At 65.2% G+C, this 111,083-nt stretch carries 114 protein-coding genes, 1 tRNA gene and 1 other RNA gene (2 of these 116 only partly in view); 70 read left to right on the forward strand and 46 right to left on the reverse strand.

The window, feature by feature from the left end; translation table 11 throughout:
* The 11 genes from B9Y97_RS09450 to B9Y97_RS09500 form a co-directional block, all read left to right on the forward strand.
* Positions 1-1,618: the 3' portion of a RelA/SpoT family protein gene (locus B9Y97_RS09450; protein WP_085526499.1), read on the forward strand. It extends 527 nt beyond the left edge of the window; 1,618 of the gene's 2,145 nt are visible here — the last part of the coding sequence; its start codon lies off the left edge, out of view; it ends in the stop codon at positions 1,616-1,618.
* Between the two features lie 21 nt (positions 1,619-1,639).
* On the forward strand, positions 1,640-2,290 hold the full coding sequence (locus B9Y97_RS09455) for a DUF2062 domain-containing protein (protein WP_085526500.1): 651 nt from the start codon (positions 1,640-1,642) through the stop codon (positions 2,288-2,290).
* A gap of 32 nt (positions 2,291-2,322) precedes the next feature.
* On the forward strand, positions 2,323-3,072 hold the full coding sequence (locus B9Y97_RS09460; RefSeq protein WP_085526501.1) for a pyridoxine 5'-phosphate synthase: 750 nt from the start codon (positions 2,323-2,325) through the stop codon (positions 3,070-3,072).
* A 106-nt stretch (positions 3,073-3,178) separates the two neighbouring features.
* Complete coding sequence (gene acpS / locus B9Y97_RS09465) at positions 3,179-3,580, forward strand: holo-ACP synthase (RefSeq protein ID WP_085526502.1); 402 nt, start codon at positions 3,179-3,181, stop codon at positions 3,578-3,580.
* Between the two features lie 55 nt (positions 3,581-3,635).
* On the forward strand, positions 3,636-4,418 hold the full coding sequence (lepB, locus tag B9Y97_RS09470) for a signal peptidase I (RefSeq protein ID WP_085526503.1): 783 nt from the start codon (positions 3,636-3,638) through the stop codon (positions 4,416-4,418).
* Entirely contained in the window at positions 4,415-5,101 is a 687-nt protein-coding gene (gene rnc, locus B9Y97_RS09475; RefSeq protein ID WP_085526504.1) for a ribonuclease III, read from the forward strand. Before lepB ends, rnc begins: the two co-directional genes overlap by 4 nt.
* Positions 5,098-5,547, forward strand: coding sequence for a hypothetical protein (locus B9Y97_RS09480; RefSeq protein ID WP_085526505.1), 450 nt, complete (start codon positions 5,098-5,100; stop codon positions 5,545-5,547). The genes rnc and B9Y97_RS09480 overlap by 4 nt, the downstream gene beginning before the upstream one ends.
* A 68-nt stretch (positions 5,548-5,615) precedes the next feature.
* Positions 5,616-6,044, forward strand: a complete 429-nt coding sequence (locus B9Y97_RS09485) for a group III truncated hemoglobin (RefSeq protein WP_085526506.1) — start codon at positions 5,616-5,618, stop codon at positions 6,042-6,044.
* Positions 6,045-6,091: 47 nt separating this feature from the next.
* Entirely contained in the window at positions 6,092-7,000 is a 909-nt protein-coding gene (gene era / locus B9Y97_RS09490; RefSeq protein WP_085526507.1) for a GTPase Era, read from the forward strand.
* Positions 6,997-7,488 carry a hypothetical protein gene (locus B9Y97_RS09495; protein ID WP_217809448.1) on the forward strand — a complete coding sequence of 164 codons (492 nt, stop codon included), beginning with the start codon at positions 6,997-6,999 and terminating at the stop codon, positions 7,486-7,488. Before era ends, B9Y97_RS09495 begins: the two co-directional genes overlap by 4 nt.
* A complete protein-coding gene (locus B9Y97_RS09500) occupies positions 7,485-7,817 on the forward strand; it encodes a DUF1491 family protein (protein ID WP_085526508.1) in 333 nt (110 codons plus the stop codon). Before B9Y97_RS09495 ends, B9Y97_RS09500 begins: the two co-directional genes overlap by 4 nt.
* Here the strand turns inward: B9Y97_RS09500 and B9Y97_RS09505 are convergent.
* A complete protein-coding gene (locus B9Y97_RS09505; protein ID WP_085526509.1) occupies positions 7,807-8,418 on the reverse strand; it encodes a Pr6Pr family membrane protein in 612 nt (203 codons plus the stop codon). The genes B9Y97_RS09500 and B9Y97_RS09505 overlap by 11 nt on opposite strands.
* Positions 8,419-8,491: 73 nt before the next feature.
* On the opposite strand from B9Y97_RS09505, the gene recO reads away from it, so the two are divergent.
* Positions 8,492-9,217, forward strand: coding sequence for a DNA repair protein RecO (gene recO / locus B9Y97_RS09510; RefSeq protein WP_085528195.1), 726 nt, complete (start codon positions 8,492-8,494; stop codon positions 9,215-9,217).
* A gap of 18 nt (positions 9,218-9,235) precedes the next feature.
* Here the strand turns inward: recO and B9Y97_RS09515 are convergent, their stop codons facing one another.
* From B9Y97_RS09515 to B9Y97_RS09525, 3 genes are read right to left on the reverse strand one after another with little or no spacing between them, the layout of a single operon-like run.
* Complete coding sequence (locus B9Y97_RS09515; protein WP_085526510.1) at positions 9,236-9,652, reverse strand: hypothetical protein; 417 nt, start codon at positions 9,650-9,652, stop codon at positions 9,236-9,238.
* Positions 9,653-9,667: 15 nt separating this feature from the next.
* Entirely contained in the window at positions 9,668-10,216 is a 549-nt protein-coding gene (locus B9Y97_RS09520) for a hypothetical protein (protein WP_085526511.1), read from the reverse strand.
* Entirely contained in the window at positions 10,213-11,169 is a 957-nt protein-coding gene (locus B9Y97_RS09525; RefSeq protein ID WP_085526512.1) for an aspartate carbamoyltransferase catalytic subunit, read from the reverse strand. The genes B9Y97_RS09520 and B9Y97_RS09525 overlap by 4 nt, the downstream gene beginning before the upstream one ends.
* A gap of 173 nt (positions 11,170-11,342) precedes the next feature.
* On the opposite strand from B9Y97_RS09525, the gene B9Y97_RS09530 reads away from it, so the two are divergent.
* From B9Y97_RS09530 to B9Y97_RS09550, 5 genes are all read left to right on the forward strand, one after another.
* Positions 11,343-12,140, forward strand: a complete 798-nt coding sequence (locus tag B9Y97_RS09530; RefSeq protein WP_085526513.1) for a uracil-DNA glycosylase — start codon at positions 11,343-11,345, stop codon at positions 12,138-12,140.
* A complete protein-coding gene (locus B9Y97_RS09535; protein WP_085526514.1) occupies positions 12,137-12,745 on the forward strand; it encodes a metallophosphoesterase family protein in 609 nt (202 codons plus the stop codon). The genes B9Y97_RS09530 and B9Y97_RS09535 overlap by 4 nt, the downstream gene beginning before the upstream one ends.
* Positions 12,742-13,290, forward strand: a complete 549-nt coding sequence (gene moaB / locus B9Y97_RS09540) for a molybdenum cofactor biosynthesis protein B (RefSeq protein ID WP_085526515.1) — start codon at positions 12,742-12,744, stop codon at positions 13,288-13,290. Before B9Y97_RS09535 ends, moaB begins: the two co-directional genes overlap by 4 nt.
* 106 nt (positions 13,291-13,396) lie before the next feature.
* A complete protein-coding gene (locus B9Y97_RS09545) occupies positions 13,397-14,905 on the forward strand; it encodes an efflux RND transporter periplasmic adaptor subunit (protein ID WP_085526516.1) in 1,509 nt (502 codons plus the stop codon).
* A 1-nt stretch (position 14,906) separates the two neighbouring features.
* Positions 14,907-18,302 carry an efflux RND transporter permease subunit gene (locus B9Y97_RS09550; protein WP_085526517.1) on the forward strand — a complete coding sequence of 1,132 codons (3,396 nt, stop codon included), beginning with the start codon at positions 14,907-14,909 and terminating at the stop codon, positions 18,300-18,302.
* Here B9Y97_RS09550 and B9Y97_RS09555 read toward each other — a convergent pair.
* Positions 18,299-19,111 (reverse strand): protein-disulfide reductase DsbD domain-containing protein, encoded by an 813-nt coding sequence (locus B9Y97_RS09555; protein WP_176224335.1) that lies wholly within the window; start codon positions 19,109-19,111, stop codon positions 18,299-18,301. The genes B9Y97_RS09550 and B9Y97_RS09555 overlap by 4 nt on opposite strands.
* Positions 19,112-19,221: 110 nt before the next feature.
* Between B9Y97_RS09555 and B9Y97_RS09560 the strand changes: the two genes are divergently transcribed.
* Positions 19,222-19,800, forward strand: coding sequence for a YqgE/AlgH family protein (locus B9Y97_RS09560; protein ID WP_085526519.1), 579 nt, complete (start codon positions 19,222-19,224; stop codon positions 19,798-19,800).
* 8 nt (positions 19,801-19,808) lie between these two features.
* On the opposite strand, the gene B9Y97_RS09565 is transcribed toward B9Y97_RS09560, so the two are convergent.
* On the reverse strand, positions 19,809-20,237 hold the full coding sequence (locus B9Y97_RS09565; RefSeq protein WP_085526520.1) for a MarR family winged helix-turn-helix transcriptional regulator: 429 nt from the start codon (positions 20,235-20,237) through the stop codon (positions 19,809-19,811).
* A 130-nt stretch (positions 20,238-20,367) separates the two neighbouring features.
* Here B9Y97_RS09565 and B9Y97_RS09570 point away from each other — a divergent pair, with 130 nt between their 5' ends.
* The gene (locus B9Y97_RS09570) at positions 20,368-21,552 is read left to right on the forward strand and encodes an MFS transporter (RefSeq protein ID WP_085528196.1); all 1,185 of its coding nucleotides are present in this window, start codon (positions 20,368-20,370) and stop codon (positions 21,550-21,552) included.
* 39 nt (positions 21,553-21,591) lie between these two features.
* Here B9Y97_RS09570 and B9Y97_RS09575 read toward each other — a convergent pair whose 3' ends face one another.
* On the reverse strand, positions 21,592-22,869 hold the full coding sequence (locus B9Y97_RS09575) for a DEAD/DEAH box helicase (RefSeq protein ID WP_085526521.1): 1,278 nt from the start codon (positions 22,867-22,869) through the stop codon (positions 21,592-21,594).
* 384 nt (positions 22,870-23,253) lie between these two features.
* Here B9Y97_RS09575 and B9Y97_RS09580 point away from each other — a divergent pair, with 384 nt between their 5' ends.
* Positions 23,254-24,276: an aspartate-semialdehyde dehydrogenase gene (locus B9Y97_RS09580; RefSeq protein WP_085526522.1), complete on the forward strand. Its 1,023-nt coding sequence runs from the start codon at positions 23,254-23,256 to the stop codon at positions 24,274-24,276.
* A 133-nt stretch (positions 24,277-24,409) separates the two neighbouring features.
* On the opposite strand, the gene B9Y97_RS09585 is transcribed toward B9Y97_RS09580, so the two are convergent.
* Both B9Y97_RS09585 and B9Y97_RS09590 read right to left on the reverse strand, forming a co-directional pair.
* Complete coding sequence (locus B9Y97_RS09585; RefSeq protein ID WP_085528197.1) at positions 24,410-24,721, reverse strand: P-II family nitrogen regulator; 312 nt, start codon at positions 24,719-24,721, stop codon at positions 24,410-24,412.
* Positions 24,722-24,726: 5 nt separating this feature from the next.
* Entirely contained in the window at positions 24,727-25,713 is a 987-nt protein-coding gene (locus tag B9Y97_RS09590; protein WP_085526523.1) for a sodium-dependent bicarbonate transport family permease, read from the reverse strand.
* Between the two features lie 184 nt (positions 25,714-25,897).
* Between B9Y97_RS09590 and B9Y97_RS09595 the strand changes: the two genes are divergently transcribed.
* From B9Y97_RS09595 to B9Y97_RS09615, 6 genes are all read left to right on the forward strand, one after another.
* Positions 25,898-27,526, forward strand: a complete 1,629-nt coding sequence (locus B9Y97_RS09595) for a mucoidy inhibitor MuiA family protein (RefSeq protein WP_085526524.1) — start codon at positions 25,898-25,900, stop codon at positions 27,524-27,526.
* A 294-nt stretch (positions 27,527-27,820) separates the two neighbouring features.
* A complete protein-coding gene (locus tag B9Y97_RS09600; RefSeq protein ID WP_085526525.1) occupies positions 27,821-28,012 on the forward strand; it encodes a hypothetical protein in 192 nt (63 codons plus the stop codon).
* 41 nt (positions 28,013-28,053) lie between these two features.
* The gene (locus tag B9Y97_RS09605) at positions 28,054-28,275 is read left to right on the forward strand and encodes a hypothetical protein (protein ID WP_139828270.1); all 222 of its coding nucleotides are present in this window, start codon (positions 28,054-28,056) and stop codon (positions 28,273-28,275) included.
* A 210-nt stretch (positions 28,276-28,485) separates the two neighbouring features.
* Entirely contained in the window at positions 28,486-28,659 is a 174-nt protein-coding gene (locus B9Y97_RS18125; protein ID WP_176224336.1) for a hypothetical protein, read from the forward strand.
* 82 nt (positions 28,660-28,741) lie between these two features.
* The gene (locus tag B9Y97_RS09610; protein ID WP_085526527.1) at positions 28,742-28,930 is read left to right on the forward strand and encodes a hypothetical protein; all 189 of its coding nucleotides are present in this window, start codon (positions 28,742-28,744) and stop codon (positions 28,928-28,930) included.
* A 64-nt stretch (positions 28,931-28,994) separates the two neighbouring features.
* Positions 28,995-29,216: a hypothetical protein gene (locus B9Y97_RS09615; RefSeq protein WP_085526528.1), complete on the forward strand. Its 222-nt coding sequence runs from the start codon at positions 28,995-28,997 to the stop codon at positions 29,214-29,216.
* Positions 29,217-29,270: 54 nt separating this feature from the next.
* On the opposite strand, the gene B9Y97_RS09620 is transcribed toward B9Y97_RS09615, so the two are convergent.
* The 3 genes from B9Y97_RS09620 to B9Y97_RS09630 form a co-directional block, all read right to left on the reverse strand.
* Positions 29,271-30,221 carry a phosphatidate cytidylyltransferase gene (locus tag B9Y97_RS09620; RefSeq protein ID WP_085526529.1) on the reverse strand — a complete coding sequence of 317 codons (951 nt, stop codon included), beginning with the start codon at positions 30,219-30,221 and terminating at the stop codon, positions 29,271-29,273.
* The gene (locus B9Y97_RS09625; RefSeq protein WP_085526530.1) at positions 30,218-30,862 is read right to left on the reverse strand and encodes a lysophospholipid acyltransferase family protein; all 645 of its coding nucleotides are present in this window, start codon (positions 30,860-30,862) and stop codon (positions 30,218-30,220) included. Before B9Y97_RS09625 ends, B9Y97_RS09620 begins: the two co-directional genes overlap by 4 nt.
* A gap of 85 nt (positions 30,863-30,947) precedes the next feature.
* Positions 30,948-31,895 carry an L-threonylcarbamoyladenylate synthase gene (locus B9Y97_RS09630; RefSeq protein WP_085526531.1) on the reverse strand — a complete coding sequence of 316 codons (948 nt, stop codon included), beginning with the start codon at positions 31,893-31,895 and terminating at the stop codon, positions 30,948-30,950.
* A 105-nt stretch (positions 31,896-32,000) separates the two neighbouring features.
* Between B9Y97_RS09630 and B9Y97_RS09635 the strand changes: the two genes are divergently transcribed.
* From B9Y97_RS09635 to B9Y97_RS09645, 3 genes are all read left to right on the forward strand, one after another.
* Complete coding sequence (locus B9Y97_RS09635; protein ID WP_085526532.1) at positions 32,001-33,716, forward strand: acyl-CoA dehydrogenase; 1,716 nt, start codon at positions 32,001-32,003, stop codon at positions 33,714-33,716.
* A 77-nt stretch (positions 33,717-33,793) separates the two neighbouring features.
* Positions 33,794-34,759 (forward strand): MBL fold metallo-hydrolase, encoded by a 966-nt coding sequence (locus B9Y97_RS09640; RefSeq protein ID WP_085528198.1) that lies wholly within the window; start codon positions 33,794-33,796, stop codon positions 34,757-34,759.
* A 1-nt stretch (position 34,760) separates the two neighbouring features.
* A complete protein-coding gene (locus B9Y97_RS09645) occupies positions 34,761-35,219 on the forward strand; it encodes a DUF6173 family protein (protein ID WP_254900972.1) in 459 nt (152 codons plus the stop codon).
* Positions 35,220-35,283: 64 nt separating this feature from the next.
* Here the strand turns inward: B9Y97_RS09645 and B9Y97_RS09650 are convergent, their stop codons facing one another.
* The 5 genes from B9Y97_RS09650 to B9Y97_RS09670 all read right to left on the reverse strand — a co-directional run bounded on the left by B9Y97_RS09650 (position 35,284) and on the right by B9Y97_RS09670 (position 41,902).
* On the reverse strand, positions 35,284-36,891 hold the full coding sequence (locus B9Y97_RS09650; RefSeq protein WP_085526534.1) for an ABC transporter ATP-binding protein: 1,608 nt from the start codon (positions 36,889-36,891) through the stop codon (positions 35,284-35,286).
* Positions 36,888-37,994: an ABC transporter permease gene (locus tag B9Y97_RS09655; RefSeq protein WP_085528199.1), complete on the reverse strand. Its 1,107-nt coding sequence runs from the start codon at positions 37,992-37,994 to the stop codon at positions 36,888-36,890. Before B9Y97_RS09655 ends, B9Y97_RS09650 begins: the two co-directional genes overlap by 4 nt.
* A gap of 86 nt (positions 37,995-38,080) precedes the next feature.
* Complete coding sequence (locus B9Y97_RS09660) at positions 38,081-39,235, reverse strand: microcin C ABC transporter permease YejB (protein WP_085526535.1); 1,155 nt, start codon at positions 39,233-39,235, stop codon at positions 38,081-38,083.
* Positions 39,236-39,268: 33 nt separating this feature from the next.
* On the reverse strand, positions 39,269-41,182 hold the full coding sequence (locus B9Y97_RS09665) for an extracellular solute-binding protein (protein WP_085526536.1): 1,914 nt from the start codon (positions 41,180-41,182) through the stop codon (positions 39,269-39,271).
* A 180-nt stretch (positions 41,183-41,362) separates the two neighbouring features.
* On the reverse strand, positions 41,363-41,902 hold the full coding sequence (locus B9Y97_RS09670) for a c-type cytochrome (RefSeq protein ID WP_085526537.1): 540 nt from the start codon (positions 41,900-41,902) through the stop codon (positions 41,363-41,365).
* Between the two features lie 141 nt (positions 41,903-42,043).
* Between B9Y97_RS09670 and B9Y97_RS09675 the strand changes: the two genes are divergently transcribed.
* A complete protein-coding gene (locus B9Y97_RS09675; protein WP_085526538.1) occupies positions 42,044-42,895 on the forward strand; it encodes a prephenate dehydratase in 852 nt (283 codons plus the stop codon).
* Here the strand turns inward: B9Y97_RS09675 and B9Y97_RS09680 are convergent.
* Positions 42,892-43,362 carry an SRPBCC family protein gene (locus B9Y97_RS09680; RefSeq protein ID WP_085526539.1) on the reverse strand — a complete coding sequence of 157 codons (471 nt, stop codon included), beginning with the start codon at positions 43,360-43,362 and terminating at the stop codon, positions 42,892-42,894. The genes B9Y97_RS09675 and B9Y97_RS09680 overlap by 4 nt on opposite strands.
* A gap of 338 nt (positions 43,363-43,700) precedes the next feature.
* Between B9Y97_RS09680 and B9Y97_RS09685 the strand changes: the two genes are divergently transcribed.
* The 8 genes from B9Y97_RS09685 (at position 43,701) to B9Y97_RS09720 (ending at position 49,885) form a co-directional block, all read left to right on the forward strand.
* Positions 43,701-45,629 (forward strand): 5'-nucleotidase C-terminal domain-containing protein, encoded by a 1,929-nt coding sequence (locus tag B9Y97_RS09685; RefSeq protein ID WP_085526540.1) that lies wholly within the window; start codon positions 43,701-43,703, stop codon positions 45,627-45,629.
* A gap of 36 nt (positions 45,630-45,665) precedes the next feature.
* An RNA gene (gene ffs / locus B9Y97_RS09690) (signal recognition particle sRNA small type) lies at positions 45,666-45,764 on the forward strand.
* Between the two features lie 85 nt (positions 45,765-45,849).
* Positions 45,850-46,395, forward strand: a complete 546-nt coding sequence (locus B9Y97_RS09695; protein ID WP_085526541.1) for a TetR/AcrR family transcriptional regulator — start codon at positions 45,850-45,852, stop codon at positions 46,393-46,395.
* 197 nt (positions 46,396-46,592) lie between these two features.
* Entirely contained in the window at positions 46,593-47,096 is a 504-nt protein-coding gene (locus B9Y97_RS09700) for a hypothetical protein (RefSeq protein ID WP_139828271.1), read from the forward strand.
* On the forward strand, positions 47,093-48,355 hold the full coding sequence (pyrC, locus tag B9Y97_RS09705) for a dihydroorotase (protein WP_085526543.1): 1,263 nt from the start codon (positions 47,093-47,095) through the stop codon (positions 48,353-48,355). Before B9Y97_RS09700 ends, pyrC begins: the two co-directional genes overlap by 4 nt.
* 237 nt (positions 48,356-48,592) lie before the next feature.
* On the forward strand, positions 48,593-49,210 hold the full coding sequence (gene pgsA / locus B9Y97_RS09710; protein ID WP_085526544.1) for a CDP-diacylglycerol--glycerol-3-phosphate 3-phosphatidyltransferase: 618 nt from the start codon (positions 48,593-48,595) through the stop codon (positions 49,208-49,210).
* The gene (moaD, locus tag B9Y97_RS09715; RefSeq protein ID WP_085526545.1) at positions 49,203-49,451 is read left to right on the forward strand and encodes a molybdopterin converting factor subunit 1; all 249 of its coding nucleotides are present in this window, start codon (positions 49,203-49,205) and stop codon (positions 49,449-49,451) included. The genes pgsA and moaD overlap by 8 nt, the downstream gene beginning before the upstream one ends.
* Entirely contained in the window at positions 49,451-49,885 is a 435-nt protein-coding gene (locus B9Y97_RS09720; protein WP_085526546.1) for a molybdenum cofactor biosynthesis protein MoaE, read from the forward strand. Before moaD ends, B9Y97_RS09720 begins: the two co-directional genes overlap by 1 nt.
* Position 49,886: 1 nt before the next feature.
* On the opposite strand, the gene B9Y97_RS09725 is transcribed toward B9Y97_RS09720, so the two are convergent.
* On the reverse strand, positions 49,887-51,326 hold the full coding sequence (locus tag B9Y97_RS09725; RefSeq protein WP_085526547.1) for a D-alanyl-D-alanine carboxypeptidase family protein: 1,440 nt from the start codon (positions 51,324-51,326) through the stop codon (positions 49,887-49,889).
* Between the two features lie 278 nt (positions 51,327-51,604).
* Positions 51,605-52,306 carry an HAD family hydrolase gene (locus B9Y97_RS09730; protein ID WP_085526548.1) on the reverse strand — a complete coding sequence of 234 codons (702 nt, stop codon included), beginning with the start codon at positions 52,304-52,306 and terminating at the stop codon, positions 51,605-51,607.
* A gap of 138 nt (positions 52,307-52,444) precedes the next feature.
* Between B9Y97_RS09730 and clpS the strand changes: the two genes are divergently transcribed.
* Genes clpS through B9Y97_RS09745 form a run of 3 tightly spaced genes read left to right on the forward strand, consistent with a single transcriptional unit; the run spans position 52,445 to position 54,626 of the window.
* Positions 52,445-52,756, forward strand: a complete 312-nt coding sequence (gene clpS / locus B9Y97_RS09735; protein WP_176224415.1) for an ATP-dependent Clp protease adapter ClpS — start codon at positions 52,445-52,447, stop codon at positions 52,754-52,756.
* A gap of 25 nt (positions 52,757-52,781) precedes the next feature.
* Positions 52,782-53,750 carry a class I SAM-dependent methyltransferase gene (locus tag B9Y97_RS09740; protein ID WP_085526550.1) on the forward strand — a complete coding sequence of 323 codons (969 nt, stop codon included), beginning with the start codon at positions 52,782-52,784 and terminating at the stop codon, positions 53,748-53,750.
* Positions 53,751-53,789: 39 nt separating this feature from the next.
* On the forward strand, positions 53,790-54,626 hold the full coding sequence (locus B9Y97_RS09745) for an SDR family NAD(P)-dependent oxidoreductase (protein WP_085526551.1): 837 nt from the start codon (positions 53,790-53,792) through the stop codon (positions 54,624-54,626).
* A gap of 23 nt (positions 54,627-54,649) precedes the next feature.
* Here B9Y97_RS09745 and B9Y97_RS09750 read toward each other — a convergent pair whose 3' ends face one another.
* Positions 54,650-55,018: a hypothetical protein gene (locus B9Y97_RS09750; RefSeq protein WP_085526552.1), complete on the reverse strand. Its 369-nt coding sequence runs from the start codon at positions 55,016-55,018 to the stop codon at positions 54,650-54,652.
* Between the two features lie 111 nt (positions 55,019-55,129).
* On the opposite strand from B9Y97_RS09750, the gene hemF reads away from it, so the two are divergent.
* Entirely contained in the window at positions 55,130-56,020 is an 891-nt protein-coding gene (gene hemF, locus B9Y97_RS09755) for an oxygen-dependent coproporphyrinogen oxidase (protein WP_085526553.1), read from the forward strand.
* 16 nt (positions 56,021-56,036) lie between these two features.
* Here hemF and B9Y97_RS09760 read toward each other — a convergent pair whose 3' ends face one another.
* The 10 genes from B9Y97_RS09760 to hemN form a co-directional block, all read right to left on the reverse strand.
* On the reverse strand, positions 56,037-56,498 hold the full coding sequence (locus tag B9Y97_RS09760) for a DUF805 domain-containing protein (protein WP_085526554.1): 462 nt from the start codon (positions 56,496-56,498) through the stop codon (positions 56,037-56,039).
* An 83-nt stretch (positions 56,499-56,581) separates the two neighbouring features.
* Entirely contained in the window at positions 56,582-57,187 is a 606-nt protein-coding gene (gene plsY, locus B9Y97_RS09765) for a glycerol-3-phosphate 1-O-acyltransferase PlsY (protein ID WP_085526555.1), read from the reverse strand.
* A 165-nt stretch (positions 57,188-57,352) separates the two neighbouring features.
* A complete protein-coding gene (gene uvrC / locus B9Y97_RS09770; protein ID WP_085526556.1) occupies positions 57,353-59,230 on the reverse strand; it encodes an excinuclease ABC subunit UvrC in 1,878 nt (625 codons plus the stop codon).
* A 310-nt stretch (positions 59,231-59,540) separates the two neighbouring features.
* A complete protein-coding gene (locus B9Y97_RS09775) occupies positions 59,541-60,326 on the reverse strand; it encodes an SDR family oxidoreductase (protein ID WP_085526557.1) in 786 nt (261 codons plus the stop codon).
* 1 nt (position 60,327) lies between these two features.
* Positions 60,328-61,347 (reverse strand): calcium/sodium antiporter, encoded by a 1,020-nt coding sequence (locus tag B9Y97_RS09780; protein ID WP_139828272.1) that lies wholly within the window; start codon positions 61,345-61,347, stop codon positions 60,328-60,330.
* A complete protein-coding gene (locus B9Y97_RS18130) occupies positions 61,348-61,512 on the reverse strand; it encodes a hypothetical protein (RefSeq protein WP_176224337.1) in 165 nt (54 codons plus the stop codon).
* The gene (locus B9Y97_RS09785; protein ID WP_085528200.1) at positions 61,513-62,310 is read right to left on the reverse strand and encodes a S49 family peptidase; all 798 of its coding nucleotides are present in this window, start codon (positions 62,308-62,310) and stop codon (positions 61,513-61,515) included.
* Between the two features lie 75 nt (positions 62,311-62,385).
* Positions 62,386-63,147: an ABC transporter permease gene (locus B9Y97_RS09790; RefSeq protein ID WP_085526559.1), complete on the reverse strand. Its 762-nt coding sequence runs from the start codon at positions 63,145-63,147 to the stop codon at positions 62,386-62,388.
* The gene (locus B9Y97_RS09795; protein ID WP_176224338.1) at positions 63,144-64,073 is read right to left on the reverse strand and encodes an ABC transporter ATP-binding protein; all 930 of its coding nucleotides are present in this window, start codon (positions 64,071-64,073) and stop codon (positions 63,144-63,146) included. Before B9Y97_RS09795 ends, B9Y97_RS09790 begins: the two co-directional genes overlap by 4 nt.
* Positions 64,074-64,321: 248 nt before the next feature.
* The gene (hemN, locus tag B9Y97_RS09800) at positions 64,322-65,677 is read right to left on the reverse strand and encodes an oxygen-independent coproporphyrinogen III oxidase (RefSeq protein ID WP_085526561.1); all 1,356 of its coding nucleotides are present in this window, start codon (positions 65,675-65,677) and stop codon (positions 64,322-64,324) included.
* Between the two features lie 75 nt (positions 65,678-65,752).
* Between hemN and fnrL the strand changes: the two genes are divergently transcribed.
* Positions 65,753-66,490, forward strand: a complete 738-nt coding sequence (gene fnrL, locus B9Y97_RS09805; RefSeq protein WP_217809449.1) for a transcriptional regulator FnrL — start codon at positions 65,753-65,755, stop codon at positions 66,488-66,490.
* Positions 66,491-66,492: 2 nt separating this feature from the next.
* Here the strand turns inward: fnrL and rsgA are convergent, their stop codons facing one another.
* The 4 genes from rsgA to B9Y97_RS09825 form a co-directional block, all read right to left on the reverse strand.
* Positions 66,493-67,527 carry a ribosome small subunit-dependent GTPase A gene (gene rsgA, locus B9Y97_RS09810; RefSeq protein WP_085526563.1) on the reverse strand — a complete coding sequence of 345 codons (1,035 nt, stop codon included), beginning with the start codon at positions 67,525-67,527 and terminating at the stop codon, positions 66,493-66,495.
* A 147-nt stretch (positions 67,528-67,674) separates the two neighbouring features.
* Positions 67,675-69,348 carry an acyl-CoA dehydrogenase family protein gene (locus tag B9Y97_RS09815; protein WP_085526564.1) on the reverse strand — a complete coding sequence of 558 codons (1,674 nt, stop codon included), beginning with the start codon at positions 69,346-69,348 and terminating at the stop codon, positions 67,675-67,677.
* A gap of 139 nt (positions 69,349-69,487) precedes the next feature.
* On the reverse strand, positions 69,488-69,757 hold the full coding sequence (locus tag B9Y97_RS09820) for a c-type cytochrome (RefSeq protein ID WP_085526565.1): 270 nt from the start codon (positions 69,755-69,757) through the stop codon (positions 69,488-69,490).
* 99 nt (positions 69,758-69,856) lie between these two features.
* Positions 69,857-71,455, reverse strand: coding sequence for a phosphoenolpyruvate carboxykinase (locus tag B9Y97_RS09825; RefSeq protein ID WP_085526566.1), 1,599 nt, complete (start codon positions 71,453-71,455; stop codon positions 69,857-69,859).
* 344 nt (positions 71,456-71,799) lie between these two features.
* Here B9Y97_RS09825 and B9Y97_RS09830 point away from each other — a divergent pair, with 344 nt between their 5' ends.
* From B9Y97_RS09830 to B9Y97_RS09865, 8 genes are all read left to right on the forward strand, one after another.
* A complete protein-coding gene (locus B9Y97_RS09830) occupies positions 71,800-72,501 on the forward strand; it encodes a response regulator transcription factor (protein WP_085526567.1) in 702 nt (233 codons plus the stop codon).
* Positions 72,502-72,537: 36 nt separating this feature from the next.
* A complete protein-coding gene (locus tag B9Y97_RS09835; protein ID WP_254900888.1) occupies positions 72,538-74,244 on the forward strand; it encodes a sensor histidine kinase in 1,707 nt (568 codons plus the stop codon).
* Entirely contained in the window at positions 74,241-74,687 is a 447-nt protein-coding gene (locus B9Y97_RS09840) for an HPr kinase/phosphorylase (RefSeq protein WP_176224339.1), read from the forward strand. The genes B9Y97_RS09835 and B9Y97_RS09840 overlap by 4 nt, the downstream gene beginning before the upstream one ends.
* Position 74,688: 1 nt before the next feature.
* On the forward strand, positions 74,689-75,624 hold the full coding sequence (rapZ, locus tag B9Y97_RS09845) for an RNase adapter RapZ (RefSeq protein WP_254900889.1): 936 nt from the start codon (positions 74,689-74,691) through the stop codon (positions 75,622-75,624).
* Entirely contained in the window at positions 75,621-76,013 is a 393-nt protein-coding gene (locus tag B9Y97_RS09850) for a PTS sugar transporter subunit IIA (RefSeq protein WP_085526570.1), read from the forward strand. Before rapZ ends, B9Y97_RS09850 begins: the two co-directional genes overlap by 4 nt.
* 9 nt (positions 76,014-76,022) lie before the next feature.
* On the forward strand, positions 76,023-76,301 hold the full coding sequence (locus B9Y97_RS09855) for an HPr family phosphocarrier protein (protein ID WP_085526571.1): 279 nt from the start codon (positions 76,023-76,025) through the stop codon (positions 76,299-76,301).
* Positions 76,302-76,324: 23 nt separating this feature from the next.
* Entirely contained in the window at positions 76,325-77,164 is an 840-nt protein-coding gene (locus tag B9Y97_RS09860; protein WP_254900890.1) for a lysophospholipid acyltransferase family protein, read from the forward strand.
* 96 nt (positions 77,165-77,260) lie between these two features.
* Positions 77,261-77,896, forward strand: a complete 636-nt coding sequence (locus tag B9Y97_RS09865) for a nucleoside/nucleotide kinase family protein (protein ID WP_085526573.1) — start codon at positions 77,261-77,263, stop codon at positions 77,894-77,896.
* A gap of 2 nt (positions 77,897-77,898) precedes the next feature.
* Here the strand turns inward: B9Y97_RS09865 and B9Y97_RS09870 are convergent, their stop codons facing one another.
* Complete coding sequence (locus B9Y97_RS09870) at positions 77,899-78,774, reverse strand: 3-hydroxybutyryl-CoA dehydrogenase (RefSeq protein WP_085526574.1); 876 nt, start codon at positions 78,772-78,774, stop codon at positions 77,899-77,901.
* 187 nt (positions 78,775-78,961) lie between these two features.
* On the opposite strand from B9Y97_RS09870, the gene B9Y97_RS09875 reads away from it, so the two are divergent.
* The gene (locus tag B9Y97_RS09875) at positions 78,962-79,789 is read left to right on the forward strand and encodes a DUF6473 family protein (RefSeq protein ID WP_085526575.1); all 828 of its coding nucleotides are present in this window, start codon (positions 78,962-78,964) and stop codon (positions 79,787-79,789) included.
* Between the two features lie 63 nt (positions 79,790-79,852).
* Here the strand turns inward: B9Y97_RS09875 and B9Y97_RS09880 are convergent, their stop codons facing one another.
* From B9Y97_RS09880 to B9Y97_RS09905, 6 genes are all read right to left on the reverse strand, one after another.
* Complete coding sequence (locus tag B9Y97_RS09880) at positions 79,853-80,773, reverse strand: electron transfer flavoprotein subunit alpha/FixB family protein (RefSeq protein WP_085526576.1); 921 nt, start codon at positions 80,771-80,773, stop codon at positions 79,853-79,855.
* Entirely contained in the window at positions 80,773-81,531 is a 759-nt protein-coding gene (locus B9Y97_RS09885) for an electron transfer flavoprotein subunit beta/FixA family protein (protein ID WP_085526577.1), read from the reverse strand. The genes B9Y97_RS09880 and B9Y97_RS09885 overlap by 1 nt, the downstream gene beginning before the upstream one ends.
* Positions 81,532-81,766: 235 nt before the next feature.
* On the reverse strand, positions 81,767-82,339 hold the full coding sequence (locus tag B9Y97_RS09890; RefSeq protein ID WP_085526578.1) for a cob(I)yrinic acid a,c-diamide adenosyltransferase: 573 nt from the start codon (positions 82,337-82,339) through the stop codon (positions 81,767-81,769).
* A gap of 3 nt (positions 82,340-82,342) precedes the next feature.
* Positions 82,343-82,546: a twin transmembrane helix small protein gene (locus tag B9Y97_RS09895; protein WP_085526579.1), complete on the reverse strand. Its 204-nt coding sequence runs from the start codon at positions 82,544-82,546 to the stop codon at positions 82,343-82,345.
* A gap of 69 nt (positions 82,547-82,615) precedes the next feature.
* Entirely contained in the window at positions 82,616-83,449 is an 834-nt protein-coding gene (locus tag B9Y97_RS09900; RefSeq protein ID WP_085526580.1) for an SDR family NAD(P)-dependent oxidoreductase, read from the reverse strand.
* A gap of 54 nt (positions 83,450-83,503) precedes the next feature.
* Positions 83,504-84,070 carry an SH3 domain-containing protein gene (locus tag B9Y97_RS09905; protein WP_085526581.1) on the reverse strand — a complete coding sequence of 189 codons (567 nt, stop codon included), beginning with the start codon at positions 84,068-84,070 and terminating at the stop codon, positions 83,504-83,506.
* A 129-nt stretch (positions 84,071-84,199) separates the two neighbouring features.
* Here B9Y97_RS09905 and B9Y97_RS09910 point away from each other — a divergent pair, with 129 nt between their 5' ends.
* The 3 genes from B9Y97_RS09910 to B9Y97_RS09920 are packed head-to-tail and all read left to right on the forward strand — an operon-like array spanning position 84,200 to position 88,908.
* Positions 84,200-86,536, forward strand: a complete 2,337-nt coding sequence (locus tag B9Y97_RS09910; protein WP_085528202.1) for a DNA topoisomerase IV subunit A — start codon at positions 84,200-84,202, stop codon at positions 86,534-86,536.
* Positions 86,537-86,545: 9 nt separating this feature from the next.
* Positions 86,546-87,739 (forward strand): DUF898 family protein, encoded by a 1,194-nt coding sequence (locus B9Y97_RS09915; protein WP_254900891.1) that lies wholly within the window; start codon positions 86,546-86,548, stop codon positions 87,737-87,739.
* Positions 87,736-88,908, forward strand: a complete 1,173-nt coding sequence (locus B9Y97_RS09920) for a M48 family metallopeptidase (protein WP_085526582.1) — start codon at positions 87,736-87,738, stop codon at positions 88,906-88,908. The genes B9Y97_RS09915 and B9Y97_RS09920 overlap by 4 nt, the downstream gene beginning before the upstream one ends.
* A 7-nt stretch (positions 88,909-88,915) precedes the next feature.
* Here B9Y97_RS09920 and B9Y97_RS09925 read toward each other — a convergent pair whose 3' ends face one another.
* Entirely contained in the window at positions 88,916-90,394 is a 1,479-nt protein-coding gene (locus tag B9Y97_RS09925; RefSeq protein WP_254900892.1) for a cytochrome P450, read from the reverse strand.
* A gap of 135 nt (positions 90,395-90,529) precedes the next feature.
* Between B9Y97_RS09925 and B9Y97_RS09930 the strand changes: the two genes are divergently transcribed.
* The 4 genes from B9Y97_RS09930 to B9Y97_RS09945 all read left to right on the forward strand — a co-directional run bounded on the left by B9Y97_RS09930 (position 90,530) and on the right by B9Y97_RS09945 (position 93,432).
* A complete protein-coding gene (locus B9Y97_RS09930) occupies positions 90,530-91,165 on the forward strand; it encodes a hypothetical protein (RefSeq protein ID WP_139828273.1) in 636 nt (211 codons plus the stop codon).
* A 108-nt stretch (positions 91,166-91,273) separates the two neighbouring features.
* The gene (gene tuf / locus B9Y97_RS09935; protein ID WP_085526585.1) at positions 91,274-92,449 is read left to right on the forward strand and encodes an elongation factor Tu; all 1,176 of its coding nucleotides are present in this window, start codon (positions 91,274-91,276) and stop codon (positions 92,447-92,449) included.
* A gap of 206 nt (positions 92,450-92,655) precedes the next feature.
* Positions 92,656-93,318: a CatB-related O-acetyltransferase gene (locus B9Y97_RS09940; RefSeq protein WP_085526586.1), complete on the forward strand. Its 663-nt coding sequence runs from the start codon at positions 92,656-92,658 to the stop codon at positions 93,316-93,318.
* 38 nt (positions 93,319-93,356) lie between these two features.
* Positions 93,357-93,432 (forward strand) — tRNA-Trp (locus tag B9Y97_RS09945).
* Between the two features lie 5 nt (positions 93,433-93,437).
* On the opposite strand, the gene B9Y97_RS09950 is transcribed toward B9Y97_RS09945, so the two are convergent.
* Complete coding sequence (locus B9Y97_RS09950) at positions 93,438-94,292, reverse strand: sulfite exporter TauE/SafE family protein (protein WP_176224340.1); 855 nt, start codon at positions 94,290-94,292, stop codon at positions 93,438-93,440.
* Between the two features lie 271 nt (positions 94,293-94,563).
* Here B9Y97_RS09950 and secE point away from each other — a divergent pair, with 271 nt between their 5' ends.
* The 4 genes from secE to rplA all read left to right on the forward strand — a co-directional run bounded on the left by secE (position 94,564) and on the right by rplA (position 96,757).
* On the forward strand, positions 94,564-94,761 hold the full coding sequence (secE, locus tag B9Y97_RS09955) for a preprotein translocase subunit SecE (protein ID WP_085528204.1): 198 nt from the start codon (positions 94,564-94,566) through the stop codon (positions 94,759-94,761).
* A gap of 183 nt (positions 94,762-94,944) precedes the next feature.
* Entirely contained in the window at positions 94,945-95,478 is a 534-nt protein-coding gene (nusG, locus tag B9Y97_RS09960) for a transcription termination/antitermination protein NusG (protein WP_085526588.1), read from the forward strand.
* A 123-nt stretch (positions 95,479-95,601) separates the two neighbouring features.
* Positions 95,602-96,054: a 50S ribosomal protein L11 gene (rplK, locus tag B9Y97_RS09965; protein WP_085526589.1), complete on the forward strand. Its 453-nt coding sequence runs from the start codon at positions 95,602-95,604 to the stop codon at positions 96,052-96,054.
* A gap of 4 nt (positions 96,055-96,058) precedes the next feature.
* Positions 96,059-96,757, forward strand: a complete 699-nt coding sequence (gene rplA, locus B9Y97_RS09970; RefSeq protein WP_085526590.1) for a 50S ribosomal protein L1 — start codon at positions 96,059-96,061, stop codon at positions 96,755-96,757.
* Positions 96,758-96,818: 61 nt separating this feature from the next.
* Here rplA and B9Y97_RS09975 read toward each other — a convergent pair whose 3' ends face one another.
* On the reverse strand, positions 96,819-97,583 hold the full coding sequence (locus B9Y97_RS09975) for a hypothetical protein (RefSeq protein ID WP_085526591.1): 765 nt from the start codon (positions 97,581-97,583) through the stop codon (positions 96,819-96,821).
* Between the two features lie 112 nt (positions 97,584-97,695).
* Entirely contained in the window at positions 97,696-98,457 is a 762-nt protein-coding gene (locus B9Y97_RS09980; RefSeq protein ID WP_176224341.1) for a YkgJ family cysteine cluster protein, read from the reverse strand.
* 362 nt (positions 98,458-98,819) lie between these two features.
* Between B9Y97_RS09980 and rplJ the strand changes: the two genes are divergently transcribed.
* The 7 genes from rplJ to rpsL all read left to right on the forward strand — a co-directional run.
* Positions 98,820-99,332, forward strand: coding sequence for a 50S ribosomal protein L10 (rplJ, locus tag B9Y97_RS09985; RefSeq protein WP_085526593.1), 513 nt, complete (start codon positions 98,820-98,822; stop codon positions 99,330-99,332).
* Between the two features lie 69 nt (positions 99,333-99,401).
* Positions 99,402-99,776, forward strand: coding sequence for a 50S ribosomal protein L7/L12 (gene rplL / locus B9Y97_RS09990; protein WP_085526594.1), 375 nt, complete (start codon positions 99,402-99,404; stop codon positions 99,774-99,776).
* A 239-nt stretch (positions 99,777-100,015) separates the two neighbouring features.
* Entirely contained in the window at positions 100,016-104,155 is a 4,140-nt protein-coding gene (gene rpoB / locus B9Y97_RS09995) for a DNA-directed RNA polymerase subunit beta (RefSeq protein WP_085526595.1), read from the forward strand.
* Between the two features lie 90 nt (positions 104,156-104,245).
* The gene (gene rpoC / locus B9Y97_RS10000) at positions 104,246-108,514 is read left to right on the forward strand and encodes a DNA-directed RNA polymerase subunit beta' (protein WP_085526596.1); all 4,269 of its coding nucleotides are present in this window, start codon (positions 104,246-104,248) and stop codon (positions 108,512-108,514) included.
* Positions 108,515-108,681: 167 nt separating this feature from the next.
* A complete protein-coding gene (locus B9Y97_RS10005) occupies positions 108,682-109,545 on the forward strand; it encodes a glycosyltransferase (protein ID WP_085526597.1) in 864 nt (287 codons plus the stop codon).
* On the forward strand, positions 109,542-110,438 hold the full coding sequence (locus B9Y97_RS10010; protein ID WP_254900893.1) for a DMT family transporter: 897 nt from the start codon (positions 109,542-109,544) through the stop codon (positions 110,436-110,438). The genes B9Y97_RS10005 and B9Y97_RS10010 overlap by 4 nt, the downstream gene beginning before the upstream one ends.
* Positions 110,439-110,713: 275 nt before the next feature.
* On the forward strand, positions 110,714-111,083 hold the 5' portion of the coding sequence (rpsL, locus tag B9Y97_RS10015) for a 30S ribosomal protein S12 (RefSeq protein WP_085526599.1). 2 nt of this gene lie beyond the right edge of the window; only the first 370 of its 372 coding nucleotides appear in the window; its start codon is at positions 110,714-110,716; only part of the stop codon is in view: it crosses the right edge, with 1 base visible at position 111,083.

Consider the following 111,083-nt stretch of genomic DNA (forward strand, 5'->3'; position numbering starts at 1 on the left):
CGCGCCGCTCGCCGGCCGCATGGGTATGCAATGGATGCGCGAGGAGCTCGAAGACCTCGCTTTCCATGTGCTCAACCCCGAGGGCAGGGCCTCGATCATCCGCCGCTTCATCCGGCTGCAGAAAGAATCGGGCGACGTGATCAACAAGATCACCGCCGACATCCGGCTTGAACTCGACCGCGCCAGCATCGACGCCGACGTGTTCGGGCGCGCCAAGAAGCCCTATTCGATCTGGCGCAAGATGCAGCAGAAGGACCAGCCGTTTTCGCGGCTGTCCGACACCTACGGTTTTCGCGTCATCACCCACACCGAGATGGATTGTTACCGCGTGCTCGGGGTGATCCACCAGCGCTGGCGCGCGGTGCCGGGGCGCTTCAAGGATTACATCAGCCAGCCCAAGTCGAACGGCTACCGCTCGATCCACACCACCGTTTCCGGGCGCGATGGCAAGCGGGTCGAGGTGCAGATCCGAACCCGCGAAATGCACGAAGTGGCCGAGGCCGGGGTCGCGGCGCACTGGTCCTACCGCGACGGTGTGCGCGCGGAGAACCCCTTCGCCGTCGATCCCGCCAAGTGGCTGGCCGCGCTGACCGAGCGTTTCGAGAACGCCGAGGATCACGACGATTTCCTCGAACACGTGAAGCTCGAAATGTATACCGATCAGGTGTTCTGCTTCACCCCGAAGGGCGAGGTGGTCAAGCTCCCGCGCGGGGCCACGCCGCTCGATTTTGCCTATGCGATCCACACCAGGATCGGCGACAAATGCGTGGGCGCCAAGGTCGATGGCATCCGCGTGCCGCTGTGGACGCGGATCAAGAACGGCCAGTCGGTCGAGATCGTCACCGCCGAGGGCCAGAGCCCGCAGGCCACGTGGCTCGATATCGTGGTGACCGGCCGCGCCAAGAGCGCGATCCGCCGGCGCTTGCGGGAGGAAGACCGCGAGCGTTTCATCAAGCTCGGGCGCGAACTGGCGCGGGTGGCCTTCGAACACGTTGGCCGCCGCGCCACCGACAAGGCGCTGGGAACCGCCGCCAAGCAGCTTGGCCTTGGCACCACCGGCGAGTTGCTCGCCCAGCTTGGCTCCGCCGAGCTTGCGGCGCGCGACGTTGTGGCGGTGCTCTACCCGGAGGCCCGCGAGGGTGGCGAGATCGACGGCAAGCGCGCCGTGGTGGGTCTTGATCCGGGCCAGAGCTTCCAGCTTGCGCAATGCTGCCAGCCGGTGCCGGGCGAGCGCATCGTCGGCATTTCCTACCGCGGGCGCGGGGTCGTGGTGCATACGATCGACTGCCTGGCGCTCGAAGCGGTGGCCGAGGATTCGGGGCGCTGGGTCGATGTGCAATGGCACTCGGGCAAGCACGCCGCGGTGCATCCCGTGAGCCTCGAGTTGACGATCGCCAACGACGCCGGGGTTCTGGGGCGAATCTGCTCGTTGATCGGCGAGCAGAAGGCCAATATCTCGGACCTCAGGTTCGTTGACCGCAAGCCCGACTATTTCCGGATTGTCATCGACGTCGATCTGCGCGACATCGAACACCTGCACGCGGTGATGCTGGTGCTTGAGGCCGACAGCGACGTGGCCGAGATCCGGCGGCACCGGGATTTGTCGCGCGCCCCGTAACCCAACAGCCCGGAGGGTCCGGTGTTCAAACGCAACCCGCGCTCCTACGCAAGGACCGTGCTGGAGTTCTTCTATCCGCGCGGCGGTTGGTATCGTGCGGCGCGTTACGTGATTCATCGGATTCGCCGCCTGCCAGACCCGGCGCACCGGATCGCGCGCGGGGTTTCGGCCGGCGTATTCGTCTGCTTCACCCCCCTGTTCGGCCTGCATTTTCTGAGCGCGGCAATGATCGCCTGGGTGATCCGGGGCAATATCTTCGCCGCGCTCCTCGCCACCTTCTTCGGCAACCCGCTAACCTTCCCGCTGATCGCCGAGGTATCGCTGCGGCTCGGCTCGCGCATCCTCGACCAGCCCCTGCGCATTCACCTGCCGCGGATGGTGGAAGCTTTCGGCCAGGCCGCGGGCGATCTCTGGCGCAATCTGCTGACCATCGTCTTCACCTCCGGCGATGCCGACTGGACCCGGATTGCCCAGTTTTGGGACAGCGTGATGCTGCCCTATCTCGTCGGCGGCATCCTGCCCGGCCTCGGCATGGCCGCCCTGGCTTATTTCCTGACGACACCGCTGATCAACGCCTATCAGAAGGCCCGGATAAAGCGGCTGCGCAAACGCTACGCCAAGCGCCTGGCCGAGAGTGCGGCAAGGGCTGACGCCGACGACGAGGCGCGCTAGGCTCGCGCCGAATCCACGAGGGAATCGCTATCATGCAAACGCTTGGCAAGCTCAGACTGGGCGTCAACATCGACCACGTCGCCACCGTGCGCAACGCGCGCGGCGCGGCCTATCCCGACCCCGTGCGCGCGGCAAGGCTCGCCGAGCAGGCGGGCGCCGACGGCATCACCGCGCACCTGCGCGAAGATCGGCGGCACATCTCCGACCACGACATCGAGGCGCTGATGGCGGCCCTGAACCTGCCCCTGAACCTCGAAATGGCCGCGACCGACGAGATGCAGGCAATCGCCTTGCGCCATGTGCCCCACGCGGTCTGCATCGTGCCCGAGAACCGCCAGGAAGTGACCACCGAGGGCGGGCTCGACGTGGCCCGGCAGGAAAACCGGCTTGGCGATTTCATCGCGCCGCTGCGCGAAGCGGGGATGCGCGTGAGCCTGTTCATCGGCCATGAAACCGAGCAGATCGAGGCTGCCGCGCGGATCGGCGCGGCGGTGGTGGAACTGCACACCGGTGCCTATTGCGATTTCCACTACGCCGGCGAGGAAAGCCGGCGCGACACCGAGCTGGCCCGGCTCGCCGAAGCGGCCGCGCTGGCCCACAGCCTCGGCCTCGAGGTTCACGCTGGCCACGGCCTGACCTACGACACGGTGAAACAGGTCGCGGCCTTTCCCGAGGTGATGGAACTGAACATCGGCCATTTCCTCGTCGGCGAAGCGATCTTTCGCGGCCTTGAAAGCGCGATCTCCGAGATGCGCCGCCTGATGGAAGAGGCGCGGGCATGACGGCGCTGGCGGCGGCTGCCTTCTCGTCTGTGCCGAAAGACCGGCCAGGCTTTCGCCTGACGCGGGCCATCGGTGCCATCGTGGCGCGGATCGAGCGGGCTGGGCCATGATCCTCGGCATCGGCACAGATCTGGCCAATATCGAGCGTATCGCCGGCGTGCTGGCGCGCCACGGCGACCGTTTCCGCAACCGGGTGTTCACCGAGGTGGAACAGGCCAAGGCCGAGCGCCGCGCCGATGTGGCGGGCACCTATGCCAAGCGCTGGGCCGCCAAGGAGGCCTGTTCCAAGGCGCTGGGCACCGGCCTGCGCATGGGTATCGCTTGGAAAGACATGGGCGTTTCCAACCTGCGCAGCGGCCAGCCCGAGATGCACCTCACCGGCTGGGCCGCCGAGCGCCTCGCCGAGATGACACCGCCCGGACACGCGGCCAGAGTTCACGTCAGCCTCACCGACGATCACCCCTGGGCACAAGCCTTCGTGCTGATCGAAGCCCGCCCGATTGCTTGACACGCGCCGGGCCTCCCCTCATATCGCCTCAACCCCAGCAAAAAGGCAGCACATCATGGCCGAGAAGAAAGACGGCATCCTGGAGACGGTGAAAACGATCTTCTGGGCCCTCCTGATCGCGGGTGTGTTCCGCACCCTGTTCTTCCAGCCGTTCTTCATCCCCACCGGGTCGATGAAAGACACGCTGCTGATCGGCGATTTCGTGTTCGTCAACAAGATGGCCTACGGCTACTCGCGCTATTCCTGCCCCTTCGCGATGTGCCCGATCCCGGGGCGGATCATGGGGTCGGAACCCGAGCGCGGCGAAATCGTGGTGTTTCGCCATCCCACGCTCAACACCGATTACGTCAAGCGCGTGATCGGCCTGCCGGGCGACCGGATCCAGCTGCGGGACGGGTTGCTCTACATCAACGGCGAGGTTGCGTCGCAGGAAGCCGCGGGCACCTTCGAGGAAGTCTTCGAGCGGCAGGGCAGCTTCGGGACCGTGCCGAAATGTTCCAACGGGTCAGTCGGTGAAGGCGCCATCTGCACCAAGGAGCGGTCGACCGAGACCCTGCCGGGCGGGCGCAACCACGCAGTGCTCAACGTGCAGGATTATCAGGGCTTCCCCGACAACACCGATACCTACACCGTGCCCGAGGGCCATTTCTTCTTCATGGGCGACAACCGCGACAACTCGACCGACAGCCGGGTGGACCAGCGCGCGGGCGGTGTCGGCATGGTGCCCTATGAATACCTGCTGGGCCGGGTCGATCGGGTGATGTTCTCCTCCGCCGGCAAACGCCTCGTCTATTTCTGGACATGGCGCGGCGACCGCTTCTTCAAGAAGGTGGAATGAAGCTCTCGGCTGAACTGAAGGCCTTCGCGGGCCGGATCGGGCACGACTTCGCCCGGCCCGGCCTCTTGATCCGCGCGCTCACCCATGGCTCGTTTTCGTCCGAAACGCGGCCCGACAACCAGCGCCTCGAGTTCCTCGGCGACCGGGTGCTCGGCCTGGTGATGGCCGAGGCGATGCTGGCCGCCGACCGCGACGCCACCGAGGGCCAGCTTGCCCCCCGGTTCAACGCGCTGGTACGCAAGGAAGCCTGCGCCGACGTCGCCCGCGAGGTCGATCTCGGCGCGGTGCTGAAACTGGGGCGCTCCGAGATGATGTCGGGCGGGCGGCGCAAGCAGGCACTGCTCGGCGACGCGATGGAAGCGGTGATCGCCGCGGTCTATCTCGACGCCGGGTTCGAGGCCGCGCGCGCGGTAATCCTGCGGCTCTGGGGCAAGCGGATCGAGACCGTCGAGGCCGATGCGCGCGATGCCAAGACCAGCCTCCAGGAATGGGCGCAGGCGCGCGGGCTCCCGCCGCCAAGCTACGCCGAGCTGTCGCGCGAGGGGCCCGACCACGCGCCCGAGTTCACCATCGAGGCCCGGCTCGAAAGCGGCGAGGCGGCGAATGCGCGCGCCACCTCGAAACGCGCGGCCGAGCAGGCGGCGGCCAAGGCCCTGCTGGATCGGCTGGAGGGCCGCCAATGATCGGCGAACGCGAGATCAGCGGTTTCGAGGCCCTGTTCGAGACGATGCGCCCCTCTCGCAGCCCGTGGTGGGTGATCGGCCCCGCCGCCGCGGCACTCTACGGGATCGACGTCGGCGACCTCGAACGGATCGACGTTGTGGTCGCCCCCGGCGATGCACGCGCGCTTGAGGGCCGCATCGACTGCCACAAGGAACGCCGCCACGGCACCGCGCTCTTGCGCGCCCGCACCACGCTGGCGACTCACCTCGGCGCCATGCCCGTGATCTTTCATTCCTGGCTCGAAGCGCGGTTCGGGGGCGAGTGGCGTCCGCTCAAGATCGAAACCCGCAAACCGATCGAGGTGGGCGAGGCGCTGATACCGGTGCCCGCCCGTGACGAGCTGGCCGCCATGCTTGCGGCCTACGGGACAGGCAACGAACGGGCGCTGGCAAAGGCGCTGAACTGAGACAGGCCTTGCGTCGGGCAAGCCCTTGCGGCCCGACCCTTGGCTATTTCGAAGTATCGGAGGAAGACATGCCGAGCGCGACACCGATCCAGAAATTCGAGATCACCGCCGACGAGATCGACGCGCTGGTGGCGCTGTTCTACGAGCGCATCCGCGCCCACCCGATGCTCGGCCCGATCTTCGCCCGCGCCATCGCTCCCGAAGACGGGCCGGAATGGCGCGCCCACGAGGCGCGCATCGCCGCGTTCTGGCGCAACGCGATCGGGATCGACCGCAGCTATGACGGCAACCCGATGCAGGTGCACCGCGCCAACCGCGATATTCATCCCGGCATGTTCTCGCCGTGGCTCGATCTGTTCCACGCCACCGCATCCGAGGTTCTGAGCCCCGAAAAGGCGGCGGGCATCGGCGCGCTCGCCGAGAAGATCGGCCAGAGCCTGCGCTACGGCGTGACCATGCGCGACGACGTGCGCGGCGCGCCGCCGGTCCTGCGCTGAAACGTGGCCACTGGCGCGATCCGCCGATTTGGTCTAAGCCCGCCCGCATGAGCACAAAAGCCGGATTTGTCGCCCTCATAGGCGAACCCAACGCGGGAAAATCGACGCTGACGAATTACCTCGTCGGCGCGAAGGTCTCGATCGTGACCCACAAGGTCCAGACCACCCGCGCGCGCATTCGCGGCGTGGCGATGGCGGGCGATGCCCAGATCGTGCTGGTCGATACCCCCGGCCTGTTCCGCCCGCGCCGCCGGCTTGATCGGGCGATGGTCGCCGCGGCCTGGGCCGGCGTGGCCGATGCCGACGTGGTGGTGCTGCTGATCGAGGCCCACCGCGGGATCACGCCGGGCGTCGAGAGCATTCTCGAAGGGCTTTCCAACCTGCCCAAGGGCCGCGTCGTGGCGCTGGCGCTCAACAAGATCGACAAGGTCCGCTCCGAGGTGCTTCTGGGCCTTGCGAAAGAGATGAACGAGCGCTTCGCTTTCGTGAAAACCTTCATGATCTCCGCCGAAAAGGGCTATGGCGTGACGGAGTTGAAGGGCTGGCTTGCCGACCAGATGCCCGAAAGCCCGTGGCTCTACCCCGAAGACCAGATTGCCGATCTGCCGCTTCGGATGATCGCCGCCGAGATGACGCGCGAAAAGCTCACGCTCCGTCTCCACCAGGAACTGCCCTACCAGCTCACGGTTGAGACCGAGAACTGGGAAGAACGCGATGACGGCTCTGCCCGGATCGACCAGATCGTCTACGTGGCCCGCGATGGCCACAAGGGGATCGTGCTGGGCAAGAAGGGCGAGACGATCAAGGCGGTGAGCCAGGCGTCGCGGGCCGAGCTCGAAGAGTTTCTCGGCCGCAAGGTACACCTGTTCCTGCAGGTCAAGGTGCGCCCGAACTGGCTCGAAGAGGCCGAGCGCTACTCCGAGATGGGCCTGAACTTCAGGGACGGGAATACGTGAGTGACACACCTAAACTAGCCACCCATGCAACGGGTGCGCTTTTTAAGCTGTCCGTCGATATCCTTGAAGAATTGCGCGCGCGCGATATCGTGAGGAGCGCCAACAACCCAACTGGGGATTACGGCGAATACTTGTTCTGCCGCGCTTTCGGCTGGAGTCAGGAAGCCAATTCAAAGGCGGGCTATGACGCGATTGATGCGCAGGGCACCCGAATCCAGATCAAGGCCCGCCGTCCCCACCGGCGCAACCCGTCGCGTCAACTCTCTGGAATTCGAAATATCGAGGCTCGCCCATTTGACCTGCTCGCGGGCGTCATCTTTTCCGAAGACTTCACGGTTGCCAAGGCTGCGCTTGTACCCTTCGAACTGGTCCGTTCCCACGCGCGCCGATCGGATCACACCAACAGCGCCCTTTTCTATCTGCGCGATGAGGTCTGGACTTGGGATGGTGTGCGCGATGTCACCCAACCCCTGAGGGATGTGGAATGACCCGACTTGCCGCGGGCGTCTGGGTTTCGGCCTACCTCGCTCGGCTGCAGGCCGAGGGTATCCCGGTCTACGTCGTGGCCCGCGGCGACGCGACGGCGGGCGCGGTGCTGGTGAAGCTCGCCACGCTGGACGGCAAGGCGGTTGCGTTTCAACGGGTGGCCGACCTGATGACTGGCGCGCGCAAGTGGGACGTGCTGGCCGAGGGGGCGGAGGCGGAGGTGGATGCCGCCATTGCCCGCCAGCGCGGTTTCGATCCCGATCTCTGGGTGATCGAGGTGGAAGATGCCCGCGGGCGGCACATGCTCGACGAGCCAGGGCTCAGCGAGTGAGTGCCTTGGCGCTTCCGACCATCGCCAGCCCGCCGAGAAAGAACGCAACCGTGAGACCGATGCCGTTGAGCGCGACGCCGTCGTAGCCAATCGTGGTCACGTCGAGAAACGGGTAGGGATATCGGCCCGTCAGGGTCCCGCGAACGAGGGCATAGGCGGTATAGAGCAGGGGCCAGGCGAGCCAGAGCGCGGCATGGCCGACGCGCAGCCCCGGCTTCGGCGCAAACTGCAGCCACCACAGCGTTACCAGAACCGGAACGGCGCTGTGCAATCCCTGGTCGGCCCACCAGGCCAGGCCAGCCGGGGCCCATAGGCGGGCAAGCAGAAGGTGGTAGACGATTGCAACGATGATGATCCAGAGGGTCAACCCCGCGAGCCATGCGGACGATGGCGCAGCGCCCCGCACCGCAATGGCGATGAATGTGACGGCGACAAGTAGGTTGGTCAGCACTGTGAAATAGCCTGTGAGTGCCCAGATCGCGCCGCCGAGACTGCCTGTCAGTCCAAAACTGACGACGGCCTGCGTGGCGAGCGCGGCGAGCCCGGCAAGCGCGACAAGACCGGCAGAATAACGAGCGGGAGGCGTAAGGACACGGGTCATAGTGGGAATATCGTGAACGGCGGGGCGCAGCGCAATACCTTGCATGGGCCGACCACGCGTGAAAGATGCGGGCATGGACTGGCGCGACCAAGGCACGCTTCTCAGCGTCCGCAAACATGGCGAGACCTCGGCGATCATCGAGGTGTTCACCGCCACCCACGGGCGGCATGCTGGCGTTGTGCGTGGCGGCACTTCGCGCAAGATCGCCCCGATCCTCCAGCCCGGCGCGCAGCTCGATCTGGCCTGGCGCGCGCGGCTTGAAGACCATATCGGCAGTTTCACCGTTGAGCCGGTGAAGAGCCGCGCGGCAGCGGTGATGGACGACCGCGCCGCGCTGGCCGGGCTGAACGCGATGACGGCGCTGCTGGCCTTCGCGTTGCCCGAACGCGAGGCCCACCCGAGGCTCTATGCCCGCAGCCTCGCGATGTTCGATCTGCTCGGCCAAAGCCCGGCCTGGCCCGTCGCTTACCTGCAATGGGAGCTTGCCCTGCTGGAGGAGCTCGGCTTCGGCCTCGATCTCTCCGCCTGTGCGGTCACCGGCGGGCGCGACGATCTCGCCTTCGTCTCTCCCCGGTCGGGCCGGGCGGTCAGCGCCGAGGGGGCAGGGGAGTGGGCCGACCGGCTCCTGCCGCTGCCGCCGGAATTGCTGGGGGTTGTCACGCCCGACCTCGCCGGACTTCCCGACGCCTTGCGCACCACCGGGCATTTCCTCCGCCACGGGCTTGCCCATTCGCTTGGCGACAAACCCTTGCCCGAAGCGCGGGCGCGGCTGGTCGACCGGCTGGCGCGCCGGGTCTGAACCCGGATTCTGCCCGGCTCAGGACTGGCCCAGGATGGTGTCGGCCACGGCTTTCGGGTCGGCCTGATACTTGATCATGTACTTGTCGCCCTTGCGGGTGATCACCTGCGCGGCGGAGAAGATCGTCCGCACCTTGGCGATATCGGAGCGCGGGATGCCCATGCCGGAGGGGGTGATCAGGCGGCCCTCGGTAAGCTGCCATGTCATGCCGATCTGCTCGGAGGCGACGTAGACCCCCCGGATTCCGATCGCCAGAACCGCCCCTACGACGCCGGTCCAGGCGTGCGGGTTGCCCATCGCCATCAGCACCGCCACCGCGATCACCGAGCCGATGGCGGCGAGCATGATGTGCTCCTTGACGTAGGTGGCGCGGCTGCCGGTGAAGCTGGCAACGAGGGTTTCGCCATCGGCGAGGGCGGGGACGGAGGTGGGCATGAATTTCCTCTCGGGTCAGACGAGGGCAAGGATGATGAACGCAAGGGCAAGCAGCCCCGCAAGAGTGAGCAGGATCGCGCGGCGGGTGTCGGGCGCGGGTGCGGCGCGTGGCGCGATATGGCCCTTTGTGCTCGGCCCCGGCGTGGCGGGCGTGGCCGGGGCGAGGGTCTGCGCGGCGCGGTAGCGGCCAAAGAAGTTCACCGGCCGGGCCGGGGAGAAACGGCCGGGACGTTCGCGCAGCGCGCCCGAAAGCACGATCGCAACGGTGCCGCGCAACTTGTCGATCCGCGCCGCGTCGGCCGCCACCTCGGCCTCGTCCATGCCGTGAGCTTCGGCGATGAAGCGGCTCAGCCCGCCAGGGCCAAGATCGGCCGCCTCGAACACCTGCACATGGGCCGGATCGAGCGGCCCGGCCCCCAGCGCCGCCTCCAGCGGCCAGTCGCGTGGCGGTTGGCCCATGCGCGGCGGCTCCCACTCGGCGATCTCGTCGGATGGCACGAAGAGCGTGAACAGCCACAACTCGCGCAAGCCCGTGTCGGGGCCGAATTCGAGCGGATCGCTCACACCATCACCCCGTCGCGCCGGGCCACGTCCCGCAGGTTGCGGGCGAGCAGGTCCATCGCTGCCATGCGCACCGCGACGCCCATTTCCACCTGTTCCTGGATCACCGAGCGGTTGATGTCGTCGGCAATCACCCCGTCGATCTCGACACCCCGGTTCATCGGCCCCGGATGCATCACGATCGCGTCGTCCTTGGCGAACGACAGCTTCTCCGCGTCGAGCCCGAAGCGGTGGTAGTATTCCCGCTCGGAGGGGATGAAGCCGCCGTCCATGCGTTCCTTCTGAAGCCGGAGCATCATCACCACGTCGGCCCCTTCGAGGCCGGCGCGCATGTCGTCGAACACCTCGACGCCGAAATCCTCGATCTTCGACGGCATCAGCGTGGGTGGCCCGACAAGGCGCACGCGGTTTTCCATCTTTCCGAGCAGGATCAGGTTCGACCGCGCCACGCGTGAATGGGCGATATCGCCGCAGATCGCCACAGTGAGCCGGTGCAGCCGGCCTTTCTCGCGCCGGATCGTGAGCGCGTCGAGCAGGGCCTGGGTCGGGTGCTCATGCTTGCCGTCACCGGCGTTGAGCACCGCGGCGTTGACCTTCTCGGCCAGCAGGTTGACCGCGCCCGAGTTCGGGTGGCGCATCACGATGAGGTCGGGGTGCATCGCGTTGAGGGTGAGGGCGGTGTCGATCAGGGTTTCACCCTTTTTGATCGAGGAGGCCTGCATCGCCATGTTCATCACGTCGGCACCGAGGCGCTTGCCGGCGATCTCGAAGCTCGCCTGGGTGCGGGTCGAGGCCTCGAAGAACATGTTGATCTGGGTGAGGCCTTCGAGCACCCTGGCATGCTTCATCGGCTGCCGGTTGAGATCGACGTATTTTTCCGCGAGATCGAGGATGGTGGTGATCTCCTCGGGATGAAGAGGTTCGATCCCGAGCAGGTGACGGTGGCGGAAGGTCATGCGCGTGGCTCCCTGTTTGCGCCCGGTTTAGCCTTCGCGGGGCGTCCGGGCAAGGCGGCGGGAGCGGGGTTTCACGAGGGCTTGCCCGTGCGAGGTTCTTCGGCCGGGCCGAAAGCATGCCGGCTGGGTCGCCACGGCTTGCCGCCCACCCGGCACGGCCCTAGCTTGGGGCCATGGAATCGGCACTGGACTGGCATCAGGCAAGGGCGCTGCTCGAATGGTATGTCGAGCTTGGCGCGGTGGACGCGGTGGGCGATGTCCCCGTGAACCGGTGTGCTCTGCCCGAAGCCGCACCAAAGCCCGCGCGGCGCGCGACCGAGGCGGCCCCGGTGCCGTCGTCCGCGCCGGTCGAGATGCCGCGGGTGGATCAGGCCGCCGAGGCCCGGAGACTGGCCGCAGCCGCAAGCGATCTTGGTGCCCTCGCGGAGGCGATGCGCGGCTTCGACGGGCTGGACCTGAAGAAAGGCGCGCGCAATTTCGTCTTTGCCGACGGCAATCCGCGCGCGCGGGTGATGATCGTGGGCGAGGCACCGGGGGCCGACGAGGACCGGATCGGCCGCCCCTTCGTCGGCCGTGCCGGGCAGTTGCTCGACCGGATGCTTGCCGCCATCGGTCTGGCGCGCGAGGCCCCGGACACGGCGCGCGCAGTCTATATCACCAATGTCCTGCCATGGCGTCCGCCCGGCAACCGCACCCCCACGGCGGAGGAAATGGCAATGATGGTGCCCTTCCTCGAACGCCACATCGCGCTCGCCGACCCCGAGGTGCTCGTGCTGATGGGCAATACGCCTTGCGCCGCGCTGCTTGGGCGCACCGGCATCCTGAGGCTGCGCGGGAAATGGATGCAGGCGCTCGAAAAACCGGTCATGCCGATGACCCACCCCGCCTACCTGTTACGCAACCCCGCCGCCAAGCGCGAGGCATGGGCTGATCTGCTCGAGATCGCGGCGAAGCTGGAGGAGAACGCATGAGGGTGCTTGCCTTCTCCGATCTGCACATGGCGCGGGCGCGGGCCGCCGATCTGTTGGCGGCATCGCGCGAGGCCGATCTCGTCATCGGGGCGGGGGATTTCGGCAATATGCGGCAAGGCGTGGCCGAGGCGATGGCAATGCTCGACGGGATCGCGGCACCGCTGGTGATGGTGCCCGGCAACAACGAGAGCGAGGCCGAGTTGCGCGCCGCCGCCCCCGAAGGCGCGCATGTTCTGCACGGCACCGGCGTCGAAATCGGCGGGCTGCAGATCTTCGGCCTTGGCGGTGGCGTGCCGGTGACGCCGTTCGGGTCCTGGAGCTGGGACTTCACCGAGGACGAGGCCGCCGCATTGCTCGCTGGCGCGGACGGTGCCGATATTCTCATCAGCCATTCGCCGCCCAAGGGGATCGCCGACCGCACCTCGACCGGGCATTCGGTCGGGTCCACCGCCGTGCGCGACGCGATCGACCGGGTTCAACCACGGCTCCTCGTTTGTGGCCATATCCACGATTGCTGGGGCGAAGACGTGCAGCGCGGCACCACCCGCATCGTCAACCTCGGCCCCACCGTCAACTGGTTCGATCTCGAAGGAACAGCGCCATGAGCAAGATCACCGACGCCGAAAGCCGCGAATTCATTCCCGTACGCATCGCAGTGCTGACCGTGTCCGACACCCGCGCGCTTGCGGATGACCGCTCGGGCGATACCCTGGTGGCGCGGCTCAAGGCAGCAGGGCACATCCTTGCCGACCGCGACATCGTGAAGGACGATCGCGGCGCGATCGCCGACAAGCTCAGGGCCTGGAGCCTCGACCCCGAGATCGACGTGGTGATCTCGACCGGCGGCACCGGGCTTACCGGGCGCGACGTGAGCGTGGAGGCGCACCGGGATGTCTACGAGAAGGAGATCGACGCCTTCGCCACGCTGTTCACGATGATCTCCTTCCAGAAGATCGGCACCAGCGCGGTGCAGAGCCGGGCGACCGGCGGGGTGGCCAATGGCACCTACCTGTTCGCCTTGCCCGGCTCCACCGGCGCCTGCAAGGACGCGTGGGACGAGATCCTGGCCCCGCAGCTCGACTATCGCCACCCGCCGTGCAACTTCGTGGAGATTTTTCCGCGTCTTGACGAACACAAGCGACGGAAATGATCGCGCTGCCCGTATGATCACGTAACGGTTATGTCAAACCCGTCGCATTGCGCACGGTGATGCCCCTCGGCATGGTTCGAGGCGATCAAAACGGAGTAACGCACCCATGCGATTTCTGCGCCGCAGCCTGACCGGGCTTCTGCTTCTGGCCGTAACCCTCGCGCTGCTCGCGCTGGCCGCTCAGACCGTGCGCACCGCGGTTGAAACCCGGATGGCACGCGAGAACATGAGCCGCCCGGCGCGTGAACGGGTCTTCGCGGTCAACCTGATCGCGGTGACGCCGGAGGCAGTGGCCCCGGTTCTCGAAGCCTTCGGCGAGGTGCGTGCGCGCCGGTCGCTCGAAGTGCGGGCGCAGGCGGGCGGCTCCGTGGTCGAACTCGGGACAGGTTTCGAGGAGGGTGGCCGCGTCGAGGCGGGCCAGCTTCTGCTCCGTGTCGATCCCACCGACCGCCAGGACGCCCTGGCGCTCGCGCGCACCGATCTGGCCGAAGCCGAGGCGGAAACCCGCGATGCGGCCGCCGCGCTCGATATCGCCGGTGACGATCTGGCCAGTGCCCGCCGCCAGGCAGACCTGCGCGCGCAGGCGCTTGCGCGTCAGCGCGACCTCGCCACCCGGGGCGTGGCGACCGAGGCCCAGGTGGAAACCGCCGCGCTCGCCGCCGCGACCGCCGAGCAGGCGGTTCTGTCGCGGCGCTCGGCGCTGGCCAATGCCGAGGCGCGCGTGGCGCAGGCCGACAACCGGCTCGCCCGCAGCCAAATCGCGCTTGAAGAGGCCGAGCGACGACTGGCGGAAACCGAGATCACCGCCGAGTTTTCCGGCCGGCTCTCGGGTGTCAGCGCCGTCGAGGGGCGGATCGTGACCGCCAACGAGAAGGTCGCCACGCTGGTGGACCCGACCGCTCTGGAAGTGTCGTTTCGCCTGTCCACCGCGCAATATGCCCGCCTCGTTGACGAGAGCGGGCAGTTGCTCGATGCCGAGGTAACGGCGCGGCTTGCGGTCTCGGGTGTCGATCTCCTTGCCAGGGGGCGGGTTGACCGTGAGAGTGCCGAGGTGGGCGAGGGCCAGACCGGACGCCTCATCTTCGCCCGTCTCGAAAGTGCCCCGGGCTTCCGGCCGGGCGATTTCATCACCGTCGAGATCGAGGAACCTGTGCTGGCGAACGTCGCCCGGCTGCCCGCCACCGCCGTCGGCGCGGCGGGAACGGTGCTGGTGCTGGGCGAGAACGACCGGCTGGAGGAAGTGCCGGTCGAGGTAATCCGGCGCCAGGGCGATAGCGTTCTGGTGCGCGCCGAAGCGGTGGAGGGGCGCGAGGTGGTGATCGAGCGCACCCCGATGCTTGGCGCGGGCATCCTCGTGCGGCCCCTCCGCGAAGGCGGCGAAGCGCCCGAGGCAGGTGCCGGTGGCGGGCAGGGTGCCGGTGCCGGGCAGGGCGGTGGCGGCGGCGGTGGCGAGATGATCGCGCTCGACGACGAGCGCCGCGCCCGGCTCATTGCCTTCGTGCGGACCAACCAGATGATGCCCGTCGATGCAAAGGAACGCATTCTCAACCAGTTGAACGCCCCCGAAGTGCCGGTGAGCGTGGTCGAGCGGCTCGAAGGCCGGATGGGAGGCTGATATGGCGCGGCGACCGACAGACATTGCCCGGGGTCTTCTGAGCTACTTCACCCGTCACGGCACGGCGGCCAACCTGTTGCTCGTGGTGTTGCTGGCGTCCGGCCTCACCATCCTGCCGCAGATGCGGGCGCAGTTTTTCCCCGACGTGGTGATCGACGACGTCACCGTCAGCGTCGGCTGGAGTGGTGCCGGTGCCGAGGATGTCGATACCGGGATCGTCCAGCCGCTGGAGCCGGTGCTGCTTGCTGTCGAAGGGGTCGCCGCCAGTTCTTCGCGGGCTTCGGAGGGCCGCGCGCGGATCCAGCTCGAATTCGAACCCGGATGGGACATGGCCCGCGCCGCCGCCGATATCGAGGAAGCCGTGGCCACCGTCGGCAATCTGCCCGCCGAGGCCGACACCCCGGAAGTGCGCCGGGGCAGTTGGCGCGATCCGGTCACCGATGTCGTGATCACCGGGCCGGTCGGGCTCGACCAGCTCGCAAGGTTTGCCGACGAGATGGTGGCGCGCCTGTTCGTGGAAGGCGTGACCCGCACCTCGATCCGCGGCGTGGCCGCGCCGAGCACCATCGTTGAAGTCACCTCCGCCGCGCTGGTGCGCCACGATGTGTCCATGGCGCAGATTGCCGAGGCGATCGGGGCCGAAACCTCCGCCGATCCGGCCGGAAACATGGCCTCCGGCGCGGCCCGGGTGCGCACCGGCGTTGCCAAGCGCAGCCCCGCCGAGATCGCCGAAATCGTGCTGCGCTCCAACCCCGATGGCTCCAAGCTGACGGTGGGCGACGTGGCGCGCATCAGCGCCGAGGGGATCGACCGGGAAACCGCCTATTTCGTGGGCGAGACACCGGCGATCACCATCAACGTCACCCGCTCGGCGCAGGGCGATGCGATCGCGATCCAGGGCGTCGTCGAGGACGTGGCCGCGGAGATGAAGCTCACGCTGCCCGAGGGCGTCGAGATCGACCTGATCCGCACCCGCGCGGAGATCATTACAGCACGGCTCCAGATCCTGCTGGAAAACGGGCTCATGGGCCTCGGGCTGGTGGTGCTCTTGCTGTTTCTGTTCCTGAACGCCCGCACCGCCTTCTGGGTCGCGCTCGGGATCCCGGTGGCGATGCTCACCGCGGTGGCGATCATGTACATGCTTGGGCTCAGCTTCAACATGATCTCGATCTTCGCGCTGATCATCACGCTGGGGATCGTGGTGGACGACGCCATCGTGGTGGGAGAACACGCCGATTTCCGCTCCCGTCATCGCGGTGAAGACCCGGTTACCGCTGCCGAAAGTGCCGCGCGCCGGATGTTTCCGCCGGTGTTTTCCGCCACGCTGACCACGATCATCGCCTTTGTCGGGCTCACCGCGATTGGCGGGCGGTTCGGGGATCTGATCGAGGATATCCCGATCACCGTGATCGCGGTTCTCGCCGCCTCGCTGGTGGAATGCTTCCTGATCCTGCCCAACCACATGGCGCATGCGCTGAAGCATTCGAAGGAGCACCACTGGTATGACTGGCCGTCACGGCAGGTCAACAAGGGCTTCCGCTTCATCCGCGAACGGTTGTTCCGCCCGTTGATGCGCTTCGTGATCGCCGCCCGCTACCCGGTGCTTGCGGGTGCGGTTCTGGTGCTGGCCACCCAGGCGGCGCTGTTCATCGAGGGCAAGGTGCAGTTTCGTTTCTTCAACGCGCCCGAACGCTCGGATGTGACGGCGAATTTCGCCATGGCCCCCGGGGCCACTCGTGAAGACACGGTGGAAATGCTGACGATGCTCCAGCAATCGGTGCGGGACTACGGTGCGGAAATCGAGGCCGACACCGGGGTGAACCCGATCCTCTATGTTCTGGGCCAAGTTGGCGGCAACGCCGGACGCGGACTCGCGGCCGCCGAAGACAAGGACGCCGACCAGCTCGGATCGGTTTCGATCGAGTTGATCGACGCCGACCAGCGCCCGTTTTCCTCCTTTGCCTTCGTCAGCGACGTGCAGGAACGCGCCCCGCGTCACCCCATGCTGGAGGAACTGAGCTTCCGGGGCGGCCGTTTCGGCCCCGGTGGCGACGCGCTCGACGTCGAACTGACCGGCGCGGAGGCCGTGGTGCTGAAGGCCGCCGCCGAGGCGCTGAAAACCGCGGTGGCGCAATTCGGGGAAGTGTCCGCGGTGGAAGACAGCCTCGCCTACGACAAGGATGAACTGGTGCTGGAACTGACCGCACAGGGCAAGGCACTCGGCTTCACCATCGACGAGCTTGGCCGCGAACTCAGACGCCGGCTCGGCGGGATCGAGGCGGCGAGTTTCCCGGTCGGAATGCGCTCGGGCACGATCCGGGTGGAACTGCCGTCGGAAGAACTGACGGCCGATTTTCTTGAACGCACGATGCTGCGCGGCACCGGTGGGGCCTATGTGCCGCTTGGCGATATCGTCACCGTCGCCAGCCGGTCCGGCTTCTCGACCGTCAACCGCGAGAACGGACTGCGCGTGGTGTCGGTCACCGGCGACATCGACGAGACCGACCCGGCCCGCGCGGAAGAAATCACCCGCGCCATCGAGCAGGATATCCTGCCCGCGATCGCGGAAGAACATGGCATCACCTACAAGGTGTCAGGCCTGAAGGAGCAGGAAAACAGCTTCCTCGAAGATGCCCGCCTCGGGCTTTTGCTCACGCTGGTCGGGATTTACCTGACGCTAGCCTGGATCTTCGCAAGCTGGGCCCGGCCATTGGTGGTGATGGGGATCATTCCGTTCGGCCTGATCGGTGCGCTCTGGGGGCACTACATCTGGGGCGTCCCGATGAACCTGTTCTCCATCGTCGGGCTGATCGGCATGGTCGGGATCATCATCAATGACTCCATCGTCCTGGTAAGCACGATCGACGAATACGGACGCGACCGTGGCCTTGTCCCCGCCATTGTCGACGCCGTGGCCGACCGTCTGCGCCCGGTGTTTCTCACCACCGCAACCACCGTGCTCGGCCTGTCTCCGCTGCTCTACGAAACCTCGAGCCAGGCGCAGTTTCTCAAACCCACGGTGATCACGCTGGTCTATGGCCTCGGTTTCGGCTTCGTCCTCGTGCTGCTGGTGGTGCCCGCGCTGGTGGCGGTGCAGGAAGACATCGGCAAGCAGATGCGGGCGCTGCGGCGGATGATGGGGCTCAAGCACCGCCGGGCACGCGGCGCGGCGCTGGCCACAAGCAGCGTGGCGCTGGCGCTCGGGGCGCTGTTTGCCGCAACGCTTGGCTGGGTCATGGTCACCGGCGCATTGCCGTTCGGGATGCTGGCCGGGCTGGATGATCCGACGATGGCGGCCGCCGGGCTGTTCCTTGCCGGCACTGTTGCGCTTGTTGCCGGGGCGTGGCTGGTTGCGGCCCTTGCCCATTGGGCGCATCTGCGCCGGGGCCGGGCCTAGGGCTGGGCCGCGCAGCCCCGGATATCCACCGCGCGCTCCCCGGCCAGAACGGTGAAGCGCAAGGTTGCCGGGTCGAGTGCGAAGGGCTTGGCGTTGGCGGGCACAAGGTCGGCGACGGCGATCAACGCGTCGCCGTCGCGGGTACTGGTGACCGACGAAACCCAGATCGACGGGTCGGCCGCCTCGATCACCGCGATTTCGTCGCTGCCGATCGCGGGCATCAGCAACCGCGCCGTGACGGTCAGGCCGTCTTCGATTTCCACGAGATCGCAATGCGCCGCAACCAGCCCCGCCGTGGCGGCGGATTCGGGTTGCCTGTCGAGCGAAAGCTGAATGCGCGGATCGTGTCTGCCGCCGGTGCTTGGCAGCGCCGCGGTTACATCGGCCTCGATCGGCACACAGATGTTCTCGCAGATCCCCATCGTCAGATCACCGACAAGCGCGATATCGGCCTTCGAATCGACCGGGACGATCTCGAGCGGCAGGATCAGTTCGTCGTGATAGCCGAGCGTCATCATCCCGCTGGAGAGGAACGCTTCGGGCACCGGCCAATGCGGCGTGACCGATGCCACGTTCTCCGACCCCGACCAATCAAGCCGCGGCGGCAACCCGGCTTCGCCCGGTGCCCGCCAATAGGTTTTCCAGCTCTCACCGAGCGTTACGCGCAGCGCGGCAATATGGGTGCCGGCCTCGGTGCGCCATCCCGGCAGGATCTCGACATCGGCTTGCGACGGTGGATGCTCGCCTGCGGCGAGGAGCGGTGCGGCCGCGAGCGAAACGGCAAGGACAAGGGGGGTAAATCGGTTCATGACGACTGGATATAGTCCGCCATCGGGCGAGCGAAAGTCACATTCGCGAGACATTGATCACTTTGCCGCACCTCTTGCAAACCCCGCGCCGAAGCCCCCATGTTGATGCCATGAGCGAACCTGTCGACACCGACCACGACCTCACGGGGCAGATGCTGATCGCCATGCCGGGCATGGCTGATCCGCGCTTCGATCATTCCGTGGTGCTGCTCTGCGCCCATTCGATCGACGGGGCGATGGGCCTCATCGTCAACAAGCGCGTGCCCACCCTCAGCCTCGACGATCTGCTCGAACAACTCGAGATCGAACGCGGCATGGGCAGCATGGACGTGGCGGTCTATTTTGGCGGACCGGTGGAGAGCGGGCGCGGCTTCGTGCTGCATTCCACCGATTACCCCGGCGCGCAGGGCACGATGGCGATCAATGCCCGTTTCGGCATGACCGCGACCAAGGACATTCTTGTCGATATCGCCCGTGGCGAAGGCCCTGCGACGGCGCTCACGGCGCTGGGCTATGCCGGCTGGGGGCCGGGACAGCTCGAAAGCGAGTTGAAGCAGAACGCCTGGCTGACCGTCGAGGGCGACGCGGCGATCGTGTTCGATCCCGACGATGGCGGCAAATGGGCCCGTGCGCTGCGCAAGCTGGGGATCGAGCCGTCGATGCTGTCGTCCGGTGGTGGTCGCGCCTGATCGCCGGGTCATTCCAGCGCCGCGCTCAACACTTTCACCCGGGTGACGAAATCGCCGGCATCATCCCCCAGCACCGAAAACAGCTCGGCTTGGTAGTCGGCCGCGATCGGGGCCAGCGTGTCGATCATCTCGCGGCCCTTGGCGGTGAGCGATAGCTCGACAAGGCGCCGGTCGACCGGGTTGACCACCTTGCGCAGGTAACCGGCCGCTTCGAGCCGGGTGGCCGCGCGGCTGACCTTGGGCTTGTCCATGCCAACGCGCTTGTGAATCTCGCGCACCGAAACCGCCGTCTGCTGGCTCAGGTGCGCGACCACCCGCCACTCCGCAACGGATATGCCGTAGCGCTCACGGTAGGCCTGCGAAAACCGCGCACTTACCCGGCGCGACAATTCCGCAAGCTGGTAGGGAAGGAATTCGTCGAGATTGAAATCTGTCACGTGGTGTCCCCGTCTTATGCAGGTCGATTGAACCGCAGGGCGTTGGTCAGTGCAAGGACAACGAAGGTTGCACCCGCCCGGAAAGCCGTGTCATCTGGCCCGGCTGACCGGGATGGGGGAGGGGCCGAACATGCGTGCAGGAATAGCAATGCTCGTGGCGGGCTATGTGCTCAGCCAGTTCTACCGGGCCTTTCTGCCGGTGATGACGCCGGTTCTGCAAGCCGATCTCGGTGCCACACCCGAGGCGCTCGGCCGCGCGTCGGGGCTGTGGTTTCTCGCCTTCGCGGCGATGCAGGTTCCGGTTGGCTGGGCGCTCGATCAGCTCGGACCCCGCCGCACCGCCGCCTGGTTGCTCGGCCTCGGCGCGGGGGGCGGGGCGGTGTTGTTCGCGCTGGCGAGTGAACCATGGCACATCCAGGCGGCCATGGTGCTGATGGGAATTGGCTGTTCGCCGGTGCTGATGGGGGCTTTCTTCATCATTGCCAAAACCTATTCACCCAAGGTCTTCGGCACCCTTGCGGGCGCAGTGATCGGCATCGGCTCGATCGGCAATATCGCGGGCAGCCTGCCGATGGCATGGTCGGTAGAGAGTTTTGGCTGGCGCGAAACCTTGTGGGGCCTCTCCGTGCTCACTCTCGTCGTCGCGGTGCTGATCCTCGTGTTGCTGCGCGACCCGCCCCGCGCAGCCGATCATGGCACCCAGAAGGGCTCGATGCTCACCCTGCTGGCAATGCCGGCCCTCTGGGCGATCTTTCCCTTGATGTTCGTGAACTATGCCCCCTCGGCCGGTCTGCGCGGTCTCTGGGCCGGACCCTACCTGTCGGACGTCTTCGGCATGGACGCCGCCGGGATCGGCAAGGTGACGCTGGCGATGGGGATCGCGATGATCGTGGGCAATTTCGCCTACGGCCCGCTCGACCGGATCTTCGGTACCCGCAAATGGGTGATCCTCGTGGGCAACTTCGGCTCCGCCGCTGCCGTCTTCACGCTCTGGTTCTGGCCCGTGAGCGGGGTCTGGGCGGTGACGCTGCTGCTGGCCGCGACCGGGTTGTTCGGCGCGTCATTCCCGCTGATCATGGCCCATGCAAGGGCGTTCTTCCCGCCCCACCTCACCGGGCGCGGCGTGTCGCTGATGAACCTGTTCGGCATCGGCGGCGTGGGGTTGTTCCAGTTTTCGTCGGGCTGGGTGTTCGAGGCGGCGAAGGTCGCGGATGGCGATCCGGTGGCCGCCTACCGTGCCTTGTTCCTGTTCTTCGGACTGCCGGTTCTGGTCGGGCTGGTGGTCTACCTGTTCAGCCGCGACCGGCTGGATTGAGGGTCGGGCCGCTCGGCCCGTCCCCCGTTTTGGCTCGTCTCAGGCGGCCTTGCGGCGCGGGCGGCGGCGCTTCTGGCCTTGTCCCGCTCCTTGACCCTGGCCTTTCGGCCGCGCCTGGCCCTGCGGCGGGCCGCTCCGGCGACCACGATTGCCACCACCCCCCTTTTTCGGCGGGGCGACCTCGATCGGGCGCTCGCCGCCGAGCACCGGGATCTCGATCTTCATCACCTTCTCGATCTGGCGCAGCAGCGCGATCTCTTCGCCGCTGACAAAGGCGATGGCGTCCCCGTCCAGCCCGGCGCGCGCGGTGCGGCCGATCCGGTGGACGTAGTTCTCGGCCACTTCCGGCAGGTCGAAGTTATAGACATGGCTGACGCCGGGAATGTCGATCCCGCGGGCGGCCACGTCGGTGGCCACGAGGATGCGGGTGGTGCCGTCACGAAACGCCTTCAGCGCGCGGTCGCGTTGGCCCTGGCTCTTGTTGCCGTGGATCGACGTCGCGCCATAGCCTTCGGCCACGAGGTGTTTCATCAACCGTTCCGCGCCATGCTTGGTGCGCGAGAAAACCAGCGCAAGCCCCTCGGGCGCGGCATCGAGGTAGTCCTTGAGGAGCGAAACCTTGTGCTCCTTGCCCTTGGCCCAGTGCACCCCTTGAGTAACCTTGTCGGCCGCCTTGCCCGGCGGCGAGGCCTGCACCCGGATCGGATCGGTCAGGTAAGCCGCGGCGATCTCTTCCATGTCTTTCGGCATGGTGGCGGAAAACAGCATGGTCTGGCGCGGTGTGCCGAGCTTCGGCGCGATCCGGCGCAGCGCGTGGATGAAACCCATGTCGAGCATGTGGTCGGCTTCATCGAGCACGAGGAAGGTCGCGGCATCGAGCCGGACCGCGCGCCGGTCCATCAGGTCGATCAGCCGGCCCGGGGTGGCGACGAGGATATCGGTGCCCTTTTCGAGCGCGGTCACCTGCCGGTTGATCGACACCCCGCCGACCACCGTGGTGACCTTGAGGTGCGTGCCCTTGATGTAGAGCACGAGGTTGTCGGCAATCTGGCCAACGAGCTCACGGGTGGGGGCGAGAATGAGCGCGCGCGCGGTTTTCGGTGCGCGCTTGTCATGGTCGCCCAGAAGCTGGTGGATCAGCGGCAGGCCGAAAGCGGCGGTCTTGCCGGTGCCGGTCTGGGCAAGGCCCATCACGTCGCGGCCTTCCAGGACCGGCGGGATCGCCTTGATCTGGATCGGCGTGGGGGTGGTGTAGCCCGCGGCCTTCACGGCGGCGAGCAGTTTCGGGTCGAGCCCGAGGGATTCGAATGTGGTCATGTGTCTCTTTCGGCGGCGCCTGGGCCGCAAACGTGGGGGCCTCGAACGCAGGATGCGCCGGGGCAACTTCAAGGTGCGGGCCAAGCCTCGCGGAAGGACCCTTGCCCTGCCACCGTTCGGCCCGTTGACCCCCCGCGTGAATTGGGAACCTGTCTCGGCGCGCTCCGCGGAGCCGCGCCTCTTGAGCATCGTGCCTTGCCGCTCATGGATCCTGCGATCTTGCAGGCTGGCGGCGGGTGGCTCACGCGGCCACCGGAACGATGCGCTCTCATCACAGCATGTGGGGTGCAAGTCAACGCAAATCAACGCCCCCTTTCATAGCCGCCCGGATTGCGGTATCTCACCCCCCGTCCTCACTTGGAGGCGAATTCAAAGGAGACCCTCATGGGCTACAAGGTCGTCGTCGTGGGTGCCACGGGCAACGTGGGCCGCGAAATGCTGAACATCCTGGCCGAACGCCAGTTTCCCGTTGACGAGATCGCGGCGCTCGCCAGCCGCCGCTCGCTCGGCACCGAGGTCAGCTTTGGCGACAAGACCCTGACCACCAAGGATCTCGAACAGTTCGATTTCACCGGTTGGGACATGGCGCTTTTCGCCATCGGCTCGGACGCAACGAAGCAATATGCGCCGATCGCGGCCAAGGCCGGCTGCGTGGTGATCGACAACTCCTCGCTCTACCGCTACGACGCCGACGTGCCGCTGATCGTGCCGGAGGTGAACCCGGAAGCGGTGCATGGGTATGCCAAGAAGAACATCATCGCCAACCCCAACTGCTCGACCGCGCAGATGGTGGTGGCGCTCAAGCCGCTGCATGATCGTGCGAAGGTCAAGCGCGTGGTGGTGAGCACCTACCAATCGGTGTCCGGCTCGGGCAAGGAGGCGATGGACGAATTGTGGAACCAGACCAAGGGCATGTATGTGCCCGGGCAGGAAGTGGCACCGACGGTCTATCCCAAGCAGATCGCCTTCAACGTGATCCCGCATATCGACGTCTTTCTTGACGACGGCCAGACCAAGGAAGAATGGAAGATGGTCGCCGAAACCAAGAAGATCGTCGACAAGTCGATCAAGCTCACCGCCACCTGCGTGCGGGTGCCGGTGTTTGTCGGTCATGCCGAGGCGATCAACATCGAGTTCGAGGATTTTCTCGATGAGGACGAGGCGCGTGACATCCTGCGCCAAGCGCCGGGCGTGCTTGTCGTCGACAAGCGCGAGGCGGGCGGTTACGTCACCCCGGTTGAATGCGTGGGCGACTATGCCACCTTCGTCAGCCGCATCCGGCAGGATTCGACCATCGACAACGGCTTGAATCTCTGGTGCGTCTCCGACAACCTGCGCAAGGGCGCGGCGCTGAACGCGGTGCAGATCGCCGAGCTCCTGGGCCGGGAAGTGCTGAAAAAGGGCTGACGCGGTAGACGATGCAAGATCAGAGCGCCGCTCCCCCGGGGGCGGCGCTTCTGCGTTCCGTCCACCTCGAACAGGGCGTTTTCCCACGCGGGTGTTGCGCTGGTGTCGAACCACGCGTTGGCCGGCTTGCCGATCAGAACCGCTCCGCCCGGAGCACATTGCAATCGGTGACGCAAACCACGCCGATATGGCGTTCCACCACCGAAAAGGCCGCTTCGAGCAGCGGGTCGAGGCGGTCGGGCCTGATGATGCAGACGACCTGCACCATGCCCCCGGCGCGGCTCACCTGGCCTTCGCGACTCCATTCGCCCGACCGGCCCGAGCCCCCGCGCACCGGCAGGATCGTGTAGCCGGAAACGCCCGCAGCTTTCAGTGCGTCGGTGAGCCGCTTCTGCATCACCGCCTCGATGGTAATCTCCACCCGCTTGGCCTCATGCATGTCCATCGCCTTCATCCTCCGGTAGCCGCGCTTGCCACGGCGAGATAGAGCGGAATGCCCAGCGTGAGATTGAACGGGAAGGTCACGCCGAGCGACAGGGTAAGGTAGATCGAGGGATTGGCCTCGGGCAGGGCCACGCGCATCGCTGCTGGCACGGCAATATAGGACGCAGACGCGGAAAGCACCATCAGGAGCGCGAGGCCCCCGGTGCTGAGTCCGAGCAGCAGCCCGGCCGCCAGCCCGAAGGCTGCGCCCACGGGCGGCATCACGACGCCGAACAGCAGCGCCCCGGGCCCCAGAACACCCCGGCTTTCCCGCAGGCCGCGGCCCGCGATCAGCCCCATGTCGAGCAGGAACAATGCCAGCACGCCCTTGAACGGATCGACGATGAAACCCGAGATCTCGGCCATGCCATCGGGTCCGGTGACCCAGCCGATCAGGAAAGACCCCAGCAGCAGCACGATGGAGCCGTTGAGCATGATCTCGCGCCAGAGCCCCGGTTCGGCCGCCGTTGTTGCCGCGTCGCGACCGCCCCGGCTGGCGAGCCAGAGCGCCGACAGGATCGCGGGGGCCTCCATCGCTGCCGCCACCGCCACCATGTAGCCCTCGTGCGCGATCCCGCGCTCGGCAAGCACGGCAGAGGCGGCGACGAAGGTGACGATGGAGATCGAGCCGTAGTGTCCGGCCACGGCGGCGGCATCGGTGCGCCCCATCCCGGTGATCCCCCGAAGCAGGACGAACGCCACCAGCGGCAGGGCTGCCGACAGCACCACGCCCGCGATCAGCGCCATCCCGAGGGCCGCACTCGCCCCGTTTTCGGCAACGCCGACCCCACCCTTGAAGCCGATCGCGAACAGCAGGTAGAGCGACATGCCCTTGGCCACCGCTTCCGGCACCGACAGATCGGATCGCGCCAGCGAAGCGGCGAGGCCAAGCACGAAAAACAGGATGAGCGGGGAAAGCAGGTTGCTTGCCGCGATGGAAAGGATCGTGTCCATGTACCCGGTACCTCGCTGTTTTGCGCGCTTCCTTACCGATCCACAGAGCAAAAGGAAACCGGCTACGTCGGGCAGGCTGGCAATGCCAGAGGGCCGGGTTCCGCCGATGCGGCGATGTTGCGCTTTCCGCCGTGGTTGACGCGCGCTAGCGTGAGCCTGCACACAAGGCAGAAAGGTTTGCCCCATGCGTCTTCTTGCAACCTCCCTCATCGCCCTGGCCGCCGCGGTGCCTGCGCTGGCCGAGGATGTCGTCACCCAGGCTCCGGTCGCTGCCGCCACCGTATTTCCGGCCGGTGCGGAACTGACCCTGCGCGCCAGTGTTGATCTGCCCGCGGGCGACCACCGGGTGTTCCTGCCCTATTCCGGCCTCGACAGCCTCGCCGCCTTGCCACGTATCCGCACGTCGCAGGGCGTGGAGATCGGTGCGATCGGGTTCCGCCGCGACGTTGCCCTCGACCGCGAGACGTTGTTCACCGATGCGCAGGCGGAGGCTTGGGAAGCGGTTGAACGCGTCCGCGAAAACGTGGCGATGAAGAAGGACGAAACCGATACCGCGCGCGCGGAATTGCGCGGGCTCGAGGCGCGGCTTGATTTCATGTCCCGGATCGAGCCCGGTGAGGAGATGGCGGCGGAAGATCTCTTTGCCATGGCCGACCGTCTCCGCCAAGAAACCGGCTTGAGCGAAGCCGCCCTGGTCGAGGTTGCCGCCCGGATCAGGCCGCTGGAGGACGCGCTGAAAGACCTCCGGGCCGAGCTTGCCGCCGCAGAGGCCGCCTTCGCCCGGCTATCCCCGCCGGAGGCCGTGGCCGACATGCTGACGGTTGAAGTCAGTGTCGCCGAGGCCGGCCCGGTGACGCTGGAGCTGACGGAACTCACCTCCCGGGCCTGGTGGGAGATGGACTACGACCTTGATCTGAACCGCGCGGCAGGCGAGATCGCGGTCGCCCGCAAAGTGATCGTGACGCAGGAGACCGGGCGGGTCTGGGATGACGTGGACCTCACGCTCTCGACGGCGCGACCCGGCGAGGAGGTATCGCCCACGCCGGTCGAGCCCGACCGCGCCCGGATTGTCGAACCGATGGATCTGGGGCGCTTGTCGGAACGCAGCTCGGAGCCGATGCTTGAAGGCGCGATGCCCGCGCCGATGATGGTGGAGGAAGCCGACATGAAATCGGCGCGCCTCGAAGTTGACGGTCTGGCCCTGTCTTACGTCTATCCCGATCCGGTCACGATCGCCTCTGCCGAAGCCGCCGAGCTTGCGCTCGACCGGCTCACGCTCGATGCCGAAGCGATGGTGCATGCTGCCCCGCGCTGGGACGACACCGCCTTCACGGTCGCGCGTTTCGTCAACACCACCGGCGAGCCCTTGCTGCCCGGGAATGCCAATATCCTGCGCGACGGCCATCTCGTCGGCCGTGAGAGGCTTGCCATGATCCCGGCCGGGGCCGAGGCCGAACTGGGCTTCGGACCGATCGAAGGCATTCGGCTCACGACCGTTTTCGAGCGCAACCAGGAAGGCGATGCCGGCTTCATCTCGAAGTCGAACACGCGCGACCAGCTTGTCACCTTCACGGTGGAAAACCTGACCGACGAGGCGCAGGATGTCCGCGCCTTCTTCCCGCTCACGTTTTCCGAACAGGACGACCTGCGCGTGCGGGTGACGGCCGATCCCGCCCCGTCCGAGACCGACATCGAGAAGAAACGGGGTGTTTCGGCGTGGGACCTGACGGTTGCCCCGGGCGAGACCGCGGAAGTTGAAATCACGATCGCGATTGATTGGCCTGAAGGCATGGAGCTGATCTGGAACCCGTGACCGGGCAAGAATCGCTGCCGATTCTCGCTGGCCCGTGGATTTTTCACGGGCCAGTATTTTAACCGTTTGGAAAATCTAGGTTAAATTCTGCGGATTTTGACACGATTTCGCCGTAATTCGGCGCATTTCACGCCGGATTCGGCCGCAAGTATCCATCCAACGGCAACGCTGATTGCCAGCGCGGCAAAGCCGCCCGGCCCGACGAGGCCTTGCCGGAAACCGGCGGTTCAACTTGCCCAGCATTGCATCGAGACCAGAGCGCGGAGCTTTCGTCCAACTTCCGGGGAGACCACCATGCCCAGCAACGTCATCGCCTTCACCGCCCAAATCTCGGTCGGGACCCCTCGCGCCGAAACCCAGGGTGCAGCCGCCCGCAACAACGTCATCGAACTCGCCGCATGGATCGGTCGGGCGTTCCCCCGTCGCACACCCAACGGCGTGTTCTTCACCACCCAGGTTCTCGCGACCCAAGGGGATATCGCCTGAATTCTCGGAAAACCAGTTAACCAACTTTGAAGGAAATCATCATGCCTCGTTCGCTTGCAGACCGCGCCCGCGCCCGCCGTCGGACCGCCCTCTCGGCCCTGAGGGCCCGCATCGCCGCCGACGACAGTGTTATCTCGATCTTTGAAGGCAGTTTTCCGCTGCGCCAGGCCGTGCCGGAATTCCGCTCGGTTCGCGGCAATCCCGGCCTCGGTGAGCCGCGCAGACTGCCGGTTCTGGTGCTGCGTGACAGGGTTGCGGCATGACGGTGCGATGTCTCTGGCGTGGTCGTCTCCGTGCCCTGCCGGGGCCGCATCCTCGCCGCATATGAGATGGTTCAAGGTGCATCCTGGGGCCATGCGGTGTCGAAAGAGTGAAATTCCACTTTTTCGCCCCAATTCGGCACGAATGAGGCCCGAATCGGAACGCACCTTTGACGTCATCGGAACGGAAATCTGACCAACAGGAGAAACCCCATGGCTGCCACCATGACACTCCGTAAACCGGCAAAGGTCCTGCCATTCGGCAAACCCTGCCAAAGCGTGACCGCGACAGATCGCGATGAACGTCTGCCACGGCTCACGAGCGCCGAGATCGAAAGCTTCTTCGATCAGGCCAAAACTGCAAGGCTCCTCCGTCAAGTGGCCTGATGCCAGACTGACGGGCGAGACGTCAATATAAGAAACCGAAACAAACTCGGCACGATGCCGAAACAATTCTGGGGAAACCGCCATGCACACCAACGTTATCGCCTTCGCCCGCGCCCGCAAAACTGCCAACCGCGCCACCGCAACCATCCAGAGCGTTCGTGACAACGTCATCACGATGGCGGAATGGAAAACCCGGGTTCGCGCCCGGCGCACCGCCTCCGGCGTGTTTTTCACCACCGGCGTGCTCGTCACCTGCGGCAACGTCGCCTGAACCCGATACCGCACCGCCAAAGCCACCGCCAAAGCCGCGGCGCAAGAAACCAGGAGAATCCGAAATGGCCACCGTCACCATGCTCGAAAAGGCTCGTCAGGGCCGCCGCAATGCCGTCGCTTCGCTGGCGACCCGCGAACAACGCAGCCGGAACGTCCCGTCGATCTTCGACTGCGCTTTTGATGAAGCACCCACGAATGCACCGACACAAGGCACCAACGTGATCGCCTTCCGCTCGGCCCGCCAAACGCCGATGCTGCGCCCTGCAGCCCAACGCGCGGCCTGAGCAATCGAGGCGGGCGGGGCGCGCGAGGCGCGCCTCACCGCCCTCGCGTCACGGTCAACCCGGCACCCAGAAAAACTGTACGAGGTGGAAGAACAGGGGTGCCGAGAACACGAACGAATCCAGCCTGTCGATGAATCCGCCCTGACCGGGGATCAGATGCCCCCAGTCGGCCACGCCCCGGTCGCGCTTGATCGCGGCCATCACCATGCCCCCGCCATAGCCGAGAAAGGCCACCACCATCGCCATGATCGCGGCTTGCCAAGGCGCAAACGGGGTTGTCCACGCCAGCGCGGTGCCAAGCACAGTCGCGGTGCCGAGCGCGCCGAGAAAGCCCTCCCAGGTGCGCGAATGCGGCACGCCGGGGGCGATCCGGGTTCGTCCCATCAGCCGCGGCGTGATGAAATGCGCCATGTCCGCTCCCTGCACCACGATCACCAGCCAGGCAATCAGCAGGATCTGCTTGCCGCCGAAGCCTGGGATGTCGAGCCAGAGCAACGCCGGTGCGTGCGAGGCGGCAAAGAGGCACAGCATCAGCCCCCACTGAGTTTCGGCGATTCGCGTGAGAAAGCCGGATGTGTCACCCCGCACGGCGGCGAGCACGGGGAGGAACAGGAAGGCATAGACCGGGATGAAGATCGTCATCAGCCCGATCGCGCCGGTGGCGACGAGCGCGTATTGCAACGGCAGCGCCACGAAGAAGGAAAACATCAGCACCCAGTGATCGGCCCGGCGCTTGGCGGTCAGGGTGAGAAACTCGCGCAGCGCCGCGAAGGAGATGAAGGCGAACAGGACCACCACGCCGATCCGCCCGAACAGCGCTGCGAGCGAGAGCAGCACCACCATCGCCCACCAGGCGTTGATCCGGGCAAACACCGTTTCGACAATTATGTTTTCCGGCCCCGCCGCCCGCCACCAGCGCCTGAGCGCCGAAGCCACGAGGGTGGCACCGAGCAGCGCAAGCACCAAGCCGGTGAAAAGCTGGGCAAATTCGGCGGGCGCGGTCATGCTTCGCCCGCCTTGTGCAGCGCCGCGAGCGCGCGGTGGGCGCGGTCGAGAAAAATCTCGCGGTCCTCGCCGGGGGCGATGTGGATCGGCGCGCCGAAGGTGACGGTGCAGATCAGCGGCACCGGCACGATCTCGCCCTTGGGCAGCACCGAATTGAGGTTGTCGATCCAGGTCGGCACGAGATCGACCTGTGGCCGGGCGCGGGCGAGATGGTAGAGCCCGGTCTTGAACGCCAGCAGCGGGTCTTCGGTCAGGTTGCGCTTGCCCTCGGGAAAGATGATCAGGCTCGCGCCGCCGTCGAGCGCCGCGATCATCCGCGCCACCGGGTCTTCCTCCGGGTCGCGGTTGTCGGCATCGCGGTTGATCAGAACCGCGTTCAGCACGTCACGCCCGAAGAAGGCGCGCAGGTGGTTCTTGAGCCAGTAGTCCGAGGCCGCGACGGGCCGGGTCTTGTTGCGCAGGAAGGTGGGCAGAACCGACCAGATCAGCGGGAAATCGGCATTCGAGGTATGATTTGCATAATAGACTCGCTGTCGCGGAATCGGCTCGCTCCCGGCCCAGATCGCCCGGGGCGCGGTCACCATGCGGACGAACAGCACGAGCCCGTGGCCCGTGATCCGGGCAATCGTTTTCCTGAACATGAATGTCCTCTCGCCGGCTCGCCAAGACTATAGGCTCAGGAGTCCCTTGGGGAAACTGCATATCCGCGAAACTTGCAGAGGGTTCTCAGCCCCGCGGGGCCGCCGCGCGGCGCAGCCGGTCGTTGATCGCGCGGCCAAGTCCGGTGTCTGGGATTGGCGAGACGGCGATCGGCATGGCACCACCGGAGTCCAGCGCATGGAGGTGGTGAAACAGGTTCGCCGCCGCCTCGACCATGTCACCCGACGGCGAGAGGTTGAGCGCCGCCGCCTCGACCGGACCGAAGCCAAGCAGGCGTTCGCCGGGCCGGGCGGCGGCTGCGTTCAACCGCAGCGGGGCGACAGGCGCGTAATGCGAGCCAAGTTGGCCCGGCGCGTTGATCGTGCTGTCGGGAGCACGGTGCAGGAGCGGGCCGCCAAGACAGGCCTCGATCGCCTCCACCGGCAGGCCGCCGGGACGCAGCAGCACCGGGGTGGGATCGAAGCCGATGATGGTGCTTTCCACCCCCACCGCGCAGGGGCCGCCATCGAGCACCGCCTCGATCCGGCCCGCAAGACCGGCCAGAACGTGCTCGGCCGTGGTCGGGCTGATCCGCCCCGAGGGGTTGGCAGAGGGCGCGGCAACCGGGCGACCGGCCCTGGCCAGAAGCGCGCGCGCCAGTGCATGGTCGGGCACCCGCACCGCCACCGTGGGCAATCCTGCCGACACCAGAGGTGAAAGCCCGCCGCCTTCGCGCAGCGGCAGAACCAGCGTGATCGGGCCGGGCCAGAAAGCATCGGCCAGCCGCGCCGCGTCGCCTTCCAGACGGGCATAGCCTGCCACCGCGCCCGCGTCGGGCAGATGCACGATCAGCGGGTTGAAGCTGGGCCGCCCCTTGGCCTCGAACACCCGCGCCACGGCGCGATCATCGGTGGCGTCGGCACCCAGACCATAGACCGTTTCGGTCGGAAAGCTGACGAGGCCACCGCCGCGCAGAAGCGCGGAAGCCCGGGCGATCCCGCCCGCGTCGGGTTTCAGAACTTCGGTTTCGACCATGACGCGGCGTTTTCCTTGCCTCGGTATCGCGGCGGTTTATCCTTTGCCCCTGCCTGCCTACAAGTCGCATGTCGGCTTGCCAAGCCGTGAGAAGGAGAAGGCCCGATGCCCTATGCCGCCCCCGCCCGCGAGTTTCGCTTCCTGCTCGACGAGGTTCTCGGCTTCGACGCCGTCGCCGCAACTGAGCGCTTCGGCGAGGCAACGCCCGAAACCGTGAACGCGATCATCGCGGAAGCGGCGAAGCTCAACGACGACGTGATCGCACCGTTGCAGCGGGCCGGCGATACCCGGGGCGCGCGGCTGGAGAACGGTGTGGTTCGCACCAGTCCGGGCTTTGCCGAAGGCTACCGCGCGATTGCCGAGGGCGGCTGGATCGGCATGGCGGGCGATCCCGAGCATGGCGGCATGGGCCTGCCCTTCACCCTCAACGCCGTGTTCAACGACATGATCTCCGGCGCGGCGCTGGCGCTGGGCCTCAACCCGCTGCTCACGCAAGGCCAGATCGAGGCGCTGGAAACCCACGCCTCCGACGAGATGAAGGCGCTCTACCTGCCCAGGCTCAATTCCGGGGAATGGACCGGCACGATGAACCTGACCGAGCCGCAGGCGGGCTCGGACGTGGGCGCGCTTTCCACGAAGGCGGTTCCGAACGGCGATGGCACCTATGCGATCACCGGCCAGAAGATCTACATCTCCTGGGGCGATCACGATTTTGGCGGCAACATCTGCCATCTCGTGCTTGCGCGCCTGCCCGATGCCGCGCCGGGCACGCGGGGGATCAGCCTGTTCATGGTGCCGAAGCTGATCCCCGACGCGGCCGGTGAACCGGGGGAGCGCAACGCCCTGCGCGTGGTCAGCCTCGAACACAAGACCGGCCTGCATGGCTCGCCGACCTGCGTGATGGCCTACGAGGGCGCAACCGGCTGGCTTGTCGGGCAGGAGCATGGCGGCATGGCAGCGATGTTCACGATGATGAACAATGCCCGGCTGCAAGTGGGCGTTCAGGGCATCGGCGTGGCGGAAGGTGCCTATCAACACGCGCTGGCCTATGCGCTGGAGCGCAAGCAGGGCCGTTCGCCCTTGCCCGACGGCACCGGGTCGATCATCGACTTTGCAGACGTGCGGCGGATGCTGATCGAGGCGAAGGCCGAGATCTTCGCCGCCCGCGCCATTGCGCTCGCCTGCGCCATGGCGATCGACATGGAAAAGGCAACCGGCGCGGCGGAATGGACGGCCCGCGCGGCGCTGCTGACCCCGATCGCCAAGAGCTACGGCACCGATACCGCCCAGAAGGTGACCTACCTCGGCGTGCAGGTGCATGGCGGCATGGGCTACATCGAGGAGACGGGTGCGGCGCAATACGCGCGCGATGCCCGGGTGCTCACGATCTACGAGGGCACCAACGGCATCCAGGCGATCGACCTTGTCGGCCGCAAGATGATGGATGGTGGCGAGGCCGCGATGCGGCTCTGCGACGAGATCGAGGCCGAGGCCGAAGCGGCGCGAGGCGCAATGCCCGATCTTGCCGAGGCGGTCTGGGGTGCTGCCGAGAGCCTGCGCGAATGTGTCGAGTGGCTGGCCGCGCAAGACATGCAGGAGCGCTTCGCCGGTGCCGTGCCGTTCCAGTCGGCCTTCGCCCGGGTGCTTGGTGCCTTCTACCACCTGCGCGCGGCGCGGGCAGCGGGTGGAGCGGGGCCGCGCCGCGCGCTTGCCGCGTTCTACATCGAACGGCTGTTGCCGGAACATGCCGCCCTGATCGCGCAGACGCGGGCCGGGGCGGCGGGGCTCTATGCCCTCGAGCCGGAGGATCTTGCCTCTTGACCGCCACGATCCACTTTCCCTGGGAAACGCCCCCCGGCGAGGGCGAGGCCATCGAAGTGGGCACGGGCGCGCTCTGGATGCGTCTGCCACTGCCGATGAAGCTCGATCATGTGAACGTCTTTGCCTTCGAGGATGACGACGGCTGGACGATTATCGACACCGGCTTCGATTCCCGCCGTACCCGCAAGATCTGGGAGACCCTGCTCGCCGGCCCCTTGGGCGGCAAGCCGGTCGCGCGTGTGGTCGTCACCCACCACCACCCCGATCACGTCGGCCTCGCCGGCTGGTTCCAGCGCGATCATGGCGCGCAGCTCATCACCACCCGCACCGCGTGGCTCTTCGCCCGGATGCTGTTGCTTGACGAGCAGATGGTGCCGGTGGACGAAACCCTGGCCTATTGGCGTTCGGCGGGGATGGACGAAGATGTTTTCGAGGCGCGCAAGGCTGAGCGGCCGTTCAACTACGTCGATATCGTCGCCGATATGCCGCTGGGGTTTTCCCGGGTCAAGGAGGGCGACGTGATCCGCTTCGGCGGGCGCGACTGGGACGTGCGGATCGGCAACGGCCATGCGCCGGAGCACGCCACCTTCTGGAGCCGCGATTGCGACCTGGTGCTGGGCGGCGACCAGTTGCTCGCCACGATCAGCCCCAACCTCGGGGTCTATGCCACCGAGCCGGAAGCCGACCCGGTCGGCGACTGGCTCGAAAGCTGCGAGCGGCTGGCCCCGTTCGCGCGCGACAGCCACCTCGTGCTGCCCGGCCACAAGCTGCCCTATCGCGGGCTGCCAACCCGGATGCGCCAGCTTGTCGACAACCACCACACCGCGCTGGCCCGGCTGCTCGATCACCTTGCCGAACCGCAGACTGCGGTGGAGTGTTTTCCGGTGCTCTATCGGCGCCGGATCAGCGAAGGTGAATACGGGCTTGCCATGGTCGAAGCGGTGGGGCACCTCAACCACCTGTTGCGCACCGGCGAGATCACCCGCACCCGGCGCGACGACGGGGCATGGCTCTGGAAACGAAAGGAAACGTCCCATGGCTGAGATGAGAAAGAAGCGGCCGACCGCCCGTGTCTCCCGTTGCGATGACGCCACCCCGCCGACCGCCGAGCAGAAACCATTGCCGCAATCCCTCGCCGAAACGGAACTCGATGAAAAAAGCCCGGCGGAATGGGCCTATGAACGGCTGATCCTCTATATCCAGAACTTCGAGGAGCAGCTCGACAACGCTCACGAGGTTGCCATGGGATTCACCGGCGGCGACGCAGGTGTGCTGCGGATCGAGGGGATCGGGTTTTTTGACCCTGATATCGTCACCTTCTACGGCACCGATACCACCGGCGCGAAAACCCAGCTTATCCAGCACGTCAGCCAACTCAACGTGATGTTGCGGGCGCTTGCGCGTGAAGTCAAATCCGACGAGCCTCCGAGGCGGATCGGTTTTCGCCTCGCCGCCGATCTCGAAGTCAATGAAGCCGATCGTGGGAAAGAGACCTCGACCTAGGCTGACTTCGTCGCGGATTGCCGCGCCGGAGCCGTGCCGTCAGACCTGATCCGCCGGCGAACGATCACATTCCGGCACCCTCGACCGCCTCAAGATCAAACGCCGCCGCCATGAGCGCGCGGGTGTAGTCGGTTTGGGGCGCATCGAAAATCTCGTCCGCCGAACCTGCCTCGACGATATCACCCGATTTCATCACCAGCACCTTGTGCGCCAGCGCCCGCACCACCTTCAGGTCGTGGCTGATGAACAGGTAGGCCAGTCCGTGGCGCTTTTGCAGCGTGCGCAGAAGCTCGACGATCTGCACCTGAACCGTCATGTCGAGCGCTGATGTCGGCTCGTCGAGCACCAGCAGGCGGGGGCGCAGGATCATTGCGCGGGCGATCGCGATGCGCTGGCGCTGGCCGCCGGAAAACTCGTGCGGATAGCGGTGCATCGTTTCGGGGTCGAGCCCGACCTCGGCCATGATCTCGGCGACCATCTCGCGCCGGTTGCGCCCCGGCTGAACGCCGTGCACGCCAAGCCCTTCGGCAATGATCTCTTCCGCCGTCATCCGGGGCGAGAGCGAACCATAGGGATCTTGAAACACGATCTGCATATCGCGCCTGATACCGCGCAACTCGCGAGGGCTCAGGCCCTGGATGTTCTGCCCGAGAAATACCACCGGGCCCTGCGATCCGATCAGCCGCATCACTGCGAGCGCCAGCGTGGTCTTGCCCGAGCCCGATTCTCCGACAATCCCCACCGTTTCGCCCGCGCGCACCGAGAAGTTCGCGGCGTTCACCGCCTTGATGTGCCCCACGGTGCGCCTGAGCAGCCCCCGCGTGATCGGAAACCAGATCCGCAGGTTTTCCGCCCGGGCGATTTCTTCCGCGCCTTCCGGCACCGGATCGGGCCGCCCCGCCGTAGCAGCGGAGATCAGCATCCGGGTGTAGGGATGGCGCGGGTTGGCAAAGACCTCCGCGGTCGGCCCGGTCTCGACAATCTCGCCATCCTTCATCACGCAGACCCGATCGGCAAACTTGCGCACGATCGCGAGATCGTGGGTGATGAACAACAGGCTCATGCCCTCGGCTCTTTTCAGATCGACCAGAAGATCGAGAATCTGCGCCTGGATGGTCACGTCGAGTGCTGTTGTCGGCTCGTCGGCGATCAGCAGGTCAGGGCCGTTGGAGAGCGCCATGGCGATCATCACGCGCTGGCGCTGGCCACCGGAAAGCTGGTGCGGAAAGGCGTTGAGCCGTTCCTCGGGGTTTGGGATGCCGACCTTGTCGAGCAGTTCGAGAATCCGGGCGCGCAGCGCCGGGCCCTTCAGCCCCTGGTGGAGCATGATGGTTTCGCTGAGCTGCTTCTCGATCGTGTGCAGCGGGTTGAGAGAGGTCATCGGCTCCTGGAAAATGAAGCTGACATCGTTGCCCCGCACCGCGCGCAGCCGGGTGGCCGATGCGCCAAGGAGCTCGTGTCCCTCATAGCGGATCGAGCCGGATACGGTGGCGCTGTCGGGCAGGAGCGAAACGGTCGACAGCGCGGTGACCGACTTGCCGGACCCGGATTCGCCCACCAGCGCCAACGTCTCGCCCTTTTCGATGTGAAAACTCACATTCTTTACCGCAGGGTTCTCGAGTCCGTCCTGCCGGAACGACACGTTCAGATCGGTAACTTCCAGCACCCTCATTGGAACGTCTTCCGCGGGTCGAAGGCATCGCGCACGCCCTCGAAGATGAAGACGAGGAGCGAGAGCAGCACGGTGAAGGTGAAGAAAGCGGTGAAAGCGAGCCAGGGCGCCTGCAGGTTCTGCTTGGCCTGCCGGGTAAGCTCGCCAAGCGACGGTGCCGAGGAGGGCAACCCGTAGCCGAGGAAGTCGAGCGCGGCCAGCGTGCCGATGGTGCCGGTGATGATGAAGGGCAACATGGTGAGCGTGGCCACCATCGCGTTGGGCAGCATGTGACGGAACATGATCACCCGGTTGGAAACCCCGAGCGCCTTGGCCGCGCGCACGTATTCGAAGTTGCGCGCGCGCAGGAACTCGGCCCGCACCACGCCCACCAGCGCGGGCCAGCCGAACAACACGGTGACGAAGACCAGAAGCCAGAAACTTCGCCCGAGGATCGCGAACAGGATGATGATGACGTAGAGCGACGGGGTGGAGCCCCAGATTTCGAGCAGGCGCTGGAATATGAGATCGATCCAGCCGCCGAAATAGCCCTGGATCGCGCCCGCGGCGATGCCGATCAGCGAGGTGAGGACCGTCACGATCAGGGTAAACAGCACTGAGAGACGGAAGCCGTGGATGACCCGGGCGAGCACGTCGCGCGCGGTGTCGTCGGTGCCGAGCCAGTGCTGGTTGTCCGGCGGCGAAGGCGCGGGGCCGCCGATGTCGTTGATCGTGTCGTAGCTGTAGGGGATCGGCGGCCAGAGCAGCCAGCCCTTGTCGATCGCCACGCCATCGACAACGTCATCCTGCGCGTCCTCGATCACGCCCTCGGGGTCTTCAAAACAGCGCTCGTTGCCTTGCGCGACGATCAGGCACTGCACCTCGATATCGCCGTACACCGCCTCGGTGCGGAAATCGCCGCCAAACTCGGTTTCGGGGTAGAACTGGAAGACCGGGGTGTAGAAGTTGCCCGCGTAGCGCACGAGGAGCGGCTTGTCGTTGGCGATGAGCTCGGCGAACAGCGTCATCGTGAACAGCACCGAGAAGACCACGAGTGACCAGAAGGCCCGACGGTTGCGGCGGAAGTTCCGCCAGCGGCGCTGGTTCAGGGGCGAAAGTGTCATCCGCCTGACGGGTTCGACAGGGGCGAGCGGTGCCTTGGAAAGGCCATCCGACGCGGTTGTGATGCCGTGATCGCGCGCCTCCTTCATCAGCCCTCCCTCCGCTCGAAGTCGATGCGCGGGTCGATGAAGACATACATGAGGTCCGACAGGATGCCGACGAGCAGGCCGACAAGGCCGAAGACGAAGAGCGTGCCGAAGATGATCGGATAGTCGCGCGCCACCGCCGCCTCGAACCCGAGCCGCCCGAGCCCGTCGAGCGAGAAGATTGTCTCGATGATCAGCGAGCCGCCGAAGAACACGCCGATGAACAGGGCCGGAAACCCGGAAATCACGATCAGCATCGCGTTGCGGAAGACGTGGCCGTAAAGCACCCGCGATTCCGAAAGGCCCTTGGCCCGCGCGGTGATCACGTATTGCTTCTTGATCTCGTCGAGGAAGGAATTCTTCGTCAGCAGCGTGAGGGTGGCGAAGCTGGCGATCGTCGAGGCCGTGACCGGCAGGGCGATGTGCCAGAAGTAGTCGAGCACCTTGCCGATCAGGCTCAAGTCTTCCCAGTTGTCGGAGGTGAGCCCCCTCAGCGGGAAGATCTGCCAGTAACTCCCCCCGGCGAAGAGCACCAGCAGCAGGATGGCAAAAAGAAAGCCCGGAATGGCATAGGCCACGATGATCAGGCCGGAGGTGAAGGTATCGAACCGCGTGCCGTCCCGCACTGCCTTCCTGATGCCGAGCGGGATCGAGACGAGATAGGCGATCAGCGTCGACCAGAGCCCCAGCGTGATCGACACCGGCAGTTTCTCGGCGATCAGTTCGAACACGCCGATGGAGCGGAAGTAGCTCTGCCCGAAATCGAGCCGCATGTAGCGCCACATCATGTTCAGGAAGCGTTCGAGCGCGGGGATGTCTTCCTTGAAACAGGCGTCGTTCTCGATGTCGGGCTCGCCGTCAAACTCGGGGGCGCAGACAACGCGGGCAAAGCCCATCTCGATTTCCAGGCTATCAAGGAAGTCCTGCGGCAGGCCGCGCGCGCCGAGATAGCGCTCGTCGCCGCCGCCGGAGCTGTCGGCCGCTTCCGAGCCGCCGCCGGAGATCGCCTCGAACACGTCACCCTCGCCCTCCATCTGGGCGATGATCTGCTCGATCGGCCCGCCGGGGACGAACTGTGTCAGCGAGAAGTTGATGATCATGATCCCGATCAACGTCGGGATGATCAGCAAGATCCGCCGAAGGATATAGGCTCCCATGTTGCTCCTGTCCTGCCTGTTCCCTGCCCCGGATCAGCGCAGTGCGCCGGACGCTTTGAGCGCCTCGTATTTTTCTTCGTCGAACCACCAGAAATCGAGGTAACCCAGATCGTAGGGCGGCATATTCTCGGGATGTTCGAACATGTCGTAATAGGCGACGGTGTGCGTGTCCTTGAACCATTGCGGCACCACGAATTTCAGCGCCCGCAGGGTGCGGTCGAGCGCCCGCATCGCAGCCACCATGTCTTCGCGGGTTTCGGAGTTCGACGCGATCTTGATCAGCGCGTCCACGGCCGGATGCGAGATCCCCGCCGGGTTGAACAGGCTGAACTCGGCTTCGCGCGAGCCAAAGGCCTGCTCCAGCCCCGATCCCGCCTCGTAGCCGATCGAGAGGTGATCGGTCATCATGTCGAAGTCGAAACTGCGCGACCGCTCGACATATTGCGCGGTATCGACACGGTTGTGCACGGCATCGACCCCGAGCGCCTTGAGGTTGGCGACGTAGGGCTGAACCACCCTGTCGAAGGCCGGGGAATATTCAAGAAATTCCACCGTCAGCCTTTCGCCTTCGGCATTGCGGCGGATGCCGTCGTCGCCCACTTCCCAGCCCGCTTCGTCGAGCAGCGCCGAAGCGGCGCGCAGTTGCGCCCGATCAAGCTGGCGGGTGCCCGAAACCGGCGGCATCACCACTTCGTCGGTCAGCACGCCTTCGGGCAGGATGTCGGCGAGCGGTTCCAGAATGGCCAGCTCCTCGGGCGAGGGCAGACCGGTGGCCTCGTTGTAGCTGTTGCTGGCAAAGCCGGTGATCCGGGCATAGAGCTCGTAAAACAGCGTTTCGTTCGACCACTCGAAATTGAACATCCGGCTGATCGCATCACGCACGCGAATGTCCTGGAATTTCTCGCGCCTCAGGTTGAACACGAAGGCCTGGCCCGAGGCCTGCGAGCCGTCGTCCAGTTCCGCCGTCACGACCTCGCCGTTTTGCGCGAGGTCAAAATCGTAGCCCGTCGCCCATTGCTTCGAGCTGTTCTCGATACGGAAGGTATAGGCCCCGGCCTTGAACCCCTCGAAGGCGGCATCGCTGTCTGCGAAATATTCCACCCGGATACGGTCGAAGTTGTTGCGGCCTTTCATGATCGGCAGATCGGCGGCCCAGTAATCGGGATTGCGGCGATAGACTATGCGCTGGTTGATGTCGTAGCTGTCGCGCACATAGGCGCCGGTGCCGAGCGCCATTTCGAGCCGGCTTTCATCGAGCTGAGCGCCGGTTTCCTCGAACCAGGCTTTCGACATCACCGGCGTCGCCCCGGCCTGATCGATCCGGTCGCGCTTCGAGCTGTCGGCCACGAAGGTGAACTTCACCCGATGCTCATCCAGCGCCTCGACGCCCTCGACGATCCGCGCCACGCCCTCTCGGTAGCTCGGAAGGCCTTGTTCCATGAACAATTCGTGGGTGAAGGCGACGTCGTGCGCCGTCACTGGTGTGCCATCTGCGAAAGCGGCTTCGGGACGGATGTTGAAGATCACCCAGGCATGGTCCTCGGGGTATTCCAGTGTTTCGCAGATCAGGCAGTAACTCACGCCGATTTCGTCGGCGGTGGAGGTCATCAGCCGTTCGATATTGATCGACGCCCCCCAGCCCGACACCCCCTTGCGGCTGTAGGGGTTGAAACTGTCGAAGGTGCCCATCGTCCACAACGCGATCTCGCCGCCCTTCGGCGCATCGGGATTGACGTAATCGAGGTGGCTGAAGTCGGGCCCATACTTGGGTGTGCCGAAATAGGAGAAGGCATGCGACGTTGCCGTTTCCTGGCTCCGTGCTGCCAGCGTCGAGGCCAGCAACGCAAGGGCACCGAGGACAAACAGGCTGGCAAGTGCGCCGAGCGACGCGATGGGGCGTGAAGCGGTGCGGGCGCGCGGGCGTTCGGATACGGCGTGATACTTCATCGGGTGTCCTCCGTCATGACGGCGCGGCATCGCCGCTGGTATTCCCGGTTACGCTAAAGCGCGCCATGGCGCGGCTCAAGGCGAGAATTCGTGAACACCGCCGTGATCTCCCGCAGGACACGGAAAACAAGACGGCCGCCCCTTCCGGGACGGCCGCCGATCATTCAACCGTGAAGCCGATCAATTGCCGATGGTGGCGAGATAGGCGATCAGGTCGGCGCGTTCCTCGATATCCTTGAGGCCTGCGAAGGTCATCTTGTTGCCGGGGGCATAGCCGCGCGGGTCTTCGAGCCAGGCGTCGAGATTTTCCGGCGTCCAGGTTTCGTCCGACATCGCCAGAAGCGCGTCGGAGTATTCGAAGCCATCCATCGCTGCCTTTTCGTGCCCGACGATATTGTAGAGCGCAGGCCCGGTGGTATGGGCGCCTTCTTCGAGTTTGTGGCACGCCCTGCACTTGCCGAACACCCGCTCGCCCTGAGACGGGTCGGCATTTTCGTAGACATCGGCAAAGGCGAGTTCGACTTCCTCTTCCTCCTCCTCGGCCTCGCCATCGACATCGCCGCCGATGTTGAACCCGCGCACGACGGCGTGTTCCTCGTCACCGTGGTGATCGTCGGCCACCTTGTAGAGCGCCGAGGCGCCCCAGTTGGCCAAGAGCATGATAAGTAGTGCGCCAGCGGCGCTGGCGCCGAGCTTGATCAAGTTGTTTGTGTTGAACATGTCGCGGTCCGTGGTTCCCTGAGTCCCACGCCTTCTATCCGCTTCCCTTGCTACGTTTCAAGCGATATGAGGCGCGACGAAATGCCTTGCCCCGCGTTTGCACGTTCTGGAGGGGCAAAAACCCGGGGAGGACAGGACGATATGAGTGGCAAGATCGCCTTTCAGGGGGAGCCCGGTGCTTATTCGCACGAGGCCTGTCGCGAGGCCCACCCCGATATGGAGGCGCTGCCCTGCCACACCTTTGAAGACGTGATCGCGGCGGTGCGCGATGGCGCTGCCGATCTCGCCATGCTGCCGGTCGAGAACTCGACCTACGGGCGCGTCGCCGATATTCACCGCCTGCTGCCGGAGAGCGGGCTGCACATTCTCGCCGAGGCCTTCGTGCGGGTCCGCATCAGCCTGCTCGCTTTGCCCGGCACCCCGCTCGAACAGATCAACACGGTGCGCGCCCACCTCGTTCTCCTGCCGCAGTCGTCGCGTTTTCTGAAACTGCACGGCATCACCGGTGTCGCGGCCGCCGACAGCGCCGGTGCCGCCGCCGATCTCGCCCGTCTCCGCACCCGCGGCGAAGGGGTGCTCGCCTCGACGCTGGCGGCGGAAATCTACGGCCTCGACGTTCTGGCGCGCGATATCGAAGACCATGGCCACAACACCACCCGCTTCGTGATCATGGGGCGCGACCTCGATCTCACCCGGCGCGGCAACGACGGCATGATGACCACCTTCGTCTTCGAGGTACGCAACATTCCCGCCGCGCTCTACAAGGCGATGGGCGGCTTTGCCACCAACGGCGTGAACATGACCAAGCTGGAAAGCTACATGATCGACGGCTCCTTCACCGCCACGCGCTTCTACGCCGATATCGAGGGCCACCCCGACGATCGCTCGGTGCAGCTTGCGCTGGAAGAACTGGCCTATTTCACCAACAATCTCGATATTCTCGGGGTCTACCCCGCCGATCCGCGCCGCCACGGCGTCGGCCGCGCTTCTTAGAGCGCGCCGGCCTTCGCCCGCGCCTCGATCTCGGACGCGAACTCACCCACCCGCTTGCGGAACCGCTTGAGCACGCTCTGGCGGGCCAGCTTGAGCGACTGGATCACCAGCCGGGCAGGGATCGTGCGCGGGCGGGCATCGAGCGACAGGTTCATCCGGGTGCGGTTGCGTGACATCGCCACGAGGTCAATGACCAAGACCATTTCGACGGCCTTAGACGTGGTGTCAAACCGCATCCGTTCCGGCACCTGGTATTCCGCCAGTTCGATATCGAGCTTGCGTTCCTTGCCGCGGTATCTGAACGCCGCGCGCCATGACATGCCAATCCCCGGAACTGTCAGCGTGTCGCTCCGCATCACTTCCGCGCCACGTCGGAGAACCGCGCGCTCGAACCCGTCGAAATCGGACAAGTGCTCGAAAACCACCTCGATCGGTGCTTCGATATCTTCGCGGGCTGCAAGTTTCATGTCTGGTTCGTTTCACTGCTCTGGGGTTGCAACAAGTCTCGCTGCAATTGAATCGGTCCGCAAGTCGCTTTCGCATGACGGTTTCGCGATCGTGGGCCCTGTTGCAGGCCCGGAAAGCCGGCGGGATGTCGTGCCGTCGGTCCGGGATGCTCTGGCGGGCACTGCTGCGCCTTTTGCCTGACGGAAAGTTTACCGGATGATCCGATCCCCGGGGGCATCTCCGCCTTGCTCGTCTTAAAGTTGCACGATAGAGTTCACAGACACGTAAAGGTTACCTTCAGTAGGGATAGTGCGAAACCACCGGAACAATCCGGGGACGAAGGGAAGGGGTGCGGGACATGAGCCGACCCGCTGCGAGCGACGCGGCCACACGTGCCCGTTATCTCGATCTCCGGATTCTGGCGACGAGCGATTTGCACATGCATCTCCTGGCCTTCGATCACGCGGCCGGACGTGCCGGGGCTACCACGGGCCTCGCCCATACCGCGACCCTGATCCGCGCCGCCCGGGACGAAGTGCAAAACTCGATCCTGCTCGACAATGGAGACTTTCTGCACGGCAGCGCGATGGGCGAGGCGATCACTAAAAACGTTCTCGACGGGCGACGCATGCCGCGTGGCGCCCACCCGGTCGTTGCTGCCATGCGCGCGCTCGACTACGACGCGATAACCCTCGGCAACCACGATTTCGATCATGGCGTGGATTATCTCGGCGAGGTTCTGCGCAATGCGCCTTTTGCTGTCGTCGCCTCCAATCTCACGCTTGCGCCTGCCACCAATGCAGGCGGCCCACGCCCGCTCGCGTTTACCCTGCCGTTCGCCTTGATCGACCGAGAGGTGACCGATCGCATGGGGAAGCCGCACCGGCTCAGGATCGGCCTGCTCGGGATGCTTCCCCCGGGTTCGGTCAGCGGTCTGCACAACGGCCCGTTCCGTGCCGAAACCCGCGATATCGTCGAGACGGCGCGGGTGATGGTGCCGCAACTGCGCGGACTTGGAGCCGACATCGTGGTGGTCATGGCGCATTCCGGCATCGGCTGCGATACCGCGACGCCCGGGATGGAAAACGCCGTCGTCCCGCTGGCTGCCGTGCCGGGGATCGACGCGATCGTGGCCGGCCATGCGCATCAGGTATTCCCCGCCGAGACCGGCAAGTGGGTGGTGCCCGTCGACCCGGTCTCGGGACGCATCCACGGTGTCCCGGTCGTCGCGCCGGGGTTCTGGGGCTCGCACCTCGGGGTGATCGACCTGGCGCTTGCCGCGCGGCCTGAAGGCGGCTGGCGCATAGCCGATGCGAAAAGCTGTGCCCGACCGGTTGCCCGGCGCGACGGGAAAAACGGCATGGTGGTGAGCGTTGTTGCACCCGACACCGGACTCCTCGCGCTGTTTGCCCCGGTAAGCGCTGCGATCTCCCGGCGCAACGGCCGTGCACTTGGTGAAACCCGCTGCCGCCTGCACACCTATTTCGCCACCGCAACCCCCGCTCCGGCGCTCGATCTCGTGCACCGCGCGATGCTGTGGTATGGCCAGACCCAGATCGACGGTCTTGGCCCCGACAGGTTGCCGATGGTCGCCTCGACATCGCCGTTTCGCGCCGGCGGGATCGCGGGCCCCGGCTATTTCACCGACATCCCGCCCGGCCCGATTTCGCTCGCGGCATTGGACGAAATCTATGCCTTTCCCAACAATCTTTGCGTCTTGCGCCTGACCGGGGCCGAGCTTGGCGATTGGCTTGAACGCGCCGCCAGCGTCTACAACACCATCCTGCCGGGCGGTGGCGACCAGCCGCTGATCTCCCCGACAACGCCCGCCTACGCCTACGAGAGCGTCGCCGGGTGCGACTACCGGATCGACCTCGCCACCCCGCCCCGGCATGACCCCCTTGGCGGGCTGCGCGATCCGGCGGCCAACCGGATACGCGGGTTGAGCATCAAAGATGTCCCGATCACGTCCGACGCGGAAATCCTGTTGCTGACCAACAGTTTCCGGGTAACCGGCGGCGGGAACTACCCGGTGCCGAAGGGCGATTGCTTCATTCGCGACGTTCCGATCTGTGTGCGCGAGGTGATTGCCGAATTCCTCGCCGCGACCGGCCCTTATGACGCCGCGCCACTGGCATGCTGGCGTTTCGAGCCGGTGGAAGCTGCACGCGCGACGGTGCTTTCAGCGCCAGCGGCCAGCACGGTGCTCCAGGAGTCGGCGCGGACAATCGTCACGCCGGGTGCATTTCGGGATGACGGGTTTCAAGCCTTCCATCTCGAGCTCTGACTTGCATCGCCCGGGCGGTTTGCCTATATGCGCCCCTGAGAGGTTGGCGCGGGCAAGCGCCTCGCCAACCCGGTCAGGTCCGGAAGGAAGCAGCCGCAACGAGCCCCGCTTGGGTCGATGTCCAGCCTCTCACCTTTCCCCCCACCCATTGTTTATCGCGCGTTGTGCGCCGTTGCGTCGCGGCCTAGTCTTGCCATGCTCAGGTGTATGGAGAAGCACGATGGCAGCACAACCACGCCTCGGTCCCGAAGACTGGCTGCGCGCTGGTCTCGTGGCGCTCGCAACCTCGGGCCCCGAGGCGCTGAAAGCGGAATCTCTCGCTCGGGCGCTCGGGACGACGAAAGGCAGCTTTTACTGGCATTTCGAGAACATTGACGCCTTCAAATCCGCGCTGTCGGAGTTTTGGCTCGGCCGCGCCGAGACCGCGCTCAAAGAGGCATCCGAAACGGAGGCAACAGCGGCCGAACGTCTGCGAAACCTCTCGCAGTCAATCGGAAGCACCGCGGACGAGGCGCGGACTGAAGCGGCTTTCCGGGCCTGGGCGCAGTTTTTCGGTTCCGCGGCAGAAGCCCTTTCCAGGATCGACGCGGCTCGGATCGTCCATATCCGCGCTGTCCTCGATGCCCTTGGGCTGACGAACCCGGAATTTGCCCGCATCGTCTATGGCGCACATATCGGCATGCTGACGCTGCCCGGCGGCGATGGTGCGAACGAGAGCGCCCGGTCCACCCTGACAGCGGCGCTCCTTGCCTTGCAGGAAGGGTGAACCGGGGTGTGTCGTGAAAGTTCAGGGATGCACCGGCTGTTGCCGCGACTTTGAGTGGTAGAGCCGTCGCCATTGTTCTGAAACGGTCGCACGCCTATACCGGGTGGCGACCAGTCCGGCCGGTGGAACATACCTCATGCCCGAGATGCGCGATGACGATGCAAGGCGCCCGCGTGGCAACTGCGACAGGGGCGGCCATGACAGGGCACCCTGACGTGAGCGCCGTGCTCGATCCGGGCGAAACGCTCCTCTGGCAAGGTCGCCCGAGGCCTGGCCGACCGATCTCGCTCCGGTCGAAACGTCTTGGCGCAGCCCTCTTTCTCGGCTCCCTTCTGTTGCTGTTCCTTGCGCTCTGGCTTGAGATCTTTCTTGGCCACACGCCGCAATGGCGGCTGGTGGTCTATCTTTTGGTGTCAACGGCGGCCTTTTGCACCTATCTCGGGCTGCGCCTCACCTTGCTTGACCGTCGCCGCGCCCGGGCCCGGGATGCCGCCACGGTCTATGCCATCACCGACCGGCGTGCCCTCGTGCTGGCCGGACCCTATCGTGCCGAAGTCGGTCTTGGTCCGGAGGTTTCGGTGCAGGGGCAGGGCGCAACGCTTTTTGTCGAAGGCCCCGAAGCGCGCCTTGCCTTCGAGCGTCTTGACGCCGCAGAACAGGCGCGCGACATCCTGCTTGCACGGATCGAGGACCGCTCATGACCACGCTCACCTTCACAAATGCCCGCCTGATCGACCCGGAAACCGGGACAGAGGGCATCGGCAGCCTTGTCATCGAGGAGGGCGTGATCGTCGGGCGCGATCTTGCACCGCGCGGCGAGGTGTTGGACTGCGCCGGAAAGTGCCTCGCGCCGGGGATCGTGGATATCGGCGTCAAGATCGGCGAGCCGGGGGAGCGCCACAAGGAAAGCTTCCGCACCGCGGGCGAAGCGGCGGCGGCCGGGGGGGTGACAACGATGGTCACCCGTCCCGACACCACGCCGGCAATTGATACGCCCGAAACGCTCTCCTTCGTCACGCGCCGCGCCCGCGAGGTTTCGCCGGTGCGGGTCCACACCATGGCTGCGCTCACCAAGGGGCGCGAGGGCCGCGAGATGGTCGAGATCGGGTTCCTGATGGACGCCGGCGCGGTGGCCTTCACCGATTGCGACCATGTCGTGACCGACGCCAAGGTTTTCTCCCGCGCGTTGACCTATGCCCGTAGCCTCGGTGCGCTGGTGATGGCTCATCCGCAGGAGCCGGTGCTCACGAAAGGGTCCGCTGTCACCTCCGGCAAATTCGCGTCCCTGCGCGGCCTTCCGGCGGTTTCGCCGCTGGCCGAGCGCATGGGGCTGGAGCGCGATCTGGCGCTGGTGGAGATGACCGGCGCGCGCTACCACGCCGACAACCTATCCACCGCGGTGGCTTTGCCGGTTCTGGAACGCGCCAAGGCGGCGGGGCTGGATGTCAGTGCCGGGATCAATGTCCACCACCTGACGCTGAACGAGTTTGACGTCGGCGACTACCGCACCTTCTTCAAGCTCAAGCCGCCGCTGCGGTCAGAGGCGGATCGCGTGGCGATGGTCGAGGCGGTCGCATCCGGGCTGATCGACGTGATCTCGTCGATGCACACCCCGCAGGACGAGGAATCGAAGCGCCTGCCGTTCGAAGAAGCGGCCTCCGGGGCCGTGGCCCTCGAAACGCTCCTGCCGGCCGCGCTGCGGCTCGTGCACGCGGGGGCGCTCTCGCTTGCCGAACTCTGGCGCCCGCTCTCGCTCAATCCGGCGCGCCGCTTTGGCTTGCCCGGCGGCACGCTGGCCGAGGGCGCGCCTGCCGATCTGGTGCTGTTCGACCCCGAGGTGCCCTTCGTGCTCGACCGCTTCGCGCTGCGCTCGAAATCCAAGAACACGCCGTTCGACGGGGCGCGCCTGCAAGGCCGGGTGCTCGGCACTTGGGTTGGCGGTGTGCGGGTTTTCGACTGATCCGGCCGGGGCAGATCCAGGCGCCGAGGACTTCAGACACCCGTCACCCGTGCTTGCCGCCGGGCCCGGAAGCCGGGTGCGGCAGACGCGGGGCAGGGGTGGTGAATTGTCGCCGACATGAACCAGGGCCGGATACGCTGTGGTTGCCCAAATCGTGAAGGACGGGCACGCGCATGCGCGGAGGTCTGCGTGTGCCACCGCTTCCCCCGGCCCGCGGAACAGGATATTGATCGGCCCATGAGATGGACTCTGCCCAATATCCTCACCACCGCCCGCCTCGTGGCGGTGCCGCTGCTGCCGGTGATGTTCCTGTTTTTCGACCGGCCCTGGGCTGATTGGTATGCGATGGTGTTGTTCATCGTCGCGGCGATCACCGATTTTCTCGACGGCTACCTCGCCCGCGCATGGCGGCTTGAAAGCCTGTTTGGTGCGGCGATGGACCCGATCGCCGACAAGGCGCTGGTGATGATCGCGCTGCTCGTCATCAACGGTTACGCCGGGCTCACGCCCTGGATCATGCTGCCCTCGGCGATCATCATCTATCGCGAGGTCTTTGTTGCCGGTCTTCGCGAGAGCCTTGGCGACAAGGCGCGGGCGCTCAAGGTCACCAAACTGGCCAAGTGGAAAACCACCAGCCAGATGGTTGCGATCACGCTGATTTTCGCCAAGGGTGTGTTCGAGCATCATGCGCGCATCGAAAGCGGGAGCGAGCGGATCTGGCTGATGGGCTGGGCCGACTGGGCCGGAAACGCCGGCATCGTGCTGCTTTGGGTTGCGGGCCTGCTCACCATCGTCACCGGATGGGACTATTTCCGCAAGGCGATGCCGTTTCTGAGGGAGGAACCCGATGCTTGAGGTTCTCTATTTCGCCTGGGTGCGCGAACGCATCGGCGAGCCGCGCGAACGGATCGAGACGACTGCCGCGACGGTTGCCGACCTGGTCGACGAGTTGCGCGGCCGGGAAGGTCGCTATGCGCTCGCCTTCTCCGATCTTGCCGCGCTGCGTGTTGCCATCGACCAGGAGTTGGCGGACTGGGACAGCCCGATCGAAGGCGCGCGCGAAGTGGCCTTCTTCCCGCCGATGACGGGGGGGTGATGCGCGTTCGGGTGCAATGCGAGCCGTTCGATCTTGCGGCCGAGCTGGAAGGTTTCGGGGCCGAGGGCGACGTCGGCGCTCAGGTTACCTTCACCGGCATCGTGCGGGCCACCGGCGGGCTGACCCGGATGGAGATCGAGCATTATCCCGGCATGACCGCCCGCGCGATCGAGAAGATTGCCACCGAGGCGGTATCGCGCTGGGCGCTCGACGATTGCCTGGTTGTTCACCGCTACGGCACGCTCGCCCCGGGCGACCAGATCATGATGGTCGCCACCGCCAGCCGCCACCGCGCCGCCGCCTTCGAGGCTGCCGAGTTCCTGATGGACTATCTCAAGAGCCGCGCGCCGTTCTGGAAGAAGGAATACGGGGCCGACGGGGCGGCGTGGGTCGAAGCCAGGGACGAGGACGAAGACGCGCTTTCGCGCTGGTAACTCAACTCGGCCCGATCACTTCGCAGGTGGTGTTGCGCGCCGAGAGGCGGCGGCAGGCCAGATCGGCCCCTTCCTCTGTCAGACCGACGAAGTTGGCTTCGTATCCCCGCGCGCTGCGCGCGACCTTGCGCAGCGCCTCGCCCAGCGTGCTGAGTTCCACCAGCGCGGTTTTCAGAAGGATCCGCTCGGCTTCGTATTCCGAGGTGTAGCGGCCGACGTTGATCGCCCAGTGTCGTCCGCCCGCGCTCGACAGCCGGGTGATCACCTCGGGCCGTTCCGGTTCGGCCTGCGGATCGGGCTCGACGGCGGCAAGGATGATCTCGGCCGGGCGCGGCGCGGGCACCGGGGCTGTCCGGGGTGCCAACGCGGTGGCTGCCACCACTTCCGCGGCAATCTCCGGTTCCGGCTTCTGTGTTGCGGCTGCGGCAACGACAGGTTCTGTTGCCTCAAGTTCGGGCGATTTCGCGCTCACCACGGTGGAAATCACGCCTTCGATCTCCGCACCGATGGCCGCGACGAGCGCCTCGTCGGGCACGGCGGGAACAGGGCGGGGCATCGGCCGGATCGACCGGTTCGGGGCCCGCACGACCCGGATCACCTTGCCCGCGACGTCCGGCGCGGTGCTGTCGGCGGCAACCACGATCGCCGCGCCGCCACCCGGGCCGGTGTAGGCGGGCTTTGATGTCGGGCGCAGCGCCACCCGCGTCGGCACCTTGCGAAAACCGAGATCGAGAAGTTCCGCGACTTTCTGGTTACGCGATGCCGTTGACTGGCCACCGAACACGGTGGCGATGATCCGTTTGCCACCGCGCTCGGCGGAGGCCACGAGGTTGAAGCCGGCCGCGCGGGTATATCCCGTCTTGATCCCGTCGGCACCCTTGTAGGCATCGAGGAAACGCCGGTTGGTATTGGGCACCTGCGCCACGCCCGCGTCGGCGGAGCGCCGCGAAAACAGGTTGTAATACTCGGAGTAGTCGAAAAACACGTGACGTCCGAGGATCGTCATGTCGCGCGCGGTCGACATGTGGCCCGCCTGGGTCAACCCGTGCATGTTCTTGAACTGGGTCCGGTTCATGCCCAGCGCCTTGGCCGTGCGGGTCATTCTTTCGGCATAGGCCGCTTCGGATCCGGCGATGGCCTCGCCGATGGCGGTGGCGGCATCGTTGGCCGAACGCACGGCGGCGGCACGGATCAGGTAGCGCAGCTTGATTTTCTGCCCCGTCCGCAACCCGAGTTTCGAGGGCGGTTCGGAGGCGGCGTTGGCCGAAATCGTCACCATCGTGTCGAGGCTGATCTCGCCATGCTCGATGGCCTGAAACGCGACATAGAGCGTCATCATCTTGGTGAGCGAGGCGGGGTGAAGCTGGGTGTCGGCGTTGCGCGCGTGGATCACCTCGCCGCTGCGCATATCCATCACCATCGCCGCATAGGGTGCGGCCATGGACCGGACGCCAACCGGCGCAAACACGATCGACAGGAGTAGAATACGGACAATCTGCCCCGGACGCAGTTTCACGTCATCACCTGTATCTGCCTCAATGCGCCGGATCTTTGCCCGACATCGTTTTGATTTGCGAAGAGCTTAGCAGAAAGCGTCACGGCGGAAAACATCTTAAATTCAATGTCTTTCGCGAGGATGCTGATTTGCCGCAGGCAGATGTTGGGGTTTGGAAATGGGCGGCCACTAAATCGGCGGTCATGTCCAGAAGATAGCGGCGCCTAGCCGATTTGGTCGATCACGCGGCCCAGCTCCGCGAGGTTGTCAATCTGGAAGAACCGTTCGTCCTCGTGGGGGGCCTCGGCGTGTTCGAGGCTCCAGGTCAGATCATGCGGCACGTGAACTGCCCAGGCCCCGGCCTCCAGTGCCGGGATCACGTCGGATTTGAGCGAATTGCCCACCATCATCGCGGTCTCGGCGCCGCCGCCATGGCGCTCGAAGGCGGAGGCATAGATCTGCGGTGTCTTGTCGGAAACGATCTCGACCGCGTCAAACATCTCGCCCAGTCCCGATTGCGCCAGCTTGCGCTCCTGGTCGAGCAGATCGCCCTTGGTGATGAGAACCAGCGTGAACCGGCCTGCGAGCCCTTCCACGGCATCCCGCGCCCCCGGCAGGAGTTCGATCGGGTGGTCGAGCATCTGTTGCCCGGCCTCGATCAGCGCGCGGATGACCCGCGCCGGAACCCGCTCCGAGGTCACCTCGATCGCGGTCTCGATCATCGAAAGAACGAAGCCCTTGATCCCGAAACCGTAGCGCCCGAGATTGCGTTGCTCGGCCGCTTCCAGCCGTTCGGCGAGGTGATCCGCCTCGGCGTAATCGGTCAGCAGGGTCGCGAATCGATCCTGGGTCATCTGAAACAGCGCCTCGTTCTGCCAGAGCGTATCGTCGGCATCGAAACCGATGGTGGTGAGGTTTTGCGTCATTGCCGCCTTTCCGGTCACGCTGATGTCAACCGGGCCTTTTTCATCCCGGGATTTGACGCTATATAGTCCTGCCTGAATATGACGGAACTGAGCAGCGAAAGGATCGTCGTGTCGCAAGACCGGATCAACCCCTATCTGATGGCTGGAGAAGGTGACGACGACACGGGAGTCGTCGTCCAGACCAGGACGCGCACCCAGCGTCCTCCGATGTACAAGGTGCTGCTGCTGAATGACGATTTCACGCCGATGGAATTTGTCGTGATGGTGCTCGAACGGTTCTTCGGGATGAACCACGCTCAGGCCTTCGAACTGATGCTGACGGTGCACAAGAAGGGCCTTGCCGTGGTTGGCGTATTCACCCACGAGATCGCCGAAACCAAGGTCACGCAGGTGATGGAAGCGGCGCGCCAGCACCAGCACCCGTTGCAATGCACGATGGAAAAGGAATAGCGCGCGCCTGCTGCGCGCCCTTGCCATGACCGCCTCCCGCCTCACCCTCGCGCTCGACAGCGGCGCGCTCACCCTGCCCGAAGGGCCGGTTGCCGTGTTGGGGCCGCCCGCGGGCTTCGATCTCTCCGCGCTGCCGCGTGACCGCGTCACCATCGTGAGCCACTTCGCCCCCGATGTCGCCCGCTGGAAAGCGGCCGGGTTCGAGACGACCCGCGACACGCCCGACGCCGCCGCCGCACTCGTCGTGCTGCCGCGGTCCAAGGATGCAGCGCGCGCCCTGATCGCAGAGGCAACAGCCCACGCGCCGCTGGTGCTCGTCGACGGTCAGAAACATGACGGGGTCGATTCGGTGCTGAAGGCGGTGAAGGCGCGGGTTGCGCCCGGCGGCGTGATCTCGAAGGCGCATGGCAAGCTGTTCTGGGTCTCGGGCGGCGATTTTTCCGACTGGGTGGCGCCCGATCGCATGGTGGCAGGTTTCGTCACTCGCCCCGGTGTGTTTTCCGCCGACGGGCCCGACAAGGGCTCGCAGGCCCTCGCCGCCGCGCTGCCGCCGCTCAAGGGTCGGGTGGCCGATCTCGGCGCGGGCTGGGGCTTCCTCGCGCGCGAGATCCTTGCCTCCGAAGCCGTAACCCGGCTCGACCTGATCGAGGCCGACGCGGTGGCGCTGGATTGCGCCCGCCGGAATATCACCGACCCGCGCGCCGGTTTTCACTGGGCCGATGTCACCGGCTTCCGGCCCGATCAGCCCTATGACACCGTGGTGTCAAATCCTCCGTTTCATGTCGGGCGCGCGGGCGACCCCGGGCTCGGGCTGGCCTTCATCGCCGCCGCCCGCAGGATGCTTGCCCCGCATGGCAGCTTCTGGATGGTCGCCAATCGACACTTGCCCTATGAGGACGCCCTCGGGCGCGCTTTCGGCACCGTCGAGGAGGTCGGCGGCGCGCCGGGCTTCAAGGTGATTCACGCCACGAGGCCGCATCGCCTGCGGGGCTGATCCGCGCTAGGCTCGGTCAAAGGAATCAGGAGCCAACTCATGTCCTTTTCGATTTCCGGAAAAACCGCCATCGTTACCGGCGCCGCCAACGGCGTGGGGCTGGCCATTGCCCGACACTTTTCGGAACAGGGTGCCAACGTGGTCTGCGCCGATATCGACGAGGCCAGGCTGATCGACGAGTTTGGCCACAATCCCGAGAACGGCGTCGAGCAGGAAGCGGCCGAGGCGAACAATATCCGCATTTTCGCGGGCGACCTGCGCAAGAAGCTCACGATCAAGAACCTGATTTCCACCACGGTCGATTCCTTCGAGCGGGTCGATATCCTGGTGAATGCCTCGCGCCAGGTCTGCACCTCCGATCCTCTCGACATGTCGGACTCAACCGTCGAGAATCTCATCGAACAGAACCTTATGACCGCGCTCCGGCTCTCACAGGCGGTGGCAAAACGGATGATGCGGCAAGGCGAGGCTCAGCCGGAAGACAGCGATGAACCACTCGGTGCGATCGTCAACCTTTCGTCGATCGCGGCGACCCGCACCCAGCCGGGGTTGATGGCCTTCTCGATCTCCGCAGCCGCGCTCGAACAGATGACGCGCGCATTCGCGGTGGCGCTCGCCCCGCACCGTATTCGCGTCAACGCGATCAGCTTTGGCTCGGTGATGAGCGCAAGTCTGCGCGACGCCCTGCGCGAGCACGATGACATGCGCGGCATGATCATCGACGGCACCCCGCTCGGGCGCATCGCGGGCGCAAACGAAGTGGCCGAAACCGCCCGTTTCCTCGCGTCCGAGGGCGCGGGGTTCATGACCGGACAGATCCTCACCGTCGATGGCGGCCGCACGCTGGTCGATGCGGTTGGTGCCCCGGCGCACTGAGCCGTGCCAAGGCTCGTTGCGGCCTACTCGGGAAACTGAACCGCGCATTGCGCAATGTTGCGCGAAAGCCTTTGGCGCTCGGCTTCCAGGGTGCTGAGCTTGGCTTGTTCGGCCGCGCGGCTGATGGGGCGCTTGTCATACATCGGCAGGCCGTCATCGGCGGTGCAAAGCCCGACAAACCCGCTGCGCTCGATGCAGTAGTGCACCCCGTGCTCCCAGCGGGCAGGCACCAGCCGGAAACCCCGGCGCAGGATCTCGCGGGTATCGCGAATCTCCGCATCCACCGTGCGCAGTTCCGCCCGATAGGGCGCCTCGCATTGTTGACGCGGCGTGATCTCGCAGGCGGCGAGCAGGATCGGAAGGGCGAGGATCGCAAGGGCGGAAATGCGCATCGAAGGTCTCCTTGTCGGCGCAGGATAGCGTGATACCTGCCCGGGCGAAATCGCCCTTTTCGTGGGTGGTCGTTTCCTGCTAGCCATCGGCAACCGCTCAAGGAGGCACGGATGACCGAGACGATGACCGAAGAAAAGGCCCGCGCCGCCGCCTGGTTCCGCAGCCTGCGCGACGATATCGTGGAGGCGTTCGAGGCGATGGAACTGAGCCATGACACCGGTCCCTTCATCGACAATCCTGCCGGTCGCTTCGACGTGACCGAGACCAGGCGCGCCTCCGAGGATGGCAGCGATGCAGGCGGCGGGTTGATGAGCGTGATGCGCGGCGGGCGGGTATTCGAGAAGGTTGGCGTCAATGTCTCGACCGTATTCGGCACCCTTGGCGCGGCCGCGCAAAAGGCGATGGCGGCGCGCGGCGTGCCGGGCATGGATGACGATCCGCGGTTCTGGGCCTCGGGGATCAGCCTCGTCGCCCATATGCAGAACCCGCATACCCCGGCGGTGCACATGAACACCCGGATGTTCTGGACTCCGAATGCCTGGTGGTTCGGCGGCGGTGCCGATCTCAACCCCTGCATCGAGTATCCAGACGACACCGCACATTTCCATGCCGCGATGAAGGCCGCCTGCGACGCCCACGCGCCGGACTACTACGATCGGTTCAAGGCATGGGCCGACGAATACTTCTTCGTCCCGCACCGGGGCCGGGCACGGGGTGTCGGCGGAATCTTCTACGACGATCTCAACACCGGCGACTGGGAGGCCGATTTCGCCTTCACCCAAGCGGTCGGCCGGGCGTTCCTGCCGGCGTTCCTGCCAGTCACCGAGCGTCGCCGCGATATGCCCTGGACCGAGGCCGACAAGGATCAGCAACTCGTGCACCGCGGCCTCTACGCGGAATACAACCTCGTCTATGACCGCGGCACCAAGTTCGGCCTCGCAACCGGCCACGATGCCAACGCGGTGCTGATGAGCTTGCCGCCGCTGGCGAAGTGGCCCTGATCGCGGGCGCGCAAGCCTAGTCGCGCGCCACGTTCGGGATCGACGAGGCCGTGAGCCCTTCGCCGCCGCCGTAGCCGCCACCGCCACCCTTGGGGTCGGAACCGTAGCGGTTGCCGCCCCGGGTGCCTTCGCTGGCCCACCAGACGATCAACAGAATGATCCCCACGATCGGCACGAGCGCGATCCAGTACCACCACCCGGTGCGATCCGTGTCGTGCAAACGCCGCACCGCCACCGAGATCATCGGCAAGAGCGTTGCCAGCGAGAAGATCCCCGACAGGATCGGCGTATCCGTCGACGCCTCGAAGCCGAATTCCGTGGTCGTCGTGGTGCCGAACAGGAATGAATCGACCATCGACAGAACGATTTGCCCCGCAAAGACGAACAACGCGAACCACCAGAACTCCGACCGCACGGCACGGCCCGAAAAGGTCACATATTTGGAAAAACAAGTCTTGATCGACTCTGCGAATGTCATGAGCCGCACTCCCCTTCTGAAAACACCCGGATTCTGCGCCCCTTCACCGTCAAAATCAACCGCAGCGATATCGCGACAGGCAACTATTTTCGGCCGATCCTGGGCTCCTCGCCACGCATCAACCGGCCGATGTTAGGCCTGTGTCGGGCGAAGATCAGGGCACCGAGAAGCAGTGCGAGCACGAAAACGTCGGCGCGCCCGAGCGCCAGCGCCCAGACCGGCGTGAGTGCCGCCGCCGCGAGCCCGGCAAGCGAGGAAATGCGGAAAATCGCCGCAAAGGCGACCCATGTGGCGGCAGCGGCCAGCCCCACCGGCCAGGCAACCGCGAACATCGTCCCGAGCCAGGTTGCCACGCCCTTGCCGCCGCGAAACCCGATGTAGACCGGAAAGAGATGGCCGAGATAGGCCGAAAGCCCCGCCACCTGCGCCGCGTCGTCGCCCAGCAGCGCGCGCGCCGCCAGCACCGCAAAGGCCCCCTTGCCGACATCGCCGATCAGGGTCAGCAGCGCCGCGAGCTTGTGGCCGGTGCGCAGCACATTGGTGGCCCCGATATTGCCCGACCCGATCGCGCGGATATCGCCAAGGCCAAAGAGCCGCGCCCAGACCAGGCCAAAGGGCACCGAGCCGAGCAGGTAGCCGAGCAGGGCGACAAGAACGAGGAGCGGGAACGACGTGATGATCTCGGGCATGGTTATCTATCGCGTGACAACATCGGCCCGACAAGGGAAAACACGCCGGTTGGCGGTGTCAAGAAATCCCGTCGCGGAATTGGCGGAAACCGTCGGAAATGGTCCGGCGCAATCGCGGCGCTTGTAAAGGCGCGGTCCGCGATCGGTTGAGTGCCGTCGATTGCTTCAGCCGTGATCCTGCAAATGGCCATGGATCGCCTCGGCCAGGGCCACCGAGATCCCGGGCACCGCCTTCAGATCGTCGAGGCTGGCGCGCGCCACGGCCTTCGCCGAGCCGAAGTGGCTGAGCAGGGCGCGCTTGCGGGTTGCACCGACACCGGGGATCTCGTCGAGCGGCGTGGCCCCGATCGCCTTGGCGCGCTTGGCCCGATGGGTGCCGATGGCGAAGCGATGCGCCTCGTCGCGCAGGCGCTGGACGAAGTAGAGCACCGGATCGTCGCGTTTCAGCGCGAAGGGGCGTCTGCCCGTGCGATGGAATTCTTCCTTGCCCGCGTCGCGGTCGATGCCCTTGGCGACGCCGATCATGGCGATGTCTTCCACGCCGAGGTCTTCAAGGATGCCGTTCACCGCCGAAACCTGCCCCGCGCCACCGTCGATCAGCAGAAGATCGGGCCAGGTCTCGCTCTCCCGATCCGGGTCTTCCTTCAGAAGCCGTTTGAAACGGCGGGTGAGCACTTCTTTCATCATGCCGAAATCGTCGCCGGGCGTGAGATCATCGCCCCGAATGTTGAACTTGCGATACTGGCTCTTCATGTAGCCTTCCGGCCCCGCCACGATCATCGCGCCCACGGCATGGGTCCCCTGGATGTGGGAGTTGTCGTAAACCTCGATGCGGCGGGGCGGCTGGTCGAGCCCGAAGGCTTCGGCAAGCCCGTCGAGCAGGCGGGCCTGCGTCGCGGTCTCGGCCATCTTGCGGCCAAGGCTTTCGCGGGCATTGCGCGCGGCACTGGCGACCAACTCGGCCTTCTCGCCCCTCAGCGGCACCGCGATCTCGACCTTGCGACCGGCGCGTTCGGTGAGCGCCTCCGCCATGAGATCGAGGTCTTCGATCGGGTGGCTGAGCAGCAAGAGGCGGGGCGGATCTTTCTGGTCGTAGAACTGGCCGATGAAGGCTTGCAGCACCTCCGCCTCGCCCGCGCCCGCACCGGTGCGGGGGTAGAAGTCGCGGTTGCCCCAGTTCTGGTGCGCGCGGATGAAGAACACCTGAACGCAGGCCTGCCCGCCCTCCATGTGCAGCGCGATCACGTCGGCCTCGGCGACCCCGCGCGGATTGATCCCTTGCGAGCTTTGCACCTGCGTCAGCGCCCTGATCCGGTCGCGCAGGCTGGCCGCGCGCTCGAATTCCATCGCTTCGGAGGCGGCCTGCATGTCGGCGGCGAGCTGTTCCTGCACCTTGGTGGTGCGGCCGGAGAGGAAGCGCTCGGCATCGCGCACGAGGGTGGCGTAGTCGGCCGCGCTCACCTTGCCCACGCAGGGGCCGGAACAGCGCTTGATCTGGAAAAGCAGGCAGGGCCGGGTCCGGCTGTCAAACATCGCGTCCGAGCAGTTGCGCAAGAGAAAGACCTTCTGCAACTGGTTCAACGTGCGGTTCACCGCGTCCGCGCTGGCGAAGGGGCCGTAGTAACGCCCCTTGTCCTTCTTCGCGCCGCGGTGCTTGCGGATCTGCGGGAAGGGATGATCGGTGACGAGGATATTGGGGAACGACTTGTCGTCGCGCAGCAGCACGTTGAAATGCGGCTTGAGCTGCTTGATCAGGTTCTGTTCGAGCAGCAGCGCCTCGGTTTCCGACCTCGTGGTAAGAAACATCATCGAGGTCGTCTGGCTGATCATCCGGTCGATCCGGGCGGAATGGCCGGTGAGCTTGGCGTAATTGGCCACCCGCTTCCTGAGGTTCTTCGCCTTGCCGACGTAGAGCACCCGGCCTTTCTCATCGAGCATGCGGTAGACACCCGGCGAACCGTCGAGCCGTTTGACGTAATCGGCGATCACCGCATGGCCGCGCCGAGTGACGGTGGTCTCGCTATGGTCGGGTGCCTCGCTCATCTGCCCTGCCTACTGATTCCCGGTGCTGCCTGCAATCTGGTGACGAGGAGTTCAAGTCCAAACCTGCCCACAGAATCTGTGGATAACTCAGTGGATTGCCGCCGGGTATCGCGGATTTGGCCCTGTATCAGGTTGGCTTCGTCGGAGTGCCTAATTATTAGGCGACATTTCAAGCACCTGATATCAAAGGAAAAAAAATATGACTAATATGACAATATTGTAAACTTCTGAAATCATTCGCGAAACCCTGTGCGATTCAGGCAAGTATGGCGCGAGGTGCACAAGTTGCCGCGTGGTCGGCCGGGGGGAACTACTCCAGCCCGAGCACGTCGGGGGTTTTCCAGCCCAGATGCTGGCCGCCGTCGACCGCGATCATCTGGCCGGTCACCGCCTTGGCGTCGATCAGGTAGCCGAGTGCCGCGGTGATATCGTCCGCATCCGCGCCGCGCTTGAGAACCGTATTCGCGCGTTGCCGGGCGAAATGCTCGTCGCTCTGCCGCGCGCCGATCAGCGTTGGCCCCGGGCCGATGGCGTTGACGCGGATCCGTGGTGCCAGAGCCTGTGCGGCGGTGCGGGTGAAGGCCCAGAGCCCCATCTTGGCGATGGTGTAGGTCATGAATTCCGGCGTGGGCTTCCAGACCCGTTGGTCGAGCATGTTGATGATGAGGCCGGTTGCACGCGGTTCGCCCGCCTCGCAATGGGTATGATCGGGGGACTGCGCGGCAAAGGCTTGCGCGAGGAAGAACGGCGCGCGCAGGTTCGAGCCGATGTGGCGATCCCAGTTTTCCGGCGTGGCGGTTTCGAGCCGGTCGTAATCGAAGATCGAGGCGTTGTTGATGAGCAGGGATATCTCCCCGCCCAGGACCTGCGCCGCTTGCGGCACCAGTGCTTCGGTGGCTTCGGCGTCGAGCAGGTCGGCCTGAAGGGCTACGGCGCGCACGCCTGCGGCCTCGCAAAGCGCCACGGTTTCGCGTGCGCCGTCTTCGCTGCCCGCATAGTGCACCGCCACGTCCCAGCCGCGCGCCCCAAGGTAGACGGCCATCGCCCGCCCCAGTCGCGCGCCTGCGCCCGTTACCAGTGCCCGTCCCGGTTCCATCTCAAGCTCCCAACAGCCAGACGATATAGCCAATGTAGAGTGTAACGAAAACGATGCCCCAGACACGGCCCATGTGCCAACCCCGGAATACGAAGGGGGCGAGCAGCAGCGAGGCCATGAACATCACCCACATGTCGACCCGCAGCATCGTCGGCTCGACCGGGATCGGCCCGACAAGCGAGGCAACGCCGATGATCGCGAGCAGGTTGAACATGTTCGAGCCGATGACGTTGCCCAGAGCGACGTCGGCCTGGCGCCGGATCGCGGCCATCACCGTGGTGGCGAGTTCCGGCAGCGATGTGCCGATGGCGACGAGCGTAAGGCCGATCACGGTTTCCGACACGTCATAGGCGCGGGCGATATTGGTGGAGGCATCGACGAGGATATTGGCCCCGAGGGGCAGTCCGATGAGACCAAGCGCAAGGAACAGGATGACCTTGGGCCAAGGCATGTCGGGGTCGGCTCCCTCCGGTTCTTCCTCTTCGTCGGCCTCGGCCAGCAGTGCCACGGGATCGGGGTTCACCCCCTTGGCGGCCAGTTCGGCGGCGCGCTGTGCCGCTACCTCGCGACGGTGGGCCATCGCGTCCCTGAAAGCCGATGCCAGCATCAGGCCCAGACCGGCCAGCAGCACGATGCCCTGCACCCAGCCAAACATGCCACCGGCAGCGGCGAGCAGGATGAACAGTACCGTGGCCGCCATCATCGCGATGTAGTTGCGCCGTGTGTCGCACCCCGCAGTGGCGAGCCCGGTGATCAGCGCGGGCACGCCGAGCACGAGCAGGATATTGGCGGTGTTCGACCCCACCACGTTGCCGAGCGCGAGGCCCGGTACATCGCCCAGAACCGCCTCGACAGAGATCAGCATTTCCGGTGCCGAGGTGCCGAAAGCGACGATGGTGAGCGAGACGATCATCGCCGGCACACCGAGGCGCAGGCTGAGGTTCACCGCCCCGCGTACAAGGCTGTCACCAGCGAACAGAAGGATTACGAGCCCGAGAACAGCGTAGAAGAAATCCACGATTCAGCCTTTTTTCTCGCAGGCACAGGGGCCCTTGCCGATACGGTATCGCCCGCATTTGGGGCATTTCATTTGAGCGATACGCTTCTGACCGGGAAAACGGAGCTTGCCAAAGAACGCGAGCACCATCATCGCGACGAGAAACAGCGTGATGAGCTTGAAATACATCTAGAGACCGAGCCTTCCCCAGAGCGCGCGCTCCTCCACCGCGTCGAGCGCCTGCCCGACGACCGAGGCTCCGAAGCGGCGGAACAGCGAGCGTTTCGGCCCGTAGACGGCGAAGCGCGTCTTGTCGCCGAAGAGCTCTTTCATCTTTGGCACGACATGCCCGATGCCGTCGATCAGGCCAAGCTCCAGCGCCTGTGCGCCGGTCCAGAACTCGCCCGAGAACAGCCGGGGATCTTCGGTGAGCTTGGCACCGCGCGCGGTTTTCACGTGGTCGATGAAGGCATCGTGGATGGTGTTGGAGATCGCCTTGATGCGGGCAACGTCTTCGGGCTTTTCCGGCGCGAAGGGATCAAGCTGCGACTTGCTTTCGCCCGAAGTGTAGATCCGCCGCTCGACACCGTGGCGGGCGATGAAGTCCTGCAACCCGAAGAACGCCATGATCACGCCGATCGAGCCGACGATGGAGGAGCGGTCGGCATAGATCTCGTCGGCGGCGCAGGCGAGCCAGTAACCCCCGGACGCGGCGGCATCCTCGACGAAGGCATAGACCGGCACGTCTTTTTCATCGGCGAGGCGGCGGATGCGCGCGGCGATGAGCGAGCTTTGCACCGGCGAGCCGCCCGGCGAATTGACACTGAGCGCCACCGCCGCGGGTTTGCCGCGGCGAAACGCCTTCTCGATCAGGTGCGCCACGGCCTCGTCATTGAGCTGGCCGCGGGGCCCGGTCGAGATCGCGCCATGCAGGCGGATCACGGCGACCCGTGGGGAACGGGGGGTGAATGGTATGAAGCGCATCATGGGCGCCATGTAGAGGCGGGGCGGGGTGGCGACAAGGTGCCCCCCGACCTTTCCTGCGCGCGTTGTTTTTAGGCCTCAGCTCCGCAACCGCCAGCCGGTGCGGAAGATCGCCCAGATCGCCAGCAGGCAAAGCCCCGCAAACAGGGCAATGGCCGCAAGCGAAGCGGCCACCGGCACGTCGGCGGTGCCAAAGAACGACCAGCGGAATCCGGAGATCAGGTAGACCACCGGATTGAACAACGTGATCGTCTGCCAGACCGGCGGCAGCATCGTGATCGAGTAGAACGATCCGCCGAGGAAGACGAGCGGGGTGATCACCAGCATCGGCACGAGGTTGAGCTGTTCGAAGTTTTTCGCCCAGATCCCGAGAATGAAACCGAGCATGGCAAAGGAGAAAGTTGTCATCACCAGGAAGGCGATCATCCAGACCGGGTGCACGATGGGCAGATCGACGAACAGATGCGCGGTGGCGAATATGATAAGGCCGATCATCAGCGCCTTTGTCGCCGCCGCCCCGACATATCCGATCACGATCTCGATCACCGTGACGGGGGCCGAGAGAACTTCGTAGATCGTGCCGACGAACTTCGGGAAGTAGATGCCGAAGGCGGCGTTGGTGACCGATTGTTGCAGCACGGTGAGCATGATCAGCCCCGGCACGATGAATGCGCCGTAGCTCACCCCCTCGACGGTTTCGATCCGGCTGCCGATCGCGGCCCCGAAAACGATGAAGTAGAGCGAGGTGGAAATCACCGGCGAGACGATGCTTTGCCAGATCGTGCGGAAGGTGCGGGCCATCTCGAAGAGATAGATCGCGCGGATCGCTTGCAGGTTCATCGCGTGCTCCCGTTCACGAGGTCGACGAAGATATCTTCGAGGCTCGATTGCCTTGTGTGCAGGTCGGCAAGATGCAGTCCCGCCTCGCGAATATCCGACAGCAAATCGGTGATCCCGGTCTGTTCGGCCGCGGTGTCATAGGTATAGACGAGGCTGGTGCCGCCGTTGCCAAGCTCGACGCCACGCGCAGCGAGCGGCCCGGGAACGGCGTCGATCGGGGCGGAGAGATCGACGGTAAGGGTCTTTCGTCCCATCCGCGTCATCAGCGGCCCGGTTTCTTCCACCAGCAGAAGCTCGCCGTGGTTGATCACGCCAACCCGGTCGGCCATCGCCTCGGCCTCCTCGATGTAATGCGTGGTGAGGATGATCGTCACACCGCGATCCTTCAACCCGCGCATCACCTGCCACATCGACTGGCGAAGCTCGACATCGACACCGGCGGTGGGCTCGTCGAGAAACAGCACGCGCGGCTCGTGCGCCAGTGCCTTGGCGATCATCACCCGGCGCTTCATGCCGCCGGAAAGCTCGATGATCTTCTCATTGCGCTTGTCCCACAGCGCGAGATCCATGAGTATCTGTTCGATCAGCGCGTCGTCGGGTTTCTTGCCGAACAGGCCGCGGGTGAAGCGAACGGTGTTGATGACCTTCTCGAAACCCTCGACATGCAGTTCCTGCGGGACGAGGCCGATCAACTCTCGCGCGGCGCGGAAATCCCGGGTGATTTCATGGCCGCCAACGGTCACTCTGCCGCCACTCATCGTGGTCAGCCCGCAAATGATCGAGATCAGCGTGGTCTTGCCCGCGCCGTTCGGGCCGAGGAGCGCCAACACCTCGCCTTCCTCGATTTCGAGATCGACGCCTTTCAGCGCCTTGAGCCCACCGGGAAACACCTTGGTGAGACCCTGGACCGATACGATGGATGACACTGGCAACCCTCCTGTTCGCGTCGGCAACCTATGCCCGGGGTCGACAAAGTTCCAGTGCCTGCGCGCAGACAGCGCAAAGAGGCATGCCGCGACCCGGCAGCCTTCGGGACCGGTCGCGCTGCGGTCGGTGCGATGGCTGCGAGGTGGCGGGGCGGAAGGCCGGGTTTTTCCATGGCCCTGAGAAGCGCAGGCGAACCCCATACGCTCCCGCCCCTGGCCCCGGGGCCTGTTCCCGGGAGCGGCGTGGCCTAAACCGCCTGGCTGTGTCCGGTGGCCGGCATCTCGTAGGCATCGAAATAGCGCGCGATGATCCGCGCGAGGGGGCGCGAGTCTTCAAGGATGGTCAGCACGCCGTCTTCGAGCGTGGTGGTGCCGGGCAATACCGCCTCCAACCCGTCGACCATGGCGATGGCCACCTCGGGGGCAACCGCCTGCTCGGCGGCGATGGCCCGCAGATCGGCGCGAAAATCGCACAACAGCTTTTCGATGATCCGCCCGCGCAACAGGTCGTCGCCGGTGAAGACGTGGCCCTTGGCAATCGGCAACTCGCCCGCCCGCACCCGCTCCTGGTACTTCGACGTCGCGGGTTCGTTCTGGGCATAACCTTGCGGAAAACGACCGATGGCAGACGCGCCGATCGGGATCAGAACGCCGGATCTGTCCTCGGTATACCCCTGGAAGTTCCGGTGCATCGTGCCATTGCGGTGGGCGATGGCAAGGCCGTCTTCGGGTTTGGCAAAATGGTCGATGCCGATTTCCTCGAAGCCACCGTCCACGAACAGGTCGCGCGCGGTGCTGTAAAGCTCGAACCGGGCTTCGGGCGACGGCAAGGCCTCGGTCGGGATCAGTTGCTGGCGCTTCGACATCCACGGCACATGGGCATAGCCGAACAACGCGATCCTGTCGGGGCCGAGCGAGATCACCTTGTTCACGGAATCCGAGATCCGCGCCTCGGTCTGGTGCGGCAGGCCGTAGAGCAGATCGACGTTGAGCGAGCCGATCCCGCGTTCGCGCAGCATGTCGACAGCCTCGCGGGTGATCTCGTAGCTCTGAGGCCGCCCGATGACCTCCTGGATCATCGGATCGAAATCCTGCACCCCGATCGAAGCCCGGTTCAGCCCCGCCGCCGCCAGGGCGTCGAGCCGGGGGCCGTCCACTTCCGTGGGGTCGATCTCGACGGAAAACTGCGCGCCGGGTGCGAGGGGTGCCATCTCGAAGATCGCGCCCGCGAGATCGGAGATCATTTCGGGTTCCAGCAGGGTCGGTGTGCCGCCGCCCCAGTGCAGGTGCTCGATCTCGACGCCTTCGGGCAGGCGGGCCTTCACCAGCGCAAGCTCCTGCTTGAGCGTCTCGACATAGGCCCCCACCGGTTCGGCGGTTTTCGTGCCCTGGGTGCGGCAGGCACAAAACCAGCACAATCTCCGACAGAACGGAACGTGGACATAGACCGAAACGGCACCGCCGGACGGGATCGCTTCAAGCCAGTCGGAAACGTGGCCTTTGCCGACGCGTGCCGTGAACTGAGGCGCGGTCGGATAGCTTGTGTAGCGGGGCACTCGGGCGTCAAAAAGTCCGAGTATGCGAAGTTGCGTGAGTGTCTGCATTCGACTAGGCTCTATACGAAACGATGCGCGCGACTTTGATCAGGATCAAACCGGGTACCCGGCATGAAGTTGAAGATGGAAATGTCCCTCGACACCAAGGAGTGCTGGAACTGCCCGATCAAGCATCAGGCAGTTTGCGCGCGCTGTGAGCCCGACGAACTCGCAACTCTTGAACAGATCAAGTATTACAGGAATTACGAAGCCGGGCAGCCGGTCATATGGGCTGGCGATCACATGGAATTCGTCGCCTCGGTGGTGACCGGAATCGCTTCTCTCAGCCAGACGATGGAAGACGGTCGCACCCAGATGGTGGGGCTCTTGCTGCCGTCGGATTTCATCGGCCGACCGGGGCGTGATTCGGCACCGTTCGACGTGGTGGCGGTCGCCGACCTCACGATTTGTTGTTTTCGCAAGCGGCCGTTTGAAGATCTCATGACGACCACGCCGCACATCGGTGCCCGTCTGCTGGAAATGACGCTGGACGAACTCGATTCGGCGCGCGAATGGATGCTCGTGCTTGGGCGCAAGACGGCGCGCGAGAAGATTGCCTCACTGCTCGCGATCATCGCCCGGCGCGATGCGGCATTGAGGAAGCACACGCCGAAAGACGGCATGCACTTCGATCTGCCTCTGACCCGCGAAGCGATGGCGGATTATCTCGGGCTCACGCTGGAAACCGTGAGCCGCCAGATCTCGGCCTTGAAGAAATCGGGGATCATCGAGCTGGATGGCAAGCGCAAGGTGGTTGTCCCGTCGCTCGAAAAACTCATCAACGAAACCGGCGACGACATGGATGGCGGGCCGATCGCCTGAGCCTAGCGCCGCTTGAGGTCTTTCACCTGCCGCACGATGCGGCCGAAGCTGCGGCTGCGGGCATGGGCATCGGCGAGGCTCTGGGCATTGCGGGCATCCTCGCGTTTGAGCTTGCGCCAGCGGTCCAGCCGTTCCGGTGCGAGGTCGCCCCGCTCGATCGCTGATTTCACGGCACAGCCCGGTTCGCTGTCATGCGCGCAATCGGAAAACCGGCAGCCTGCGGCAAGGTCGGTTATGTCGTCAAACACCGTGTCGATGCCCCGATTGGTGCCGGCCAGTTGCAATTCGCGCATGCCGGGCGTGTCGACCAGCCAGCCGCCATCCTTCAGGTCATGAAACTCGCGCGCGGTGGTGGTGTGACGGCCCTTCGCATCGTCGTCGCGAATGCCTTGGGTGGCGATAGCCGCGCCCGTCAAGGTATTGGCAAGGGTGGATTTTCCTACCCCCGAGGAGCCAAGCAAGGCTACCGTCTGGCCCGGACCGCACCAATCGGCAAGCCGCTCGGCGGCGTCGGGGTCGCGGGTATCGAGGGCCACCACGGGAACCTCGGGCGCGATGGTCTTGAGGGATTCGAGATAGGGTGCCGGATCGTCGCAAAGATCCGCCTTGGTCAGCACGAACACCGGCGCAACACCACCCTCGTAAGCCATCGCAAGATAGCGTTCCAGCCGGGCCGGGTTGAAATCGGCATTGAGCGACGTGGTGATGAACAGGGTGTCGACGTTCGCCGCGATCAACTGGTCGCGCGCCTCCACCCCGGCGGCGCGGCGGTGCAGCAGGCTCTTGCGGTCGAGAATACGGGCAATGTGGCTGCCGGCATGGTCGATCAAGACCCAATCGCCCACCGCCACTTCGCCGGTGGTGAGGCCCTGGGGAAGCCGGAGGCTCAGGGCGCCGGTTTCGGCCAGCGCATCGACACGGTCGCGGTGCACGGCGGTGATCCGGGCGGGATGCTGAACGCCGATCTCGTCGATCTCGAGCTGGCGCAGGAAGTCGGCCGACCAGCCGAGGGACTTCAGATCATGGGTTTCGGTCAAGGCCTGATCCTCGTGTGAACCACGTCAGACACGCCCTTGGGCGCAACGGAAAGGGCGCAGATCGCCCCATGGCTCAGCGGACAAGCATCCAGCCTCCCTTGCAGGGTTTCAGGATACCACGGGCAGGGGTGACGGAAAACCCCGGTATCAGCCCAGCAGCCGCCGCGCGATCACCTGTGCCTGGATCTCCGCCGCGCCCTCGAAGATGTTGAGGATGCGCGCGTCGCAGAGGATGCGGCTGATCTGGTATTCGAGCGCGAAGCCGTTGCCGCCGTGGATCTGCAGCGCGTTGTCGGCCGCCGCCCAGGCCACGCGGGCACCCAGAAGCTTGGCCATACCGGCTTCGAGATCGCAGCGCCGGTCGTGGTCTTTTTCCCATGCCGAGAAATAGGTGAGCTGGCGTGCCACCATGATCTCCACCGCCATCATCGCCAGCTTGCCCGCGACGCGGGGGAAGGCGATGAGCGCGTTGCCGAACTGTTTGCGGTCTTGCGCGTATTGCAGCCCGACCTCGAGCGCGTTCTGGGCCACGCCGATGGCGCGGGCGGCGGTCTGGATACGGGCGGCCTCGAAGGTTTTCATCAACTGCTTGAAGCCTTGGCCCTCGACCCCGCCGAGGAGGTTCTCGGCCGGCACCTTGAAGCCGTCGAAGCCAAGCTCGTATTCCTTCATGCCGCGATAGCCGAGCACCTCGATCTCGCCGCCGGTCATTCCCGGGGTTGGGAAGGGATCGTCGTCGGTGCCCGGTGTCTTTTCGGCGATGAACATCGACAACCCCCGGTGATCGGTGGTGTCGGCATCGGTGCGGGCGAGCAGGGTCATCACGCTGGCGCGGGCAGCGTGGGTGATCCATGTCTTGTTGCCGGTGACGGTGTAATCCTCGCCCTCCCGCACCGCGCGGGTGCGCAGGGCACCAAGATCGGAGCCGGTGTTGGGCTCGGTGAACACGGCGGTGGGCAGCACTTCCGCTGCCGCAATCTTCGGCAGCCAATGCGCTTTCTGGTCGTCGGTGCCGCCCGCGAGGATCAGTTCGGCGGCGATCTCCGACCGGGTGCCGAGGGAGCCGACGCCGATATAGCCGCGCGAAAGCTCTTCCGAGACCACCACCATCGAGGCCTTCGACATGCCAAGCCCGCCGAAATCTTCGGGTATTGTGAGGCCGAACACGCCCATTTCGGCAAGCTCCTCGATGATCTCCATCGGGATCAACTCGTCCTTGAGGTGCCACGCGTGGGCGAAGGGCGCCACCTTGTCGTCGGCATAGCGGCGAAACTGCTCGCGGATCATCTCGAGTTCGTCGTCGAGCCCGGAAGCGCCAAAGGTGGCATGGCCCGCGTTGTCCTGCATCAGGGCCACGAGCCGGGTGCGGGCGGCGGGCGTGTTGCCCGCTTGTGTAAGCCTCTGAACGGCTTCCGTCATCAGAACACGCTGGTCATCCTGGGTGAGACCCATGTCCTGCGGTCGGGCGATCTCGCCTTGGCTCATCGGGATGCCGCCGTAGATCTGCCAGAGGTATTCGCCGAAGGCGATCTGGTGGATCAGCGCCTCCATCTCGCCGAACCGCCCGGCGTCGGTCAGCCGCTCGGCCCAGGCCTGCATCTGGCGCAACGCCTCGACATAAGTGGCCAGCCAGGCCAGCGCATGGGCGGCGGATTGCTCCGCCTCCAGCTTCGGGCCGGACACCTTGTCGCCATCGCTCACCGCCGCACGCACCCGGTCGGTGGCAGTTGCGAGCAGGGCCTCGGCCGGGGCAATGGCCGCGCCGGTGAGGGTGAGCAGATCGTCGAGGATCGGGGATTTCATCGGCGTGTCCTTCGGCATCGGGCGCTCCCTTGAATCGGTCCCGAACGTGATAGGTATTTTGCATGTGCAGCGCAACATTAATTCGCATGTGCAGAAAATTGGGCACGAAAGTGTCGCAGCGGCTCTATCAGCGACGGCCGGGTTCCCGTTTCGCCTGTCAGATCTGTGCGAGCCAGGCGGTGATCGCCCTGATCTCCTCGGGATTGAGATCGAAGGCTGGCATCATCTCGAAACCTTGCGTGGCGTTGGAAACCGTCGAAGCCGGCAATCCGCGAATATCGCCCGACTCGCCCTCGGTTGCTTCGGCACCGTGGCACTCGACGCAAAGCTCGTCGAACAGCGCAGCGCCGGCGGCAATCATGGCATCGTCGGCTGCGCAAACAGTCGGGATCAGGGCGCAAAGGCAGGCGGCAAGGGCAGTTCTCATGCCGCCGAGGATGGCAGGATCCCGTGAAAACCCGGTGACAACAGAAAAGAAAACGCCCCGGCTGGCGGGCCGGGGCGCCGTTTTTTCAGTCCGGGCGGCTCAGCCCAGCATGACCGCCTTCACGTCGTCATCCACGAAATCGACGTATTGCTTGAAATTCTCGGCGAACATCTCGACCAGCTTGGCGGCCTGCGCATCGTAGGCGGCATGGTCGTTCCAGGTGCGGCGCGGATCGAGCAGCACCTCGGGCACGTCGGGCACATGCAGCGGCACATCGAAGCCGAAGTTGGAATCCTTGCGGAACTCGGCATCCGAGAGCGAGCCGTCGAGCGCGGCGGCGAGAAGGCGGCGGGTTTCCTTGATCGGCATCCGCTCGCCTTCGCCGTAGGGCCCGCCGGTCCAGCCGGTATTGACCAGCCAGCAGGTCGCGCCGTGCTTGGCGATCTTGTCGCGCAACAGGTTTCCGTAAACCTCCGGGCGGCGCGGCATGAACGGTGCGCCGAAACAGGTCGAGAACGTGGGTTCCGGATGAACCACGCCGCGCTCGGTGCCCGCCACCTTCGAGGTGAAGCCTGACAGGAAGTGATACATCGCCTGCGCCGGTGTCAGCCGCGCGATCGGCGGCATGACCCCGAAGGCATCCGAAGTCAGCATGATGATGTTCTTGGGATGCCCCCCCAGTGCCGTTTCGGACGCATTGGAAATATACGACAGCGGGTAGGCGCAGCGCATGTTGGGGGTCAGGCTGTCATCGGCGAAATCGAGATCAAGCGTGTCTTCGTCCCAGACCATGTTTTCGACAACGGTCGAGAACATCGAGGTGGTGGCGTAGATCTCGGGTTCGGCCACCGGCGAAAGGTTGATCGTCTTGGCGTAGCAACCGCCCTCGAAGTTGAAGGTGCCCTTCTCCGACCAGCCGTGCTCGTCGTCTCCGATCAGCACCCGGCTCGGATCGGCCGAGAGCGTCGTCTTGCCGGTGCCGGAAAGACCGAAGAACACGGCGGTATCGACCGGGTTGTTCGGCGCGTGGTTGGCCGAGCAATGCATCGCCATCACGCCCTTGCCGGGGAGAATGTAGTTCAGAAGCGTGAACACGGATTTCTTGTTTTCACCGGCATATTCCGAGCCGCCGATCAGGATCAGCTTTTTCGAGAAGTTGAGCGCGATCACGGTTTCGGAGCGGCAACCGTGACGGGCCGGATCGGCCCTGAAGCTGGGGCTGTTGATGACGGTGAATTCGGGTGTGAAACCGTCAAGCTCGTCGCGCTCGGGGCGGCGCAGCATGTGGCGGATGAACAGCGCGTGCCAGGCCAGCTCGGTTACCATCCGAACGTCGAGCCGGTGCGCCGGATCGGCACCGCCGTAGAGATCCTCGACGAAATAGTCGCGGCCCTTCATGTGGTCGAGCATGTCGGCATAGAGCAGGTCGAAGGCGGCCGGATCCATCGGTTTGTTGTTGTCCCACCAGATCGTGTCTTCCACATCCGGCGTGCGCACCACGAACTTGTCCTTCGGTGAACGGCCGGTGTGCGAGCCGGTCGAAACCATGATCGCGCCGCCCTTGCCGATGTGCCCCTCGCCGCGTTGAATGGCTTGTTCCATCAACTGCGGCTCGATCAGGTTGTAGAAAACATTGCCGAGGCCGCTGATACCTTGGTCTTCCAGTCGTTGTGCCGGGTTCACCCGTCCTGTGCTCATCTTGTGCTCCTGTTTCCGGCCAGGGCCGGGGGTCGATGTTGCCTGAGGTGCGCAAGGGGCCATCCCGCGCTATGCCGGGCCGCGCTGCAGCGGCCGCCGCATGGCCGCTATAACACGCGGTTTTTGCAAAGGAACAGGCGAAGTCATGGTCGTTAGCGCTAGCCCTCCCTTGTTTGCGCAATCATGTTTCGCATCCGCGAACATCTTAGCCATTTTTTTGCCACTTGTGGTGCGTAATTGACTCACACGCAGGTTCGATTCGCCGTTGCATATTGATTCCGTGGCCAAAACCGGATTCTAATGGCTCAAAACGGGTAAAAAACGAGCAGTAGAGGATACCTCCCATGTCGAGGATTGCATTGGTCGATGACGACAGGAACATCCTGACGTCGGTCTCCATGACGCTCGAGGCCGAGGGCTTCGAGGTCGAAACCTACAATGACGGGCAGGCTGCGCTTGATGCATTCAACAAGCGCCTGCCCGATATGGCCGTGTTCGATATCAAGATGCCGCGGATGGACGGGATGGACCTGCTCCAGCGCGTGCGGCAGAAAACCAACATGCCGGTCATCTTCCTGACCTCGAAGGACGACGAGATCGACGAGGTGCTGGGCCTGCGGATGGGGGCAGACGACTACGTCAAGAAGCCGTTCAGCCAGCGCCTTCTGGTCGAGCGCATCCGCGCGCTCCTGCGCCGGCAGGATGCGATCGAGGGCGTCGCCATGCCCGACACCGAGGAAAACAAGGTGATGGTGCGCGGCAACCTCACGATGGACCCGCTGCGCCACGCGGTGAGCTGGAAGGGCAAGGACGTTTCGCTCACGGTCACCGAGTTCCTGCTGCTGCAGGCCCTTGCACAGCGTCCGGGCTTCGTGAAAAGCCGCGACCAGCTGATGGACGTGGCCTATGACGATCAGGTTTATGTCGACGACCGCACCATCGACAGCCACATCAAGCGGCTGCGCAAGAAGATGCGGACGGCGGATGACGAGTTTTCCGCGATCGAGACGCTCTATGGCATCGGCTACCGCTACAACGAGGAATAGGCACGGCGGCGAAAGCCGCGCCGAGGGGTAACAGTGGTGCGCGACACGAAGGCAACGGCAGGCAATACCGAAGTGCTGTTGGGCGAAGACTGGGTTTCGCCCCAGACTTCGGTCGATGCCGAATTGCGCGAAGGTCGCAAGCGGCGCGGCTGGATCACCACCAACCGGTCGCCACTGGCGCGCAAGATCATCATCTTCAATATCCTCGGGCTCGTGGTTCTGGTGGCGGGGGTGCTCTACCTCAACCCGTTTCGCGAAAGCCTCATGTTCCAGCGCGAGCGCAATCTCGTGACCTCGGCGGAACTCGTCGCCGACGTGTTCGAAGCGAGCCAGCTCGGGGCCGCGCCCGGCGAAGGGCTGACGGCTGCGCGGGTGAACGAGGTCCTGCCGCTGCTCAACCTGCGCAATGCCGGCGAGGTCATCGTCTTCGACCGCGACGGGGCGTCGATCGGCAGCACCATTGGCGGTCCGCAAGCTCCAGCCCTCCCGGTTGTCGGGATCGAGCGGGAATTGGGGACCACCATCATCAGCGACGGGCTGAGCCGCGCTTGGGGCGCTCTCGCCGGCTTCCTCGCCAGTACCGGCGACGGTGCGAAGGAACCGCTCGATGCCGAGCGTGAGGCCCGCGCGCTGATCGGTGATGCGCTCGCCGGGCGCACCCGCATTGCCTCCAGCCATGACCGGCAGGGCACCGATACCTTCTTCGTGACCACGCCGGTTCTGGTTGGTGGCGAGGTGGTCGGGGCGCTCGCGGTCGTGAGCGAGGGCAGCATCATCGACGCGTTGGTCCGGTCCGAGCGGGAACAGATCCTGCAGGTCTTCGTGCTTGCGATTCTCGTCTCCATCGGCTTGAGCCTGCTGCTGGCCTCCACCATCGCCAACCCGCTCGCCGATCTCGCCGCCGCCGCCGAAATCGGGCGCGACCGCAATTCGCGCAAGGTCAACCCGGGCCGGGTGCGTATCCCCGATCTCTCCGCCCGGCCCGACGAGATCGGGCGGCTTTCCAAGGCGCTGCGCGGCATGGTGGCCGCACTCTACGACCGGATCGACGCCAACGAACAATTCGCCGCCGACGTGGCGCACGAGATCAAGAACCCGCTCGCCTCCCTGCGCTCGGCGATCGGGTCGCTGCGCTTCGTCAAGAAGGAAGAACAGCACGACAAGCTGCTCGACGTGATCGAACACGACGTGCGCCGACTCGACCGGCTGGTGAGCGACATTTCCAACGCCTCCCGGCTCGACAGCGAGTTGGTCAAGGAAGAGGAAGAACCATTCGACCTCTTGCACATGCTGCGCAACCTCGCCGAATACCTCGGCAACGAGGCGCATCAAAAAGGCGTCGATTTCATCACCGACCTGCCCGCCGAAGCGATCCGGATCAATGGGCTGGAGGCGCGGCTTGCGCAGGTCTTCGTCAACCTGATCACCAACGCGATCTCGTTCTGCGATGAGGGCGACGCGATCCGGGTCTGGGCCCGCCAGCGCGAGAATCGCGTGCTGGTGGTGGTGGAAGATACCGGCCCCGGCATCCCGGAAGAAGCGCTGACCAAGATCTTCAACCGTTTCTACAGCCAGCGGCCGGAAAACCAGTTCGGCAACAACTCCGGGCTTGGTCTCGCGATCTCGAAACAGATCGTCGAGGCCCATGGCGGCGTGATCTGGGCCGAGAACATCCGCCCGACCGACGCCGACATCACCTCCGAACCCCTCGGCGCGCGTTTCGTCGTGGGCTTGCCGGTGTGATCTCCGGCGCAGACAGCCCCTCGCGCGAAACTCGCCATGCCACCACCGTCGCCATCGACGGCGCGGGCGTGATGCTCACCGGTCCCTCCGGCAGCGGCAAGTCTGGACTCGCGCTCGTTCTGATGGCCCACGGTGCCGACCTTGTGGCCGACGACCGCACCACCATCGAGTTGCGCGAGGGATGGCCCTGGGCGCTGGCACCCGAACGCCTTGCGGGGGTGATCGAGGCGCGGGGTGTGGGCCTGATCTGTGCGCCGTTCCGCCCGGCCGTTCCGCTGCGGCTCGTCGTCGACATGGGTGAGACGAACGCCGCGCGCCTGCCCGACCCTGCGACCGAAATCGTTCTCGGGGCCGTGATCACGCGCATCCGCAGGCTTGACGCCCCGCATTTCCCGGGTGCCATACTTGCCCTTGCGAAAGGCGGGTTCTGGCGTGACGGGTGAAATGGCAACACGAGCGAAACGCGATCCGGCGATGCGCCGCGATGCGCATCACGTGGTGCTGGTGACCGGCGCATCCGGTGCCGGGCGCACCACCGCGATCCGGGCGCTTGAGGATTTTGGCTACGAAGCGATCGACAATCTGCCGCTCGGCCTGATCCCGCGTTTGATCGCCGGCGGGCCGCTCGACCATCCGCTGGCGCTGGGCATTGACGTGCGGACCCGCGATTTCTCCGCCGACACCCTCGCCGAGGCGGTCGATGCGCTGGTTGCCGATCCGCGCCTCGATGTCGAATTGCTGTTTCTCGATTGCCGCGCCGGGGTGCTGGCCCGGCGCTACTCGGAAACCCGGCGGCGCCACCCGATGGCCGGCGACGACAGCACGATCCAGGGGATCGAGCGCGAAATCGAGTTGCTCGCGCCGATCCGGGCCCGCGCCGACGTGCTGATCGACACGTCCGATCTCTCGGTGCACGAGTTGAAATCCGAGATCCAGCATTGGCTCGGGATGGAAGAAGGCGAGGCGCTGTCGGTGTCGGTGCAGAGCTTTTCCTACAAGCGCGGCGTGCCGCGCGGGCTCGATCTGGTGCTCGACGTGCGGTTCCTGCAAAACCCGCATTGGCAGCCCGATCTCAGGCCGCTGACCGGGCTTGACGACAGGGTTGCCGCCCATGTGGCCGAAGATCCGCGCTACGAAGAATTCCTTGCCCGGGTCACCGATCTGTTGCGTTTTCTGCTCCCGGCTTATGCCGCCGAGGGCAAGGCTCATCTCGCCGTCGGCTTTGGCTGCACCGGCGGGCGGCACCGCTCGGTCGCACTCACCGAAACCGTCGCCAAGGCCCTTGCGGCGGAGGGCTGGCGGGTGTCAATTAGGCACCGAGAACTCGGGGCCCCCGCGGAAACGGCGGGGAACGACAAGATCGGGGGGAGCAGCGCGTGATCGGGATCGTGATCGTCGCCCATGGCGGGCTAGCGGCAGAATATCTCGCCGCTCTCGAACACGTGGTCGGCCCGCAAGACCAGGTGCGCGCGATCGCCATAGCTGCCGACTACGACCGGCCGCGCAAGGCTGCGGAGATCGCCGAGGCGGCCGAAAACGTCGATACCGGCGACGGGGTGATCGTGGTGGTCGACATGTTCGGCTCGTCGCCCTCCAACCTTTCCCTGCCTGCCTGCGCCAAATCCGACCGACGCATTCTTTACGGTGCCAACCTTCCGATGCTGGTGAAACTGGCGAAGATGCGCCACATCGGGGTCGACGAGGCGACGAAGGCGGCGCTGGCCGCCGGCCGCAAGTATATCGACAGCATCGACGGACCAACGATCTAGGAGAAACCTATGACCGAAACGGTGAGCCGCCGGTTGCACATCGTCAACGACAAGGGGTTGCATGCGCGCGCCTCTGCCAAGTTCGTCGAGTTGGTGGAAGCGCATGACGCAACAGCCCGGGTTTCGAGGGACGGAATGGATAGCGATGGCGATTCGATCATGGGCTTGCTGATGCTTGCTGCGGCCTCCGGCAGCACGATCGACGTGGAAACGTCGGGGCATGATGCCGCGAGACTCATGGATGCGCTTGAAGCATTGGTGGCCGACAAGTTCGGCGAAGAATCCTGAGGCCTGGGGTGATGCTCAGGGGCATGACGGGACCGACGCTGAAAAAGTACAGCAAGCGCAACCTGACCTATGCCAACAGCTTCGAGAACGGTTTTCAGGCCACGACGATCCGGGCGATCGAGTGGCTGACCGGCAAGATTCCGATCATCCGGATGGTGCGCGAGTTCGAGCGCCGGGGCGGGGCCGAGGGCCGCGACTTCTGGCGCGTCGCGCTCGACGTGATGGGGATCGAGATCACCACGCCGCCGGAGCAGTTCGAGCGGATCCCGAAGACCGGCCCGGTGGTGGTCGTGGCCAACCACCCTCACGGGCTGGTCGATGGCATGATCATGGCAGAGCTGATTGCCCGCGTGCGCGACGACTTCCAGATCCTGACACGTGAGGTCCTGACCGGGCTTGATGCGGTGGCCTCGTCCTTCCTGATCCCGGTGCCGTTCCCGCACGACAAGGACGCGCAGAGCAAGAGCGTCGAGATGCGTGCGGCGGCGATGGCACGGCTCAAGGCCGGTGGCTTGATCTGTATTTTCCCGTCCGGTGTCGTCGCCAGTTCCAAGACCGCGTTCGGGCCGGTGGTTGAAGCCGAATGGAATGTCTTCACGGCCCAGATGATACGCCGCTCCGGTGCGACCGTGGTGCCGATCCATTTCCAGGGGCGCAACTCGCGCTGGTATCAGGTCGCCAACAGGCTCTCGCCGACGCTGCGCCAATCGCTCCTGCTGCACGAGGTCGTGCATGTCTGCAACCAGCCGCACGGCCCGGTGATCGGCGCGCCGTTGACGCCGGAGGAGATGGCTCCGCTCGCCAACGACCCGCGCGGGTTCATCGGCTGGCTGCGGCAGCACACGCTGTCGCTCGAGGATTGATGAGCGCCGCCTTGCGCCGCTGGCATCGACGCATCCCCTTGCACGTGATTTCCATAGCGTCCGTAAGGGTCAAGACATGAAAGGGAGACCACAGCCGTGAACCCCGCGCCTGTTTCCACGATCGTCGCGGCGCTTGATAGCATCCGCGATCCGGATCGACGGCTGATCGTTGCGATCGCCGGTGCGCCCGGCAGCGGCAAATCCACCCTGTCCGAGGCCACCCGCGACGCGCTCAATGCGCGCGAGAAGGGGGTCGCGGAAATCTTGCCGATGGATGGCTACCATCTCGACAACGCGATCCTCGACGCCCGCGGTTGGCGCAGTCGAAAAGGCGCGCCGCACACCTTCGATGTTGCCGCGTTCGCGCGCGATCTGGCGCGGGCAAGAGCGGCGGATGAACCGATGTTCGCGCCGGTATTCGACCGTGGGCTCGACCTGTCGCGCGGATCGGCGCGCGAGATCGCTCCGGCCTGCCGTGTCGTGATCGTCGAGGGCAACTACCTGCTCATTGACGAGGCACCGTGGAACAGGCTGGCGGATCTGTTTGACTACAGGGTGTTTCTCTCGGTGCCCGAAACGGTTCTCGAAACGCGGCTCGTTCAGCGCTGGCGCGATCACGGCTTCAGTTCCGACAAGGCGCGGGCGAAGGCCCTGGGCAATGACATCCCGAATGCTCGCTATGTGGTGAGCCATTCGGTCGGTGCCGACCTGGTGATCGGCACCGATGCCTGAGCCTAGCGCGTCGGCACCGGCTCGTCGCCGCGATAATCGTAGAAGCCACGGCCGGTCTTGCGGCCGAGCCAGCCGGCTTCGACGTATTTCGTGAGCAGCGGGCAGGGGCGATACTTGGTATCGGCAAGCCCGTCGTGCAGCACGTTCATGATCGCAAGGCAGGTGTCGAGGCCGATGAAGTCGGCCAGTTCGAGCGGACCCATCGGGTGATTGGCACCGAGCTTCATCGACTCGTCGATGGATTTGACCGAGCCGACACCCTCGTAAAGCGTGTAAACCGCCTCGTTGATCATCGGCATCAGGATGCGGTTGACGATGAAGGCGGGGAAATCCTCGGCCGGCGCGGCGGTCTTGCCCAGCTTGTTCACCACTTCGAGGCAGGCCTTGTAGGTGGCCTGATCGGTGGCGATTCCGCGGATGAGCTCGACAAGCTGCATCACCGGCACCGGGTTCATGAAGTGGAACCCCATGAACTTCTCCGGCCGGTCGGTGCGCGAGGCGAGCCGGGTGATCGAGATCGACGAGGTGTTGGAGGTCAGGATCGTCTCCGGCTTGAGATGCGGCAGCAACTCGTCGAAGATCGCCTGCTTGACGCTCTCGCGCTCGGTCGCGGCCTCGATCACCAGGTCGGTCTGGCCGAGGTCGGCGAGTCGCAACGTCGGCTTGATGCGGGAAAGGGCCGCGTCGCGCTCGGCCGCGGTGATCTTCTCGCGCGTCACCTGCCGGTCAAGATTCTTCTCGACGGTTTCGAGCGCGCGGTCGATCGCATCCTGGTCGACATCGTTGAGCAGAACGTCATAGCCCGCCAGCGCCATCACGTGGGCAATCCCGTTGCCCATTTGCCCCGCTCCGACCACACCGACCGTTTCAATCGCCATCTTTCGCTCCCAGAGGTTTCGCGGCGACCATAGGCGCGCGGCGCCGCCACGTGCAAGCGAAAGGCGCCCCGGGGTGGGGGCTGTTTGGTTGCGGGAGGGTGACCGAACCCATGCCAATTCGCGCTTTAGCCATTTCGCAAGGGTTTCCTGCGAATCTCGCTTCCGGGTGAAAAATGGAGTGGGTGGAATGACCTATGAAGAGCTGGGCAGCAATGCCCTCGACTATTTTCCGTGTCGCTACGGCAAGTCAAAGCTGCTGTTCCGGGGGCCGAAACGCAAGCTCGAAGGCGATTACGTCGCCGTGCTCGGTGGCAGCGAGACTTACGGCAAATTCGTTGAAAGGCCGTTTCCGGCGCTGGCCGAGGAACTGCTTGGCCGCAAGGTGGTCAACTTCGGCATAACCAATGCCGGGATCGACGTGTTTTCGCATGATCCAACGATCCGCGATGCCTGTTCCCGCGCCAAGGTTACCGTGATCCAGATCGGCGGGGCGCAGAACATGTCGAACCGGTTCTATGCCGTGCATCCGCGCCGGAACGACCGTTTCCTGCGCGCCTCGACCCTGCTCAAGACGGTGTATCGCGACATTGACTTCACCGAGTTCAACTTCACGCGGCATCTGCTCACTGCGCTCAAGAAGGAAAGCGCCGAGCGTTTCGTGATGGTGGAGCAGGAGTTGAAGGAGGCCTGGACGGCGCGCATGAAAACACTGGTCTCGCGGATTGAATCGGACGTGGTGCTGCTGTGGATCTCGGACCATGCACCGGATGATTGCGTCACCAGCACCGCCGACGGGGGCGATCCCTTGTTCGTCGATCGGCCGATGCTGCAACAGGTCGCGGCCTATGCGTCCGGTGTGGTCGAGGTGGTGGTATCGCCCGACGAGATCGCGGCCGGGGGGGAGGGGCTACTGTTCAGCGATCTCGATGCGCCCGCCGCGCGCGAAATGCTGGGCACCGTGGCGCACGAAAAAGCCGCCGCCGCCTTGCAGCCGGTCCTCGCCAGGCTGATGTGAGCACGGCGACAACCGAAAAAGGCCCGCCCTAGGGGCGGGCCTTTCGCCGTGATCCGCGCTGGATCAGAGTTTTTCGACCAGTTCCGGCACCGCCTCGAAGAGGTCGGCGACCAGACCGTAATCGGCAACCTGGAAGATCGGCGCTTCCTCGTCCTTGTTGATCGCGACGATGACCTTGGAATCCTTCATCCCCGCGAGGTGCTGGATCGCACCGGAAATCCCGACCGCCACGTAGAGCGCCGGGGCAACGACCTTGCCGGTCTGGCCAACCTGCCAGTCGTTCGGTGCGAAGCCGGAATCGACCGCCGCGCGCGACGCGCCAACGGCGGCACCGAGCTTGTCGGCCAGTTTCTCGATCAGGGCGAAATCGGCTTCCGAGCCCACGCCGCGCCCGCCGGAGACGACGATACCTGCGGAGGTCAGCTCCGGCCTGTCGCTCTCGGCCACCTTGTCTTCGACCCAGGCGCTGAGCCCCTTGTCGCCGGTGCCCGCGATCGCCTCGATGGGCGCGCTGCCACCCTCGCCGGCGGCCTCGAAGGTCGAGGTGCGCACGGTGATCACCTTGGTGGCATCGTGCGATTTCACCGTCTGGATCGCGTTGCCGGCATAGATCGGGCGCTCGAAGGTCTCGGCATCGACGACGGCGGAGATGTCGGAGATCACCATCACGTCGAGCAGGGCGGCGACGCGCGGCAGGATGTTCTTTGCATCCGCTGTGGCGGCGGCGACGATGTGGCTGTAATCGCCCGCGAGCGACACGATCAGGTCGGCCACCGGCTCGGCCAGCATGTTGGCATAGGCGGCATCTTCCGCCACCAGCACTTTCGCAACACCGTCTAGCTTGGCGGCGGCTTCGGCGGCGGCGGCCGGGCCGGTGACCAGCACGGTCACCTCGCCCATCGCCTTCGCGGCGGTCACGGCCTTGGCGGTGGCGTCGATGTGCAGCGCCCCTCCGGCAACTTCGGCAAGTAGAAGAACACCCATCAGATCACCCCCGCATCTTTGAGTTTGGTCACAAGCTCATCCACCGAGCCCACGATCTCGCCAGCCTTGCGCACCGGCGGTTCGGCGGTCTTCACCACTTCGAGGCGCGGGGCGACATCAACGCCGTAATCGCCCGGCGTTTTCTCGTCGATCGGCTTCTTCTTGGCCTTCATGATGTTGGGCAGCGAGGCATACCGCGGCTCGTTGAGGCGCAGATCGGCAGTCACGACAGCCGGAAGGTTCACCTTGATCGTCTGCAAACCGCCATCGACTTCGCGCGTCACAACGGCGCTGTCGCCGTCCACGTCGAGGTCCGAGGCAAAGGTGGCCTGGCTCCAGCCCATCAGCGCGGCGAGCATCTGGCCGGTGGCGTTCATGTCGTTGTCGATCGCCTGCTTGCCCATGATCACCAGGCCGGGCTGCTCTTCCTCGACCACTTTCGCAAGGATCTTTGCGACGGCCAGCGGCTCGATATCCTGCTGCACGTCCTCGGCGGCAACCACCAGAACACCCCGGTCGGCCCCCATCGCGAGCCCGGTGCGGATCGTTTCCTGCGCCTGCTTCACACCGATCGACACCAGCACGATTTCCTCGACCTTTCCGGCCTCCTTGAGACGGATGGCCTCCTCGACGGCGATCTCGTCGAAGGGGTTCATCGACATCTTCACGTTGGCAAGATCGACCCCGGAACCGTCCGCCTTCACGCGGACCTTCACGTTGTAGTCGATCACGCGCTTCACAGGCACAAGCACCTTCATGGCTGCGTTTCTCCCTTGGGTTTGCCTGCCCGATTGGTGGCGGGCGGTGAGTCTGGCCGATGTTTAGCGGCACATTCCGCCCGGGAACAATGCCAAAGCGACAGAAAATTGCGCCGGAACGCCGCGTTTTTTTGGCGCGGCGGCGACGTTAGCGGTAGCAACTCGGCCAGATCGGCGACCGGATTTCCAAACCGCAGGCCAAGTTGCCGGTAGGGGCCTTGCCCCCCGCGTGACGCTACCGGTTTGCGCCCGGCACCCAGAGAACGTCGTCCGCGCCACCCGCGTTGGCCACCCGCGCGGCGACGAAACACCAGTCCGACAGCCGGTTGAGATAGCGGATCGCGGCGGGGTTCACGCTCTCCTGCCCGGCAAGCTCCACCGCCAGCCGTTCGGCCCGGCGCGAGATCGTTCGGGTGAGGTGCAGGTAGGCCGAAAGCGCAGAGCCGCCCGGGAGGATGAAACTGCGCAGCGGCTCCAGCCCGGCGTTCATCTCGTCGATCTCCGCCTCGAGCCGGTCGACCTGCGATTGCACGATCCGCAGCGGAGTGTATTCGGCTTCGTCGTCGCGCTCGGGATCGGGCCGCGAAAGATCGGCCCCGAGATCGAACAGGTCGTTCTGGATCAGCGCCAGCCGCGCATCGATCTCGCCTGTTGCATGAAGCCGGGCCAGCCCGATGGTGGCGTTGGTTTCGTCCACCGTGCCATAGGCCGCGACCCGCAAAGCGTGTTTCGGTACCCGCGTGCCGTTGGAGAGCGCGGTTTCACCGGCATCTCCGGTGCGCGTGTAGATCTTGTTGAGCACGACCATGGGTCAGCCTCCCCGACGTATCCAGACAAACAGCAAGATGAGCACGATCGCCACCGCCTGGGCATAGATCCGCCAGCGCATCACCCGGTTGGCGTGTTTCTTGTTGAAATCGCCACCGCGCGCAAAACCGCCAATGCCGGTGAGCAGGATGATCGCCACCGTGGCGACGGCTACGGCGACGACGAGAAAAAGCGGGTCTTTGAGCATGGCGGGTGGCTCCCTGATCGCGTTCGGCCCTCGATAGCGGTTTTGAACTGGCTTGGCGAGGGCCGCGGGTCAACTCCGCGCGAGGATACGGTCGGCCAGCCGGGTGGGCAGCAGGCGCTTGAGGATGCCCGCCGCGTAGGTTGGCGTGGTCACCCAGTAGCGCGGGCGTGGACGGCGGCTTTCAAGCGCATGGGCGAGCTTGCGTGTCACCGCCGAGGGGGGCAGCTCGAACCGGTCGGGTTTGTCGCTGTCGGAGTAGAGCCGTTTGAGCAGGCTGGCCTCGTATTGCGCGCGCCGCGGCGAGCCGCGCCAATCCACCCAGGCCTCGAAATGCGGGCGCGACTTGGCGCGGATCTTCGAGGTGATCGGCCCGGGTTCGATAAGGATGGTCTGGATGTTCGCGTCGGCCATCTCGAGGCGCAGGGTATCGCCGTAGCCTTCGAGGGCGAACTTGGTCGACACATAGGCACCGCGCCATCGTATCGTCGTGAAGCCGAGCACCGACGAATTGAGCGCGATGCGACCGTGCCCCTGCGCCCGCATGATCGGCACGGTCTGGCGCACCAGCTCGTGCACGCCGAAGAAATTCGTCTCGAAAATCTCCCTGAGCGCATCGGTCGACAGGTCTTCCAGAGCGCCGGGCAGGCCGAAGGCCCCGTTGGCGAAGATCGCGTCGAGCGTGCCGCCGGTGCGGCCTTTGGCCTCGGCAAGGGCGGCGCGGATCGTTGCGGGGTCGGTGTGATCGAGCACGAAGCTCTCCAGCCCCTCGGCTTCGAGACGCACGCAATCCTCCAGTTTGCGGCAGGTCGCGAACACCCGCCAGCCACGCGCCGCCATGCCTTTGGCGGCATCGTAGCCAATACCGGAAGAACACCCGGTGATGAGGAGGGATTTCTGGGTCATGCCTGCCTCGCGGTTCGCCGGCAGGCTAGGGCGATGCGCCCCCGGCGGCAATGCTCAGGGCGCGTCCGGCGAAAGGAAATCGCCCGACATGTAGCCGGTTTCGCCGGTCTCAAGCCGGATCATCCGCCAGCCTTCGCCCGCGTTGCCGAGATCGACCACCGCCGCGCCGCCTTGGAGCGAGGTGATCGCGTCATAGACGGTGGAAGGCCCCGAGCGGACGTTGACGGTGGTGCCGGTGACGTAGAGCACCTGGTCGCGCTCCGGTTCGGGTTCCGGCGCGGGGTCGGGCACAGGCTCCGGCGTGGGTTCCGGCTCCGGCGCAGGGTCGGGCTCCGGGGTCGCCTCTTCGATCGCAGCACCAATGGCGTCTGCCAACGCGCTGCCCGGCTCAGGCGTGAAGGGATCGGGAGACTCGTCAACAACGGCGGCGTCCGGCTCCGGTTCCGATTCGGGCGCGGTGTCGGCGGTCGGGGCCGGTTCTGTCGTGGGGTCCGGCGTTGCAACGGGGGCCGTCGGTTCGCGCCCGATCACGCGCTCGGGCAAGCCCTCGTCGCGCCCGAAATACATCAGCGCCAGCCAGATCAGCACCGAGGTCAGCAATGTCAGCCGAATGATACCCATGACTATCCCAATACCCCGGCACGGTCTCGCATGCTACCGCCAAGCCGCGTGGCGGGAAAGCCGGCGTGGATTTTCCGCAACCCTGCCGCGGTGCTTGCGGGGGGCGAATCGCGGCGCTATTCAGGCCCCATGAGCGATCTGATCGACGATCCGAACAAGCCGCCGCTCGAAGTGGCCGAACCGCTGCGCCGCGCGATCGGCGACCGCTACCTCACCTATGCGCTCTCCACCATCATGCACCGCGCGCTGCCCGATGCGCGCGACGGGCTGAAGCCGGTGCATCGCCGCATCCTCTACGCGATGCGCGAACTGAAGCTCAGCTCCACCGGCGGTTTCCGCAAGTCGGCGAAGATTTCCGGCGACGTGATGGGCAATTACCACCCGCACGGCGACGCGGCGATCTACGACGCTATGGCGCGGCTGGCGCAGGATTTCGCCGTGCGCTACCCGCTCGTCGATGGCCAGGGCAATTTCGGCAATATCGACGGCGACAACCCCGCCGCCAGCCGTTACACCGAGGCCCGGCTGACCGCCGTGGCCGAAGCCATGCTCGACGGGCTGGCCGAAAACGCGGTGGATTTCCGGCCGAACTACGACGGCACCCTGAGCGAACCCGTGGTGCTGCCCGCCACCTTCCCCAACCTGCTCGCCAACGGTTCGTCGGGGATCGCGGTGGGCATGGCCACCAACATCCCGCCGCACAACATCGCCGAACTGGTCGATGCCTGCCTGCACCTGATCAAGACACCCGACGCCCGCGACGAGACCCTGCTCAACTACGTTCCCGGACCGGATTTTCCCACCGGCGGCGTGATTGTCGAGCCACGCGAAACCATCGCCGAGGCCTATCGCACCGGGCGCGGCGGTTTCCGGCTGCGGGCGCGCTGGGAAGTCGAGGATCTGGGCCGTGGCCAGTGGCAGATCGTCGTCACCGAAATCCCCTACCAGGTTCAGAAATCCAAGCTCATCGAGCGGATTGCCGAGTTGATCCAGACCCGCAAGGTGCCGATCCTCGCCGACGTGCGCGACGAGAGCGCCGACGATGTGCGCCTTGTTCTGGAGCCGCGCAGCAAGAACGTGGATGCCGAGGTCCTGATGGGCCTGATGTTCCGCAATTCCGATCTGGAGGTGCGTTTCAGCCTCAACATGAACGTGCTGATCGACGGGGTCACGCCGAAGGTCTGCTCGATGAAGGAGGTGCTGCGCGCCTTCCTCGATTTCCGCCGCGAGGTTCTGATCCGCCGTTCCGAGCACCGGATGGAGAAGATCGACCACCGGCTGGAAGTGCTCGAAGGTTTCATCGTTGCCTTCCTCAACCTCGACCGGGTGATCGACATCATCCGCTACGATGACGAGCCGAAACCCGCGCTGATGCGCGAGGACTGGTCGAAAGACCATGTGCGAGCGACGAACGAGGCCGATTACGTCAGCCCGCCACCGGGCGACGGCGAGCTGAGCGAACTTCAGGTCGACGCGATCCTCAACATGCGGCTGCGCAGCCTGCGGCGGCTGGAAGAGATCGAGCTTGTCCGCGAACGAGATGCGCTGATGGAAGAGCGCGCCGGGCTGGAAGACCTGCTCGACAGCGAGGCGCTGCAATGGGCGCGGATCGCGGAGCAACTCAAGGACGCGAAAAAACTCTTCGGCAAGGATTACGAAGGCGGCACACGGCGCACCACCTTTGCCGAGGCGGGCATGGTGGAAGACGTGCCGCTGGAAGCGATGATCGAGCGCGAGCCGGTCACCGTGGTCTGCTCCCGCATGGGCTGGATCAGGGCGATGTCGGGCCACGTCGATCTTGCGCGTGACTTCAAGTTCAAGGACGGTGACGGCCCGCGCTTTGCCTTCCATGCCGAAACCACCGACAAGATCCTCATCTTCGCCGGCAACGGCCGGTTCTACACCCTTTCGGCCGCCAACCTGCCCGGCGGGCGCGGCATGGGCGAGCCGCTCAGACTGATGGTTGATCTGCCCAACGAGGCCGAGATCGTCGAGATGTTCGTGCACCGGCCCGGTGCGCGGCTGATCGTGGCCTCCGCCGAGGGCAACGGTTTCGTGGTCAACGCCGATGACGTGATGGCGCAAACCCGGGCGGGCAAGCAGGTGCTGAACGTCGGCGAGAGCGTGGCGAAGGTGTGCAGGCCGGTGGCGGGCGATCACGTCGCGGTGGTGAGCGAAAACCGCAAGCTCCTCGTCTTCCCGCTGGAGGAGCTGCCCGAGATGGGCCGGGGCAAGGGCGTGCGGCTGCAAAAGTACAACGCCGCGCGCGGCAAGCAGGGCGTGCTGGAGCTTGACGGCGGGCTTTCCGATCTCACTACCTTCGAGATCGGCAAGGGCCTGTCCTGGGCGGCGGGGGGTGACCGCACCCGCACCGAGGTCGACATGAGCCCGTGGCTGGGCAAGCGGGCCTCGGTGGGCAAACTGCCACCGCACGGCTTCCCGCGCGACAACCGGTTCACCGGCTAGGGCGGGGCGGTGGCGCTGCGTGATCTCACCACCGATTACGCCGGTCGCGGCACCCCGATGTTCCGCCTTGCGCTGAAAACCGGCGTGCTCACGGTTCTTACGCTGGGCTTCTACCGGTTCTGGATGAAAACCCGGATGCGCCGCTATTACTGGTCGGCAATCCGCCCCGGCGGCCAGCCGCTGGAATTCACCGGCCGCCCGACCGAGATGCTGACCGGGTTTCTCACCGCCGTGGTGGTGCTTGCCTTCTACATCGGCCTCGTCAACCTCATCCTGATGTTCCTGTCGTTCTCGTTGTTCGGGGGCGATGCGCCGGCCTATCTGCTGAGCTTTCTCGGTCTCGTGCCGATGATCTTCTTCGCCCAGTATCGCGCCCGGCGCTACATTCTCGCCCGCACCCGCTGGCGCGGCATCCGTTTCGGGCTGGAACCGGGGGTGAAGGGCTATGTCTGGCGCGCCTCGCTCTGGTGGATCGTCACCATTCTCTCGGCGGGGATCCTCTGGCCGGTGAAAACCTTCGAGCTGGAGAAATACCGCACCGACCGGACGTGGTATGGCGATCAGCGGTTCGAGCAGACCGGCGGGCGCTGGAGCCTGATGGGGGCGATGAAACACGTCTACATCGCTGCCGCCCTGATCGGCGCGGGCAGTGCCGCCGCCGCCCTGCTGGAGCAACCGATCTGGTTCGTCGCCACCGCGATGGGCGCGGCTTGGGCACCGCTCGGGCTGGCGCATTGGAAGGCGGAGAGTTTCAAGCGGTTGACCGAGGGTAAACGGCTGGGCGAGGCGGGTTTTCGCTGCCGCCCGCGCGGCGGCCGGATCGTGGCGATCTACCTGCTCGGCGGGCTGGCGATCGCGGGGCTGCTGATCGCCCTGCTTTTCGCCCTTGGCATGGGCATCGGCATCCTGCTTTCGGTGTTCGATCCCGAACTCATCGCCCAGGGTTTTGACGATCTGGCCAGCCTTGCCGCCTTGCCCGCCTGGGTTGCCACGATGGCCGGTCTCACGGCCTATTTCGCGGCCTTCCTGTTCTGGGGCGTGCTGCGCGAGGTGTTCATCACCATGCCGGTCGCCCGCCACCTGGCCGAGTCCACCGAGATTGTGAATCCCGATGCGCTGAACGCGATCCGCCAGCGCCCGCGCGACGAGTTCGCCGAGGCAGAGGGCTTTGCCGATGCCCTGCCGCTGGGTGACGGGATATGACCGGGGCAGGGGCGGTGCTCGAAGCCTTTGCCGACTACGTCGATGGCGAAAGCGCCGTGGTGCACCGCGTTGCCCTGCGTCTCTCCCCCGACCGGCTCACCATCGCCCTGCCCGATGGGACCGCGTTCGACTGGATGGCCGACGAATTGCGCGAGGTGCCGGATCAGGCCGACAGCGCCGGGCTCGTGCTGGCCCCGGCAGGGGATATGCTTCACCGCCTGCACGTCGGCACCGGCGAGATCGCCCGGCTGATCCGGTTGAACGCCCCGGCGCTGCGCCGCCGCCCGCCGGTGGAAAACAAGGGAAAGATCGCGGCCTGGGCGGCCGGTGCGATCGCTTCGGTCTCGCTGATCATCTTCGTCCTGGTCCCGGTCATGGCCAACCAGCTCGCCCTGCTGTTGCCGCCTGCCGGGGAAAGGGCGCTGGGCGATGCTACCTTCGAGCAGGTCCGCACCGCACTCGGCGATGCCGATTTCCTGCCCGTCGAGCTCTGCGAAACCCCGGAAGGGCTGGCGGCGTTGACGAAAATGGAGGCCCGGCTCGACGTTGGCCCAGACCTGCCCTACCCGGTCACGGTGGCGGTGCTCGACCACGATCTGGTCAACGCTTTCGCGCTGCCCGGCGGGCGGGTGATCCTGTTTCGGGGGCTGATCGAGGCGGCGGAGAACCCCGAGGAGGTGGCGGCGATCCTCGCCCATGAAATCGGCCACGTCGTCAACCGCGACCCGACCCGCGATGCCCTGCGTCTCGCCGGGTCTATCGGTGTGCTCGGGCTGATCTTCGGCGATTTCGCGGGTGGAACCGTGATGCTCCTGCTCGCCAACCAGCTCATCAACGCCAAATACAGCCAGGCCGCCGAGATCGGTGCTGACGACTACGCCCATGCGGTGCTGACCGAAGCCGGTTTGCCGCCCGCCGCGCTTGGCACGTTTTTCGAGCGCCTCAGGGCCGAACATGGCGACGAGGCGGGCTGGGCCGCGCATTTTTCGACCCATCCACGCATGGTCGAGCGCGTTGACGCGGCGCTGGAGGCACAGGCGCGTGCCGAGGCTGCCGGTGGTGCCGCCGTGCCGGCCCTCTCCGCCAGCGAGTGGCGCGACCTTCGCAGCATTTGCGGGCCGAACAGCGCCAGCGAACAAGGCGCTGCCGGCCGCGTGGGGCGCCAATAGACGCGCCTCAGGCTTCGGCGGCCTCGGTGGCGATCGCTTCGACGTTCAGCCAGATATCCTCGTTGGGACGCAAGGTCAGGATCAGCTTGGGGATCGGCTGTTTGCCCGCAATGGGGGAGAACCGGAAGCGCGCAAGCAAAGTGGCAAGAATGATGATCGATTCCTGCATCGCGAATTCCGCCCCGATACATACCCGCGGCCCGACCGAAAACGGCACATAGGCGAACCGGTCGATCTTCGACATGTCGTCAAACCGCTCGGGCATGAAGCGGTCCGGGTCTTGCCAGTGGCTGCGGTGGCGATGCAGCGTGTAATAGGGAACGATCACCGTGTCGCCCTTTTTCACCGCGTGCTCGCAGAGCGTATCGGTGCCCTGCGCCGTGCGCAGGTGCATTGGAATCGGCGGGTAGAGCCGCATGGCCTCCTGGAGAACCTGCCGAATATAGCCAAGCTGCGAAAGATCATCGACCGTCGCCGTGCGCGCGCCCAGAACCAGTCGGGCTTCTTGCGACGCCCTTTCTTGCTTTTCGGGTGCCTGGGCGAGCAGGTAGAGCGCCCAGGTGAGCGTCAACGCGGTGGTTTCGTGACCGGCGATCAGGAAGGTGATCAGGTTGTCGCGCAATTCCTCGTCGGTCATCTTGCGCCCGGTTTCCGGGTCTTCCGCGTCGAGGAGAAGGTCCATCAGTGCGGGATCTTCGAGGTTGGGGTGCTTGCGGCGGTCCGCGATCGCGGCGTCGGCCCCCGCCTTCAGCGCCTTGAGCGTGGGGTGGGTGCGCACCCTGCCGGGGCGCGGAATCCAGGTCGGCAAGCCGAGATAATCGAGGATGGAAACCCGCCCGGTGTTGTCGAGGTAGTGCTCGATGGCGTCGTTCACCACGTCAACCGGCACCGCCGATTGCCCGTTGCCGCCGGCGAAGGTCACGCGCACGATCACATCGAAGGCGGTGCGCATCATCTCGTCCGAAATGTTGACCGCGCGGTCTTTCGACTGCAGTCGCAGCGCGCCTTCTTCGGCTACGCGCGACATCAGCGCGCCAAGTCGCTTGATATTGCGCGGTGCGAAGGCGGGATTGAGCGCCCGGCGCTGCCAGCGCCATTCGTCGCCATCGAGCACGAAAAGCCCGTGGCGCAAAGCCTTCTGGAGAATGCCCTTGGCTTCGGGTGATTTTGGATAGTTCTCGATCCTGGTCTTGAAGATCGCGCGGTTCGCCTCCGGGTCGGTGACGATGTGAAACCGCCGCAGCAGGCGGCCCGAGATGATCCGGCGCGTCAGCGAAACCTCGGGGATCACCTCAAGGATGTTGCGCCGCGACCTGCGGGCAAGGCTGAGAAGGCCTTCCCGCTTCGCAAGCAGTTTGACGGAAGGCGGCAGCATTTCCGGGTTGCCGTCTGCCGGATCTGCGCCCCGCGATGCGACGGTGCCCGCTGGTGCCGCGCGGGCACCGGTGACAGGGCACTTGCCCTCGGCTTGGGGTGTGTCACTCATGGCGCGCAGGCTATGCGCTGGCGCCCCGGCGGGCAACCGTCAAACCGTCGCGGCCAAGGCGAGTGGCGTTTGCAAGACGTGGCTGCACACGGTATCCAGAGACACGCACCGGATTCGCGGCAAGGAGCCATGAACATGACCCCTCTCAAAACACTCGTGGCCAGGGGCACCGCCCTCGTGCTTGCCGCGGGCCTGCTCTCGGCCTGCGCCGTCAACGACCTTGAGGACACCCCCGAACCGATGGGGCGGTTCCTGCTCGGCCACAACGTGGCGGTCGTGTCCGAGGACGTCGAGATCCTCCAGATCTCGCGCAAAATCGAGAACGACGTCTGGGTCGATGTCGTGCGCGACGAGATGAACACCCGGTTCAGCCGCTATGACGGTGACGAATACTACCACATCTCCACGGCAATCCTCGGCTACATCCTCGCGCCCCCGGGTATCCCGGTGGTCGCCGCGCCGAAGTCGATCCTGATGGCCGATGTCTACCTGTTCCGCGACAGTGACGGCGGCGAGCCGATCACCGATGAACCCAAGCGCTTCACCGTGTTCGAGGAAGGCGGCGATGCGCTGATCGGCTCCGGCCTCACCCGCACCGCCGAGGAACAGGCCCGCAGCCTTGCGCGCAACCTCGCCAAGCAGGTTCACCTGTGGATGCTCGAGAACGAGGAATGGTTCGGCGATCCCTCCCTGATGGACCCCGAAACCACCTCGCCCGGGCGTCCGGTGCAGCCGCTCAAACCGGTGGCCGGGCAAGAGGCTCAGGGCTGATGCCCGGGCGGCCAACATCCGCTTGATTTTCCCTGCCCGACAAAGTAACGAGCGCGCGAATACGAACCGGGTTCGCGCGGAACCCCCCAATGACGAGGCGCATGGCCAATGGCTAAGGAAAAGTTTGAACGCTCCAAACCGCACGTGAACGTCGGGACGATTGGACACGTTGACCACGGCAAGACGACGCTGACGGCGGCGATCACGAAGTATTTCGGCGAGTTTCGCGATTACGACCAGATTGACGGTGCACCGGAGGAGAAGGCGCGCGGGATCACGATCTCGACGGCGCATGTCGAGTACCAGACCGAGAACCGTCACTACGCGCACGTCGACTGCCCCGGCCACGCGGACTACGTGAAGAACATGATCACGGGCGCCGCGCAGATGGACGGCGGGATCATCGTGGTTTCGGCGGCCGATGGCCCGATGCCGCAGACCCGCGAGCACATCCTGCTTGCGCGCCAGGTTGGCGTGCCTGCGCTGGTTGTCTACATGAACAAGGTCGACCAGGTGGATGACGAGGAGCTTCTCGAGCTTGTCGAGATGGAGATCCGCGAGCTTCTGACCGAGTACGATTTCCCCGGCGACGACATTCCGGTGATCAAGGGCTCGGCGCTGGCGGCGCTCGAGGGCCGCGATCCGGAGATCGGCGAGAACTCGATCCGCGAGCTGATGGCGGCGGTTGACGCGTCGATCCCGACGCCGCAGCGGGCGGTCGACCAGCCGTTCCTGCTGCCGATCGAGGACGTGTTCTCGATCTCGGGCCGTGGCACGGTTGTGACCGGCCGGGTTGAGCGTGGTGTTGTGAACGTGGGCGACGAGCTCGAGATCATCGGCATCCGCGACACCAAGAAGACGACCTGCACGGGTGTCGAGATGTTCCGCAAGCTGCTGGATCGCGGCGAGGCGGGCGACAACGTGGGCGTTCTTCTGCGCGGCATCGACCGTGACGCGGTCGAGCGTGGCCAGGTTCTGTGCAAGCCGGGTTCGGTGACGCCGCACACGAAGTTCGAGTGCGAGGTCTACATCCTGACCAAGGAGGAAGGCGGCCGCCACACGCCGTTCTTCGCCAACTACCGCCCGCAGTTCTACTTCCGCACGACGGACGTGACCGGCACGGTCGAGCTTCCCTCGGGCACCGAGATGGTGATGCCGGGCGACAACCTGAAGTTCACCGTCGAGCTGATCGCCCCGATCGCGATGGAAGAAGGCCTGCGCTTCGCCATCCGCGAAGGCGGCCGCACCGTCGGATCCGGCGTCGTGTCGAAAATCCTCGTGTAAACCCGAGGCGCGAACAGGTTTGCAAGGGCCGCCTCCCGAGGCGGCCCTTTTCGTTTCGCGGGCGAGGTGGCCGTTGAAGGCCGGTGCCCGGCGACTGGATCGCAAAAGGCAATGGTGATACACTCTGCCCATCCAATGGAGGGTGACATGGACAAAGCGCTGAACTGACCGAACCGAGACCGCAAACGTTTCACCGGAGTTCAGCCATGCCTGCGCCCTTTCTCGACGCTTCGCTGCGTCATCCGCTGATCAATATCCACGGCGAGCCGCACACCCAGACCGTTCAGCTTGCCCGCGCCATCGACCATCCGAACATCACGGTGGGCGATTTCACCTATTACAACGATTTCGAGCCGGTGGCGGATTATGCCGCCCGCATCGCGCCTTACCTCTACCCGGGCGCGCCCGAGCACCTGCACATCGGCAAGTTCTGCCAGATTGCCCACGGCGTGCGTTTCCTCGCCGCCGGGAATCACCCGATGGATGGCTTCTCGACCTACCCGTTCTCGATGTTCGACCACGACCTCATGGAGCATTATCCGGCGCTCGTTGCGCCCCGGCCCGACACCTTGATCGGCCATGACGTCTGGCTCGGGCAGGGGGCGATGGTATTGCCCGGCGTCAGCATCGGCAACGGCGCGGTGATCGGCGCGGGGGCTGTCGTGGCGCGTGATGTCGCGCCCTGGAGCATAGTCGCTGGCAACCCGGGGCAGGAGCTGCGCCGCCGCTTCGACGCGCCGGTGCAGGCCCTGCTCGACCGGCTCGCCTGGTGGGATCTGCCCCTCGAAGAGATCCGTGCGCTGGTGCCGGTTCTGGCCTCTGGCGACCGGGCTGGTCTGGAACGGGCGATGCGGCGATTGAGGTCTTGAAACCCGCGCCGCCTTCGGTTACGTCCAGCCTCGGCCATAGGGGTATAGCTCAGCTGGTAGAGCGACGGTCTCCAAAACCGTAGGTCGCGGGTTCGAGCCCTGCTGCCCCTGCCATTCCTTCAGAAGAACACGTATTTGATGCCGATGCCGGTGACGATCACCGCCATCGCGGCCTGCAGCCAGTGGTTGGCGAGGCGGCGGTTGACATGCGGGCCAAGCACCGCGCCGAGCACAGCGCCCGCCACCAGCGGGACGAGGATCGGCCAGTCAAGCGGTGCTCCGAGGTTGAGATAATTCCCGACCGATACCATGAGCGACATGAAGATCGGGATCGCCGAGGTGGCGGGGATGATGTGCATCGGCATCCCGAGGATCGAAGCCATGTAGGGCACCATCAGGAAGCCGCCGCCGACGCCGAAGATCGCGGCTGTGAAGGCGATCACCGCCCCCGCGATCAGCGGCGAGATCACCGGCACCCGGTAGCGCGTCTCGCCATATTGAAAACACATGCAGCCCAGTTGCAGCACCTTTTCGGTGACCGCACCGATGAAGGGCCGCGCCGGGCTGGTCTTGCCGGTGCGCAGGCCGTGAACGTGGCGGTAGAGTTTCCATCCGATCTGCGCCGCGATCGCCAGCGTGAGCACCCCGAACAACGGGCGGAAGGTGGCCATGTCGGAGAGATAGAGTGCCGAAACGGTGCTGCCCGCCCAGGCACCCGCGATGCCGCCAAGCCCGAGCAACACCCCGAGCGAGGGCACCACCGCGCCGCGCCGCACGTAGCCGGGCACGAAAACGAGCGCGGTGGCCAGCACCACGATCTGCGTCATCGGCTTGACGCTGTTGGGATCGAGAACGCCGAACAGGGTGATCAGTCCGAAGGAGGAAAGAATACCCCCCGCCGCGCCGATGGCGGAGAACACGACGCCGACGAGCAGGCCCCATCCGACGATTGCCACGATCAAGCCAATCTCCATGGGGGTCCCTTCCTGGCAGTTCCCCAGGGAGGCTAGCGGCCCGGCCGCAGGCGTTCCATGGCTGCAAACGCCGCACCCTTGCGACCCTGCCCGGCCCACCCCGTCGGGCGGGCAGGTGGCGCATCGCCAGGCCGACATGACGCGCCGTGGCCGGGCATTTGCCGGGCGGCAGGTTCGGCCGGCGGGCCAGCTTCGCCGCGCGCCCGTCCGGGCTCTTGAAAAGCCCCGTCGCTTCCCGTATGTGCGCCCCAACCCGTGAAAGGCAAACGACATGGCGAAGACGAACCCGTTCCAGTTCATCCAGCAGGTGCGCTCGGAGGTCTCCAAGGTGGTGTGGCCAACGCGCCGCGAGGTGTTGCTCACCACCGGCATGGTCGTTGCCATGGCCGCGCTCACTGCGCTGTTCTTCTCGCTGGTCGATCTGGCGATCCGCTCGGGGCTGAACGGAATCCTCGGCGCCTTCGGCTGATCCCGGGCCAAACCCCTTGAATCGGCGCGGCTTCGGGGGTATCCCCGGCGCCAATCCCCCGGCGAGGCGTGCAATGATTCGAGTTGCACGCCGGTTTTTTGTTTCGGGGCTGTGCGGGCAACCGTGTTGGAATTGAGACCCTTTAGGCGAGGCTTGCCCGCCAGGAAACGAGGCTGAGACGAGATGGCGAAACGGTGGTATTCGGTGAGCGTTCTCTCGAATTTCGAGAAGAAGATTGCCGAGCAGATCAGAACGGCCGCGGCCGACGCCGGCCTCGAGGACGAGATCGACGAGGTGCTCGTTCCGACCGAGGAAGTCATCGAGGTGCGCCGCGGCAAGAAGGTGTCCACCGAACGCCGCTTCATGCCGGGCTACGTGCTCGTTCACATGGAAATGTCGGATCAGGGCTATCACCTGATCAACTCGATCAACCGCGTCACCGGCTTTCTGGGTCCGCAGGGCCGGCCGATGCCGATGCGTGATTCCGAAGTGCAGGCCATCCTTGGCCGCGTCGAGGAAGGCGTGGAACAGCCGCGCACCCTGATCAGCTTCGAGATCGGCGAAACCGTCTCGGTCACCGATGGTCCGTTCGAGGGCTTCGATGGTCAGGTCGAAGGCGTCGACGACGACAACCAGCGCCTGAAGGTGTCGGTTTCGATCTTTGGCCGGGCCACGCCGGTCGAACTTGAATTCACCCAGGTCACCAAGCAGACCTGAGGCGAATCCGGGCTTTGGCCCGGCCCCGTGTGGGAGGCGAGGGCGACGCGTCGTCCGGACCAGACCACGTCAACCACAGGCCCCCGAACGCGTTTGCGGGGCTGTTGAAAAAGGAGAAGCCAGATGGCCAAGAAGGTCGCCGGCAAGATGAAGCTGCAGATCCCTGCAGGTCAGGCCAACCCGTCGCCGCCCGTGGGCCCCGCCCTCGGTCAGCGCGGCATCAACATCATGGAATTCTGCAAGGCGTTCAACGCCAAGACGCAGGAGATGGAGCAGGGCGCGCCCTGCCCGACCGAGATCACCTACTACGCCGACAAGTCGTTCACGATGAACATCAAGACCCCGCCGGCGTCGTATTTCCTCAAGAAGGCCGCCGGCCTCAAGCCCGTGGGCAAGCGTAACCGTCCGCGCGGCGGCGACAAGCCCGGCCGCGAGGTGATCGCCAGCGTTACCGTCAAGCAGGTGCGCGAGATCGCGGAAGCCAAGATGAAGGATCTCAACGCCGTCGATATCGAGGGTGCGATGAAGATCATCGTCGGCTCCGCGCAGTCGATGGGTATCGAGGTGAAAGGTTGATCTGATGGCAAAAGTTGGAAAACGCACCCGCTCCGCCCGCGAGGCCTTCGTCGGCAAGGAAAACATCACCGTCGAGGAAGCCGTCACGCTGATCAAGGCGAACGCCAAGACCAAGTTCGACGAGACCGTCGAGATCGCGGTCAACCTCGGGGTCGATCCCCGCCACGCCGACCAGATGGTGCGCGGCAAGGTTTCGCTGCCGAACGGCACTGGCAAGACCATGCGCGTCGCGGTCTTCGCCCGGGGCGACAAGGCCGATGAAGCCAAGGCCGCCGGTGCCGATATCGTTGGCGCCGAAGACCTGATGGAAACCGTGCAGGGCGGCAAGATCGAATTCGATCGCTGCATCGCCACGCCCGACATGATGCCGATCGTCGGCCGTCTGGGCAAGATCCTCGGACCGCGCAACCTGATGCCGAACCCGAAGATCGGCACGGTGACGATGGACGTGAAAGAGGCCGTCGAAGCCGCCAAGGGCGGCGAGGTCCAGTTCAAGGTCGAAAAGGCGGGCGTGGTTCATGCCGGTGTCGGCAAGGTGTCGTTCGACGACGCCAAGCTGGTCGAGAACGTGCGCGCCTTCGTCGATGCGGTGCAGAAAGCCAAGCCGACCGGTGCCAAGGGCGCTTATCTCAAGAAAGTGTCGCTGTCCTCGACCATGGGGCCGGGTGTCTCGGTCGATATCGACAACGCGACCGGCAACTGAGCAGGTCCGACAAGCAATCGTCAGAAGGGCGCCCCTCGGGGCGTCCTTTTGCGTTTCCAGATCAGCCCTTCCGGGTCACCATGACCCGGACCGCCTTCGCCGCGAAGCCGGCGTCGAGGTTCTCGACATCGCCAAAAGCCGCCAATTCGGCCATCGTGCGCTCGGCGGCCCGGCGGCGCACATCGAGTATGATCCTGCCGCCCGGGGTGACGGCATCACGAAAGAACACCGCATAGGTGCTCCACGGATAGTGGAAGCCGCAGGATATGAAGCTCACCACCAGATCCTGCCCGCGCAGCCGGTCGGGCGATTTCACTGCCGGGTTGAGGGTCTTGATCCGCGATTTGGCGATGCCGTTGGCATTCAGAAACCGCGCGGCCACATCGAGGTTCGAATAGGCCGAGCCACTTTCCTCAAATCCGAAATGGCGTTCGTCGTTGGTTTCGAGGTCGATCAGGGTGAGTTTTGACTTGAAGTCCTGCGCCAGAAAGAGATCAAACAACGCATAGCCGCAGCCGATATCGGTCACCTTCTCGGGTGGCGCTTTCTCGAACACCGGGCGCAATTCTTCATATTCGAGGAAGATCAGCGCCGCCGCACGGCGGACAAGATTATCCGCGCCGATCGTGTCGATGAGATCGAGCAGTGGCTGGTCCTGCCCCGTCGTCCATGCCTTGATGTAGCGGCCCGGATTGGGCTGATCGCCGATGATTTCGGATCTCTGCAGGATCAGGTTCAGCACATCGTTTCGGGAGAATGCGGTGGTATCGAGAGAGCCGATCCTGTCTGTTTCCATCATCCGGATCGCGTCATCGAGCTGGATCATCTGGCTGCCTTCTGTCCGGAAGATAGGATGCCGCAGGTTCGATCGTCATCCTCACGATCTTTTGACAACCCGGAATGCAAAGGTCAACGCCGATGATTGGCAGGCGCGGGGATCACGACGTGCCCTTGCTGGCCCGAACCGCGTCGCGGCAGGCATCCTCCAGTGCGCGCGACTGGTGCCGGGCGGCGTCGAGGCTCTGTGCCAGGCTCTCACCCGCAACCGCCCCCGCGGCAATCCGGGCGAGGCTGAAGGTGGCGACCCGCGCCGTGCCCCGAAGGGCATCGCGGGCGAGGGCATTCACGGCGAGATAGTCCAGATGGGTTCCGATCAACCCGGCACCCGGCGCGCTGCCGCCGTTCGCGTTGACCTCGCAAGCCCCGGCATCGGTTGAGAGGAACGACCGGCAGATCATCGGCCGCGCCTCGTAGGCCCGGCAGCCCCGTGTGGCCGGGTCGAGCGCGGGGCAGGCGTCGGGGTGCCAGTCGCGCCCGTCGGCCTGGCCCGCGAGCGGGGCGAGGGCCCCGTGCAGCCGCTCGGCCTCGGCCGCGGTGATGGTGCCACCGTCACCGCCCCTCAGAATACAGCAGAAAGCACACCCCTCGGCGCAGGCCGCGTGCCGCACCGCCTCGGGCGGATCGGCAATCAGCGTCTCGCGCACCGCCATGCCGATGGTGAAGGCGGCCCCGCCGCTTGCCAGATCGGTGATCACCTCGCCGGATGCGCGCCCGTGCCGCTCCGCGGTGGCCAGATAGGCATCGAGCAGCCGCCGGGCGCGTTCGGTCGCGGAGGTGCCTGCGCCCTTGGCCCGCGCCTTGCACAGCCGTGCCCGCAGGCCGGTGAGTTTTTCGCCATTGCCGCCGATTCGCGATATCATGGCCGCGCCGCCTCCCGTCGTCTCGATCTTGCCAGGCGGAAGATTTTCGCGCAGTATAGGGCCCTGTCCGAAAGGAACGAAGCCCCAACCCGAAATCGGGGCTTCCAATTTCCGGCGCGAACCACTAAACCGCTCGCGACCGGTCGCCCGATTCCATCGTGGCGGCCTGTCGATTCGTCCGAGACGGTGGGTGGCGGCCGCAAAGCCCCATAAATCCTGCCCGAGACGGGTAAACCAGATTTCTTCGGGCAGCCATGCTCCCGGGGCGACTTGGACGGACCCGTGCGGACCCGACATCGGGCCGACAAGCCCGGTGAAACATGAGCCGGGAGGGTCACACCTCCCATACTTGGAGTGAAACTGTGGATAGAGCCCAGAAAGAGAAAGTGGTCGAGGAACTCGGCCAGATCTTCGAAAGCTCTGGCGTCGTGGTGGTTGCCCATTACGAAGGTCTCACGGTTGCTGAGATGCAGGACCTGCGCGGACGCATGCGCGAAGCGGGCGGGTCGGTGCGTGTTGCCAAGAACAAGCTCGCCAAGATCGCCCTTGATGGAAAGCCGGTCGCTTCGATCGCCGAATACCTCGAGGGGATGACCGTTCTCGCCTATTCCGAAGACCCCGTGGCTGCGGCCAAGGTCATGGATAAGTACGCCAAGGACAACGACAAGCTCGTGATCCTCGGCGGTGCCATGGGTGAGACGGCGCTGGATCTGGCCGGTGTCAAGGCGGTTGCCGCTATGCCGTCGCGTGAAGAGCTCATCGCTCAGATCGTGTCGCAGATCGGTGCACCTGCTGCGAACATCGCCGGGGCGATTGGCGCACCTGCTTCCAACATCGCATCCATCCTTTCCACCATCGAGGAAAAGGCTGCGTAAGCAATCGAAGGACCGACGTATGCGCAAGCGCAAAGACGTTGGAACACATCTGAAAGAACGGAAATCAAAATGGCTGATCTGAAAAAACTTGCCGAAGAGATCGTGGGTCTGACCCTTCTCGAAGCCCAGGAACTGAAAACCATCCTCAAGGATGAATATGGCATCGAGCCCGCCGCCGGCGGCGCTGTCATGATGGCTGGCCCGGCTGGCGATGCCGGCGCTGCCGAAGAAGAAAAGACCGAGTTCGACGTCGTGCTGAAGAGCGCCGGCGCCAACAAGATCGCGGTCATCAAGGAAGTCCGTGGCCTCACCGGCCTTGGCCTGAAAGAAGCCAAGGACCTCGTGGAAGCTGGCGGCAAGATCAAGGAAGGTGTCTCCAAGGCGGAAGCCGAAGAGGTGCAGAAAAAACTCCAGGAAGCCGGCGCCGAAGTCGAGCTGGCCTGAGGGTCACAGGGGCGAAGCCCCGCGAAAATGTTGGCTGGGCCCGGAGAAATCCGGGTCCAGCCGAACCTGTCTTGGAAAGGGCTTGGGCGCTCTGAGCCCTTCCCAAGGCGCGGTTCGAGGATCGGGAGGCGGCCTGTGGGAGGGCTGCCAGGTATGGATCTGAACCCCCATTTCGAACGGTGCGCGAGCCGAAGCCCGGCGGCTACGCGCATCAGTGAGAAAAGAAAGGCTTACACCTGATGGCGCAGACCTACCTCGGCCAGAAACGTCTCCGCAAATACTTCGGCAAGATCCGCGAAGTGCTTGAAATGCCGAACCTCATCGAGGTTCAGAAATCGTCTTACGACCTGTTCCTGAAGTCCGGCGAGGGCGAGCAGCCCACCGATGGCGATGGTATCCAGGGCGTTTTCCAGTCGGTTTTCCCGATCAAGGATTTCAACGAGACCGCGGTGCTCGAATTCGTGAAATACGAGCTGGAAACGCCGAAATACGACGTCGAGGAGTGCATGGAGCGCGACATGACCTATTCGGCACCGCTGAAGGTCACGCTCCGGCTGATCGTGTTCGATATCGATGAAGATACCGGCGCCAAGAGCGTGAAGGACATCAAGGAGCAGGACGTGTTCATGGGCGACATGCCGCTCATGACCCCCAACGGCACCTTTGTCGTCAACGGCACCGAACGGGTGATCGTGAGCCAGATGCACCGCTCCCCCGGCGTGTTCTTCGACCACGACAAGGGCAAGACCCACAGCTCCGGCAAGCTGCTGTTTGCGTGCCGCATCATTCCCTACCGCGGCTCCTGGCTCGATTTCGAGTTCGACGCGAAGGATATCGTCTTTGCGCGGATCGACCGCCGCCGCAAGCTGCCGGTGACGACGCTGCTCTATGCCCTCGGGATGGATCAGGAAGGCATCATGGATGCCTATTACGATACCGTCGATTTCAAGCTGAAGAAAAACAAGGGCTGGGTGACGAAGTTCTTCCCCGAGCGCGTGCGCGGCACCCGTCCGACGATCGACATCGTGGATGCCAAGACCGGCGAAGTGCTGTTCGAGGCGGGCAAGAAGATCACCCCGCGCGCGGTCAAGAAGCTGATCGACGAAGGCAATGTGAACGAGTTGCTCGTGCCGTTCGACAACATCGTCGGCCGCTACGTCGCCAAGGACATCATCAACGAGGAAACCGGCGCGATCTATGTCGAGGCCGGCGACGAGCTGACCTGGGAAACCGACAAGGAAGGTGACGTTACCGGCGGCAGCCTGAAAGAGCTGCTCGACGCCGGGATCACCAACATCCCGGTACTCGACATCGACAACGTCAACGTCGGCCCCTACATCCGCAACACCATGGCGGTCGACAAGAACATGGGCCGCGACACCGCGCTGATGGATATCTACCGGGTCATGCGCCCGGGCGAGCCGCCCACCGTCGAGGCCGCCAGCAACCTGTTCGACACCCTGTTCTTCGACAGCGAGCGCTACGATCTCTCCGCCGTGGGCCGGGTCAAGATGAACATGCGGCTCAATCTCGATGCCGAAGACACCCAGCGCACGCTGCGCAACGCCGATATCGTGGCCTGCGTCAAGGGTCTGGTCGAACTGCGTGACGGCAAGGGCGACATCGACGACATCGACCACCTTGGCAACCGCCGGGTGCGCTCGGTCGGCGAATTGATGGAAAACCAGTATCGCGTCGGCCTTTTGCGCATGGAGCGCGCGATCAAGGAGCGGATGTCGTCGGTCGAGATCGACACGGTGATGCCGCAGGACCTGATCAACGCCAAGCCCGCCGCGGCCGCCGTGCGCGAGTTCTTCGGCTCCTCGCAGCTTTCGCAGTTCATGGACCAGACCAACCCGCTCTCGGAAGTCACCCACAAGCGCCGCCTCTCGGCGCTTGGCCCGGGCGGCCTCACCCGCGAGCGCGCCGGCTTCGAGGTGCGCGACGTGCACCCGACCCACTACGGCCGGATGTGCCCGATCGAGACGCCGGAAGGCCCGAACATCGGCCTGATCAACTCGCTCGCCACCTTCGCGCGGGTCAACAAGTACGGCTTCATCGAAACGCCCTATCGCAAGGTCGAGAACGGCCAGGTGACCGACGAAGTCCAGTACATGTCGGCCACCGAAGAGATGCGTCACACCGTGGCACAGGCCAACGCCCACCTCGATGCCGATGGCCGGCTTGAGAACGATCTGGTGAACACCCGCCAGTCGGGTGAATACACGATGGCGCCGCGTGAAAGCGTCGATCTCATCGACGTGAGCCCGAAACAGCTGGTTTCGGTCGCGGCGGCGCTGATCCCGTTCCTCGAGAACGACGACGCCAACCGCGCGCTGATGGGCTCGAACATGATGCGCCAGGCGGTGCCGCTGCTGGAGCAGGAAGCCCCGCTTGTCGGCACCGGCATGGAAGGCAAGGTCGCGATCGATTCCGGCGCGGCGATCCAGGCTCGGCGCGGCGGCGTGATCGACCAGGTCGATGCCACCCGCATCGTGGTGCGCGCCACCGAGGATCTCGAACCGGGCGATCCCGGCGTCGATATCTACCGTTTGCGCAAGTTCCAGCGCTCGAACCAGAACACCTGCATCAACCAGCGCCCGCTGGTGAAGGTGGGCCAGGACGTGACCCGGGGCGAGATCATCGCCGATGGCCCGTCGACCGATCTGGGCGAACTCGCGCTCGGCAAGAACGTCGTCGTCGCCTTCATGCCGTGGAACGGCTACAACTACGAAGACTCGATCCTGATCTCCGAGCGCATTGCGCGCGACGACGTCTTTACCTCGATCCACATCGAGGAATTCGAAGTCGCCGCCCGCGACACCAAACTCGGGCCGGAAGAGATCACCCGCGACATCCCCAACGTCGGCGAGGAAGCCCTGCGCAACCTCGACGAGGCGGGCATCGTCTACATCGGGGCCGAGGTCCAGCCGGGCGATATTCTCGTCGGCAAGATCACACCGAAGGGCGAAAGCCCGATGACGCCGGAGGAAAAACTCCTGCGCGCGATCTTCGGTGAAAAGGCCTCCGACGTGCGCGACACCTCGCTGCGCGTAAAGCCGGGCGATTTCGGCACCGTCGTGGAAGTGCGGGTGTTCAACCGTCACGGCGTCGAGAAGGACGAGCGCGCGCTTCAGATCGAACGCGAAGAGGTCGAAAGCCTCGCGCGTGACCGTGACGACGAGCTCGCCATCCTCGAACGCAACATCTACGCTCGCCTGCGCGCGATGATCGAGGGCAAGACCGCGGTGAAGGGGCCCAAGGGCGTCAAGGCCGGCTCGAAGATCGACGCCGCCCTGCTCGACGATCAGCTTTCGCGCGGCCAGTGGTGGCAACTCGCCCTCGAAGACGAGGCCGACGCGGCCGGGATCGAGGCGCTGCACGCCCAGTACGAGGCGCAGAAACGCGCGCTCGATCACCGTTTCGAGGACAAGGTCGAGAAGGTGCGCCGGGGCGACGATCTGCCGCCGGGCGTGATGAAGATGGTCAAGGTCTTCATCGCGGTGAAGCGCAAGCTCCAGCCGGGCGACAAGATGGCAGGCCGTCACGGCAACAAGGGTGTGATCTCGAAGGTCGTGCCGATGGAAGACATGCCCTTCCTCGCCGATGGCACCCCGGTCGATTTCTGCCTCAACCCGCTCGGCGTGCCGAGCCGGATGAACGTGGGCCAGATCCTCGAAACCCACATGGGCTGGGCGTCGCGGGCACTTGGCCTGAAGATCGACGAAGCGCTGCAGGAATACCGGCGCTCGGGCGATCTCACGCCGGTGCGCGAGGCCATGCGCCAAGGCTACGGCGACGAGGTCTATGACGAAGGTATCGCCGGACTGGACGAGGGCGGGCTGGTTCAGATCGCCGAAAACGTCACCCGCGGCGTGCCGATCGCAACCCCGGTGTTCGACGGTGCCAAGGAGGCCGATGTGAACGACGCGCTGGTGCGCGCCGGCTTCGATACCTCCGGCCAGTCGGTGCTGTTCGACGGGCGCAGCGGTGAACAGTTCGCCCGCCCGGTGACGGTGGGGATCAAGTATCTCCTCAAGCTGCACCACCTTGTTGACGACAAGATCCACGCGCGGTCCACCGGCCCCTACAGCCTCGTGACCCAGCAGCCGCTGGGCGGCAAGGCGCAGTTCGGCGGTCAGCGCTTCGGCGAGATGGAGGTCTGGGCCCTGGAAGCCTACGGCGCTGCCTACACGCTGCAGGAAATGCTCACCGTCAAGTCGGATGACGTGGCGGGCCGGACCAAGGTCTACGAGTCGATCGTCAAAGGCGAAGACAACTTCGAAGCCGGCGTTCCGGAGAGCTTCAACGTGCTCGTGAAGGAAGTCCGCGGCCTCGGCCTCAACATGGAACTCCTGGATGCGGAGGACGAGGAATAACGGCGCAGGGGCCTTCAAGGGCCCTTGGGAAGGCTTTGTGAAGAGTCTTCCCGCCGCTCCCCCCTACCGCACGACTTCAAGGATTTGAAAATGAACCAGGAACTGACCACCAACCCGTTCAACCCGCTCGCATCGCCGAAGATTTTCGACGAGATCAAGGTATCCCTTGCCTCGCCGGAACGGATTCTCTCGTGGTCCTACGGCGAGATCAAGAAGCCCGAAACCATCAACTACCGAACCTTCAAGCCCGAGCGCGACGGCTTGTTCTGCGCCCGCATCTTCGGGCCGATCAAGGATTACGAGTGCCTTTGCGGCAAGTACAAGCGGATGAAGTATCGCGGCGTTGTCTGCGAGAAATGCGGTGTCGAGGTAACGCTCCAGAAGGTGCGCCGCGAGCGGATGGGCCATATCGAGCTTGCCGCCCCGGTCGCCCATATCTGGTTCCTCAAGTCGCTGCCCAGCCGGATCGGCCTGATGCTCGACATGACCCTGCGGGATCTTGAGCGCATCCTCTACTTCGAAAACTACGTGGTGATCGAGCCCGGTCTGACCGACCTGAGCTACGGCCAGTTGATGACCGAAGAAGAGTTCATGGATGCCCAGGACCTCTACGGCATGGACGCCTTCACCGCCAACATCGGTGCCGAGGCGATCCGCGAGATGCTCGCCCAGATCGACCTTGAGGCCGAAGCCGAACAACTGCGGGCCGACCTCGCCGTGGCAACCGGCGAGTTGAAGCCGAAGAAAATCATCAAGCGTCTGAAGATCGTCGAGAGCTTCCTCGAGTCGGGCAACCGTCCCGAGTGGATGATCCTCACCGTGATCCCGGTGATCCCGCCCGAGTTGCGCCCACTGGTGCCGCTCGACGGTGGCCGGTTTGCCACCTCCGACCTCAACGATCTCTACCGCCGGGTGATCAACCGCAACAACCGCCTCAAGCGGCTCATCGAGTTGCGCGCGCCCGACATCATCGTGCGCAACGAAAAGCGGATGCTGCAGGAATCCGTCGACGCGCTGTTCGACAACGGCCGTCGCGGCCGGGTCATCACCGGGGCCAACAAGCGCCCGCTGAAATCGCTCTCCGACATGCTCAAGGGCAAGCAGGGCCGGTTCCGCCAGAACCTGCTCGGCAAGCGGGTCGATTTCTCGGGCCGCTCGGTGATCGTGACCGGGCCGGAACTCAAGCTGCACCAGTGCGGGTTGCCCAAGAAGATGGCGCTCGAACTGTTCAAGCCGTTCATTTACTCGAGGCTCGAGGCCAAGGGCCTCAGCTCGACGGTGAAACAGGCCAAGAAGCTGGTGGAAAAAGAGCGCCCCGAGGTCTGGGACATTCTCGACGAGGTGATCCGCGAACATCCGGTGATGCTCAACCGCGCGCCGACGCTGCACCGCCTCGGCATCCAGGCTTTCGAGCCGGTGCTGATCGAGGGCAAGGCGATCCAGCTTCACCCGCTGGTCTGCGCCGCGTTCAACGCCGACTTCGACGGTGACCAGATGGCCGTTCACGTGCCGCTCTCGCTGGAAGCCCAGCTTGAAGCGCGCGTGCTGATGATGTCGACCAACAACGTGCTGTCGCCCGCCAACGGCGCGCCGATCATCGTGCCGTCGCAGGACATGATCCTCGGCCTCTACTACATCACGATGGAGCGCCAGGGCATGAAGGGCGAGGGCATGGTGTTCTCGTCGATCGAAGAGATCGAGCACGCGCTCGAATCCGGCGAGGTGCATCTGCACGCCAAGATCCAGGCCCGGATGAAGCAGATCGACGAAACCGGGCAGGAGGTCTGGAACCGGGTCGAAACCACGCCGGGCCGGGTGCGCCTCGGTGCGCTGCTTCCGCTCAACGCCAAGGCCCCGTTCAGCCTCGTCAACCGGCTCCTGCGCAAGAAGGAAGTCCAGCAGGTCATCGACACCGTCTACCGCTACTGCGGCCAGAAGGAGAGCGTGATCTTCTGCGACCAGATCATGACGCTGGGCTTCAAGGAAGCCTTCAAGGCCGGGATTTCCTTCGGCAAGGACGACATGGTGATCCCCGACACCAAGTGGTCGATCGTCGGCACCGTGCGCGACCAGGTGAAGGAATACGAACAGCAATACATGGACGGCCTGATCACCCTTGGCGAAAAATACAACAAGGTGGTCGATGCCTGGTCGAAATGCTCCGACAGCGTCGCCGACGCGATGATGGGCGAAATCTCGGCCGTGCGGTTCGACGAGAACGGCGCCGAGAAGGAGCCGAACTCGGTCTACATGATGAGCCACTCCGGTGCGCGGGGTTCGCCGGCGCAGATGAAGCAGCTCGGCGGCATGCGTGGCCTGATGGCCAAGCCTTCGGGCGAGATCATCGAAACCCCGATCATCTCGAACTTCAAGGAAGGCCTGACCGTGCTCGAGTACTTCAACTCGACCCACGGTGCCCGCAAGGGCCTTGCCGATACCGCGCTGAAAACCGCGAACTCAGGCTACCTGACCCGCCGTCTTGTCGATGTGGCGCAGGATTCCATTGTCCGGGTCCACGATTGCGGCACCGAGCTGGCGATCACCGCCGAGCCCGCGATCAACGATGGCGAGGTGGTGTCGAGCATCAGCGAACGGATCCTTGGCCGTGTTGCGGCGGATGACGTCGTGCACCCGGTCACGGGCGAAGTGCTGGTGGCCAAGAACGAGTTGATCGACGAGCGCAAGGCCGATGCGGTCGAGGACGCCGGGATCATCTCGATGCGGATCCGCAGCCCGCTGACCTGCGAGGCCGAGGAAGGCGTCTGCGCCATGTGCTACGGGCGCGACCTTGCCCGCGGCACCATGGTCAACATCGGCGAAGCGGTGGGCATCATCGCAGCCCAGTCGATCGGCGAGCCGGGCACCCAGCTCACGATGCGGACCTTCCACATCGGCGGCATCGCCCAGGGCGGTCAGCAATCGTTCCAGGAAGCCAACCAGGACGGCAAGATCGAGTTCCGTAACGCCAACATGCTGCTCAACGCCGCCGGCGAACAGATCATCATGGGCCGCAATACGCAGATTGCGATCATCGACGAGAACGGCATCGAACGCGCCCTGTTCAAGCCGGGCTACGGCTCCAAGGTCTTCGTCAAGGAAGGCGCGGCGGTCGCGCGGGGCGACAAGCTCTTCGAATGGGATCCCTACACCCTGCCGATCATCGCCGAGGCCGCGGGCACCGCCAAGTTCGTAGACCTGATTTCCGGTCTCTCGGTGCGCGACGACACCGATGACGCCACCGGCATGACCCAGAAGATCGTGTCCGACTGGCGGTCCGCGCCGAAGGGTTCCGATCTCAAGCCCGAGGTCATCCTCGTGGGGGAAGATGGCGAGCCTGTGCGCAACGATGCCGGCAACCCGATCACCTACCCGATGTCGGTCGACGCGATCTTGTCGGTCGAGGACGGTGCCCAGGTGCAGGCCGGCGACGTCGTGGCGCGGATCCCGCGCGAGGGCGCCAAGACCAAGGACATCACCGGCGGTCTGCCGCGGGTGGCCGAATTGTTCGAGGCCCGCCGTCCGAAGGATCACGCCATCATCGCCGAGATCGACGGCTACGTGCGCTTCGGCAAGGACTACAAGAACAAGCGCCGCATCACCATCGAACCTGCCGACGAGAGCCTCGAGCCGGTGGAATACATGGTGCCCAAGGGCAAGCACATCCCGGTGCTCGAAGGCGATTTCGTCCAGAAGGGCGACTACATCATGGATGGCAATCCCGCGCCGCATGATATCCTTGCCATCATGGGCGTCGAGGCGCTGGCCGATTACATGATCGACGAGGTGCAGGATGTCTACCGTCTGCAAGGCGTGAAGATCAACGACAAGCACATCGAGGTGATCGTTCGCCAGATGCTGCAGAAGTGGGAGATCACGGACTCGGGCGAGACCACGTTGCTCAAGGGCGAGCATGTCGACAAGGCCGAGTTTGACGCCGCCAACGAGAAGGCGATTTCCAAGGGCGGCCGTCCGGCACAGGGTCAGCCGATCCTGCTCGGGATCACCAAGGCCTCGCTGCAAACCCGGTCGTTCATCTCCGCCGCCTCCTTCCAGGAGACGACGCGGGTGCTTACCGAAGCCTCGGTGCAGGGCAAGCGCGACAAGCTCGTGGGTCTGAAGGAGAACGTCATCGTCGGCCGGCTGATCCCGGCGGGCACCGGTGGCGCAACCCAGAAGGTGCGCCACATCGCCCAGGAACGCGACCGCAAGGTGATCGAACAGGCGCGGGCCGAAGCCGAGGCGGCAGCAGCCCTCGCGGCACCGGTGGAAGGGTCGGACATCTCGGCAGACAGTTTCTTCCGCAGCAAGGATGCCGACGTTGTCGACACCCCCGAGGCGGACGGCGACGAAAAGCCCTGATCGCCGCACGCCCGATCCGGGATCAAAGCCCCGCCGCATCGCCGGCGGGGCTTTTTCGTGGCCGGCCGAAACCTCCTGGCCAGTGCCCGGGCCGGAACAGTCCGACCCCATTGGCGAAACGCCTGATTGGACTTTTCGCCCCAATCGGGTTCTGACATAGTTTGCCCATGTCCGAGGTGGAAAACAGCACGGTAAACGGGGTTCAGGTTCTGGGCCTGTGTCGTTTTTCGGTGCCTTCGAAGGGTGCCTTCAAGGTCCATCACCACCACGTCGCCAACCGCCGTGCCTTTCTCTACGAGCCCAAGCGCCTCGCCTTGCGCTTCACCTGGTTCGAGCATGTCGTGCTGCCTGGCATTGCCGCGCAGAAAGACCCGAACTTCAAGCTCGTGGTCGTGCTCGGAGAAGACATGCCCGAGCCATGGCGGTCGCGGATGCTCGCCCATGTCTCGGCGATCCCGCAGCTCGTGGCCGAATTCGTGCCGCCCGAGGATCACCGCAAGGTTTGCGCCGATGCCATCGCCCGCCATATCGACCCGGAGGCGGAGGCGGTGCTGCAATTCCGCCACGACGACGACGACGCGGTTTCGGTCGATTTCGTCCGGCGGCTGCGGCGCGATTTCCGCAAGACGCGCAAGTTGTTCGATGCCACCGGCCTGATGGCGATCGACTATGCGCGCGGCATCAACCTGTTCGATACTGGCGGGAGCCTCACGCCCTATCCGCGCTTCGAGGCCTTTCTCGGCATTGCCTTCGCGGTCTGCACCCGGCCGAGCGACGGCAACCACGTGCTCGATTTCATGCATCACGTGATCTGGCAATCCATGCCGGTGGTCACCCAGAGCGACGCCTACATGTGGTTGCGCGGCGTGCATGGCACCAACGACAGCGGCGGCCCGAAGCCGGTGGCGCATTTCGAGGCCGATCCGGCCGAGCTGCGCCGGGTCTTGCGGCAACGTTTCCGTGTTGATCTGCCCGGCTTCAAACAGGCCCTGCAAGGCTGGCGCGACGAGCACGGCGAGGCCGCCGAGTGACTCCAGACGCAAGTTTGCGGCGCTCCGACAACCTGCGCGGCGCGGGGCTGATGATGCTCTCGATGGCCGCCTTCACGTTAAACGACACCGCGATCAAGGCCCTGGGCGACAGCGTTCCGCTGGCCCAGGCAATCTTCCTGCGCGGGGTGATGAGCACCGCGCTGATCTACCTCGCGGCAAGGCACATCGGTGCCATCCGTCTGAACCTGCCGCGCCGCGACTGGGCGCTCATCGTCCTGCGCAGCCTTGCCGATCTCGGCGCGACCTTCCTCTTCCTCGCCGCCCTCATGCGAATGCCGCTGGCCAACCTGACGGCGATCCTGCAAGCCTTGCCGCTCACCGTGGCGCTGGCCGCGGCGCTGGTGTTTGGCGAGCCGCTGGGCTGGCGAAGGCTCGCCGCGATCGCGATCGGCTTCGTCGGCGTGATGCTGATCGTTCGTCCGGGGCCGGGGGGCTTCGATATCCACGCCCTCTACGCGCTCGGGGCGGTCGGGTTCGTCACCATCCGCGATCTCGCCGCGCGCAGGCTTTCGCCCGCAGCGCCTTCCATGACCGTGGCGCTCGTCGGCGCGGCAGTGATCATGCTGGCGTCAGGATTGCTCGCGGCGATGCAGGGCTGGCAGCCCGTGGGTCGCACCGACCTCGGCCTCCTCGCGCTTGCGGCGGTGTTCATCTTCGCCGGTTACCTTGCCTCGGTGATGACGATGCGGGTGGGTGAAATCGGCCTTGTCGCGCCGTTTCGCTACACCGGCTTGATCTGGGCACTTGTCCTGGGCTGGCTGGTGTTCGGCGACTGGCCGACGCCGCTGACCCTTTTCGGTGCCGCCATCGTCGTTGCAACCGGGCTGTTCACGCTCCTGCGCGAACGTGCGCTCGCCCGTCAGGCCCGCTGATTGCCGGGTTCCGGCACCGAACCCTTGTTGACAACCCCTCCGACTCCCCATATACGCCGCCTCATTCGGGCAACCGGTCAAACCCGCGCGCCTGCATCAGAGTTGAAGTGGACAAGATCCGGGCAATCGCCCCGATCCTCTGGAAACCCACCGCGTCGCCTCAAGTAAAGGGGCGGGTGCGGCGGATTGCGTTTTGCGGACGCGTGAGGCGCAGAACAGATTAACCGGGGCGCGCGCCCCATGAACAGAGTGTTGCAACACGGGGACGAGACCCAATGCCAACGATCCAGCAGCTGATCCGCAAGCCGCGGCAGCCCAAAATCAAACGTTCCAAGTCGGTGCACCTGGAATCCTGCCCGCAGAAGCGCGGCGTCTGCACCCGCGTCTATACCACGACGCCGAAGAAGCCGAACTCGGCCATGCGGAAGGTTGCCAAGGTGCGCCTGTCGAACGGCTTCGAGGTGATCAGCTACATCCCCGGCGAGAGCCACAACCTGCAGGAGCACTCGGTCGTGCTCATCCGTGGCGGCCGTGTGAAAGACCTTCCCGGTGTGCGCTACCACATCCTGCGCGGTGTGCTCGATACCCAGGGCGTCAAAGACCGTCGCCAGCGTCGTTCGAAATACGGCGCGAAGCGTCCGAAGT

The organism is Maritimibacter sp. HL-12, from assembly GCF_900177545.1.
GTDB lineage: Bacteria > Pseudomonadota > Alphaproteobacteria > Rhodobacterales > Rhodobacteraceae > Sinisalibacter.

Bases quoted from the DNA above. Each gene is read 5' to 3' on its own strand.
- B9Y97_RS09460 (WP_085526501.1), top strand. From the start codon at position 2,323: ATGCAAACGCTTGGCAAGCTCAGACTGGGCGTCAACATCGACCACGTC.
- acpS (WP_085526502.1), top strand. From the start codon at position 3,179: ATGATCCTCGGCATCGGCACAGATCTGGCCAATATCGAGCGTATCGCC.
- lepB (WP_085526503.1), top strand. From the start codon at position 3,636: ATGGCCGAGAAGAAAGACGGCATCCTGGAGACGGTGAAAACGATCTTC.
- rnc (WP_085526504.1), top strand. From the start codon at position 4,415: ATGAAGCTCTCGGCTGAACTGAAGGCCTTCGCGGGCCGGATCGGGCAC.
- B9Y97_RS09480 (WP_085526505.1), top strand. From the start codon at position 5,098: ATGATCGGCGAACGCGAGATCAGCGGTTTCGAGGCCCTGTTCGAGACG.
- B9Y97_RS09485 (WP_085526506.1), top strand. From the start codon at position 5,616: ATGCCGAGCGCGACACCGATCCAGAAATTCGAGATCACCGCCGACGAG.
- era (WP_085526507.1), top strand. From the start codon at position 6,092: ATGAGCACAAAAGCCGGATTTGTCGCCCTCATAGGCGAACCCAACGCG.
- B9Y97_RS09500 (WP_085526508.1), top strand. From the start codon at position 7,485: ATGACCCGACTTGCCGCGGGCGTCTGGGTTTCGGCCTACCTCGCTCGG.
- B9Y97_RS09505 (WP_085526509.1), bottom strand. From the start codon at position 8,418: ATGACCCGTGTCCTTACGCCTCCCGCTCGTTATTCTGCCGGTCTTGTC.
- recO (WP_085528195.1), top strand. From the start codon at position 8,492: ATGGACTGGCGCGACCAAGGCACGCTTCTCAGCGTCCGCAAACATGGC.
- B9Y97_RS09515 (WP_085526510.1), bottom strand. From the start codon at position 9,652: ATGCCCACCTCCGTCCCCGCCCTCGCCGATGGCGAAACCCTCGTTGCC.
- B9Y97_RS09525 (WP_085526512.1), bottom strand. From the start codon at position 11,169: ATGACCTTCCGCCACCGTCACCTGCTCGGGATCGAACCTCTTCATCCC.
- B9Y97_RS09530 (WP_085526513.1), top strand. From the start codon at position 11,343: ATGGAATCGGCACTGGACTGGCATCAGGCAAGGGCGCTGCTCGAATGG.
- B9Y97_RS09535 (WP_085526514.1), top strand. From the start codon at position 12,137: ATGAGGGTGCTTGCCTTCTCCGATCTGCACATGGCGCGGGCGCGGGCC.
- moaB (WP_085526515.1), top strand. From the start codon at position 12,742: ATGAGCAAGATCACCGACGCCGAAAGCCGCGAATTCATTCCCGTACGC.
- B9Y97_RS09545 (WP_085526516.1), top strand. From the start codon at position 13,397: ATGCGATTTCTGCGCCGCAGCCTGACCGGGCTTCTGCTTCTGGCCGTA.
- B9Y97_RS09550 (WP_085526517.1), top strand. From the start codon at position 14,907: ATGGCGCGGCGACCGACAGACATTGCCCGGGGTCTTCTGAGCTACTTC.
- B9Y97_RS09555 (WP_176224335.1), bottom strand. From the start codon at position 19,111: ATGAACCGATTTACCCCCCTTGTCCTTGCCGTTTCGCTCGCGGCCGCA.
- B9Y97_RS09560 (WP_085526519.1), top strand. From the start codon at position 19,222: ATGAGCGAACCTGTCGACACCGACCACGACCTCACGGGGCAGATGCTG.
- B9Y97_RS09570 (WP_085528196.1), top strand. From the start codon at position 20,368: ATGCGTGCAGGAATAGCAATGCTCGTGGCGGGCTATGTGCTCAGCCAG.
- B9Y97_RS09575 (WP_085526521.1), bottom strand. From the start codon at position 22,869: ATGACCACATTCGAATCCCTCGGGCTCGACCCGAAACTGCTCGCCGCC.
- B9Y97_RS09580 (WP_085526522.1), top strand. From the start codon at position 23,254: ATGGGCTACAAGGTCGTCGTCGTGGGTGCCACGGGCAACGTGGGCCGC.
- B9Y97_RS09585 (WP_085528197.1), bottom strand. From the start codon at position 24,721: ATGGACATGCATGAGGCCAAGCGGGTGGAGATTACCATCGAGGCGGTG.
- B9Y97_RS09590 (WP_085526523.1), bottom strand. From the start codon at position 25,713: ATGGACACGATCCTTTCCATCGCGGCAAGCAACCTGCTTTCCCCGCTC.
- B9Y97_RS09595 (WP_085526524.1), top strand. From the start codon at position 25,898: ATGCGTCTTCTTGCAACCTCCCTCATCGCCCTGGCCGCCGCGGTGCCT.
- B9Y97_RS09600 (WP_085526525.1), top strand. From the start codon at position 27,821: ATGCCCAGCAACGTCATCGCCTTCACCGCCCAAATCTCGGTCGGGACC.
- B9Y97_RS09605 (WP_139828270.1), top strand. From the start codon at position 28,054: ATGCCTCGTTCGCTTGCAGACCGCGCCCGCGCCCGCCGTCGGACCGCC.
- B9Y97_RS18125 (WP_176224336.1), top strand. From the start codon at position 28,486: ATGGCTGCCACCATGACACTCCGTAAACCGGCAAAGGTCCTGCCATTC.
- B9Y97_RS09610 (WP_085526527.1), top strand. From the start codon at position 28,742: ATGCACACCAACGTTATCGCCTTCGCCCGCGCCCGCAAAACTGCCAAC.
- B9Y97_RS09615 (WP_085526528.1), top strand. From the start codon at position 28,995: ATGGCCACCGTCACCATGCTCGAAAAGGCTCGTCAGGGCCGCCGCAAT.
- B9Y97_RS09620 (WP_085526529.1), bottom strand. From the start codon at position 30,221: ATGACCGCGCCCGCCGAATTTGCCCAGCTTTTCACCGGCTTGGTGCTT.
- B9Y97_RS09625 (WP_085526530.1), bottom strand. From the start codon at position 30,862: ATGTTCAGGAAAACGATTGCCCGGATCACGGGCCACGGGCTCGTGCTG.
- B9Y97_RS09630 (WP_085526531.1), bottom strand. From the start codon at position 31,895: ATGGTCGAAACCGAAGTTCTGAAACCCGACGCGGGCGGGATCGCCCGG.
- B9Y97_RS09635 (WP_085526532.1), top strand. From the start codon at position 32,001: ATGCCCTATGCCGCCCCCGCCCGCGAGTTTCGCTTCCTGCTCGACGAG.
- B9Y97_RS09640 (WP_085528198.1), top strand. From the start codon at position 33,794: ATGCGTCTGCCACTGCCGATGAAGCTCGATCATGTGAACGTCTTTGCC.
- B9Y97_RS09645 (WP_254900972.1), top strand. From the start codon at position 34,761: ATGAGAAAGAAGCGGCCGACCGCCCGTGTCTCCCGTTGCGATGACGCC.
- B9Y97_RS09650 (WP_085526534.1), bottom strand. From the start codon at position 36,891: ATGAGGGTGCTGGAAGTTACCGATCTGAACGTGTCGTTCCGGCAGGAC.
- B9Y97_RS09655 (WP_085528199.1), bottom strand. From the start codon at position 37,994: ATGACACTTTCGCCCCTGAACCAGCGCCGCTGGCGGAACTTCCGCCGC.
- B9Y97_RS09660 (WP_085526535.1), bottom strand. From the start codon at position 39,235: ATGGGAGCCTATATCCTTCGGCGGATCTTGCTGATCATCCCGACGTTG.
- B9Y97_RS09665 (WP_085526536.1), bottom strand. From the start codon at position 41,182: ATGAAGTATCACGCCGTATCCGAACGCCCGCGCGCCCGCACCGCTTCA.
- B9Y97_RS09670 (WP_085526537.1), bottom strand. From the start codon at position 41,902: ATGTTCAACACAAACAACTTGATCAAGCTCGGCGCCAGCGCCGCTGGC.
- B9Y97_RS09675 (WP_085526538.1), top strand. From the start codon at position 42,044: ATGAGTGGCAAGATCGCCTTTCAGGGGGAGCCCGGTGCTTATTCGCAC.
- B9Y97_RS09680 (WP_085526539.1), bottom strand. From the start codon at position 43,362: ATGAAACTTGCAGCCCGCGAAGATATCGAAGCACCGATCGAGGTGGTT.
- B9Y97_RS09685 (WP_085526540.1), top strand. From the start codon at position 43,701: ATGAGCCGACCCGCTGCGAGCGACGCGGCCACACGTGCCCGTTATCTC.
- B9Y97_RS09695 (WP_085526541.1), top strand. From the start codon at position 45,850: ATGGCAGCACAACCACGCCTCGGTCCCGAAGACTGGCTGCGCGCTGGT.
- B9Y97_RS09700 (WP_139828271.1), top strand. From the start codon at position 46,593: ATGACAGGGCACCCTGACGTGAGCGCCGTGCTCGATCCGGGCGAAACG.
- pyrC (WP_085526543.1), top strand. From the start codon at position 47,093: ATGACCACGCTCACCTTCACAAATGCCCGCCTGATCGACCCGGAAACC.
- pgsA (WP_085526544.1), top strand. From the start codon at position 48,593: ATGAGATGGACTCTGCCCAATATCCTCACCACCGCCCGCCTCGTGGCG.
- moaD (WP_085526545.1), top strand. From the start codon at position 49,203: ATGCTTGAGGTTCTCTATTTCGCCTGGGTGCGCGAACGCATCGGCGAG.
- B9Y97_RS09720 (WP_085526546.1), top strand. From the start codon at position 49,451: ATGCGCGTTCGGGTGCAATGCGAGCCGTTCGATCTTGCGGCCGAGCTG.
- B9Y97_RS09725 (WP_085526547.1), bottom strand. From the start codon at position 51,326: ATGGCCGCACCCTATGCGGCGATGGTGATGGATATGCGCAGCGGCGAG.
- B9Y97_RS09730 (WP_085526548.1), bottom strand. From the start codon at position 52,306: ATGACGCAAAACCTCACCACCATCGGTTTCGATGCCGACGATACGCTC.
- clpS (WP_176224415.1), top strand. From the start codon at position 52,445: ATGGCTGGAGAAGGTGACGACGACACGGGAGTCGTCGTCCAGACCAGG.
- B9Y97_RS09740 (WP_085526550.1), top strand. From the start codon at position 52,782: ATGACCGCCTCCCGCCTCACCCTCGCGCTCGACAGCGGCGCGCTCACC.
- B9Y97_RS09745 (WP_085526551.1), top strand. From the start codon at position 53,790: ATGTCCTTTTCGATTTCCGGAAAAACCGCCATCGTTACCGGCGCCGCC.
- B9Y97_RS09750 (WP_085526552.1), bottom strand. From the start codon at position 55,018: ATGCGCATTTCCGCCCTTGCGATCCTCGCCCTTCCGATCCTGCTCGCC.
- hemF (WP_085526553.1), top strand. From the start codon at position 55,130: ATGACCGAGACGATGACCGAAGAAAAGGCCCGCGCCGCCGCCTGGTTC.
- B9Y97_RS09760 (WP_085526554.1), bottom strand. From the start codon at position 56,498: ATGACATTCGCAGAGTCGATCAAGACTTGTTTTTCCAAATATGTGACC.
- plsY (WP_085526555.1), bottom strand. From the start codon at position 57,187: ATGCCCGAGATCATCACGTCGTTCCCGCTCCTCGTTCTTGTCGCCCTG.
- uvrC (WP_085526556.1), bottom strand. From the start codon at position 59,230: ATGAGCGAGGCACCCGACCATAGCGAGACCACCGTCACTCGGCGCGGC.
- B9Y97_RS09775 (WP_085526557.1), bottom strand. From the start codon at position 60,326: ATGGAACCGGGACGGGCACTGGTAACGGGCGCAGGCGCGCGACTGGGG.
- B9Y97_RS18130 (WP_176224337.1), bottom strand. From the start codon at position 61,512: ATGTATTTCAAGCTCATCACGCTGTTTCTCGTCGCGATGATGGTGCTC.
- B9Y97_RS09785 (WP_085528200.1), bottom strand. From the start codon at position 62,310: ATGATGCGCTTCATACCATTCACCCCCCGTTCCCCACGGGTCGCCGTG.
- B9Y97_RS09790 (WP_085526559.1), bottom strand. From the start codon at position 63,147: ATGAACCTGCAAGCGATCCGCGCGATCTATCTCTTCGAGATGGCCCGC.
- hemN (WP_085526561.1), bottom strand. From the start codon at position 65,677: ATGCAGACACTCACGCAACTTCGCATACTCGGACTTTTTGACGCCCGA.
- fnrL (WP_217809449.1), top strand. From the start codon at position 65,753: ATGGAAATGTCCCTCGACACCAAGGAGTGCTGGAACTGCCCGATCAAG.
- B9Y97_RS09815 (WP_085526564.1), bottom strand. From the start codon at position 69,348: ATGCCGAAGGACACGCCGATGAAATCCCCGATCCTCGACGATCTGCTC.
- B9Y97_RS09820 (WP_085526565.1), bottom strand. From the start codon at position 69,757: ATGAGAACTGCCCTTGCCGCCTGCCTTTGCGCCCTGATCCCGACTGTT.
- B9Y97_RS09825 (WP_085526566.1), bottom strand. From the start codon at position 71,455: ATGAGCACAGGACGGGTGAACCCGGCACAACGACTGGAAGACCAAGGT.
- B9Y97_RS09830 (WP_085526567.1), top strand. From the start codon at position 71,800: ATGTCGAGGATTGCATTGGTCGATGACGACAGGAACATCCTGACGTCG.
- rapZ (WP_254900889.1), top strand. From the start codon at position 74,689: ATGGCAACACGAGCGAAACGCGATCCGGCGATGCGCCGCGATGCGCAT.
- B9Y97_RS09855 (WP_085526571.1), top strand. From the start codon at position 76,023: ATGACCGAAACGGTGAGCCGCCGGTTGCACATCGTCAACGACAAGGGG.
- B9Y97_RS09860 (WP_254900890.1), top strand. From the start codon at position 76,325: ATGACGGGACCGACGCTGAAAAAGTACAGCAAGCGCAACCTGACCTAT.
- B9Y97_RS09870 (WP_085526574.1), bottom strand. From the start codon at position 78,774: ATGGCGATTGAAACGGTCGGTGTGGTCGGAGCGGGGCAAATGGGCAAC.
- B9Y97_RS09875 (WP_085526575.1), top strand. From the start codon at position 78,962: ATGACCTATGAAGAGCTGGGCAGCAATGCCCTCGACTATTTTCCGTGT.
- B9Y97_RS09880 (WP_085526576.1), bottom strand. From the start codon at position 80,773: ATGGGTGTTCTTCTACTTGCCGAAGTTGCCGGAGGGGCGCTGCACATC.
- B9Y97_RS09885 (WP_085526577.1), bottom strand. From the start codon at position 81,531: ATGAAGGTGCTTGTGCCTGTGAAGCGCGTGATCGACTACAACGTGAAG.
- B9Y97_RS09890 (WP_085526578.1), bottom strand. From the start codon at position 82,339: ATGGTCGTGCTCAACAAGATCTACACGCGCACCGGAGATGCCGGTGAA.
- B9Y97_RS09895 (WP_085526579.1), bottom strand. From the start codon at position 82,546: ATGCTCAAAGACCCGCTTTTTCTCGTCGTCGCCGTAGCCGTCGCCACG.
- B9Y97_RS09900 (WP_085526580.1), bottom strand. From the start codon at position 83,449: ATGACCCAGAAATCCCTCCTCATCACCGGGTGTTCTTCCGGTATTGGC.
- B9Y97_RS09905 (WP_085526581.1), bottom strand. From the start codon at position 84,070: ATGGGTATCATTCGGCTGACATTGCTGACCTCGGTGCTGATCTGGCTG.
- B9Y97_RS09910 (WP_085528202.1), top strand. From the start codon at position 84,200: ATGAGCGATCTGATCGACGATCCGAACAAGCCGCCGCTCGAAGTGGCC.
- B9Y97_RS09920 (WP_085526582.1), top strand. From the start codon at position 87,736: ATGACCGGGGCAGGGGCGGTGCTCGAAGCCTTTGCCGACTACGTCGAT.
- B9Y97_RS09925 (WP_254900892.1), bottom strand. From the start codon at position 90,394: ATGAGTGACACACCCCAAGCCGAGGGCAAGTGCCCTGTCACCGGTGCC.
- B9Y97_RS09930 (WP_139828273.1), top strand. From the start codon at position 90,530: ATGACCCCTCTCAAAACACTCGTGGCCAGGGGCACCGCCCTCGTGCTT.
- tuf (WP_085526585.1), top strand. From the start codon at position 91,274: ATGGCTAAGGAAAAGTTTGAACGCTCCAAACCGCACGTGAACGTCGGG.
- B9Y97_RS09940 (WP_085526586.1), top strand. From the start codon at position 92,656: ATGCCTGCGCCCTTTCTCGACGCTTCGCTGCGTCATCCGCTGATCAAT.
- B9Y97_RS09950 (WP_176224340.1), bottom strand. From the start codon at position 94,292: ATGGAGATTGGCTTGATCGTGGCAATCGTCGGATGGGGCCTGCTCGTC.
- secE (WP_085528204.1), top strand. From the start codon at position 94,564: ATGGCGAAGACGAACCCGTTCCAGTTCATCCAGCAGGTGCGCTCGGAG.
- nusG (WP_085526588.1), top strand. From the start codon at position 94,945: ATGGCGAAACGGTGGTATTCGGTGAGCGTTCTCTCGAATTTCGAGAAG.
- rplK (WP_085526589.1), top strand. From the start codon at position 95,602: ATGGCCAAGAAGGTCGCCGGCAAGATGAAGCTGCAGATCCCTGCAGGT.
- rplA (WP_085526590.1), top strand. From the start codon at position 96,059: ATGGCAAAAGTTGGAAAACGCACCCGCTCCGCCCGCGAGGCCTTCGTC.
- B9Y97_RS09975 (WP_085526591.1), bottom strand. From the start codon at position 97,583: ATGATCCAGCTCGATGACGCGATCCGGATGATGGAAACAGACAGGATC.
- B9Y97_RS09980 (WP_176224341.1), bottom strand. From the start codon at position 98,457: ATGATATCGCGAATCGGCGGCAATGGCGAAAAACTCACCGGCCTGCGG.
- rplL (WP_085526594.1), top strand. From the start codon at position 99,402: ATGGCTGATCTGAAAAAACTTGCCGAAGAGATCGTGGGTCTGACCCTT.
- rpoB (WP_085526595.1), top strand. From the start codon at position 100,016: ATGGCGCAGACCTACCTCGGCCAGAAACGTCTCCGCAAATACTTCGGC.
- rpoC (WP_085526596.1), top strand. From the start codon at position 104,246: ATGAACCAGGAACTGACCACCAACCCGTTCAACCCGCTCGCATCGCCG.
- B9Y97_RS10005 (WP_085526597.1), top strand. From the start codon at position 108,682: ATGTCCGAGGTGGAAAACAGCACGGTAAACGGGGTTCAGGTTCTGGGC.